The organism is Nisaea sediminum (genome assembly GCF_014904705.1).
In the GTDB taxonomy this organism is placed as follows: domain Bacteria; phylum Pseudomonadota; class Alphaproteobacteria; order Thalassobaculales; family Thalassobaculaceae; genus Nisaea; species Nisaea sediminum.
Genome location: NZ_JACZCQ010000001.1, coordinates 170,610 through 285,153, shown reverse-complemented (window position 1 = coordinate 285,153; position 114,544 = coordinate 170,610). Strand labels below are relative to the sequence as shown.

102 protein-coding genes (2 of these 102 only partly in view) are annotated in these 114,544 nt (G+C 63.5%); 43 read left to right on the top strand and 59 right to left on the bottom strand.

The window, feature by feature from the left end:
* Window positions 1-748 carry the 5' portion of an ABC transporter substrate-binding protein gene (locus IG122_RS01305; RefSeq protein ID WP_193180439.1) on the bottom strand. It extends 464 nt beyond the left edge of the window, so only the first 748 of its 1,212 coding nucleotides appear in the window; the start codon lies at window positions 746-748; the stop codon falls past the left edge of the window.
* 278 nt (window positions 749-1,026) lie between these two features.
* Between IG122_RS01305 and IG122_RS01300 the strand changes: the two genes are divergently transcribed.
* The 4 genes from IG122_RS01300 to IG122_RS01285 all read left to right on the top strand — a co-directional run bounded on the left by IG122_RS01300 (window position 1,027) and on the right by IG122_RS01285 (window position 5,336).
* Window positions 1,027-1,842, top strand: coding sequence for an IclR family transcriptional regulator (locus IG122_RS01300; RefSeq protein ID WP_193179701.1), 816 nt, complete (start codon window positions 1,027-1,029; stop codon window positions 1,840-1,842).
* Window positions 1,843-1,870: 28 nt separating this feature from the next.
* Window positions 1,871-3,424: a class I adenylate-forming enzyme family protein gene (locus IG122_RS01295; protein WP_193179700.1), complete on the top strand. Its 1,554-nt coding sequence runs from the start codon at window positions 1,871-1,873 to the stop codon at window positions 3,422-3,424.
* A gap of 290 nt (window positions 3,425-3,714) precedes the next feature.
* On the top strand, window positions 3,715-5,049 hold the full coding sequence (locus tag IG122_RS01290; protein ID WP_226893251.1) for a DEAD/DEAH box helicase: 1,335 nt from the start codon (window positions 3,715-3,717) through the stop codon (window positions 5,047-5,049).
* A gap of 77 nt (window positions 5,050-5,126) precedes the next feature.
* On the top strand, window positions 5,127-5,336 hold the full coding sequence (locus IG122_RS01285) for a cold-shock protein (protein WP_193179698.1): 210 nt from the start codon (window positions 5,127-5,129) through the stop codon (window positions 5,334-5,336).
* A 61-nt stretch (window positions 5,337-5,397) separates the two neighbouring features.
* Here IG122_RS01285 and IG122_RS01280 read toward each other — a convergent pair whose 3' ends face one another.
* From IG122_RS01280 to IG122_RS01270, 3 genes are all read right to left on the bottom strand, one after another.
* The gene (locus IG122_RS01280) at window positions 5,398-6,453 is read right to left on the bottom strand and encodes a dipeptidase (RefSeq protein WP_193179697.1); all 1,056 of its coding nucleotides are present in this window, start codon (window positions 6,451-6,453) and stop codon (window positions 5,398-5,400) included.
* A 408-nt stretch (window positions 6,454-6,861) separates the two neighbouring features.
* On the bottom strand, window positions 6,862-8,862 hold the full coding sequence (locus tag IG122_RS01275; protein WP_193179696.1) for a TRAP transporter permease: 2,001 nt from the start codon (window positions 8,860-8,862) through the stop codon (window positions 6,862-6,864).
* 92 nt (window positions 8,863-8,954) lie between these two features.
* A complete protein-coding gene (locus IG122_RS01270) occupies window positions 8,955-10,115 on the bottom strand; it encodes a TAXI family TRAP transporter solute-binding subunit (RefSeq protein ID WP_193179694.1) in 1,161 nt (386 codons plus the stop codon).
* A 283-nt stretch (window positions 10,116-10,398) separates the two neighbouring features.
* Here IG122_RS01270 and IG122_RS01265 point away from each other — a divergent pair, with 283 nt between their 5' ends.
* Window positions 10,399-11,181 (top strand): DUF2189 domain-containing protein, encoded by a 783-nt coding sequence (locus IG122_RS01265; protein WP_193179692.1) that lies wholly within the window; start codon window positions 10,399-10,401, stop codon window positions 11,179-11,181.
* On the opposite strand, the gene IG122_RS01260 is transcribed toward IG122_RS01265, so the two are convergent.
* Window positions 11,178-14,375: a response regulator gene (locus IG122_RS01260; RefSeq protein WP_193179690.1), complete on the bottom strand. Its 3,198-nt coding sequence runs from the start codon at window positions 14,373-14,375 to the stop codon at window positions 11,178-11,180. The two genes, IG122_RS01265 and IG122_RS01260, sit on opposite strands and share 4 nt — an antisense overlap.
* 225 nt (window positions 14,376-14,600) lie before the next feature.
* Here IG122_RS01260 and IG122_RS01255 point away from each other — a divergent pair, with 225 nt between their 5' ends.
* The gene (locus tag IG122_RS01255; RefSeq protein WP_193179688.1) at window positions 14,601-15,086 is read left to right on the top strand and encodes a VOC family protein; all 486 of its coding nucleotides are present in this window, start codon (window positions 14,601-14,603) and stop codon (window positions 15,084-15,086) included.
* Window positions 15,087-15,089: 3 nt separating this feature from the next.
* On the opposite strand, the gene IG122_RS01250 is transcribed toward IG122_RS01255, so the two are convergent.
* The 6 genes from IG122_RS01250 to IG122_RS01225 all read right to left on the bottom strand — a co-directional run bounded on the left by IG122_RS01250 (window position 15,090) and on the right by IG122_RS01225 (window position 20,930).
* Window positions 15,090-15,629, bottom strand: a complete 540-nt coding sequence (locus IG122_RS01250) for a cysteine hydrolase family protein (RefSeq protein WP_193179686.1) — start codon at window positions 15,627-15,629, stop codon at window positions 15,090-15,092.
* A 19-nt stretch (window positions 15,630-15,648) separates the two neighbouring features.
* Window positions 15,649-16,854, bottom strand: coding sequence for a CaiB/BaiF CoA transferase family protein (locus IG122_RS01245; RefSeq protein WP_193179684.1), 1,206 nt, complete (start codon window positions 16,852-16,854; stop codon window positions 15,649-15,651).
* Window positions 16,855-16,861: 7 nt separating this feature from the next.
* Window positions 16,862-17,497, bottom strand: coding sequence for a uracil phosphoribosyltransferase (gene upp, locus IG122_RS01240; RefSeq protein WP_193179682.1), 636 nt, complete (start codon window positions 17,495-17,497; stop codon window positions 16,862-16,864).
* 108 nt (window positions 17,498-17,605) lie between these two features.
* Window positions 17,606-18,520, bottom strand: a complete 915-nt coding sequence (locus tag IG122_RS01235) for a DMT family transporter (RefSeq protein WP_193179680.1) — start codon at window positions 18,518-18,520, stop codon at window positions 17,606-17,608.
* 103 nt (window positions 18,521-18,623) lie between these two features.
* A complete protein-coding gene (gene glpD, locus IG122_RS01230) occupies window positions 18,624-20,123 on the bottom strand; it encodes a glycerol-3-phosphate dehydrogenase (RefSeq protein ID WP_193179678.1) in 1,500 nt (499 codons plus the stop codon).
* A 12-nt stretch (window positions 20,124-20,135) separates the two neighbouring features.
* The gene (locus IG122_RS01225) at window positions 20,136-20,930 is read right to left on the bottom strand and encodes a DeoR/GlpR family DNA-binding transcription regulator (protein WP_193179676.1); all 795 of its coding nucleotides are present in this window, start codon (window positions 20,928-20,930) and stop codon (window positions 20,136-20,138) included.
* 368 nt (window positions 20,931-21,298) lie between these two features.
* Between IG122_RS01225 and IG122_RS01220 the strand changes: the two genes are divergently transcribed.
* The 6 genes from IG122_RS01220 (at window position 21,299) to IG122_RS01195 (ending at window position 27,365) form a co-directional block, all read left to right on the top strand.
* Window positions 21,299-23,035 carry an ABC transporter substrate-binding protein gene (locus IG122_RS01220; RefSeq protein ID WP_193179674.1) on the top strand — a complete coding sequence of 579 codons (1,737 nt, stop codon included), beginning with the start codon at window positions 21,299-21,301 and terminating at the stop codon, window positions 23,033-23,035.
* A 178-nt stretch (window positions 23,036-23,213) separates the two neighbouring features.
* A complete protein-coding gene (locus IG122_RS01215) occupies window positions 23,214-24,296 on the top strand; it encodes an ABC transporter ATP-binding protein (RefSeq protein WP_193179672.1) in 1,083 nt (360 codons plus the stop codon).
* A 10-nt stretch (window positions 24,297-24,306) separates the two neighbouring features.
* On the top strand, window positions 24,307-25,392 hold the full coding sequence (locus IG122_RS01210) for an ABC transporter ATP-binding protein (RefSeq protein ID WP_193179670.1): 1,086 nt from the start codon (window positions 24,307-24,309) through the stop codon (window positions 25,390-25,392).
* Entirely contained in the window at window positions 25,389-26,252 is an 864-nt protein-coding gene (locus tag IG122_RS01205; protein ID WP_193179669.1) for a carbohydrate ABC transporter permease, read from the top strand. The genes IG122_RS01210 and IG122_RS01205 overlap by 4 nt, the downstream gene beginning before the upstream one ends.
* A 1-nt stretch (window position 26,253) precedes the next feature.
* On the top strand, window positions 26,254-27,063 hold the full coding sequence (locus tag IG122_RS01200) for a carbohydrate ABC transporter permease (protein WP_193179667.1): 810 nt from the start codon (window positions 26,254-26,256) through the stop codon (window positions 27,061-27,063).
* 20 nt (window positions 27,064-27,083) lie between these two features.
* Window positions 27,084-27,365: a DUF2160 domain-containing protein gene (locus IG122_RS01195; RefSeq protein ID WP_226893249.1), complete on the top strand. Its 282-nt coding sequence runs from the start codon at window positions 27,084-27,086 to the stop codon at window positions 27,363-27,365.
* A gap of 54 nt (window positions 27,366-27,419) precedes the next feature.
* On the opposite strand, the gene IG122_RS01190 is transcribed toward IG122_RS01195, so the two are convergent.
* Together IG122_RS01190 and IG122_RS01185 are read right to left on the bottom strand one after the other, a co-directional pair.
* Window positions 27,420-28,124: a VIT1/CCC1 transporter family protein gene (locus IG122_RS01190; RefSeq protein ID WP_193179665.1), complete on the bottom strand. Its 705-nt coding sequence runs from the start codon at window positions 28,122-28,124 to the stop codon at window positions 27,420-27,422.
* A 142-nt stretch (window positions 28,125-28,266) separates the two neighbouring features.
* Window positions 28,267-29,820 (bottom strand): trimethylamine methyltransferase family protein, encoded by a 1,554-nt coding sequence (locus IG122_RS01185; RefSeq protein ID WP_226893248.1) that lies wholly within the window; start codon window positions 29,818-29,820, stop codon window positions 28,267-28,269.
* A 266-nt stretch (window positions 29,821-30,086) separates the two neighbouring features.
* Here IG122_RS01185 and IG122_RS01180 point away from each other — a divergent pair, with 266 nt between their 5' ends.
* Window positions 30,087-30,674 (top strand): carboxymuconolactone decarboxylase family protein, encoded by a 588-nt coding sequence (locus tag IG122_RS01180; RefSeq protein ID WP_193179663.1) that lies wholly within the window; start codon window positions 30,087-30,089, stop codon window positions 30,672-30,674.
* A gap of 77 nt (window positions 30,675-30,751) precedes the next feature.
* Complete coding sequence (locus IG122_RS01175; RefSeq protein WP_193179661.1) at window positions 30,752-31,576, top strand: ion transporter; 825 nt, start codon at window positions 30,752-30,754, stop codon at window positions 31,574-31,576.
* 116 nt (window positions 31,577-31,692) lie between these two features.
* Here the strand turns inward: IG122_RS01175 and IG122_RS01170 are convergent, their stop codons facing one another.
* Window positions 31,693-31,968 carry an HU family DNA-binding protein gene (locus IG122_RS01170; RefSeq protein ID WP_193179659.1) on the bottom strand — a complete coding sequence of 92 codons (276 nt, stop codon included), beginning with the start codon at window positions 31,966-31,968 and terminating at the stop codon, window positions 31,693-31,695.
* Between the two features lie 323 nt (window positions 31,969-32,291).
* Window positions 32,292-33,143, bottom strand: a complete 852-nt coding sequence (locus IG122_RS01165; protein WP_193179657.1) for an amidohydrolase family protein — start codon at window positions 33,141-33,143, stop codon at window positions 32,292-32,294.
* Window positions 33,144-33,281: 138 nt separating this feature from the next.
* Here IG122_RS01165 and IG122_RS01160 point away from each other — a divergent pair, with 138 nt between their 5' ends.
* Window positions 33,282-34,067 carry an enoyl-CoA hydratase gene (locus IG122_RS01160; RefSeq protein ID WP_193179655.1) on the top strand — a complete coding sequence of 262 codons (786 nt, stop codon included), beginning with the start codon at window positions 33,282-33,284 and terminating at the stop codon, window positions 34,065-34,067.
* 31 nt (window positions 34,068-34,098) lie between these two features.
* Window positions 34,099-34,527: a PaaI family thioesterase gene (locus tag IG122_RS01155; protein ID WP_193179653.1), complete on the top strand. Its 429-nt coding sequence runs from the start codon at window positions 34,099-34,101 to the stop codon at window positions 34,525-34,527.
* An 8-nt stretch (window positions 34,528-34,535) separates the two neighbouring features.
* On the opposite strand, the gene IG122_RS01150 is transcribed toward IG122_RS01155, so the two are convergent.
* From IG122_RS01150 to IG122_RS01140, 3 genes are all read right to left on the bottom strand, one after another.
* A complete protein-coding gene (locus IG122_RS01150; protein ID WP_193179651.1) occupies window positions 34,536-35,078 on the bottom strand; it encodes a PAS domain-containing protein in 543 nt (180 codons plus the stop codon).
* Window positions 35,079-35,179: 101 nt separating this feature from the next.
* A complete protein-coding gene (locus IG122_RS01145) occupies window positions 35,180-36,076 on the bottom strand; it encodes an alpha/beta fold hydrolase (RefSeq protein WP_193179649.1) in 897 nt (298 codons plus the stop codon).
* Complete coding sequence (locus IG122_RS01140; protein WP_193179647.1) at window positions 36,054-36,914, bottom strand: alpha/beta fold hydrolase; 861 nt, start codon at window positions 36,912-36,914, stop codon at window positions 36,054-36,056. The genes IG122_RS01145 and IG122_RS01140 overlap by 23 nt, the downstream gene beginning before the upstream one ends.
* Window positions 36,915-37,138: 224 nt before the next feature.
* Between IG122_RS01140 and IG122_RS01135 the strand changes: the two genes are divergently transcribed.
* Window positions 37,139-38,233 (top strand): isocitrate/isopropylmalate dehydrogenase family protein, encoded by a 1,095-nt coding sequence (locus tag IG122_RS01135; protein ID WP_193179646.1) that lies wholly within the window; start codon window positions 37,139-37,141, stop codon window positions 38,231-38,233.
* Window positions 38,230-38,940: a GntR family transcriptional regulator gene (locus IG122_RS01130; RefSeq protein ID WP_193179644.1), complete on the top strand. Its 711-nt coding sequence runs from the start codon at window positions 38,230-38,232 to the stop codon at window positions 38,938-38,940. The genes IG122_RS01135 and IG122_RS01130 overlap by 4 nt, the downstream gene beginning before the upstream one ends.
* A gap of 9 nt (window positions 38,941-38,949) precedes the next feature.
* Here the strand turns inward: IG122_RS01130 and IG122_RS01125 are convergent, their stop codons facing one another.
* Window positions 38,950-39,570 carry a TetR/AcrR family transcriptional regulator gene (locus IG122_RS01125; protein WP_193179642.1) on the bottom strand — a complete coding sequence of 207 codons (621 nt, stop codon included), beginning with the start codon at window positions 39,568-39,570 and terminating at the stop codon, window positions 38,950-38,952.
* Window positions 39,571-39,687: 117 nt separating this feature from the next.
* Between IG122_RS01125 and IG122_RS01120 the strand changes: the two genes are divergently transcribed.
* On the top strand, window positions 39,688-40,110 hold the full coding sequence (locus IG122_RS01120; protein ID WP_193179640.1) for a hypothetical protein: 423 nt from the start codon (window positions 39,688-39,690) through the stop codon (window positions 40,108-40,110).
* Window positions 40,107-40,763, top strand: coding sequence for a LysE family translocator (locus tag IG122_RS01115; RefSeq protein ID WP_226893246.1), 657 nt, complete (start codon window positions 40,107-40,109; stop codon window positions 40,761-40,763). Before IG122_RS01120 ends, IG122_RS01115 begins: the two co-directional genes overlap by 4 nt.
* Window positions 40,764-40,825: 62 nt before the next feature.
* Here the strand turns inward: IG122_RS01115 and IG122_RS01110 are convergent, their stop codons facing one another.
* The 9 genes from IG122_RS01110 to IG122_RS01070 form a co-directional block, all read right to left on the bottom strand.
* A complete protein-coding gene (locus tag IG122_RS01110; protein ID WP_193179637.1) occupies window positions 40,826-41,809 on the bottom strand; it encodes a glucosaminidase domain-containing protein in 984 nt (327 codons plus the stop codon).
* 139 nt (window positions 41,810-41,948) lie between these two features.
* Window positions 41,949-42,575 carry an urease accessory protein UreG gene (gene ureG, locus IG122_RS01105; RefSeq protein ID WP_193179635.1) on the bottom strand — a complete coding sequence of 209 codons (627 nt, stop codon included), beginning with the start codon at window positions 42,573-42,575 and terminating at the stop codon, window positions 41,949-41,951.
* Between the two features lie 11 nt (window positions 42,576-42,586).
* Window positions 42,587-43,333, bottom strand: coding sequence for an urease accessory protein UreF (locus IG122_RS01100; protein WP_226893245.1), 747 nt, complete (start codon window positions 43,331-43,333; stop codon window positions 42,587-42,589).
* Entirely contained in the window at window positions 43,260-43,802 is a 543-nt protein-coding gene (ureE, locus tag IG122_RS01095) for an urease accessory protein UreE (RefSeq protein WP_319024789.1), read from the bottom strand. The genes IG122_RS01100 and ureE overlap by 74 nt, the downstream gene beginning before the upstream one ends.
* 7 nt (window positions 43,803-43,809) lie before the next feature.
* Window positions 43,810-45,522: an urease subunit alpha gene (gene ureC / locus IG122_RS01090; RefSeq protein ID WP_193179633.1), complete on the bottom strand. Its 1,713-nt coding sequence runs from the start codon at window positions 45,520-45,522 to the stop codon at window positions 43,810-43,812.
* 1 nt (window position 45,523) lies between these two features.
* A complete protein-coding gene (locus tag IG122_RS01085) occupies window positions 45,524-45,859 on the bottom strand; it encodes an urease subunit beta (protein ID WP_193179631.1) in 336 nt (111 codons plus the stop codon).
* Window positions 45,860-45,868: 9 nt separating this feature from the next.
* Window positions 45,869-46,171, bottom strand: a complete 303-nt coding sequence (locus IG122_RS01080) for an urease subunit gamma (RefSeq protein WP_193179624.1) — start codon at window positions 46,169-46,171, stop codon at window positions 45,869-45,871.
* 25 nt (window positions 46,172-46,196) lie between these two features.
* Window positions 46,197-47,060 (bottom strand): urease accessory protein UreD, encoded by an 864-nt coding sequence (locus IG122_RS01075; RefSeq protein ID WP_193179623.1) that lies wholly within the window; start codon window positions 47,058-47,060, stop codon window positions 46,197-46,199.
* 221 nt (window positions 47,061-47,281) lie between these two features.
* On the bottom strand, window positions 47,282-47,929 hold the full coding sequence (locus IG122_RS01070) for a glutathione S-transferase family protein (protein ID WP_193179614.1): 648 nt from the start codon (window positions 47,927-47,929) through the stop codon (window positions 47,282-47,284).
* 147 nt (window positions 47,930-48,076) lie between these two features.
* Between IG122_RS01070 and fabI the strand changes: the two genes are divergently transcribed.
* Together fabI and IG122_RS01060 are read left to right on the top strand one after the other, a co-directional pair.
* A complete protein-coding gene (gene fabI, locus IG122_RS01065; RefSeq protein WP_193179612.1) occupies window positions 48,077-48,841 on the top strand; it encodes an enoyl-ACP reductase FabI in 765 nt (254 codons plus the stop codon).
* Window positions 48,842-49,154: 313 nt separating this feature from the next.
* Window positions 49,155-51,032, top strand: coding sequence for a PAS domain-containing sensor histidine kinase (locus IG122_RS01060; protein ID WP_193179610.1), 1,878 nt, complete (start codon window positions 49,155-49,157; stop codon window positions 51,030-51,032).
* A gap of 4 nt (window positions 51,033-51,036) precedes the next feature.
* On the opposite strand, the gene urtE is transcribed toward IG122_RS01060, so the two are convergent.
* The 5 genes from urtE to urtA all read right to left on the bottom strand — a co-directional run bounded on the left by urtE (window position 51,037) and on the right by urtA (window position 56,711).
* On the bottom strand, window positions 51,037-51,732 hold the full coding sequence (gene urtE, locus IG122_RS01055) for an urea ABC transporter ATP-binding subunit UrtE (protein ID WP_193179608.1): 696 nt from the start codon (window positions 51,730-51,732) through the stop codon (window positions 51,037-51,039).
* 1 nt (window position 51,733) lies between these two features.
* Entirely contained in the window at window positions 51,734-52,498 is a 765-nt protein-coding gene (gene urtD, locus IG122_RS01050; RefSeq protein ID WP_193179606.1) for an urea ABC transporter ATP-binding protein UrtD, read from the bottom strand.
* On the bottom strand, window positions 52,495-53,676 hold the full coding sequence (gene urtC / locus IG122_RS01045; protein WP_193179604.1) for an urea ABC transporter permease subunit UrtC: 1,182 nt from the start codon (window positions 53,674-53,676) through the stop codon (window positions 52,495-52,497). Before urtC ends, urtD begins: the two co-directional genes overlap by 4 nt.
* Window positions 53,677-53,680: 4 nt before the next feature.
* A complete protein-coding gene (urtB, locus tag IG122_RS01040; protein WP_193179602.1) occupies window positions 53,681-55,339 on the bottom strand; it encodes an urea ABC transporter permease subunit UrtB in 1,659 nt (552 codons plus the stop codon).
* A gap of 88 nt (window positions 55,340-55,427) precedes the next feature.
* Window positions 55,428-56,711 carry an urea ABC transporter substrate-binding protein gene (gene urtA, locus IG122_RS01035; protein ID WP_193179600.1) on the bottom strand — a complete coding sequence of 428 codons (1,284 nt, stop codon included), beginning with the start codon at window positions 56,709-56,711 and terminating at the stop codon, window positions 55,428-55,430.
* A gap of 633 nt (window positions 56,712-57,344) precedes the next feature.
* Here urtA and IG122_RS01030 point away from each other — a divergent pair.
* The 3 genes from IG122_RS01030 to IG122_RS01020 are packed head-to-tail and all read left to right on the top strand — an operon-like array spanning window position 57,345 to window position 60,941.
* Complete coding sequence (locus IG122_RS01030) at window positions 57,345-59,033, top strand: methyl-accepting chemotaxis protein (protein ID WP_193179598.1); 1,689 nt, start codon at window positions 57,345-57,347, stop codon at window positions 59,031-59,033.
* Complete coding sequence (locus tag IG122_RS01025) at window positions 59,020-59,859, top strand: CheR family methyltransferase (RefSeq protein ID WP_193179596.1); 840 nt, start codon at window positions 59,020-59,022, stop codon at window positions 59,857-59,859. The genes IG122_RS01030 and IG122_RS01025 overlap by 14 nt, the downstream gene beginning before the upstream one ends.
* Complete coding sequence (locus IG122_RS01020) at window positions 59,856-60,941, top strand: CheB methylesterase domain-containing protein (protein WP_193179594.1); 1,086 nt, start codon at window positions 59,856-59,858, stop codon at window positions 60,939-60,941. The genes IG122_RS01025 and IG122_RS01020 overlap by 4 nt, the downstream gene beginning before the upstream one ends.
* 7 nt (window positions 60,942-60,948) lie before the next feature.
* Here the strand turns inward: IG122_RS01020 and IG122_RS01015 are convergent, their stop codons facing one another.
* Genes IG122_RS01015 through IG122_RS01005 form a run of 3 tightly spaced genes read right to left on the bottom strand, consistent with a single transcriptional unit; the run spans window position 60,949 to window position 65,475 of the window.
* Window positions 60,949-64,140: a chemotaxis protein CheA gene (locus IG122_RS01015; protein WP_193179592.1), complete on the bottom strand. Its 3,192-nt coding sequence runs from the start codon at window positions 64,138-64,140 to the stop codon at window positions 60,949-60,951.
* A gap of 4 nt (window positions 64,141-64,144) precedes the next feature.
* Entirely contained in the window at window positions 64,145-65,062 is a 918-nt protein-coding gene (locus tag IG122_RS01010) for a chemotaxis protein CheW (RefSeq protein WP_193179589.1), read from the bottom strand.
* Window positions 65,059-65,475: a response regulator gene (locus IG122_RS01005; protein ID WP_193179587.1), complete on the bottom strand. Its 417-nt coding sequence runs from the start codon at window positions 65,473-65,475 to the stop codon at window positions 65,059-65,061. The genes IG122_RS01010 and IG122_RS01005 overlap by 4 nt, the downstream gene beginning before the upstream one ends.
* 227 nt (window positions 65,476-65,702) lie before the next feature.
* On the opposite strand from IG122_RS01005, the gene IG122_RS01000 reads away from it, so the two are divergent.
* On the top strand, window positions 65,703-66,383 hold the full coding sequence (locus IG122_RS01000) for a DUF7666 domain-containing protein (protein WP_193179585.1): 681 nt from the start codon (window positions 65,703-65,705) through the stop codon (window positions 66,381-66,383).
* A gap of 3 nt (window positions 66,384-66,386) precedes the next feature.
* Here IG122_RS01000 and IG122_RS00995 read toward each other — a convergent pair whose 3' ends face one another.
* The 9 genes from IG122_RS00995 to IG122_RS00955 form a co-directional block, all read right to left on the bottom strand.
* The gene (locus tag IG122_RS00995) at window positions 66,387-68,060 is read right to left on the bottom strand and encodes a hypothetical protein (RefSeq protein WP_193179584.1); all 1,674 of its coding nucleotides are present in this window, start codon (window positions 68,058-68,060) and stop codon (window positions 66,387-66,389) included.
* Window positions 68,061-68,383: 323 nt separating this feature from the next.
* Window positions 68,384-69,367, bottom strand: a complete 984-nt coding sequence (locus tag IG122_RS00990) for an ABC transporter ATP-binding protein (protein ID WP_193179583.1) — start codon at window positions 69,365-69,367, stop codon at window positions 68,384-68,386.
* Window positions 69,364-70,371 carry an ABC transporter ATP-binding protein gene (locus tag IG122_RS00985; protein WP_193179577.1) on the bottom strand — a complete coding sequence of 336 codons (1,008 nt, stop codon included), beginning with the start codon at window positions 70,369-70,371 and terminating at the stop codon, window positions 69,364-69,366. Before IG122_RS00985 ends, IG122_RS00990 begins: the two co-directional genes overlap by 4 nt.
* Window positions 70,371-71,567 (bottom strand): ABC transporter permease, encoded by a 1,197-nt coding sequence (locus tag IG122_RS00980; protein ID WP_193179575.1) that lies wholly within the window; start codon window positions 71,565-71,567, stop codon window positions 70,371-70,373. Before IG122_RS00980 ends, IG122_RS00985 begins: the two co-directional genes overlap by 1 nt.
* 4 nt (window positions 71,568-71,571) lie before the next feature.
* Window positions 71,572-72,582: an ABC transporter permease gene (locus IG122_RS00975; protein ID WP_193179574.1), complete on the bottom strand. Its 1,011-nt coding sequence runs from the start codon at window positions 72,580-72,582 to the stop codon at window positions 71,572-71,574.
* A gap of 103 nt (window positions 72,583-72,685) precedes the next feature.
* Complete coding sequence (locus tag IG122_RS00970) at window positions 72,686-74,734, bottom strand: ABC transporter substrate-binding protein (RefSeq protein WP_193179572.1); 2,049 nt, start codon at window positions 74,732-74,734, stop codon at window positions 72,686-72,688.
* A gap of 319 nt (window positions 74,735-75,053) precedes the next feature.
* Complete coding sequence (locus tag IG122_RS00965) at window positions 75,054-77,615, bottom strand: response regulator (RefSeq protein ID WP_226893287.1); 2,562 nt, start codon at window positions 77,613-77,615, stop codon at window positions 75,054-75,056.
* A 272-nt stretch (window positions 77,616-77,887) separates the two neighbouring features.
* Window positions 77,888-78,379, bottom strand: a complete 492-nt coding sequence (locus IG122_RS00960; RefSeq protein WP_193179568.1) for a bacterioferritin — start codon at window positions 78,377-78,379, stop codon at window positions 77,888-77,890.
* A 127-nt stretch (window positions 78,380-78,506) separates the two neighbouring features.
* Window positions 78,507-79,118, bottom strand: coding sequence for an HD domain-containing protein (locus IG122_RS00955; protein ID WP_226893244.1), 612 nt, complete (start codon window positions 79,116-79,118; stop codon window positions 78,507-78,509).
* Window positions 79,119-79,297: 179 nt separating this feature from the next.
* Between IG122_RS00955 and IG122_RS00950 the strand changes: the two genes are divergently transcribed.
* The 5 genes from IG122_RS00950 to IG122_RS00930 all read left to right on the top strand — a co-directional run bounded on the left by IG122_RS00950 (window position 79,298) and on the right by IG122_RS00930 (window position 83,710).
* A complete protein-coding gene (locus IG122_RS00950) occupies window positions 79,298-80,161 on the top strand; it encodes a 5'-nucleotidase, lipoprotein e(P4) family (RefSeq protein ID WP_193179567.1) in 864 nt (287 codons plus the stop codon).
* Between the two features lie 194 nt (window positions 80,162-80,355).
* Window positions 80,356-81,024 (top strand): haloacid dehalogenase type II, encoded by a 669-nt coding sequence (locus IG122_RS00945; RefSeq protein WP_193179566.1) that lies wholly within the window; start codon window positions 80,356-80,358, stop codon window positions 81,022-81,024.
* Window positions 81,025-81,026: 2 nt separating this feature from the next.
* Window positions 81,027-81,701, top strand: coding sequence for a GntR family transcriptional regulator (locus IG122_RS00940; protein ID WP_226893243.1), 675 nt, complete (start codon window positions 81,027-81,029; stop codon window positions 81,699-81,701).
* Window positions 81,698-82,534: a GNAT family N-acetyltransferase gene (locus IG122_RS00935; RefSeq protein WP_193179565.1), complete on the top strand. Its 837-nt coding sequence runs from the start codon at window positions 81,698-81,700 to the stop codon at window positions 82,532-82,534. The genes IG122_RS00940 and IG122_RS00935 overlap by 4 nt, the downstream gene beginning before the upstream one ends.
* Before the next feature lie 9 nt (window positions 82,535-82,543).
* Complete coding sequence (locus IG122_RS00930) at window positions 82,544-83,710, top strand: NAD(P)/FAD-dependent oxidoreductase (protein ID WP_193179564.1); 1,167 nt, start codon at window positions 82,544-82,546, stop codon at window positions 83,708-83,710.
* A gap of 4 nt (window positions 83,711-83,714) precedes the next feature.
* Here the strand turns inward: IG122_RS00930 and IG122_RS00925 are convergent, their stop codons facing one another.
* The 6 genes from IG122_RS00925 to IG122_RS00900 all read right to left on the bottom strand — a co-directional run bounded on the left by IG122_RS00925 (window position 83,715) and on the right by IG122_RS00900 (window position 91,363).
* Window positions 83,715-85,082, bottom strand: coding sequence for an alpha,alpha-trehalose-phosphate synthase (UDP-forming) (locus tag IG122_RS00925; RefSeq protein WP_193179563.1), 1,368 nt, complete (start codon window positions 85,080-85,082; stop codon window positions 83,715-83,717).
* Window positions 85,079-86,866 (bottom strand): glycoside hydrolase family 15 protein, encoded by a 1,788-nt coding sequence (locus IG122_RS00920; RefSeq protein WP_193179562.1) that lies wholly within the window; start codon window positions 86,864-86,866, stop codon window positions 85,079-85,081. Before IG122_RS00920 ends, IG122_RS00925 begins: the two co-directional genes overlap by 4 nt.
* On the bottom strand, window positions 86,863-87,630 hold the full coding sequence (gene otsB / locus IG122_RS00915) for a trehalose-phosphatase (RefSeq protein ID WP_193179560.1): 768 nt from the start codon (window positions 87,628-87,630) through the stop codon (window positions 86,863-86,865). The genes IG122_RS00920 and otsB overlap by 4 nt, the downstream gene beginning before the upstream one ends.
* A gap of 117 nt (window positions 87,631-87,747) precedes the next feature.
* Complete coding sequence (locus tag IG122_RS00910) at window positions 87,748-88,401, bottom strand: PAS domain-containing protein (protein WP_193179557.1); 654 nt, start codon at window positions 88,399-88,401, stop codon at window positions 87,748-87,750.
* A gap of 93 nt (window positions 88,402-88,494) precedes the next feature.
* Window positions 88,495-90,087: a protoglobin domain-containing protein gene (locus IG122_RS00905; RefSeq protein ID WP_226893242.1), complete on the bottom strand. Its 1,593-nt coding sequence runs from the start codon at window positions 90,085-90,087 to the stop codon at window positions 88,495-88,497.
* Window positions 90,088-90,412: 325 nt separating this feature from the next.
* Window positions 90,413-91,363, bottom strand: a complete 951-nt coding sequence (locus tag IG122_RS00900) for a homocysteine S-methyltransferase family protein (RefSeq protein WP_193179553.1) — start codon at window positions 91,361-91,363, stop codon at window positions 90,413-90,415.
* Window positions 91,364-91,676: 313 nt separating this feature from the next.
* Between IG122_RS00900 and IG122_RS00895 the strand changes: the two genes are divergently transcribed.
* The 3 genes from IG122_RS00895 to IG122_RS00885 all read left to right on the top strand — a co-directional run bounded on the left by IG122_RS00895 (window position 91,677) and on the right by IG122_RS00885 (window position 96,680).
* Window positions 91,677-92,270, top strand: a complete 594-nt coding sequence (locus IG122_RS00895; RefSeq protein WP_193179551.1) for a TetR/AcrR family transcriptional regulator — start codon at window positions 91,677-91,679, stop codon at window positions 92,268-92,270.
* Between the two features lie 84 nt (window positions 92,271-92,354).
* The gene (locus IG122_RS00890; RefSeq protein ID WP_193179549.1) at window positions 92,355-93,542 is read left to right on the top strand and encodes an efflux RND transporter periplasmic adaptor subunit; all 1,188 of its coding nucleotides are present in this window, start codon (window positions 92,355-92,357) and stop codon (window positions 93,540-93,542) included.
* A 12-nt stretch (window positions 93,543-93,554) separates the two neighbouring features.
* Window positions 93,555-96,680, top strand: coding sequence for an efflux RND transporter permease subunit (locus IG122_RS00885; protein WP_193179547.1), 3,126 nt, complete (start codon window positions 93,555-93,557; stop codon window positions 96,678-96,680).
* A gap of 9 nt (window positions 96,681-96,689) precedes the next feature.
* On the opposite strand, the gene IG122_RS00880 is transcribed toward IG122_RS00885, so the two are convergent.
* Window positions 96,690-97,307 carry a TetR/AcrR family transcriptional regulator gene (locus tag IG122_RS00880; protein ID WP_193179545.1) on the bottom strand — a complete coding sequence of 206 codons (618 nt, stop codon included), beginning with the start codon at window positions 97,305-97,307 and terminating at the stop codon, window positions 96,690-96,692.
* Between the two features lie 135 nt (window positions 97,308-97,442).
* On the opposite strand from IG122_RS00880, the gene IG122_RS00875 reads away from it, so the two are divergent.
* Both IG122_RS00875 and IG122_RS00870 read left to right on the top strand, forming a co-directional pair.
* Window positions 97,443-98,186, top strand: coding sequence for an SDR family oxidoreductase (locus IG122_RS00875; RefSeq protein WP_193179543.1), 744 nt, complete (start codon window positions 97,443-97,445; stop codon window positions 98,184-98,186).
* 89 nt (window positions 98,187-98,275) lie between these two features.
* The gene (locus tag IG122_RS00870; RefSeq protein WP_193179541.1) at window positions 98,276-98,926 is read left to right on the top strand and encodes a polysaccharide deacetylase family protein; all 651 of its coding nucleotides are present in this window, start codon (window positions 98,276-98,278) and stop codon (window positions 98,924-98,926) included.
* Window positions 98,927-98,932: 6 nt separating this feature from the next.
* Here the strand turns inward: IG122_RS00870 and IG122_RS00865 are convergent, their stop codons facing one another.
* Window positions 98,933-99,340, bottom strand: a complete 408-nt coding sequence (locus IG122_RS00865; RefSeq protein ID WP_193179539.1) for a GFA family protein — start codon at window positions 99,338-99,340, stop codon at window positions 98,933-98,935.
* Between the two features lie 152 nt (window positions 99,341-99,492).
* On the opposite strand from IG122_RS00865, the gene IG122_RS00860 reads away from it, so the two are divergent.
* From IG122_RS00860 to IG122_RS00850, 3 genes are all read left to right on the top strand, one after another.
* Window positions 99,493-100,539: a DUF2817 domain-containing protein gene (locus IG122_RS00860; RefSeq protein ID WP_193179538.1), complete on the top strand. Its 1,047-nt coding sequence runs from the start codon at window positions 99,493-99,495 to the stop codon at window positions 100,537-100,539.
* A 211-nt stretch (window positions 100,540-100,750) separates the two neighbouring features.
* The gene (locus tag IG122_RS00855) at window positions 100,751-102,418 is read left to right on the top strand and encodes a formate--tetrahydrofolate ligase (RefSeq protein WP_449867085.1); all 1,668 of its coding nucleotides are present in this window, start codon (window positions 100,751-100,753) and stop codon (window positions 102,416-102,418) included.
* An 87-nt stretch (window positions 102,419-102,505) separates the two neighbouring features.
* Window positions 102,506-103,423 (top strand): methionyl-tRNA formyltransferase, encoded by a 918-nt coding sequence (locus tag IG122_RS00850; RefSeq protein WP_193179536.1) that lies wholly within the window; start codon window positions 102,506-102,508, stop codon window positions 103,421-103,423.
* Window positions 103,424-103,519: 96 nt separating this feature from the next.
* Here the strand turns inward: IG122_RS00850 and ggt are convergent, their stop codons facing one another.
* A complete protein-coding gene (gene ggt / locus IG122_RS00845; RefSeq protein ID WP_193179535.1) occupies window positions 103,520-105,232 on the bottom strand; it encodes a gamma-glutamyltransferase in 1,713 nt (570 codons plus the stop codon).
* Window positions 105,233-105,454: 222 nt separating this feature from the next.
* Between ggt and pncA the strand changes: the two genes are divergently transcribed.
* Genes pncA through IG122_RS00830 form a run of 3 tightly spaced genes read left to right on the top strand, consistent with a single transcriptional unit; the run spans window position 105,455 to window position 107,608 of the window.
* Entirely contained in the window at window positions 105,455-106,087 is a 633-nt protein-coding gene (gene pncA, locus IG122_RS00840) for a bifunctional nicotinamidase/pyrazinamidase (protein WP_193179534.1), read from the top strand.
* A complete protein-coding gene (locus IG122_RS00835; protein ID WP_193179533.1) occupies window positions 106,084-106,800 on the top strand; it encodes a type 1 glutamine amidotransferase in 717 nt (238 codons plus the stop codon). Before pncA ends, IG122_RS00835 begins: the two co-directional genes overlap by 4 nt.
* Window positions 106,801-106,852: 52 nt before the next feature.
* Complete coding sequence (locus tag IG122_RS00830; RefSeq protein ID WP_193179532.1) at window positions 106,853-107,608, top strand: SDR family oxidoreductase; 756 nt, start codon at window positions 106,853-106,855, stop codon at window positions 107,606-107,608.
* Window positions 107,609-107,666: 58 nt separating this feature from the next.
* On the opposite strand, the gene IG122_RS00825 is transcribed toward IG122_RS00830, so the two are convergent.
* A complete protein-coding gene (locus IG122_RS00825) occupies window positions 107,667-109,283 on the bottom strand; it encodes a BCCT family transporter (RefSeq protein ID WP_193179531.1) in 1,617 nt (538 codons plus the stop codon).
* Window positions 109,284-109,513: 230 nt separating this feature from the next.
* Entirely contained in the window at window positions 109,514-110,434 is a 921-nt protein-coding gene (locus IG122_RS00820; RefSeq protein WP_193179529.1) for a LysR substrate-binding domain-containing protein, read from the bottom strand.
* 140 nt (window positions 110,435-110,574) lie between these two features.
* On the opposite strand from IG122_RS00820, the gene IG122_RS00815 reads away from it, so the two are divergent.
* Window positions 110,575-110,850 (top strand): hypothetical protein, encoded by a 276-nt coding sequence (locus IG122_RS00815; RefSeq protein WP_193179527.1) that lies wholly within the window; start codon window positions 110,575-110,577, stop codon window positions 110,848-110,850.
* A gap of 79 nt (window positions 110,851-110,929) precedes the next feature.
* Here IG122_RS00815 and IG122_RS00810 read toward each other — a convergent pair whose 3' ends face one another.
* The 3 genes in view from IG122_RS00810 to dxs are tightly spaced (at most 30 nt apart) and all read right to left on the bottom strand, a layout consistent with a single transcriptional unit that may run on beyond the window.
* Window positions 110,930-111,874: a DUF2806 domain-containing protein gene (locus IG122_RS00810; RefSeq protein ID WP_193179525.1), complete on the bottom strand. Its 945-nt coding sequence runs from the start codon at window positions 111,872-111,874 to the stop codon at window positions 110,930-110,932.
* Between the two features lie 30 nt (window positions 111,875-111,904).
* A complete protein-coding gene (locus IG122_RS00805; RefSeq protein WP_193179523.1) occupies window positions 111,905-112,657 on the bottom strand; it encodes a TlyA family RNA methyltransferase in 753 nt (250 codons plus the stop codon).
* A gap of 8 nt (window positions 112,658-112,665) precedes the next feature.
* A protein-coding gene (gene dxs, locus IG122_RS00800; protein WP_193179521.1) for a 1-deoxy-D-xylulose-5-phosphate synthase crosses the window boundary here: on the bottom strand, window positions 112,666-114,544 show its 3' portion. The gene runs 41 nt beyond the window's last position; 1,879 of the gene's 1,920 nt are visible here — the last part of the coding sequence; the start codon falls outside the window, past its right edge — the gene reads right to left on this strand; it ends in the stop codon at window positions 112,666-112,668.

The window sequence follows — 114,544 nt, the reverse complement described above, 5'->3', positions numbered from 1 at the left end:
CCGCGCGCCAGAGATGGGGATGCAGCGCGTCCAGATAGTCCCAGAGCGGCGCGGTGACCGCTGCGAAATCTCCCTCCGCGACCGGGCGGTAAAGCGCATCGACGGAACTCGCGCGCTCAAGAAGGACCTGTTTGAGGAAGGTCGTGCCGAGAAACGACGGAGGCAGCGGATAGGTGAAGCGTCCAGGATTCGCCTTCGCCCATGTCAGCAGGGCCTCGCTGCTGCGCGGCGGTTCCGGAAGCACCGCCTCGTCGCGATAGAAAACGAGACGCGCCCGCGCCCACGGCATTTCCAGGCCCTCGACCGGAACGCCGAAATCGAGCGCGAGGTCGGGACTGTTCGCCGGACCGGTGAGCTTGTGGTTCGGCAACGCCTCGATCCACGGCCCGTAGAGCAGCCCGTTCCGCTTCATCGCGGCGAAATTTTCGCCGTTGATCCAGATGAGGTCGATCGCGCCGCCCTCGTTCCGGCCTGCGGTTTTTTCCGCCAGCACGCGAGCCACGGCCTCTGCCGTGTCCGTCAGCTTCACATGGACCACTTCGGCACCGTATCGCGCAGACACCTGTTCCCCGGCCCAGGCGATGTAAGCGTTGATGCGCGGATCGCCGCCCCAGGCATTCCAGTAGACCGTCTGACCTTTCGCGGCCTCCAGAACGCGGCTCCACTCCGCCGACGGAGAGTCCGCACGCGCCGGGGTCAAAACCGTGGCAAGAACCGCGGCGAGCGCGAGGATAGTCAGACGACGCATCAAAAGCACGATTGGATCTCCATGGCTGTCACCGGAAGCAATGCGGCGCGCACGCTAATACAGCTTTGCGCCCTGCCGAAATGACATCGCCGCGAGGGCGGCACGAACAAGCAGGTCCGGACGAGGTCTCACGCGTTCCAGTTTCGACACGCGGAATTGCGTTCCGCAAATTGACCAGCTCGCGCCGGCCATGGCATATTTCCCGAAACTCGCCCATGTCGAGAGGCGGGGCCGGGAGGAGGGTCCCCGGCACAGAAAAAAGGAAACGACCAGACACAATGTCCCAAGACAATGTTTTGACTGAAGACGGCAAGGACCGCCAGTTCGTTACCGCCCTCGCCAGAGGCCTTGAGATTCTGCGCGCCTTCCAGCCAGGCGACGGCGGTCTCGGAAACCAGGATCTCGCCGAACGCACGAAACTTCCGAAACCGACGGTCTCGCGTCTGACCCATACGCTGCGTACCCTTGGCTATCTGACCTTCGATGAAAGCACCGGCCTCTACCAGCTCGGCCCGAGCGTGCTCTCCCTCGGATATTCCTTCCTCGCAAATCTCGATATCCGCGCACGCGCCCGTCCGCTGATGCAGGAAATGGCGAACGATGTCGATGCGGCGATCTCGCTCGGCACGCGCGACCGCCTGACCATGCTCTATCTCGAGACCTGCCGCGGCGACGGGGCACTCACACTGCGCCTCGATGTCGGCTCCCGCATTCCGATCGCCGAAACCGCCATGGGCCGCGCCTTCCTCGCCGCGCTGCCGGAGGACGAACGCGACTATCTGATGGATCACATCAGACGCAAGGATCCCGACAGGTTCCCGAAGCTGAAGGACGGGATCGACCAGGCCGTCGAGGATATCGTGACGCGCGGTTTCACGCTCTCGCTCGCCGACTGGCACAAGGACGTGCATGCGGTCGGCGCCCCGGTATTGCTCCCCGACCGGTCGGCAATCTTCGCGCTGAATTGCGGCGGCCCCCGCTTCCTGCTCTCCAAGGAACTCCTGGAAGAGGAACTCGGGCCGCGCCTCGTGCATCTCGCCGAGACCCTCACCATGGGCGGCCAGGGTTTCCACGTCGTCGCCGCCAACCCCTGAGACCAGCCCCCTTCCGAACGGACCGAGAATGACCAGCACTTTCGAACGCAGCTTTCCCGAAGGCTCGTATCTGCACGCGATCGTGGACCGCAGGGCGGAGGACGCGGCCGACCGCATCCTGGTCAGCGACGACACCGTCGCGCTCGACGGCAAGGGATTGAAGGCTGCCGTCGAGCGCGCCGAGCGGGCGCTGCGCGATTTCGGTGTCCGGGGCGGAGACCGCGTCCTTCTCGTCAACGAGAATTCCGTCGCTCTGCAGGTCCTCATCTTCGCACTCTCGCGCATCGGCGCCTGGACCGTTCTGATCAACGCCCGGCTGACCGGAGCGGAGATCGGCAAGATCGCGCAGCATTCCGGTGCCCGGACCACGCTTTACACAACCGGGGTTTCGCCCGACGCGACGGCCCATGCAGAGGGCGTCGACGCCGTTCCATTCGATATCGGACCGGTCGGCGAGGTGAAGATCGCGCCGCTGAACCACGATGCCGTGCCGGAACCGCTCGATGCGGACGGAAAAGACCAGGTCGCGGCGCTGATCTATACCTCGGGTACGACAGGACAGCCCAAGGGCGTGATGCTGACCCACGACAATCTGCTCTTCATCGCGGAAGGGTCCGGCAGCATCCGCAAGATCGGCCCCTCCGATCTCGCCTACGGCGTTTTGCCGACCTCGCATGTCTTCGGTCTCGCCTCGGTCTTCCTCGGCACGCTCGCCCATGGCGGACACCTGAGGACCGTCTCGCGGTTCGCTCCTGTCGAAACGGCCCGCGCGCTTGCCGAGGACGGGGTGACGATCTTCCAGGGCGTGCCGGCGATGTATGCGCATCTGCTGGAACTCGCGGCCAAGCGCGGCGCGCCCCTGCCCGCCCCGAAACTGCGCTATCTCTCGGCCGGCGGCGCGCCGCTCGATCTCGCGATCAAGGAGCGGGTGGAGAAGATGTGGAACCAGCCGCTGCATAACGGCTACGGACTGACCGAGACCTCGCCCACGGTGACCACGACCCGGATGGAGGCCCCGGCAGCGGACGAGACCGTCGGACCGGTCCTGCCCGGGGTCGAGTGCCGCATCGCCGATCAGGAAACCGGGCTGCCGCGCGCGACCGGAGAGGTCGGCGAGATCTGGGTGCGCGGTGCCAATGTGATGAAGGGCTATTACCGCGATCCGGAGCAGACCGCGAAGGTCATGACCTCGGACGGCTGGTTCAAGACGGGAGATCTCGGACGGATGGACGCGGCCGGCGACCTTTATGTCGTCGGGCGCCTGAAGGAACTGATCATCCGCTCCGGCTTCAACGTCTACCCGGCCGAGGTCGAAGGCGTGCTTGCAGCGCATCCGGACATCGCCCTCTCGGCGGTCGTCGGACGCAACGCCGGAGACAACGAGGAAGTGGTCGCCTTCGTGCAGCCCATAGCCGGCCGGACGATCGACAAGGCGGCCCTTGAAAGCCATATGCGCGCCTACCTCGCGCCTTACAAATGCCCGACCCACTACGTTTTCCTGGAAGCACTTCCGGCAACCGCCACGGGCAAAATTCTGAAAGCGCAACTGAAGCAAAGAGCCGAAAGCCTGAGCTCCGCCTGACCCGTTCACGGCTCCGTGAACAGCCTCCCGCAACGCCGCCATGCGAAATCAAGTCCTTGACTTCTCGGGCGTTAACAACCACTCCTATTGGCGACGCGGGGTGATCGCGCGACGGTTATCCGTATGGTTGACCTTCTGTCACGCCGCAATTGGATGAAACTCCGTTAGCTCCAGGTGCGCGTGGAAGACGGCTAAATACGAAGCCCTGTCTATGGTTTACGGACCCGATAGCGCCCCGTTGTAATGGACTCAATGACTCTGTGACCTATCAGACTTTTTCAGAGCTCGCCTTGTGCGAGCCCATCCTGCGTTCCCTGAAGGAAGCGGGATACGAAACCCCGACCCCCATCCAACAGCAATCGATCCCCCTGCTCCTCGAGCGCCGCGACCTGCTCGCGATCGCGCAGACGGGCACCGGGAAGACGGCGGCCTTTTCGCTGCCGATCCTCAATCAGCTCGCGGAGGCCGACAAGGCCGGCCGCCGCAAGCCCGCGCCGAAATCGGTGCGTGTACTGATCCTCGCGCCGACCCGTGAACTCGCGGTTCAGATCGGCGAGAATATCGCAATCTATACCCGCCATCTGCGCTTGAAGCAGGTCGTCGTCGTCGGCGGCGTCTCTCTCGGCCCGCAGCGCGCGGCGCTTGCCCGCGGTACGGACATCCTCGTCGCCACCCCGGGCCGTCTCCTTGATCTCGTGCAACAGAACTGCGTGCTCCTCGACGGAGTTTCGCATCTGGTGCTCGACGAGGCGGACAGGATGCTCGACATGGGCTTTATCCATGACGTGCGAAAGATCGCCAAGCTGGTGCCGTCGGCCCGGCAAAGCCTGCTCTTCTCGGCGACCATGCCGCCAAAGGTCGAGCAGCTGGCACAGTTTCTCCTGAACGACCCTGCCCGTGTCGAAGTGACCCCGGAGCAGCTTACGGTGGAGCGCATCCACCAGACCGTTCATCACGTTGAAGCCGCCTCGAACAAGAAGAGCGTGCTTCTCAAGGTGATGAGCAATCCTGACTTCAACAAGGTGATCATTTTCACCCGCACCAAGCATAAGGCGGACCGCATCTCCAAGATGCTGACCGCCGAAGGTATCGAAGCCGAAGCCCTGCACGGCAACAAGACACAGAGCGCCCGTCAAAAGGCCCTGCAACGGTTCAAGAAGGGCGCCGTGCGCGCCCTTGTTGCGACCGATATCGCCGCGCGCGGGATCGATGTCAGTGACGTGACCCATGTGATCAATTTCGAACTGCCGAACGAACCGGAAAGCTACGTGCACCGCATCGGCCGCACGGCGCGCGCCGGTACCGACGGTGCCGCACTTTCGCTCTGCGATCCGGACGAGTTCGCCTATCTGCTCGATATCGAGCGTCTGACCGGCCAGCGCATCGAGGTGGTCGGCGGAACGGCTCCGGAACGGCGTCCGGCAAACGACGGTGCTCCGCGACCGAACGGCTCCCGTAAGAGCCGCGGGCGCCGGCGCAGCGGACCGCCCTCCGGCCAGAAGCCCGATGGACATCAGCAGAAGTCCGGCGACAAGCCGAAGCGGCAGCAGCATCACGGAAAGCCGAACGGCGGGGGTGAAGCGCCCCTCCGCCGCAAGGCCTCCAAACGTCGCGAGGCCGCATAGCCTCGTGATCGGGTCAGGGCCGATCCGGGGCACCGGACCGGCTTGGGTCATGGCATTGATTTGATAAGGAGACGAAAATGCCGACAGGAACAGTTAAGTGGTTCAACACCACCAAGGGCTACGGCTTCATTAAGCCGGATGATGGCGGATCCGACGTGTTCGTGCACATCACCGCGCTGCAGACAGCCGGCCTGACCGACCTGCCGGACGGCACCAAGATCAGCTACGAGCTGGAAGAAGATTCCCGCCGCGGCCGTTCTTTCGCCGCCAATCTGAAGGTCGACTAACAGACTTTCCGTCCCGGACCTCCTCCACGGGGGTCCGGGATATCCCTTCCGGCTCCCGGGCTCAGATCCCGGTCCGCTCGAGCAGCGACAGCCAGTTCTCCGCAGCGATCTTTCGGATCAGTTCCTCACCATATCCCGCCAACCGGTACCGGTCGATGAGACGCGGCAGGCCGGCCGCGTCGCCAATCGCCTCCGGCACGGTGCAACCGTCGAAATCCGAACCGAGCGCGACGCCGTCCTCGCCGAGCTTCTCCAGAAGATAGTCCGTGTGCGCGACCACCTGATCCAGGTCGGTCGCCGCGTCCTGCCGCCCGTCGGGGCGTAGGAACCCGACATGGAAATTGATCCCGACAAGTCCACCGCTCGCCCGGATCGCATCGAGCTGGCGGTCGGTCAGGTTACGCGGAGACGGGCAGATCGCATGCACGTTCGAGTGCGAAGCGACCAGCGGTTTGGTCGACAGCTCTGCGACGTCCCAGAACCCCTTCTCCGTAATGTGCGAGAGGTCGACCATGATGCCCATGGTGTTGCAGGCGCGGATCAGGTCTCGCCCCGCATCGGTCAGACCGGTGCCGGTGTCAGGCGAGGACGGGAAATTCATCGGCACGCCGTCGCCGAAATCGTTCTTGCGGCTCCAGACCGGCCCGAGCGATCGCAGACCGGCCTGATAGAGACCATGCAGGTTCGAGAGGTCCGTCTTCAAACACTCGACACCCTCGATATGCAGGATGATCGCGAGCTTTCCGTCCGCCATCGCCAGTCGCGCCTCGGCAACGGAACGGGCGATCACCACGGAACCGCCGGACAGGGCCTCGACCGTCCTCGCCATCTCGATCATGCGCTGGGTGAAAGGCTCGGCGACCGCGCGCGAGACCGTGGCGAAATTCGCCGGGTCGCGCGGCGACAGTTCCAACGCTCCATCGTCCGCCATCCGCGACGGCGTGAACATGGCGAAAAGACCGCCGCAGAGACCGCCCTTCCGAGCACGGGGTAGGTCGATATGGCCACTATCTCCTTCTTCGAAGAAGCTCCGCGCGTCGCGCCCCGCCTCGCCAAGGACGAGGCGAAGAAGCGTGTCGTTATGGCCGTCGAAAACAGGAACAAGTGCATCGGTCATCGGGAATCCAGCCGGTCGATTCAGAAAGCAACGTGATGGCGCAGGAGCGAGTCGGACGGACGGTACGATCGCGAGCCGGACGGCCCCGGAGCCGGTCTTGAGATTTGAGGCGGCATATTCGCGCCCGCCCCATCAATTTTCCAGTTCGATTTCCGGAGATGCCGGGGACGCACGGTCGCGAGCCTCGATCTTAGCAGGAATTTATCCGGAAACCGGAACCAAGAGACATCAGAAAGTCACGTAAAAGCAATCACTTCGTTACGCGACTCACCTAGACAGGCGATGCGGCGCGGAACTCGCGGCGGATGGCATCGGAGGCGCAGGGTCCACCAGCACAAGCGATGCCTTTCGCCGCAAGAAGGGCGGATCCGACCGGATCCGCCCCCCGCCGCACCAGATTTCGGGCGATCAGCCGAGAGCCGCCTCCCGCCGCCGGTTCATCCGCGCATAGAACAGGACCGGTGCTGCCAGCAGGGCGCCGATCATCCCCATCTGGAGGTGCGAGACACCCGGTATCACGTCGCCGGGTGCCGCGAAGAACAATCCGCCCAGAAGCAAGAGGATCTTGGCGCCAAGCGCCACCGGGCCGGTCCCCAATCGGCCGAAGCCGGCGACATAGCCTTGCAGTGCGCTGCAAAGGAGATAGACGCCAAACACGGCGGTTGCGAGCACAACCAGTACCTCCGTCCAGCTTCCTTCCCCGATCAACGCCGGGTTCAGGACAAAGAAGAACGGCACGAAGTAGATGATGCTGCCGAGACGCATGGCCTCGAGGCCGGCGGCAAGCGCATTGGTCCGCGCCATCGTCGCCGCGGCGAAGGCCCCGAGGGCCACCGGCGGGGTGATGTAGGAGACCATGCCCCAGTAGAGGATGAAAAGATGCACCGCGAGCTCGTTCAACCCCGCCTTCACCAGCGCCGGTGCGAGCACCACCGCGAGGAAGATGTAACAGGCGGTGACGGTCATCCCCATGCCGAAGATGAAGCTGGTGATGGCCCCCATGACCAGCAGCATGAAGACCGAACCGCCGGCGAGGAAGATCAGATCGTTGACCAGCGTGCCGGCGAGACCCGTCGCGGAGAAGGCTCCGACGATCAGGCCAATGCCGAGGAGAACCGCCACGAGTTCGGTCAGCCCGAGCCCGATGCTGTAGATCAGATTGAAGAATCCCTTGAGGTCGAAGCGGTGCTTCTTGGAGATCTGGTTGATCACCAGCAACAGCCCGGTCGCGAAGAACGGCGCCCAAGTCTCCTGCCGCATGACCATCATCAGGAAGATCAGCAGCGCGAAGACGAAGAGATAATACCAGCCTTCCTTCAGCGTCTCGGAGATCGAGGGCAGCTGTTCGCGCGGGATGCCGCGCAGGTTGTGCCGTGCCGCATAGGCGTCGATCTGCACGAATAGGCCGAAATAATAGAGCAGCGACGGGATCGCGGCCGCGGCTGCGATCTCCAGATAGGGCCGGCCGAGGAAGGAGGCCATGACGAAGGCCGTCGTCCCCATGACCGGCGGCACCAGCACGCCGCCCGTGGAGGCGCAGGCTTCGGTACGGGCGGCATAGCGCGCCGGGAAGCCGGTCTTCTTCATCGCCGGAATCGAGATCGCGCCGGTGGTCAGAACGTTGGAGATCACGCTGCCGGAGAGAGACCCCATGAAGCCGGAGGCGAAGATCGCGACCTTCGCGGCACCGCCGCGGAGATTGCCGACCAGGGCCAGGGCGAGGTTGTTGAAGAATGCACCGCCGCCGGTGAACTGCAGCGCGGCGCCGAAGATGATGAACCCGATCACGAGATTGCCGAAGGCGCGCATCGGGATACCGAAGGAGCTCTCGGAGGAAATGATGTGATACGGGATCGCGTCCATGAAGGGCTGGGCAAACCCCGAGATCGGGCCCGGCATCACGTCGGCGAAGGTCGGATAGAGCGAGAAGACGAAGACGATCCCGAAGATCACCAGACCGCCCGCACGCCGCGTCGCCTCAAGGATCAGCAGCCAGAACAGGATCGACATCCAGCGCGCCGTTTCCGGCGGCGCGTATTCCCAGCCCTCCTCCAGATTGGTCTCGGCGGTATAGGCGAAATAGCCGGCCACCGCGGCCCCAAGCGCTGCGAGGATCCAGTCGTACCAAGCGACCTTCGAACCGGGCTCGCCGCGGAGCGGGAAGGAAAGGAAGGTCAGCGAGAGGAAGAGTCCTGCCAGAAGGAACAGGTACCGGCCTTCAAGAACGACGACACCGGCGAAGAATTGAAGGTTGAAGAGCTGGTTGATGGACAGCAGCACCGCCGCCGCCGTGAACAGTACGAAGACCCACTTGGCAATGCCGCCAAGGGTGCGGGTCCGTTGTTTTTCGCCGGCACCGCCGTCGACTTCGTCGGCCTTACCCGACGCCGGGGAAGATTGCTCACTCATCGGAGCGCCTCAACTCACAAAATGCTGCAGACTGGAAACGGCGAAGGACGGTGCCCGGTGGCACCGTCCCGTCGCTTTGGATGTCACTACGATCAGAAGACCGGCGTGAAGCCTTCGGCCTTGAGCGCGGTCTCGCGGGCCTTGCGCCACTCGTCGTCCCAGGTGTCGTCCGACGCGCCCTTGGCGACGAAGCCTTCCCAGGCCTTGGCGAGAACGTCCTGGCGCTTCAGGAGCTTGTCGTTATGCGCCTGCTCTGCGTCGCCCCACTTGCCAGCTTCCTTGTAATAGCGGATCGCACCGGCGTGGTACGGGACCACCCATTTCAGGTTCTGCTTGTCGAGCGCCCAGCCGCCGATACCCGGGGCCTTGCCATTATAATCGTCGAACAGCTCATACATGGCCTTGGTCATGTTGTAGACGAGGTCTTCCTCCTGTTCCGGATAAGCCACCAGAACCGGATAGGGATAGGCACCGGTCGCAGCCGGATTTTCCTTCGTGATGGTCGCACCGACGGTCGCCATAGTCGGCTGGAAGAACGGGGCGATCTCGGTCATGCGTGCCCAGCCCTCGGTGTCGCTCGCCGGGGTCGGCGGCCAGATCAGGCCGCGCGGGCTGGCTTCCATTTCGTAGGCCTTGCCAGAGTTGGTGGAGGCGAAAGCCGCGTCGACCTGGCCGTTCACCATGCCGGCCCAGGAGGCGCCGAAGCCGCCGAACTCGACCTTGATGACGTCGTCCCAGGTCAGGCCGCCGAAAGCGAGATAGGCTTCGGTGTTCACGTTGAGCGAGGGAGAGCCCTTCACCCAGGAAACCCGCTTGCCCTTGAGATCCTTGTATTCCTTGACGCCGACATCGTTGGCGACGCCGACCGCGAGGCCGATCGCGCCGTTATTCATCATCAGCGTGCGGATCTTCTGCGGGCCCCAGCGCTTGGAGCCGAAATCGAAGGCACCTTCCTGCGCCATGAAGCTCGCGCCGACGCCGGTGGCGGAGAACTGCACCTTACCCTGACGGAGCGGTTCGGTCCGGGAGACGTCATTCTTGCCCGGCAGGACGCGCAGGTTCACGCCCATCTTGTTCTTCAGCGCACCGCCGATCGCGACGGCCTGATTGTAACCGGCCGTACCGGTATCGTAGGCGGTCCAGGCCAGCTGGTCCGGAAGTTTGGCGTCCGCAAAGGCAGTCCCGCCGAGAGCGACCGAAAGGACCGCTCCGGCAAGCGCAGAACGCCGGATAGAATGCAAAGAAATGCCCATGAATTTCCTCCTCTAGGCTCCCTGACGACCCGGTTTCGCGAGATGAATGCGGTCCGGACCCCTTGCAAAGTGCTGCTTGTGATGATTGCGGCACGTTTGCGAAATTGCGTTTCGCAAACACCATATCGGCTAATGGCAAGCGGTCAAGATGTTGCGCGCACCGGACGCTGACGAACCGGAACGAAACTCTTCGGATGCGCGAACGGACGATAGCCGGTAGCGCTTCCGCAATCCGGTGCGGCGGCCTAAACTGCCTCAAAAAAGAAATCGGGGAGGACGCGACATGATCGACGATGCTATCTATCCGCCGAGGATTAATGTCCGGGCCGCGACCGTCGGCGATATCGGGAACGCGCTTGCCGCTGGCTGGCGGGACTTCCGCGACGCTCCCGTTTTCGGCCTGTTCTTCGGCGGTTTCTTCGCCCTTGGCGGATTGTCGATCCTGGCCATGGCGTGGGCGCTGAACCTCTCCTACCTCGCCTATCCGACCGCCGTCGGCTTCTCCCTGATCGGACCTTTCGCCGCCGTCGGGCTCTATGAAGTGAGCAGACGCCTCGCATCCGGCGAGCCGCTTACCTGGAAAGACATTCTCGGAGTGATCGTCGCGCAGCGCCGGCGCGAACTTGGCTGGATGGCGTTCGTGACCATGTTCATGCTGATCATGTGGATGTATCAGGTAAGGGTCCTGCTGGCGATTTTCCTCGGCTTCCAGTCCTTCACAAGCTTCGAGGGCTTCCTGCAGGTGATCTTGACCACCACGGACGGCCTGATGTTTCTGGGTCTGGGCCACATATTCGGCGCGGTCCTGGCGCTTATTCTGTTTTCCGCCACCGCAATCTCGTTCCCGCTCCTGCTCGATCAGGAGCACGATTTCATTACCGCGATGATCACCAGCTTCAAGGCCGTTACCATGAGCCCGGCCGTCATGGTCGGCTGGGCCGCAGCGATCGGCGTTACTCTGTATCTGTCGATGATTCCGGCGTTTCTCGGCCTGATCGTCGCCCTGCCGGTACTCGGCCATGCGACGTGGCATCTCTACAAGAGTCTGGTCTCGTTCGAGACCTAGCTCCTGGCGGCGAGATACATATCGATAAACCGCATTTCCGTATCGATCAGGCCGAGCAAATGTTCCAGATCGCCGGAACTTGCGTCCGAGACCGTGGTTGCACCCCTGAAATCGCTTTCGACCTTCTGCGCCTGCTCATAGATGTCGTTCAGCCGCAGGTTGCCCGAGACCCCCTTGATCTGATGCGCATAGCGATAGATGGACTCGAGATCGCCTTCCGCGATATGGCCTTCGAAGACCGCACGCGCGCCGGAGAAATTCTCCCGAAACTGCTCAAGGAAACGGGCGACCATCGACTCATCGCCGATCATCTTCGCGATCGGGGCATATCTCTCGGATAGTCCCTCCGGAGAAATCGCCGCTGTGTCGTTCACGTTACCCCCTCCGGATTTCTCCGGCTCTTTCCCGTTCACCGGCGCGATCATTTCCGGCTGCGAAGTTGCACGCGTTCTATCTCCGATCATCGTGCACCAACGCGCAAGAGCCGAGAACATTTTTCTATTGTCCACCGGCTTGCTGACATGATCCTGCATTCCGACGGCAAAGCATTTCTCCTTCTCGTCGGACAAGGCATTGGCCGTCATCGCGATAATGGGAAGATCGTCGAATTCGGGCTCGCTGCGAATGATTTCCGTCGCTGCGTAACCGTCCAGCACCGGCATCTGGATGTCCATCAGGACCGCATCGTAGGCAGCACGACCGGCGGAGCGCAGAAGGCTCACGGCAACCGCACCGTTCTCCGCCTGGGTCACCTCGACGCCGACCTTTCCGAGAACCGCTGTCGCAATCTCGCGATTGATCTCGTTGTCCTCCACCAGAAGAATCCTGAGACCGGTAAGGTCCTCGAGCGGCCCTCCGGACCGCGCCCCTTCATCGATGAATTTTGCCTGGCCGAGGGCGGCGACAATGCCGTCGTGCAGCGTCGAGGAACTGATTGGCTTCGCGAGCATTCCCCTGGCCCCCGACGCGCGAGCCTCCTCCCTGATCTGGTCCCTCGCCTCGGCGGAGAAGATCAGCACGCGCGGCACGGCACCCCCGTCGGCTCCCGCACTTGCGATGATCTGCCGGCAAGCCTCCAATCCATCGAGCCCCGGCATCATCCAATCAAGCAGAACCACGTCGAACGGTCCCTGGTCCCGCGCGGCCGCCACGGCCTGTTCGCCGTCGGCCACCTGCACGCACTCGCTTCCCATGGCGGCCAGCATCTCCGCGACGACCATCCTTGCGGTTTCATTGTCGTCCGCAACGAGGACCCGCAACCTCTCGGGAAGCGCGGACGGTTCGGAGCCGACACTGATTTGCAGCGGAACACGGAAATGGAAAACGCTGCCTTCGCCGGGCACGCTCTTGACCCAGATCTCTCCGCCGAGAAGCTCTGCAAGCGAGGCGCTGATCGAAAGACCGAGACCGGTCCCGCCGAATCTCCGTGTCGTCGAGGTGTCTGCCTGGGTGAAGGAGTGGAAGACCTTGGCCGTCTGCTCCTCTGTCATTCCAATCCCGGTATCGCTCACCTCGAAATGCAGAAGAGCTCGCCCGTCGTCGATCCTGTCCGTACGAACCGTGAGCGCGACTTTGCCGCGCGACGTGAATTTTACCGCGTTGCTGAGGAAGTTCAGCAGGATCTGACCGATCCGCACCGGGTCTCCGCGCAGGCTTCCAGGCGCACTGGGATCGATGAAGGTCTCGAAAGACAAACCCTTTTCTGCGGCACGCAGGGAAATGACATCGTCGATCCGCTTGATCTCGTTTTTGAGATTGAAGTCGACGGTTTCGACATTCATCTCCCCGGCCTCGATTTTGGAGAAATCGAGGATGTCGTTGATGATCGCGAGAAGACTCTCGGACGAAGCCTCGATCTTCTGCATGTAACCGCGCTGTTGATCGTTGAGCGGTGTGTCGCCCAGCAGCCCGCTGAGACCGATCACGCCGTTCAGCGGTGTCCGGATTTCGTGGCTCATATTTGCGAGGAACATCGACTTGGCGCTGTTCGCGAGTTCGGCCTCTTCGCGTGCCCGCCGAAGCTCGTCCTCCTGCAACTTGAGCTCGGAAATATCGATACGAAGCCCGACGCGTCCGCCATCGCCGGTACTGTTCTCGATAATGCGAACCCAGCCGCCGTTGAAAAACTGGTCTATGCGCGAGACCTCTTTCGACCGGTGCTGTTTGAGCCGTGCCTGGATCCACTCCTCCTCGTCCATGTCGGTGATCGCATGGAGACCGGACCGCACACCGCTCCGGAGCACATCTTCGAACAAAAGTCCGACTTTCGCCTCCATCCCGAACTGCCGAAAGAACTCCGCGTAGCCCGAGTTGAAGAGAACCAGCCGGTCATCCGAGTCGTAGTAGGAAAAACTGTCGGGCAGAGCTTCGATGGCCTCGGTCAGACGCCGGCGGGACTCCTCTGCCTGGCGTTCGGCGTTCTTGAGTTGTGTAACATCAAGTCCGATCCAAACCGATGCACCGTTCGACAGCCGCTCCTCATGGATCATGAGGTGGCGGCCCCCGCCGATTTCAGCGGCATGAGAGTAGTGCGGCAGCCGATGCTGCGCTGTCCGTTCGGCGATCCAAGCCTCCTCGCGTCCCAGCGCATCGGCCACGGTCCCCTGGAAAGCGACGGCACGAAGCACGTCGTCGAACGTGGCGCCGGGCACCAGAATGTCCCGGATCCGGCGATTCAATTCGAGAAAGGCGTTGTTGCAGACAACCAGCCTGTCGTCCGGTCCCCACAGAACGAAGGGGTCCCTGATCTGTTGAATTCCTTCTCGCAACAGTCCGGCCTCGCGGCGGGCGAGTATTTCCTCCGTCACGTTCGAAGCAAATCCGCGATAGCCGAGGAAACGGCCGTCACCGTCGAACCGCGGTTTTCCGCTGGTTCGCATCCAGACCTCGCAGTCGGCGGAGGTTCTTTGAAAGACGAAGTTTTCGAATGGCCGCCGCGCGGCAAGATCGTCGAGATGTGCCCGCCAGATCTCGGAAGGGAGGTTCTGCCCCCCGATCTCGGCCCGTGACTTGCCGTAATGCCATTCCGGCGTACGGCCCACCAGTCGGGTCACGGAGCGGGACATGTAGGTAAAGCAATGATCCTCGTCGGTTTCCCAGAACCAGCCGTTCGAGATGTCTGCAAAGGTTTCAAGCGTCTCACGCTCCTCGATGGAAGCATCCGGGCCTGACAACAATTGTTTTTCTGGGCTCATGTTCTCGACCGCGCACCTGGATCCGTACCGCAGAAGCCTGGCGAGAATATTCACGCAACCTTAGCAGCTGGTTAATTTTCGCGGATTTAAGACAGATGTCAGGTAATGTTCCCCAATTCGATTGTCCGTTCGGGCGCAAGCACGGAATCGGCAACGCGGCTGCAGCGAATAATTGCAGGCATAAATGTTCATGCATTGAATGCGGCTCGAGAAAGGGAGGAAGACATGATCAAAGGGCTTCACCACAACGCCTATCGCTGCCGCGATTCCGAGGAAACCCGAGCCTTCTACGAGGATTTTCTGGGCCTGCCGTTGGTGCATGCCTTCGAGATCAAGGAAACCAAGAGCGGGCGCCCGACCAGCACGCTGCATTCCTTCTACAAGATGGAAGACGGCTCCGCCCTTGCCTTTTTCGAAGCCCCGGACCGGCCCTTCGAGTTCAAGGAACAGCACGATTTCGACCTGCATATCGCGCTTGAGGTCGGCATGGATGAACTAAAGGCGATGTATGAAAAGGGTAAGAAGGCCGGGATCGAGACCCGAGGCATTGCCGATCACGGCTTCATCGACTCAATCTATTTCCGTGATCCGAACGGCTACGTCATAGAGCTGACCGCCAAGCGCGAGGGCCATGACGAAGCAATGGACGGCAGCGACGGTCACGCCCATTCTGCCCTGCAGGAATGGCAGGCGAAGAAGGCGAACGCCTGAGTCTCAGTCGAGCTTGATCTCCGCCGAAGGCAACACCGAGGCTGGACCGATCGGCGAGAGAAAATCAGACCAGATCGAATTGTGGTGCTCGATGATCTTCTCCGCCGACAGATGCGGCCGTTCAGCCGTTGTGTGTCCGTCGGATGGCACGACGGTCGGGATTCCCCGCGCGAGGGCGGCGCGCACCGTAGTGTCGATACAGTAGTCGGAGGCGCACCCGGTTACGATCACGCGCCCGACGTCTTCCGACTCAAGGATTTCGGCAAGACCGGTTCCGAGAAAGGCATCGCAGGATGTCTTCCGGACCATCAGATCTTCCGGGCCCACCTCCAGCTCCGGCAGCATGTGCCAGCCTTCCGCATCCGGATGATGGGGATCCCCCTCCGGCCCATCATGCTGCACGAAGACGACCGGCATGCCTTTTTCCCGCACCATTCGCGCAAGCGCATTGATGCGTTCGACTGTGCCCAGCGTATCGTGCCGCGCGGAATAGGGCGTGAAGGATCCGAGCTGCATGTCGATCACGATCAAGGCGGTCTTCATCGCCGGCGGTTCCTTCCCGTCATATCGCTCCCTCGGCCCTCAGCCGCGCGATCTCCTCCGCACCGTAACCGAGGTCGTTCAGGATCTCGTCCGTCTGGGCACCGAGCACGGGCGGTGGCGCATCGACGCGTGGCGCCGCCCCGTCAATCTTCACGCCGGGGACCACCACGCTGATATCTCTCCCGGCACCCGGAACCGCGGCGAAACTCTCGACAAGCCCCCTGCCGGCGATCTGCGGCGCCGCGAGTATCTCGGGGACCGACATGACCCGCCCGGCTGGCACCCCAGCCGCATTCAGCTTCGTCTCCCAGCTCGCCGCGTCTTCCGCCAAGAGTGCGTCCGTCAGAGCAGCCGCCAGTTCCGTCCGGTTTTCCAGCCGTGCCAGCCGGGTCGCGAAACGCGGATCCGCGATCAGTTCTTCCCGATCGACAATTCGGCAGACCGCCTCGAACTGTTCCTGTTTATTGGCCGCGATGTTCAGCAATCCGTCGGCGGTCTCGAAAGTGCCCGACGGACTGGCTGTCACATTGTCGTTGCCGAGCGGGCGCGGAGGATTGCCGGCGATCAGATAGTTCGAGACCGCCCATCCCATGGTCGCCAGCACCGCTTCCAGCATTGCGACGTCGATGAAGCGCGGTTCGGTCCGGTCTTTTTCCGCCAGCGCCGCGGACACCGCCATCGCCGCCGTCAGGCCGCCGATCGTGTCGGCGACGGGGAAGCCCACCCGGTAAGGCGCCGTGTCCGGTGCGCCCGTAATGCTCATGATACCTGAGAGGCCCTGGACGATCTGATCGTAGGCCGGCAGATCGCGCATCGGCCCGTCCTGGCCGAACCCCGAGATCGCGCAATAGACAAGGTCGCTCCGCACGGTCTTGAGCCGCCCGAAGCCGAGCCCGAGCCGGTCCATGACACCGGGGCGGAAATTCTCGACCAGCACGTCCGCCGTCGCGACCAGCTTGAGGAAGGCCTGCTTTCCGGCCTCCGACTTCAGATTCAGCGTGATGGAACGCTTACCCGCGTTCTGGGCGAGGAACGAGACGCCCATCAAAGCCTCGTTCAGGGCCGGGTCGGAGCCGAGCTGGCGCGCGAGATCGCCGCTGCCCGGCACCTCCACCTTGATCACCTCGGCCCCGAGATGGGCGAGCTGGTGACAGCAGAACGGCCCCGCCAGCACGTTGGTGAGGTCGAGAACCCGCCTTCCCCCCAAAGGCCTCGGAGCCGACATATCGCCTCTACTTGGTGCCGTACATGCGGTCCCCGGCATCGCCGAGGCCGGGCATGATGTAACCGTGATCGTTCAGTTCGCGGTCGATCGCGGCGGTGAAGATCGGCACGTCCGGCAGCGCCTTCTGGAAGGTCTCGATGCCTTCGGGCGCGGCCAACAGGCAGACGAACTTGATGTTGGTCGCGCCGGCATTGCGCAGCCGCTCGATCGCGGCGACGGCGGAGTTGCCGGTCGCCAGCATCGGGTCGACCACGATGAAGAGCCGCTCGTCGCGATGCTCCGGCAGCTTCAGATAATATTCCACCGGCTGCAGCGTCTTCGGATCGCGGTAGAGGCCGATATGGCCGACCCGGGCGGACGGCACCAGTTCCAGCATACCGTCGAGCAACCCGTTGCCCGCGCGCAGGATGGAGACGAAGCAGAGTTTCTTTCCCTCCAGACGCGGCGCCATCATGGTCTCGAGCGGGGTCTCGATCTCGACGGTCTCCAAGCTGAGATCCCGCAGCACCTCGTAACAGAGCAGGTGCGCGATCTCCTTCAGGAGATGACGGAACTTCGCGGTGGCCGTGTCGGCCTTTCGCATGATGGTCAGCTTGTGCTGGACCAGCGGATGATCGACGACGGTGACGGGTTGTGCGCTCACGTGAATGGTCTCCTCAGGCTCCGGCCCCAAACCGGAGTGATGCCGGAAATGTCATATCCGCCCAGTCATACGCCGTCGTCCGAAAAGGGCAAGCCTCCAGCCGAGGGATCAGGCCTTGGTGCGGTTCGCGAGCGCGATGCCGCCCATCACGAAGACCAGCGCCGCCGCGTGGAACCACGCAAAATCCTCCCCAAGGATCGCCACCGCAAAGACCGAGGCGTAGATCGGCACGAGATTGACCCAGACCCCCGCGCGGCCCGGACCGACCAGGTCAACGCCGCGGAGGAAGAAGATCTGCGCGAGGAAGGACGGGAAGAGCGTCACGAAGAGAACGATTCCCCAGCCTTTCAGGGTCGGCCACTGGAATTGGCCGAGATAGATCTCGATCCCGGCAAGCGGGATGGCGGTCACGAAAGCGGCGCCGGCCATGACCGTGAACATGGCGAGGCCGGAGACGTTCGGGCGCTTGCGCAGAGCGACCGTGTAGCCGGCATAGAGCGCGCAGGCCGCGACCATGAGGATGTCGCCGCGGTTGAATTCGAGCGCCGCAAGCCGCTCGAGGTCGCCCCGCGAGGCGATGAGCGCGATGCCGATCATGGTCAGCAGCACACCGGCAGCCTGCACGGCGGATACCGGCGTCCGGTAGACGGCGAGCGCGCCGACGAGAACGAAGACCGGGATACCGCCCTGGAGGATGCCCATGTTGATCGCGACGGTGTAGTGCGCCGCCACGTAGAAGAGACCGTTGAAGAGCGTGAAGCCTAGGGCGCCGAGGGCGCAGAGGAACCAGATGCGCTGACGCATCACCGGCCATTCGGCCATCACCTTCCGGCGCGAGACCACGCCCATGAGCAGGACCACGCCCGCCCAGCGCAGCACGACCAGCGCCATGGGCGAAACTTCGCCGATGGCGAGCTTGCCCGCGATCGCGTTGCCGCCCCACATCGCCGTGGTCAGCGCGAGCATGATATACGCGTTCCCGTAGAAGACGGCCGCGATGCCATCTGCTTTCGGCCCCGTCATGTCCGGGCTCCCTCCCATGGGATTGATTTGCCGGCCGAATGGCCAGAGAGGCAGCATGCGGACCACGCGTCATGCCCGCAAGGAATTTGCGTGCAGGTCTGCGTCACGCAGCGCGGGTGGCTGCCTCCGACATGAAGGTCTCGAGCGCAGCGATCTGGCTCTTGTCGAGACGCAGGCCGAGCTTGCTGCGGCGCCAGAGCACGTCTTCCGCCGTCACCGCCCATTCGCGCTCGATCAGATAGCGGACTTCCGCCTCGGTGAGACCCGCGCCGAAATCCCGCCCGAGGCTGCCCGCATCGATCGCATCGCCGAAAATCTCGAACAGGAGAGTTCCGTACTGCCGAGTCAGGCGCAGCGCGGTGCGGTCGTCAAGAAAGGGGTATTTCTGTTTTACCGCACGCAGTTTCGCATCGAACTCAAGCACCGGGAAATCGCCCCCGGGGAGAGGTTCTCCGCCGCTCCATTCCGGCCCCTTGGCGCCGAGCAGCGCCTCGATCTTTCCCAGCACGGAATTGGCGAGACGCCGGTAGGTCGTCAGCTTGCCGCCGAAGATATTGATGAGAACGCCGCTTGCCCTGTCTCCGTCCTCGCGCAGCACGTAGTCGCGGGTCGCTTCCTGCGCCTTCGAGGCACCGTCGTCAAACAGCGGACGGACGCCGGAATAGGACCAGACGATGTCCTCCACCTTGACCGGCTGCTTGAAATACTCGCCCGCCGCCTTGCAGAGATAGGCCTTCTCCTCGCCGGTGATCGCGACAGCACCCGGATCCCCCTCATAGTCACGGTCCGTCGTGCCGATGAGGGTGAAATCCTGCTCGTAGGGGATGGAGAAGAAAATCCGCCCGTCCGGATTCTGGAAGATGTAGCAGCGGTCGTGATCGTAGAGCTTCGGCACCACGATGTGGCTGCCCTGAACGAGCCGGACATTGCGCGCCTCGTTCCAGCCCGCCGCTTCGGAAAGCACCTTGTCCACCCACGGCCCTGCGGCATTGACCAGCAGCCGCGCTTCGATCTCGCGTTCGGCACCGGTCGCGAGATCGAGCAGGGTCACGCGCCAGTGCCCGGCCTCGCGAACCGCTTTGACGACCCGGGTCCGGGTATGGATGTCTGCACCGCGGTTGGCCGCGTCGCGCGCGTTAAGAACAACCATCCGCGCGTCGTCGACCCAGCAGTCGGAATATTCGAACCCCTTGCGGAAGATGTCCCTGAGCGGTTCGCCGGCCGCGTCGCGGGTCAGGTCGACGACGCGGGTCGGCGGAAGCAGCTTCCGTCCACCCAGATGGTCATAGAGGAACAACCCGAGCCGGAGCAGCCACGCGGGGCGCAGGCCGGAATGATGCGGCAGGATGAAGCGAAGCGGCCGGACGATGTGCGGCGCCATGGCCCAGAGCACTTCGCGTTCCTCGAGCGACTCGCGGACGAGGCGGAACTCGTAATGCTCGAGATAGCGCAGCCCGCCATGGATCAGCTTGGTCGACCAGGAGGAGGTTCCGCTCGCGAGGTCGGACATTTCCGCCAGGCAGACCGAATATCCCCGCCCCGCCGCGTCGCGCGCGATCCCGCAGCCATTGATGCCGCCGCCGATGATGGCGATGTCGTACATACCCGTTCCTTCTTAACTCTGGTCGTTTGCGGCCTGGGGATCCCGATACGGGAGCTCGATCGACACGCCCTGGGCGGCGCAGATTTCCCGAACGCTCTCGGGCACCTCGCCGTCGGTGACGAGGACGTCGATATCGCTCAGATGACCGATCCGCACAGGCGCATTTCGGTCGAATTTCATGTGATCGGCGACGAGAATCGTGCGCCGCGCATGGGAGATGATCTCCTGTGCCACCCGCACCTCGCGATAGTCGTAATCGAGGATCGTGCCGTCCTCGTCGATCGCCGAGGCGCCGATCACCGCGTAGTCCACCTTGAACTGGCGGATGAAATCGACTGTCGCCTCTCCGACGATACCGCCATCCGACCGCCGCACGAGGCCGCCCGCGATGATGACCTCGGTCGAGGGGGATTCGCGCAAGATATTGGCGACGTTGATATTGTTCGTGATGACCATGAGCCCGTCACGGTCGCGCAGCGCGAAGGCAACCTGCTCCGTCGTGGTCCCGATATTCAGGATCACCGAACTGTTGTCCGGAATGAGCGCCGCCGCCGTCTCGCCGATGCGCCGCTTCTCTTCGGCTGCGAGCGAGCGCCGCGCGTCGTAGGCATAGTTGATCGCGCCGGACGGATAAACCGCGCCGCCATGCACCCGCTGCAGCAGGCCCGCGTCGCAGATCTCGTTCAGATCTTTTCGGATTGTTTGCGGAGTCACGTCAAACTGGATCGCAAGATCGTCCACCTCGACCCGTCCGGTCTGACGGGCCTTTTTAAGGATATCGGTTTGGCGCGGCGAGACCGGATCCATCTCGCTTCCTTTCGTTTAGTTTCGTTCCGGCGAAAATAACCCCAGAACTAACGCGGGAAAGCGAAAGCGAAAGCAGGGAAACAGATACCCCGCTTGCCAACGCACCCTATATTCGTTTTCTTTCGATTGACTGACAAGCCCGCTGTCGACCCATTTCCGGAAAATACCTGTGTATGCATCGATTCCCGTCACCTGAGACGGGACTAGAATATTGATTTTCAGAGACGTTCAGACATAACCGCGGAAAGGATTCGAAGGCATTTAAGGCGGGGCAAAACGCCTTCGGTTCGAATTCATATAGCATCGCTTGACCTTCGCTTTTTTTCGTTTGATAGTCGCTCTAGCTTTTTAAGCTGGGAGGAAAAGCAATGAAAAAAGCACTGATGGCCGCGGTCGCGGTCACGGCGCTGCTGGCTATACCGGGCGCTGCGGTGGCCGGCATGGCCGAGGCCGAAAAATGGATCAACGACGAGTTTCAGCCCTCCACACTCTCCAAGGACTCGCAGAAGTCGGAGATGGAGTGGTTCATCAAGGCGGCCGAGCCGTTCAAGGGCATGGAAATCAACGTCCTGTCCGAGACGATCCCGACCCACGAGTATGAATCGAAGACCCTCGCCAAGGCCTTCGAGGAGATCACCGGCATCAAGGTGAACCACCAGCTGCTCGGCGAGGGCGAGGTGGTGCAGGCGGTTCAGACGCAAATGCAGACGAACCGGAACCTCTACGATGCCTACATCAACGATTCCGACCTGATCGGCACGCATTCCCGCCTGCAGCTCGCAGTCAATCTCTCCGACTGGATGGCCGGCGAAGGCAAGGACGTCACCAACCCCACGCTCGATGTCGACGACTTCATCGGCAAGTCCTTCACCACCGGCCCGGACGGCAAGCTCTACCAGCTGCCCGACCAGCAGTTCGCGAACCTCTACTGGTTCCGTTACGACTGGTTCAACAAGCCGGAGCTGAAGGCCAAGTTCAAGGAAATGTACGGCTACGAGCTCGGCGTTCCGGTGAACTGGTCGGCCTATGAGGACATCGCGGAATTCTTCACCGACCACGTGAAGGAAATCGACGGCGTCCGCGTCTACGGTCATATGGATTACGGCAAACGCGCGCCCGACCTCGGCTGGCGCATGACCGATGCCTGGCTCTCGATGGCCGGCGCCGGTTCCAAGGGCCTGCCGAACGGCCGCCCGATCGACGAATGGGGCATCCGGATGGAGGAAGGCTCCTGCAATCCGGCCGGCGCCTCCGTCACCCGTGGCGGCGGCACCAACGGTCCGGCCGCGGTCTACGCGATCCGCAAATGGGACGAATGGCTGCGGAAATATGCCCCTCCGGGCGCGGCCGACTATGACTTCTACCAGTCGCTTCCGGCCCTCAGCCAGGGCAACGTCGCCCAGCAGATCTTCTGGTATACCGCCTTCACCGCATCGATGGTGGCTCCGAAGAGCGAGGGCAACAACACCGTCGACGACAGTGGCACGCCGCTCTGGCGCATGGCGCCGTCGCCGCACGGCCCCTACTGGGAGGAAGGTCAGAAGCTCGGCTATCAGGACGCCGGTTCCTGGACCCTCTTCAAGTCCACCCCGGTCGATCGCCGCAAGGCAGCCTGGCTCTATGCCCAGTTCGTGGTCTCCAAGACCGTCTCGCTGAAGAAGAGCCATGTCGGCCTGACCATCATCCGGGACAGCGACATCAACCACGCCTCCTTCACCGAGCGCGCGCCGAAGCTCGGCGGTCTGGTCGAGTTCTACCGTTCGCCGGACCGGGTGAACTGGACCCCGACCGGCGTGAACGTGCCCGACTATCCGAAGCTGGCCCAGCTCTGGTGGCAGCAGATCGGTGACGTCAATTCCGGCGCCTTCACCCCGCAGGAAGCGATGGACCGTCTCGCCAGCGAGATGGACCAGGTGATGGCCCGCATGGAACGCGCGGACAAGGGCGCCAACACCTATGGCGGCTGCGGCCCACGCCTGAATGCGGAAAAGGATCCGTCCGAATGGCTCGGCAAGGGCGGCGCGAAAGCGAAGCTCGCCAACGAAAAGCCGAAGGGCGAGACCGTATCCTACGATGAGCTGGTGAAACGCTGGGCTCAGAAATAGGACCCTCTCCCTAGCTCGGAGACTCCACTCCCCGGGGCCGTATCCCTCGATCCGGCCCCGGATTTTTCTCTGGCATCCGCGCGCGGTTCCCGAAAAACGGCTTCCGGGCTAGAGTTCCCTACATATGCGGATACGGCGGGACGGCCCGCGACGTGATCCGCCGACCTCTCGACAGGCCATGGCACTTACACTCAAAGGCGTAACCAAGCGTGTCGGAAACGCGGTGCATATCCACCCGACCGACCTGACGTTCGAGACCGGCAGCTTCAATATCCTGCTCGGCTCGACCCTCGCCGGCAAAACCACACTGATGCAGCTGATGGCCGGGCTCGAACGCCCGCTGGAAGGCGAGATCTGGTTCGACGGCAAGAACGTCACCGGCATGCCCGTGCAGAAGCGCAACGTGTCGATGGTCTATCAGCAATTCATCAACTACCCGAACATGAGCGTGTTCGAGAACATCGCCTCCCCGCTCCGGGTGGCGCGCGCGCCGGAGGCGACGATCCGCGAACGGGTCGGCACCATGGCCGAGCTGCTGCGCCTTACCCCGATGCTGGACCGGCTGCCCGGCGCGCTTTCCGGCGGCCAGCAGCAGCGCACCGCGATCGCCCGCGCGCTGGTCAAGGACGCGGACCTCGTGCTGCTCGACGAGCCGCTTGCCAATCTCGATTTCAAGCTGCGCGAGGAATTGCGCGACGAACTCCCGCGCCTCTTCGCCGACCGCAATTGCATCGTCGTCTACGCGACGACGGAGCCGACCGAAGCGCTGCTGTTCGGCGGCAGCACCGCGACGCTGTTCGAGGGCGCCGTCACCCAGTTCGGGCCGACGCGCGAGATCTACCGCAAACCGAACAGCCTGGTCAGCGCGGAGGTCTTCTCCGACCCGCCGATCAACGTGATGGGCTGCGAAAAGAAAGGCGACCATTTCGAGGATGCGGACGGTGCGCGCTGGACGGCGAAAGGCACCGCCGCCGGACTTGCCGACGGCAGCTACACGCTGGCTATCCGTCCGCATTTCGTCACCCCCGCCGCCGCGGGCGCGGATCCGGTTCCAGTGTCCGGGCGGGTGCTGGTGACAGAACTCAGCGGCTCGGAAAGCATCATCCATTTCGCCCGCGGCAAGGAGACTTGGGTCTCCCAGTCGCACGGCATCCACGCCTTCGAGGTCGGCAGCGAGGCGCACCTGCATGCCGATTTCGCGCAGGCTCTCTATTTCGCCCCGGACGGCAGTTTCGCCGCCGCCGGCGCAGCGCAGAGTTAGGAGAGAGAGGATGGCGAAGATCACCCTCGACGATCTCCGGCACGCCTACGTGCCGAACCCCGCGAGCCCGGACGATTACGCCCTGAAGCAGCTCGACGTGAGTTTCGAGGATGGCGGCGCCTATGCCCTGCTCGGCCCCTCCGGCTGCGGCAAGACCACGCTGCTCAACATCATCTCCGGCCTGCTGACGCCGAGCCACGGCAAGGTGCTGTTCGACGGCAAGGACGTGACCGGTCTGGCGCCGGACCAGCGTCATATCGCGCAAGTCTTCCAGTTCCCGGTCGTCTACGACACCATGAGCGTCTACGACAACCTCGCCTTCCCGCTCCGCAACCGGGGCGTCGCCGAGGCCGATGTCGACCGCAAGGTGCGCGAGATCGCGGCGATGATCGATCTCGAGGAGACGCTGCAGAACCGCGCCTCGGGCCTCACCGCGGACGGCAAACAGAAGATTTCGCTCGGCCGCGGCCTCGTACGCGACGATGTCAACGTGATCATGTTCGACGAGCCGCTGACGGTGATCGACCCGCATCTGAAATGGCAGCTCCGCTCCAAGCTGAAAGAGCTGCACCAGCGGGTGAAGCGGACGATGATCTACGTCACCCACGACCAGACCGAGGCGTTGACCTTCGCCGACAAGGTGGTGGTGATGAATGTCGGCCAGGTGGTGCAGATCGGCACCCCGGTCGAGCTTTTCGAGACACCGCAGCATGAGTTCGTCGGCCATTTCATCGGCTCTCCCGGCATGAACATCCTCGACTGCGAGGTGAAGGGCGGGAAGGCGTTCCTGCAGGGCCGCGAGATCGAGGCCGCCAACGCGGGCTCAGTGAAGGAGGGCGAGAGCGGCCCGCTCCGTCTCGGCGTGCGCCCGGAATTCGTCAGTCTCGCGGAAAGCGGGATCGAGGCCGATGTGGTGAAGGTGAGCGACAGCGGCCGCTACCAGATCGTCGAGACCCGCGTCGGCGACGCGCCGGTCAAACTGCTGGTGAACGAGGGCGTCGAGATCCCGACCGGCAAGACCGCCCTTTCCTTCCGCGCCGACCGGACCCGGATCTACCGGGACGGCTGGCTCGTGGCCTCGGGAGCGACGCGATGAACAAGCTGCAGAACAACAAGGCGTGGCTCTTCGTCCTGCCCGTTTTCGCACTGGTGGCCTTCAACGCGATCATCCCGCTGATGACCGTGGTCAACTATTCGGTCCAGGAAACCTTCGGCAACAACGAGTTCTTCTGGGCCGGGGTGATGTGGTTCGAGGAGATCCTGAATTCCGAGCGCTTCCATGCGAGCCTCGGAAGGCAGGCGATCTTCACCGCGAGTATTCTCGCGATTGAGATGCCGCTCGGCGTCGCCATCGCGCTCACCATGCCGCGCAAGGGGCCCTGGGTCTCGGTCTGCCTCGTGTTGATGGCGCTGCCGCTGCTGATCCCCTGGAACGTGGTCGGCGCGATGTGGAACATCTTCGCGCTGCCCGATATCGGCTTCCTCGGTTACACGCTGAATTCCCTCGGCATCGACTTCAACTTCACGCGCCAGCCGGAGGACGCCTGGTTCACGCTGATCCTGATGGATGTCTGGCACTGGACCTCGCTCGTCGTACTGCTCGCCTATGCCGGCCTCAGCTCGATCCCCGACGCCTATTACCAGGCGGCCAAGATCGACGGCGCCGGAAGCTGGGCGATCTTCCGCTACATCCAGCTGCCGAAGCTGCGCCGGGTGCTGACCATCGCCTTCCTGCTGCGCTTCATGGACAGCTTCATGATCTATACCGAGCCCTTTGTCTTGACCGGAGGCGGGCCCGGAAACTCGACCACCCTGCTCTCGATCGATCTGGTGAAGATCGCGCTCGGCCAGTTCGATCTCGGCCCGGCCGCGGCGATGTCGCTGATCTACTTCCTGATCATCCTGCTCTTGAGCTGGGTCTTCTACACCGTGATGACGCGGAACGAGGAACAGTGAGATGAACGCGAACAAGACCGCCGGACGCGTGGTTCCGACCCTCTACATCCTCTTCCTGCTGTTGCCGATCTACTGGCTCGTGAACATGTCGTTCAAGACGACGAACGAGATCCTCGGCAGCTTCACGCTCTATCCGCAGGAATTCACGCTCGACAATTACATCACCATCTTCACCGACCCGACCTGGTACATGGGCTATGTGAACTCCATCGCCTACGTGACCCTGAACACGGTCGTCTCGGTCGCGGTGGCGCTGCCGGCCGCCTATGCCTTCTCGCGCTACCGCTTCATCGGCGACAAGCATCTTTTCTTCTGGCTGCTGACCAACCGCATGGCGCCGCCGGCGGTCTTCGCCCTGCCCTTCTTCCAGCTCTATTCGGCGGTCGGGCTGTTCGACACCCATATCGCCGTGGCGCTGGCGCACACGCTCTTCAACATCCCGCTCGCGGTCTGGATCCTCGAGGGTTTCATGTCCGGCGTGCCGCGGGAGCTGGACGAGACCGCCTATGTCGACGGCCATTCCTTCTGGAGCTTCTTCCTGAAGATCTTCGTACCGACCATCGCTGCCGGCATCGGCGTCGCCTGCTTCTTCTGCTTCATGTTCTCCTGGGTCGAGCTGCTGCTGGCCAAGACCCTGACCGCGGTCGAGGCGAAACCGATCGCCGCCACCATGACGAAGACGGCGAGTTCGTCCGGATACGAGCTAGGCCTGCTCGCCGCCGCCGGAACGCTGACCATCATCCCCGGCGCCTTCGTGATCTATTTCGTGCGCAACTATATCGCCAAGGGCTTCGCCCTCGGGCGGGTCTGAGGCAAGGGAGGAGAGAGACCATGCTGCTCAGCTGGATGGCCTGGACCTGGCCCACCGCCGCCTTCTTCGCGTTTATCGCCTGCTGCCTCGCGACCATGACGGTGCTGGAACTGCGCAACCCCGGTGGCGCTCCGCGCGACGGCGTGCTCGGCCTGACGACGACGCGCGGCGATCGGCTCTTCATCTGGCTGCTCGGCAGCGCCTTCATCTTCCTCGCCTGGCTCGGGCTCGTCGGGACCGTACTCTGGGGGCCGCTCGGGATCGCGTTGGTCTACGGGGTGCTGGTGTTCCGGTACGTTTGAGCATGTCGCCCGGACATCGACCGCCGACTTTGCGCCCGCCTTCGGCTCCGGTGCCTAGACGCTCACGCCGAACAGCCAGCCCACACCGGCCGTGACGGCCATTGCGAATACGCCCCAGATCACTACCCGCAGCGTTGCGCGCAGGACAGGGGCCGCACCGGCTTTCGCCCCCAGCGCACCAAGAGCCGCCAGAGCGATGACCGTCACGACGAGGACAACCGGAATTATCGTTCCGGCGGGAGCCCAATAGGCCGCCAGAAGCGGGATTGCCGCCGCAATGCTGAAAGTCAGTCCGGACGCAACCGCCGCCTGAAACGGGTTGGCCGCATGGACTTCCGAGAGGCCCAGCTCGTCACGCACATGGGACGCGAGCGCATCTTTTTCCGTCAACTCTTTCGCCACCATCAGGGCAGTCCCCGCACTGAGCCCTTTTTCCTCATAGATGGCGGCAAGTTCGAGGAGTTCCTCTTCCGGAAAGTCCTTCAAGGCTTCCGACTCCCGCACAATGTCCGCGCGTTCCACATCCGCCTGAGAGGATACCGATACATACTCTCCGGCAGCCATCGACATCGCTCCGGCAGAGAGCCCGGCAATTCCGGCGATGACGACCGTACCCGGGTCGGGATCTGCCGCAGCCACACCGACGATCAAAGACGAGATAGAGACGATCCCGTCATTCGCGCCGAGCACCGCAGCGCGTAACCAGCCGCTACGGGTAATATAATGGGGGTCCCCAGGGTGCGCCGAGGCTTCAGGCATGTCATTGCCCCTCCGTAATACGAAACAGAGCCTAGCCGATCTGGCGGAGGATAAAAAAGACCGGCATCCCGGCGCGGCAATTGACCGCGGAGACAGACTGAAATCGGGGGGGCCTTGCGGCACGGGACAACGCCCGCCGTTCCTACGGCTCTCCCGAACCGATCTCCTGCTTCCTCCGCGCCGCGTAAGCCTCCAGCGCCTCCCGCCGTCCCGGATCGAACTGCGGCGCCTCGTAACGCTCCAGCACCTGCTGCCAGATCTCCGTCGCCCGGCTGCTCGCGTCCCGCGCGCCGGCGAGCTCCCAGTTCTCGTGGTTCTGCCAGTCACTCACCATAGGCTCGTAGAACGCGGTCTTGAAGCGATCCATGGTGTGGGCGGCGCCAAAGAAATGACCGCCCGGCGCGGTCTCGCGGATCGCTTCGAAGGCGAACTCGGCATCGGAGAAATCGACCGGCTCCAGAAAGGCGGCCATGTTCTGCAGGATCTCGACATCGATCACCAGCTTCTCGTAGGAGGCGACGAGCCCGCCCTCGAGCCAGCCGGCCGCATGGTAGATCATGTTGCCGTGACCCATCACTGCGCCCCAGAGCGCCATCTCGGTCTCGTAGACCGCCTGCGCGTCGGCGACGTTGGAGGCGTTGCAGGAGCTTGTGCGGTAAGGCAGCCGGTAATGCCGGGCGAGCTGTCCGCCGGCGAGATTGGCCCAGGCGTTCTCCGGCGTGCCGAAAGCGGGCGCGCCTGTGCGCATGTCCACGTTCGAGGTGAAGCAGCCATAGACCACCGGCGCGCCGGGCCGGACCGCCTGGATCAGCGCGATGGTCAGCAGCGCCTCCGCATTCTGCTGGGCCAGCGCTGCCGGGAGCGTCACCGGCGTCATCGCCCCCATCAGGGTGAAGGGCGTGACGACCACCGCCTGGCCCATTTCCGCCAGCGTGGTGGCGGCGTCCGACATCTCCTTGTCGAGCTTGCGCGGCGAATTGACGTTGATGTTGGTGATCGCCGACGGGCTCGCCGCAAGATCCTCCACCGTGAGACCGCGGGCGATCGCCTGCATCTCCATCAGGTCCCGCACCCTGCCGCTGCCGATCGACATGCCGCAGAACATCTTGTCGGTCAGCGTCAGGTTGGCGAAATAGGTGTCGAGGTGGCGGGTGTTTGCCGGCAGGTCGGTCGGCGCCAGGGTCTGGTTGCCGAACATGGTGATGACGTTGAAGCTCTGCGCCAGCTTCATCAGCTCGCAATAGTCGGCGAAATTTCCCGGACGGCGCCCGCGCAAAGCGTCATGTACGTTGGGCGGGCCGGAGACCATGCCGAAATTCAGCACGTTGCCGCCAATGGTCACGGCCCGTTCCGGGTTCCACGGAGTCAGCGTGAAGCTTTCCGGCGCCTTCGCGACCAGCTCCGTCACCAGCGCCCGGTCCATCCGGACGATGCCGCTCGCCTCGTCCGTCTCGGCGCCGGCCGTCTTCAGCCGGCGGCGCGCATCGGCACTCATCACCTCGATACCGATCTCCTCGAGAATCCGCATCGAGACGTCGTGCACTTTGGCGAGCTGCTCCGGCGTCATCGGGTTCACCGGGGGGAACGGGTTGACGATCCGGCCGAACGGTCTCTGGCGGTCGAGGATCGAGGGTTCGCCGCCGCGCCTGCGGCCGCCGCCGGACCTGCGTCCGGACCGGCGTTCCATGCCGGGCATGGTTGCCTCCTTCCTTGCGGCGGACGGACCGCCGCCTGTTTCCGGGGCGGTCATTGCCGCGCCGCCCCTCCCGGGCGAACCCGGATCGCCTTCAGTATCGCCCCCCGATCCCATACTTCTATCGTCTCTATCGGACCAAACCGGCGGAAAAGGTGACGCCGGTGAGGCATTCCCCTTCCGTGGTTCTGGAAAATGCCGCGCACCACTGTATCATCAACCTCCCGTCCTCCGGCGCGTCCGCGCCATGCATTCGATCAGGATCCGCTATGCCCCGTCTTCCCAAGATGACACCGGACAAGCTCGCGCCCGCGCAGGCTAAACTCTACGAAACGATCACCGGCGGCGTGCGGTTCAAATCGACGCCTGGCCTCGACATGATGGAGCCGGACGGGACCCTGCGCGGACCGTTCAATGCGTGGCTGCACACCCCCGAAACCGGCGAGGCCGCGCAGGCGCTCGGCGTGAAGCTGCGCTTCGAGAACTCGCTTTCCGGCCCGGAACGCGAGACCGCCATCCTGACCGTGGCGCGGCACTGGCGCTCGCAATATGAATGGTGGGCGCACGAGCAGATCGCCCTCAAGGAAGGCATGACACCTGAGCAGATCGCCGAGCTCAAGGCCGGCACCGGCCCTTCGGGAAGCCCGGCGCTCGCGGCCATCCGCAGCTTCGTCGCCGAACTGATGGAAACGGGCGACGTCTCCGACGCGACCTACGACGCGACCCATGCCTTCACCGGCGACAGGGGCATGGCGGATCTGGTGACGCTGGCCGGCTATTACGCGATGATCTCGGCCAACCTCAACGTCTTCCGTGTCGACGTTCCCGAGGGCGAGACACCACCATTCGCGGACTGACCCTTTTCCTCCGCCCGGCGGATCATTAAATAGGCCCGGCAACACGGCAACCGGACCGGATAGGGAGAGCTTTGGGCATGGGGGATGGACAGGGATTTCGCGCGCGTTTGCGGCTCTTGGTCGACAGCGCCGGCTTTTCCAATCTCGTCACGGGACTGATCGTCCTGAACGCGGTCATCCTCGGGCTCGAGACCTGGCCCGTCGCGATGGAAACGGCCGGCCCGCTATTGCAGACCGTCGACCGCATCCTTCTGGTCTGCTTCTGCGCGGAACTGCTGATGAAGATGGTCGGTCAGGGGCGCGATTTCGTCCGCCAGCCCTGGAACTGGTTCGACACCATCGTCGTCGGCATCGCCCTGATCCCGAGCACCGGCGCCCTCTCCGTTCTCCGGGCGCTCCGGGTGCTGCGGGCGCTGCGCCTGCTCTCCATGGTGCCGCGGATGCGCATGGTCGTCGAAGCCCTGCTCCGCTCCCTTCCGGGGCTCGGCTCCATCGCGGGACTTCTGATGCTTGTCTATTACGTCTTCGCCGTGATGGCGACGAAGCTCTTCGGCGCGGCCTTTCCCGAATGGTTCGGCAATATCGGCGCCAGCATGTACAGCCTGTTCCAGATCATGACGCTGGAAAGCTGGTCGATGGGAATCGTCCGCCCGGTGATGGAGGTCTTCCCCTACGCCTGGGCCTTCTTCGTTCCCTTCATCCTGGTGGCGACCTTCACGATGCTGAACCTGTTCATCGCCATCATCGTCAACTCCATGCAGTCGATCGCCGACGACGTGGCGCGGGAACGCTCCGAGACCGCCACGGAAGAGATGAAGACCTTCACCCATGCCGATCACATGGAATTGCTGAACGAGCTGCGCGCGCTCCGCGCCGATGTGCAGGACCTGAAGGACCGTTGAGGCTCACCAAGCAGCCCCGGGCGGAAAGCAGGCACAAAAAAACCGCCTCCTAGGCGGTCTCGAACAATAACAGGAAACGAACCGGGCGCGACACGCGCGCCCGGTTCGAAAGAAAATCAGCCGTTGACGGCCGACTTCAGGGCCTGACCAGCCTTGAACTTCGCCTGCTTCGACGCGGCGATGTTGATGGTCTCGCCCGTGCGCGGATTGCGGCCAGTGGTGGCGGCCCGCTCAGAGACAGAGAAAGTGCCGAAGCCGACGAGGCGGACATCGCCACCCTTTTTCAGCGTGTCGGTGACCGCATCGATCACACCGTTAACTGCCGCTTCGGCCTGAGCCTGGGTGAGGCCGGTCTTGGAGGCAACTGCCGCGCTGAGTTCGGATTTATTCATGGAACTGATCTCCCGTTATTGGATGGGCCGCAGTCTCTGGGATTCTCATTCCCGCTGCAAGCCCCGGAATCGCTCGGAAATGCGAGATTTCTCGCGAGTTTCTCCGCTGTTTTTAGCTAACCACTCGCGAAGAATTAATAATCGCGAAAAATCAAAGCGTTACGGAGATAGGGGTTAAAATCCGCTCAGGATGCACACCTATTCGATGTACCTCCGGAAGGTCAAAAAAACCGCATGATCGCTACGCTTAAGGGGGGTTCGAGAGGTTTTCCGGAGCCGATTCCGATAGAATCAACATCGAAAGCCAATGACGGCTCTCTCCATCAGTTCGGAAAGTCATAGAGCGCGACAGGGTTCTCCAGCAGGAATCGTCGCCGTACCGCCCTATCCTGGAACCACAATTCCGCTGCCCGGAACAGACCGGCCGTGCCTGGGTTGCGCGGCGGAGAGAGCGCCCAGGCATCCACAGCCTCATCCGTATGCAGCGGGGTGTGCGGCCAGTCACTGCCCCAGACGATCCGGTCCGCACCGATGTCCGCAATCTCATTCGCAAGATCGCGGAACCAGCTCGCGTCCCCGCCTCGCGTCAGGCGGTCGACGCCCGACAGCTTGATCCAGGCGCCGTCCTCGATCAGGCGCAGCAACCCCGCCCTCTCATCCGGCGCCGCGCCGGGAGCGAGAAAGCCGAAATGATCGAGCACCAGATAAGAGGAGAGCTTCGCCTGCTGCTCCGCCAGAAACGCGTAGCTTGAGGGATCGCAGAAGACCTGGATGTGCCAGCCGCTCCCGGCAAGGGCGGCATCGACCTCCCTCAGAGACTGTTCGAGCGGACGGACGCCGCTGCGGACCGACAACATATTGAGACGCAATCCGCGCACCCCGGCTTCGTGCAGATCCTGGAGACTTCGGTCGGCGATCTGCTCCGGGTCGAGCACCGCGACGCCCCGCGCGCGGCCGCCCATCGCCCGCAACGCGTCGACCATGCAGGAATTGTCCGTACCGTAGAAACTCGGCTGCACGACGACGGTGCGGGAAACCGGCGTATCCGCGAGTGCGGCCCAGTAATCCTCCACCGACGCCGGCGCCTGTGTATAGCGCCTCTTGGGGTCGAACGGATAGGTCTCCGCGCCGCCTATTATATGTATGTGGCAATCGATCGCTTCTTCGCGCGTCATCGCTCCCCGCCTCCCGTTTTCCGTCCGATGCTTTCCCCGCGCCGAACACCGCAGGGTGAAATTGGCGATTATCGCTCCCGCCTTTTCGCCATATTGTCTGCCCCAACCAGATTTGGAAACGCCTTGGAGACCGCCCCGATGACCGACAAGATCCTGACGAGCCAGGATGGGAATATCGCCCGCATCGTTTTCAACCAGCCGGAAAAGCGCAACGCCGTCTCGCTGGAAATGTGGGAAGCGGTGGAGAAGGCGCTCGACGCTTACAAAGACGATGACGCCGTTCGGGTGCTGATCCTGTCCGGCGCCGGCGGCAAGGCTTTCGTCTCGGGCGCGGATATCTCGAAGTTCGAATCCGAGCGCGCCAGCGCCGAGGCCGTTGCCCATTACAATGCGACGACGAAGCGGGTCTACGACAAGGTCGCCTCCTTCCCGAAGCCGGTGATCGCGCAGATCGACGGGTTCTGCGTCGGCGGCGGCGTCGCGCTCGCGGTCTGCTGCGATATGCGGATCTGCGGCGAAGGTTCCCAGTTCGCCGTCCCTGCCGCCAAGCTCGGCCTCGGCTATCCCTATGAGGGACTGCGCCGTTTGACCGGCGTGGTCGGGCCGAGCTTCGCCAAGGAAATCTTCTATACCGCGCGCCGTTTCAGCGCCTCGGAAGCCTACGAGATGGGGCTCGCCAACCGGGTCGTTCCGGATGCCGAGGTCGAGAAATATTGCACCGAGTACGCAGAGATGATTGCCGGCAATGCGCCGCTTACCGTCAATGCAGTCAAGGCAATCGTCAACGAGGTGATGAAGGACGAAAGCGACCGCGACCTCGACATGTGCGCCCGGCTGGTCGCCGAATGTTTCGCCAGCCAGGACTATATCGAGGGCCGGCGCGCCTTCATGGAAAAGCGCAAGCCGAACTTCACCGGCTCCTGACCCCCCTGTTCCTGCAAGGCACGCTGTCCCGATGAATGAAGACCGCGCACACGAGCGCTTCGAAACAGCGCTCGCGACCTACCGCCAGGAATTCGAGACGTTCTTTCTCGCCAGGTTGCTCGATCTCGGGTTCGAGTACGAAGAGGAACTCTGCCGGATCCGCTTTCCGGTCGAGGATTTCCTCTTCAATCCGCAGGGCAGCGTGCATGGCGGTGCCATCGCCACGGTTATGGACATCTCGATGGGGCATCTGCTGAAGCGCGTCACCGGGACCGCAGGTGCGACGCTGGAGATGAAGGTGCAGTACTTGCGCCCGCTCACCTCCGGCTCAGCCTGTTGCGAAGGACGGTTCCTCCGGCGCGGACGCTCGCTCTGTTTTCTCGAATCCCGGATGTTCGACGAGGCGGGGAACCTGGCCGCCATGGCGACCTCGACCTGGAAGCTGCCGTCCGGCCGATAGAACGGGTCTCAGGGAATTTCGGCAGCGAGGAACGTCATCATATCGGAATTCCGCCGTTCCACCGGACCGATCCGGTCGACCCATTTGCAGACGGTCATGCCGAGCAGACCGGTCATCGGGCCTTTCGGCGTATCCGCCAGGGGCAGCAGAATACGCTCCCCGAACGCGAACCGGTTCGCCGAGTTATAGACCTGCCCCTTCATGCAGACGACACGACCTTCCGTTACGACCGGAAGCCACCTTGCGGTGACGAACTGGCGTCCCTGTTCCGAGAGGATATCCCTCAACGTCAGTCCCTTGAGGTTGCCATGGCCGAAGGTCTCGGCGATGTCCGTCCCTGCAAGCCGGTAGCGGAAAATGTCGGGTTTCTCGAAATCAACCAGATAGACCAGGGACAGCAGCTGGAAGATCTCACTCGGATCAATATCCTGGCGGCTCGGCGCGATCCGCCCAGCCCTCTTGCTGCACCAATAATCGAACAACTGCAGACTCTGCGGTTCTTCGAGAAAGTCGGAGACCGTCCCCGGAAGTTTTCCCGCCGTCGCCGTCATCCTGCAATCCGAGTTACGAATTCATGGCCGGCGCCGATTTCTTTTGGCAGTACCAAAGTATTCATCCCCAATAATACCTTGTTACGACTTATACGGCATCGTCAGTCTGCGGCCAACAAGAATGGAAGAAGCTGCTCCAGAACGGTGCCCGGCGCTTCCTCCGGAAGAAAATGCCCGCAGGGGGCCGGTCCGCCGGTAACCTCGCTGTCGCTCCAATTGCGCCAGGTATCCAGCGGATCCCTCGCGCCTCCCGGACCGCCAAACCCGCGAATGCCTCCGTAGAGAAACAGCAGCGGGCAGGACAATCTCCGGCCGGATTCCCTGTCGTCCCTGTCATGGGCGACATCGATCGAGGCGCCCGCCCGGTAATCCTCGCAGGTCGCTTCGATCACCGCTGGGTCGCGCATCGCCTCGAGATAGAGCTGCATCGCGTGTGCGTCGAACAGGAACTCCGGCGCCGCCCATTTCCGCATCAGATATCCATAGAAGAAATCGGGATCGCTCCCGATCATCGTCTCCGGAACCGGCGCGGGCTGCGCCAGAAAGGACCAGTGGAACCCGCCGACCGCGCCGGCGAGATCCATCTTCTCCCACATATCCAGAGTCGGGATCACGTCGAGCGAACAGAAACGCGTGACCCGTTCCGGATGATCCATGCTCAGCCGGAAGCCGACCCGCGCACCGCGATCGTGCCCGACAACGGCGAATGTCTCGTGCCCGAGAGCGGTCATCAGCTGCACGAGATCCTTCGCCATCGCCCGCTTGCTGTGGGCGGCATGATCATGCGACGGCGCCGGTTTGCCGCTGGCTCCGTAACCGCGCAGGTCCGGAACCACGACACGGAAACGTTCGGCAAGCGTCGGTGCGATCTTGTGCCAGCACGCTCCCGTCTGAGGGAAACCGTGAATCAGCAGCACCGGATCGCCGATGCCGGCGGTCCGAACGAAAATCTCGGTTTCGGCAACCGCTACCGTCTCAGTTTTGAATCCGTCGAACATTCGTCGCTCCGGCCGTTAGCGCGCCGCCAGCCCGCAGGCGGGCGATGAATTCCGTGATTTCGTCCAGCGTGATATCCGGCGCCTCCAGATGCGGCGCATGACGGCAATCGGCAATCATCCGGATATCGACCCTTGCCGGAACGCGCTCTGCCACCACCCGAACCTGCGCTTCGGTCCCATACTGATCCCCCTCGCCCTGAAGGCAAAGAACCGGGACGCATATCGGGTCGAGGCAGTTCCGGATGTCCCAGGCCTTGAATCCGGGATCGAGCCAGGCGTCGTTCCAACCCTGGAAGGCCGCGTCCACATTGACGTGATATTTCGCCAGGCGGTCGCCCAGGTCACCCTCGGCATAGGCCGTCCGCGCCTTCGCGATCGCCGCAAGCCCTATTTCCTCGGTAAAGAAATGCGGTGCCATAAGCACTAGTCCGCGCACCCGCGGATCGCGGACCTCACCACAATGGATCGCTGCGATGGAGGCTCCGTCGCTATGGCCGATCAGCAAGCCCTCGCGGAATCCGATCCCGTCCAGAACCTCGGGGAGCACGGAAACCGCCTCGCGGGTCATGTAATCGAGCGGGCGGGGCAGCGAACAGGGGTCGGAGGCCCCGTATCCGGCGCGGGAAAAGGCGAGCACGCCGCATCCCGTGGCCTCGGCGAGGCTTCGGGGGAAATCCCGCCAGAGCGCAACGCAGCCAAGCCCTTCATGCAGCAGAACCAGTGTCGGCGCCCGGTCCGGGGGCGGACCCACGGTATAGGATTCCAGCTCGACCCCGCCGGCACTGAGCCGCGTGGATCCGCCGGCTTCGCGCCAGCGCGCTGTCCGCACATCACCCATTGCCGAAAAGCGCCTTCACGACCGCCCCCCTTTGAAAGACCATCCGGTTAAAATGGGAACACGCCTCCACATCCGATGCAACCACCGGCAAGGCATGAGTGATTGATGCCGAAAGCAACAACGCTGTCCTGCGGCATCGGCCGTTATCCATCCTCGACTAACCGGTCAAAAATAACGTACACATTAACGCATACGTTATTTCCAACTCTGGGAACGAGGATCAGATGAAGAGTAACCGCGTCTACCGCATCGCCCTTTTCGACGGAGACGGGATCGGCCCCGAAATCATGGCGCCGACGCGCGTGTTGCTTGAAGATGTGTCGAAACGGGTCGGACGCAAGTTCGAATTCGACTCCCTGCCCGCCGGAGCACAGCATTTCGCCCGGACAGGCGAGTCCCTGCCCGCGGATTCCATGGCGGCGGCCCGTGCGGCGGACGCGATCCTGCTCTCGGCGATGGGCCTGCCGGACATCCGCAAGGCGGACGGGACCGAAATCTCGCCGCAAATCGATCTGCGTTTCGCCCTCGGACTTTATGCCGGGGTCCGTCCGGTCAAGCTCTATCCAGGACAACGCACACCGCTCGGCGATCCGCGCGTGTTCGAAACCGATTTCGTGCTGATCCGCGAATCCACGGAAGGTCTCTTCGCCCACAAGGACGAAGGCCAGGTCGTCGGCGGACAGTACGCGACCGAGACGCTCCGGATCACCCGGCAGACCAGCGAGAAGCTGTTCGACTTCGCCTTCCGCCTCGCCCGGCGCCGGTCCGCGAAACGCGGCACGCCGGGGCGCGTCACCTGTATCGACAAGGCGAACGTGTTCCGCGCCTTCTGGTTCTTCCGCTCGATCTTTGAGGAACGGGCGAAAGCCTTCCCGGAAATCGCCGCCGACAGCGCCTATGTCGACGCCTTCGCCATGTGGATGGTGCAGAAGCCCTGGGAGTTCGACGTCGTCGTCACGGAGAACATGTTCGGCGACATCCTCTCGGATCTCGGTGCCGGCATCATGGGAACGCTCGGCCTCGCGCCGTCGGCCGATATCGGCGACAGCAACGCGGTGTTCCAGCCCTGTCACGGCAGCGCACCCGATATCGCCGGCAAGGGCGTGGCCAATCCGCTCGCCATGTTCCTCTCTGCCGCGATGATGCTGGACTGGCTTTCGGACGAGCATGAGGACGGCGCGCTCGCCGAAGGCGCGCAGATGATCGAACGAGCCGTGGCCGCGACACTGACGGACTCAACGGTCCTGACCCGCGATCTCGGTGGCGACGCCGGAACGTCGGAGATATCAGATGCCGTTCTTCGCGGAGTTGCAGCGTGAGCCCACGACTTCCAGCAGCCTCCTCGGCGCCGGCATTGCCGGAAGAGCGACATCCGAGCGCCGGTGCGAAGGCATACCGCGCGATGAAGGGAATGATCCTTGATGGACGGCTGAAGCCCTCAGCCTCCTATCTCGAGACCGAACTCGCGGAATGGATCGGCGTCAGCCGCACGCCGGTGCGCGAGGCCGGACTCCGCCTGGAGCGCGAGGGTCTTGTCAAGGTGCGCCCGCGCCGGGGCATTCAGGTCCTTCCGGTCTCGGCCGAGGACATGAACGAGATCTATCAGATTCTGAGCGCGCTCGAACCGCTGGCCGCCCAGCTCGCCGCCGAGAGGGGGCTGGATGAGGCAACCATGGCAGCCATGACAGGTTTGACGGCACGTATGGAAGCCGCCCTCAGCGAAAACGATCTCGTGAGCTGGGCGGAGGCGGACGATGCCTTCCACGCGCTGCTTGTCGAGGCGTCGGGGAACGCACGCCTGATCGAGGCGACGGCGCGCTACCGGACCCAGGTTCACCGGGCACGGATGGCAACGCTGACCATGCGTCCGACGCCGCGGAAATCGACGGAGGATCACCGGGCACTGCTCGAATGCCTGCTGAACAGGGATGCGGAGGGTGCGCGAGCGGTTCACCATGCGCATCGCTGTGCGGCGGGAAAGATGCTCACCGAGTTGCTCTCCAAACACCACCTCGATAACCTCTAGGGGATCGGGCTAAGACGTGACGGGGTCCGTTCCGTATACCCGGAGGAACGCCCCGGTCGCCTGTTCGGCTCGCCTTCTGATCTCGGACGGATCAAGGCTGGTCTGCAGCCCGAGCAAGGCGCGCACCTGGAGATCCCGCGTCAGCAGGCCGAGGAACATCTCACCTGCGTCCACCGGATTGTCCATTTTTAGTGCGCCCTCGGCCTCGTACCGTCGAAGGGTATCGATGACGAGCGGGAAAGTCGCGCCGCGGCCCGACCGCTCCAGAGCCCGCGAGAGGGAAAGATCGCGGCTCGCCTCGGAGATTGCCGCCCGGTTTATGGCCAGTCCGCTCTCGGACAGCAGCAGGTTCAGAAGGCCGATGCCGAAATCCGTCAGGAAGGCGCCCACTCCGCCTTCTCCGGACAGAAACGGAGCGATCTCTTGCTGCAGCCGCTCCGCGTTGCGCTGAATGACGGCTTCGAACAGGCCGGTCTTGTCGCCGAACCAACTGTAGAGCGTTTCTTTCGAGGCATTCGCCCGCTTGGCGACAGCCAGCATCGTGGTTTCGCGGTAGCCGCGCTCGATCAGAATTTCGATCGCCGCATCGAGTATTTCGTTCCGCCGTTCCCGGCGGTCCCGATCTTTCATTTTCCGCAACTCCACATACGCAATCCTCTTTGCATGAGAACGTGCTTGACCGCAACCGTACCCATAAGTACGGTCAATTGTCCGTACCAATTGGTACGCCTATTTCCGGAGCCTCTCATGCAACCTTCCCCCTCCACCTCATCCCCGGACCCAATTGCGGGCGCCGCCTTGGTCACGTTGCTGACCATCACGGTCGTGATGCTGCTCGCCCTTGTCACGCAAACGCCACCGCATCCTCCGCTGGCAATCCCACTCTTCGCGCTCGCACCTTTCCTTGGTGCCTCCCTCGCACTCGGGGCGGCGGCGCTCTATCTCTGCAGATCCGGCACTCGCATGTGGCGCATTGCGGCGATGGCGTTTATCGTTAGCGTCCTTCCGTCGTTCGGCCCGCACAAGCTGCTGGTTGCCGAATTCACACAAATCTGGCCTGCCGTGCTCGTTGCGGAGGCCGCGCTCGTTGTCCTGGTCTTGCGGCTGGCCGCCGGCTTCCGCAAAGACCGACCCGCAACGGATCACCGACAGGGAAAGGCAAGCGCATGAGCGGGCTCTCTGAAATCGTCTCGACCGACTTTCTCCTAACGACCCTGCTTGTCACCCTGCTGCCGGGCACAGGTGTGATCTACACGCTCTCGGTAGGTCTATTTCGTAGCCGGACAAGCAGCATGGCCGCGGTCGCGGGCTGCACAATCAGCATCGTGCCGCACCTGATGGCGAGCGTGTTCGGCCTTGCCGCGCTTCTTCACACCAGCGCCCTGCTGTTCGGTTTGATCAAATATGCAGGCGTGATCTACCTGCTCTATCTCGCGTGGGGCATGTGGCGGGACCGGAGCACGAGCTTTAACACGGACGCCGAGAGGGAATCCGCCGGTGAAGAGGCGAGCAGCCTGCGTGCGATCGCCATGCGAGGCATCCTGATCAACCTGCTGAATCCCAAGCTGACCCTGTTCTTTCTCGCGTTTCTGCCGCAATTCGTTCCCCACACCGCGGAGGAGCCTCGATTTGCGATGTTCGTGCTGGCCACCCTCTTCATGCTGATGACCTTCGGCGTCTTCACGATTTACGGGCTCTTCGCGGCACAGGTTCGAGACCTTGTGCTTTCCTCGGAAAGAACGGTGATCTGGATGCGGCGCCTGTTCGCGGCAGGCTTCGCGGCCTTCGCCGTGAAACTCGCGACAACACATAGCGGAGACTGAGGAGCCGCGGCGCCTCACCGCTGAAACCGGCTCCTTTGCGTCATGTCTTCCGATTGCCGGGATCAGCCAGCTGCTCGCCAGACCGGAACCAGCTCGTAGACAGTCCCGTCCACAAGCTTGCTCCGGTCCAGAATCGACAAACCGTTTGCAGCGATAAGGTGCCGGATTTCCTTCACATAAGCGGCACCGCGCTCCGAATAGCGGGACAGGGTAGCCGCAAGAGACTTGCCCGAGAGCGACCGACCGTCTGTCCGTGCGGCAGCGCGATGCTTGCGAAAGTCGCGATAGGCGGGATGCGTATTGAGGTTCCGCAGATAGCTGCGTACGGAATGCAGCGGCGTGTGGAACGCGGCGACCTTGTAGTCTCCCTTCTCCGTCCTCTGTTCCTCCGGCACCATTCCCTTGCGGCCGAAAGTCCATTGCCCGAAGAGCGCATTGCCTTCGAGCGCGAAACGGGAGGTGCCCCAGGCGCTTTCAATCGCCGCCTGGGCAAGTGCGAGCGACGGCGGGACGATGTCGATCCGGTGCTCCAGCGTATCGAGAACCTTCTGCACCGGTACGACGTCCCCTTCCATGGAGACGTCGTACTTGTCCGCAAACCTGCGGAGTTCGATCAGGTCCTTTGCACTCGGTATCCGCCCGGCATCGATCCGGGCCTTCAGCGCGAGTAGGGCTTCCCGCTCATATGCCATCTCCTCGTTCGCGATGAGGACGAGCGGCAACATCATCTGGAAGAAGATCCTTTTCTTATGCTCGACCGGCACCTCGTGCACGGTGACTTCGGCAAACCGCTCGGGAACCTGCTGCAGGACCAGACGCGGAACCTCCGTCTGTCCGGCGCTCCAGGTTTCCGCGGTGTAATTGAGTTCGGAGGCGAGAGGCACCAGATCGGCAAAGGCGACGAACTCGACCGTCTCTACCGGTCGTCCCTGATAGCTCCATTCCCAATCGTCTATCGGTTTGATGATCGGCGCGGTCTGATTGAACGCGTTGCAGAACCCGAGCACCACAAAGCCGACGACCAGCGCCAGTACGAAACGTCCCATAGCCTCTTTCCATCCGAATCTGACGCCCGAAAACTTCCGCCGGGTCCCGTCCGGGAGCGGCCGGCAACTTTGGCGCAAAAGACAACATAGCCCGGAATACGCCGAAACTAAGGCCTGCCGAGACTAGGTAAGGCCCAAATCAGGCTGCGCTCGAGGCGCTGGCAAGGCCGCCCTTTTCCCGGATGAAGGCAGCAATCTCGGCAGCCCCCTGTCCGTTCTTGAGTTGGGTGAAGACGAACGGACGCTCTCCGCGCTGGCGCTTCGTGTCCTCGGCCATGACATCAAGGTTGGCGCCGACCAGCGGCGCGAGATCGGTCTTGTTGATCACAAGAAGATCGGAGCGCGTGATACCCGGCCCACCCTTGCGCGGGATCTTCTCGCCTGCCGCGACGTCAATCACGTAGATCGTCAGATCCGCCAGCTCGGGGCTGAAGGTCGCCGCGAGATTGTCCCCACCGGACTCGATCAGTGCCAGTTCCGCGGTCGGAAAGGCGCCGACCATTGTGTCGATGGCGGCGAGATTGATCGAGGCATCCTCGCGGATCGCCGTGTGCGGACAGCCGCCGGTCTCCACCCCCATGATGCGCTCGGCCGCGATGGCCCCGGTGCGGGTCAGGATCTTCTGATCTTCCTTGGTGTAGATGTCGTTGGTGATGACGAACATGTCCGTCGTCTTGCTCATCTCCCGGCACAGCATCTCGCAGAGCGCGGTCTTGCCCGAGCCCACCGGCCCGCCGATCCCGACCCGAAGCGGTCCTGTTGCCATCTTTTCCTCCTTCACGATCTGAACAGCCGGCCGTCCATGGCCTCGTGGTGCAGTGAACTCCATTCCGCCATCAGTGCGGCGCTTCCGATGTCTTCGATGCCAAGTTCCCGGCTCTCCTGCCAGACAGCATCGACCGTGGTCTCCAATGCCGCAATGACGCGCTGACCGTCGGTCTGGCCGAGCGGCACGGCGCGCACGGCGGCCGAGACGAGATTATGCACAAAGGCTTGCAGGAAGAGCGGCCCCGCGAGGCCCAGCTCGATGCCTGCGGCGGCGATCACGGCTCCGTAGGCGATCGGAAGCGGTGGCGATGGGGGTACTGAGACCTGCCCGATCTCCGGCCAGGCCGCCGAGACGGTCTTCAGAAAGGCCGTTCCCTGCGACGTCGCTTCCAGCCGCAGTTCCGAGGTCGGAATCAGGGCCAGAGCGAGTTCCGAGAGCTCCACGATCCCATCCGCATCCCCCGTTGAGGCCAGACGCCGGGCCTCCGAGAGCAGGATCGCGTCGTTCCGCCCCGTGCCGAACCGCAGCAGCCCTCCGATCCAGTCCTCAAGTGTCGCGGCGTCGCGGACCAGGCCGCTCTCGATCGCGCCCTCAACGCCGTGGCTGTAGCTGTAGGCACCGATCGGGAATGACGGAGACAGCCAGGACTGCAGGCGGAGTGCGGCCAGCGTGCCGCCGCCATCAATCATGATGGTGGCTATGGGAATGGCTGTGGTCATGATCATGCCCGTGATCGTGTCCGTGGGCATGGCCATGCCCGTGATCGTAGGCGCCGCCTTCCGGCTGGAACGGCTGCTCGGCCTCCGTGACGGTCGCGCCCAGTCCGCGCAGCATGTCGGCGATGACATGATCCGGGCGGAGCAGGATCTCGGCCTCGGAGATCTGCGCCGGCAGATGGCGGTTGCCGATATGCCAGGCGAGACGCAGCAGGTGATGCGGCGAGGTGGCCCGCACCATCATCACCGGTTCCGGCGCGGCGGCGACCCGCACCCAGCCGCTGCCGTCTTCCAGTTCAAGGCCGTCCCCGTCGGACAGCGCGACCGCACGCGGCAGGTCGAGGAGCACGGAGGCGCCTTCGTCCGTCTCAAGGCGGATGCGCCGACGGTGACGGTCATCGAAGGCGAGCGTCACCTGGCCGATCTGTCTGGTTCGGTCCCAATGTCCCGCAGCCGCATGCGCGACAGCACGTCCGAGGTCCGGTATTGCTGTGCTGGTTTCTGCCACGCGTCCCTCAATACATGAAATAGCGCTGCGCCATCGGCAGCTCTGTCGCCGGTTCGCAGGTCAGCAGCTCGCCGTCGGCCCTCACCTCGTAGGTCTCCGGATCGACCTCGATATCCGGCGTGGCGTCATTCAGGATCATCGATTTCTTGGTGATCCCGGCACGCGTGTTGCGCACCGGCAGAACTTCCTTCTGCAGTCCAAAGCGAGCGGCCACGCTCGCCTCGATCGCCGCGTCGCTGACGAAGGTGACCGCGCTCTTGTGCAGCGAGCGCCCGAAACTGCCGAACATCGGCCGGTAGTGCTGCGGCTGCGGCGTCGGGATCGAGGCGTTCGGATCGCCCATGATCGAAGCGGCGATGGTGCCGCATTTGAGAACCATGTCCGGCTTCACCCCAAAGAAAGCGGGCGACCAGACAACGAGATCCGCCAGCTTGCCGACCTCGATGGAGCCGACATGAGCGTCGATGCCCTGCGCGATGGCCGGGTTGATGGTGTATTTCGAGATATAGCGGCGGGCCCGGAAATTGTCGTTATTGCCTTTCTCCTCCGGCAGCCGGCCGAACTGGGTCTTCATCTTGTGCGCGGTCTGCCAGGTGCGGATCAGCACCTCGCCGACCCGCCCCATGGCCTGGCTGTCGGAAGCGATGATCGAAAAGGCGCCGCGGTCGTGCAGGATGTCCTCCGCCGCGATCGTCTCCCGCCGGATCCGGCTCTCGGCGAAGGCGACATCCTCCGGGATGCTCTTCGAGAGGTGATGGCAGACCATGAGCATGTCGAGATGCTCGTCGATCGTGTTCACCGTGAAGGGCCGCGTCGGGTTGGTCGAGGACGGGATGACATTGTCGAGACCGCAGACCTTGATGATGTCCGGCGCGTGGCCGCCGCCCGCGCCCTCGGTGTGGAACGCATGGATCGTCCGGCCCTTGAAGGCGTTCACCGTGTTCTCGACGAAACCGGACTCGTTCAGCGTGTCGGTGTGGATCAGCACCTGGACGTCCATTTCGTCCGCAACCGAAAGACAGGTGTCGATCGCTGCCGGTGTCGTGCCCCAGTCCTCATGCAGCTTGAGACCGCAGGCGCCGGAGCGGACCTGCTCGCGCAGCCCTTCGGGCTGACTGGCATTGCCTTTTCCGAAGAAGCCGAGATTCATCGGAAAAGCTTCGGCCGCCTGCAGCATCCGCTCCAGATGCCAGGGGCCCGGCGTACAGGTCGTCGCGTTGGTGCCGGTCGCCGGCCCCGTGCCACCGCCCATCATGGTGGTGACGCCGGAATTCAGGGCCTCGTCGATCTGCTGTGGGCAGATGAAATGGATATGCACGTCGATGCCGCCCGCGGTCACGATCTTGCCTTCGCCAGCGATGGCTTCCGTGCCCGGTCCGACAATGATGTTCACGCCGCTCTGCACGTCCGGATTGCCGGCTTTGCCGACGGCGAAGATACGCCCGTCCTTGATACCGATATCGGCCTTCACCACGCCCCAGTGATCCAGGATCAGCGCATTCGTAATGACCGTGTCCACGGCACCGTCGGCACGCGAGATCTGTGACTGACCCATGCCGTCGCGGATCACCTTGCCGCCGCCGAACTTCACTTCCTCGCCGTAGAAGGTGCGGTCCTCCTCGACCTCGATGATGAGATCGGTATCCGCGAGCCGCACCTTGTCGCCGACGGTCGGACCGAACATGCCCGCATAGTCCTGCCGCGAAATCCTGTATGGCATGTCAGGCGTCCTCCCCGGACTCTTGCGTGGCGTCCAGCGGCCCCATCACCGCCTGATTGAAACCGTAGACTTTCCGCTCGCCCTGGAACGGCACGAGATCGACGGTCCGGGTCTGCCCCGGCTCGAAGCGCACCGCGGTTCCCGACGGGATGTCGAGCCGCCGTCCGCGCGCCGCTTCCCGGTCAAAGGAAAGTCCCGGATTGGTTTCCGCGAAATGATAGTGCGAGCCGACCTGCACCGGCCGGTCGCCGGTATTCGCGACCTCGATGGTGACGGCCTCGGCGCCCTCGTTCAGAACGATCTCGCCCTCGGCAGCGATGATTTCCCCTGGGATCATGGCACCCTCCTAGCGGATCGGATCGTGGACGGTGACCAGCTTGGTCCCGTCCGGAAAGGTGGCTTCGACCTGGACTTCGTGGATCATCTCCGCGATCCCGTCCATCACGTCGGACCGCTTCACCACGGTCGCGCCGGCCGCCATGAGGTCGGCGACGGAGCGCCCGTCCCGCGCGCCCTCGACCACATAGTCCGTGATCAGCGCGATCGCTTCCGGATAGTTCAGCTTCACGCCGCGCTCCAGCCGGCCACGCGCGACCATGGCCGCGAGCGAGACCATCAGCTTGTCCTTTTCCCTCGGTGTCAGATTCACCTCAGCCTCCCCTCCGAAAGCCCGTTCAAATTCGCCAGATAACCGGCAGCCGCTCAGGCCGGCCGAGCCAGCGCGCCCGGGCCCTGCCCCAGAATTTTCCGACCGCCTCGCGCAGCCGCATGGCATCACTGCCGAGCCAGCGCATCGCCAGCAGATGATCGTCGATCGCGGTCACGCCCGCGCGGACATCAGGGCCGCATTCCGCCATGGTCTCCCGCGCCCATTCCAGATCGCCGGCCGCATCCGGCCGGGCGAAAAGCGCCGTCGCGAACGTGGACACACCGCGCATCGCCGAAGCCGGTCCCGCAGAGGCGGCGGCATCGCGGAGATCGAAACGGTCGGCCCAGACCAGTCTGCCGTCGCGTCTCAGGTCCCAATGCTCCCGGTAACGTCCCGTCGAAACCGTCTCTCCCATGGCTGTCCGTCCAAGCACGGAGATCGCCCCTGCGAGAAGGGTGGAGCTTTCCGCCAGATCGAAGCTCACGGACTGGCGGAAGATCGCGCGGTCGAAAAGGATCGTGCCCTGCGGCAGCCATTCGAGCGTTGCGCCGTCGCCAAGCCTGAAAGTCAGACGATTTTCCGCCTCGGCTCCTGTCGATCGATAAACCTTCTCGGCAGCCTGCGCCGCCACGGAAAGACTTGCACCGGGTCCAAGGTCGATTGCGGTTTCGTATCTGTCTCCGCCGACGATCCCGCCGGAGAGATTGGCGATCACCGCCGTCAGCGCCTCGCCGACGCCCGGCCGAGGGGTCAGGATCCGCAGCGGCTGGGCGGAATAGAGCTCCGCGACTGCGCAACGCCCCTCGGCGCACGCGACGGAGAGACGCGCAGCTCCGCGGGTCGTCGTGTGCAAACCCTCCACGGCCGCAACTGGAACGGCGATATTCACGAGCGCCTTCCCCTATCCGCCACGACCATAATGTCCCCGCACCTGCTGCAAACGCGGCGCCCCCTTTTTTGCTTCTTAACGGCAAGCTCCATGCCAAGCCGGCGCCACCGGCGAAATCAAAGCGTACCCGCGGAAAACCTGCAACCGCCGCGCAATTCACCCGGGCTCATCGCCCAAGCCAAGGGCAGTCTTGCGCGGGATGCTCAATAGTTAGGCAATCGTCACACCTCCGCGCAGGCGCCGTCGAACCAGTTCCGCAGCACTGGAAGATAGTGATCGAGCTCCGCCTGGACCGCTTCATGCCCGATGACGGCCTCACGGTAGCCGGCAACGCCTTCGGGTATCTCGACATTCAATTCCAGCTCAGGGAGCAGAAGATCCAGCCATGCGAACGTGATCGGAAACCCGCAATCGCCGAGCGTCAGCATCTCTTCCTTCGGCGCCATCTCAAACAGGCGGGCGAGGCCGTCCAGACGGTCGTTCAACGTAGCTACGTGGATTGAGCGATCGAGCGCGCCGCGCGCTTTCCGCCCGATGAAGGGGAACAGAGCCCTGACCGCCGGCTCGAGGCGGGTGTCGTGGTAGCGGGACCGCGCGCGCACCTGGGCCCGAGCGCCCGGGCTTTCCGGTAGCATTGGAGGCTCCGGATTGGTCTCGTTCAGATATTCCGCGATCGCTTCGGAATCCGAAAGCAGCAGCCCCTCATCCAGAAGTGCGGGGAGATTGCCAGCCGGGACAATCCGGCGGAATTCGGGAGACCCGTATCCGCCAGGCGGCGCAATTTCCTCCCAGGCCAGCTTCTTGTGCCGCAGCAGGATGCGCAGCTTGGCGCAATAGAGGCTAGGCGGGATGGCATAGAAGCGAAGCATTGCTGAACTTTCCCGTCCCGTTGCGACTTCCCAGTTCATCATCCCCTCATCCCGCCCTGGCCGCACGGCCTTTGTTACGAAGAACGTCACTTTACTTATTTGTGCATCGCACCATAATTTCGCAGACGCAGCATTCGAGGTTCCGCGATGTTCTCTCTGGAAGGCACGACCGCGCTGATCATCGGGATTGCGAACGACCAATCCATCGCCTGGGGATGCGCGAGAGCGCTCAAAGAGCGCGGCGCAACGCTCGCTGTGACCTATCTGAACGAGAAGGCCGAGCCACACGTCCGCCCGCTAGCCGAAAAGCTGGAGGCAGAAATCGTCCTGCCGCTGGATGTCCGCGACGACACCCAGATGGACCGGCTCTTCGCCGAGATCGGCGATCGCTGGGGCCGGCTCGACACATTGCTGCATTCCATCGCCTTCTGCCCGAAGGACGATCTGCACGGCCGTGTCATCGATTGTTCGGCCAAGGGTTTTGCGACCGCAATGGATGTGTCGGTGCATTCCTTCCTGCGTCTGATCCGGCGCTCCGAGCCGCTGATGAAGGATGGCGGGACCTGCATGACCGTGTCCTTTTACGGCGCGGACCGTGTCGTCGACCACTACAACATCATGGGACCGGTCAAGGCGGCTCTGGAGTCCGCGACGCGCTACGCCGCCGCGGAACTCGGCCCGAAAGGCATCTCCGTGCATGCCCTTTCCCCCGGCCCTCTCAAGACCCGGGCTGCGTCCGGCATCGACTACTTCGACGACTTGATGAACGCGGCCGCGGAACGCGCGCCAACTCATCGCCTGGCGACGATCGACGATGTCGGAGCCTTCGCGACATTTCTCGCCAGCCGCGAGGCGGCCAACGTGACCGGGGGCATCCACTACATCGACGGCGGCTATAGCGTCGTTGCATGAGGTTCCTGCGGAACCGGGATTTCCCTGATTCGGTTTGACAATCTCGCGTCCGGATCGCTCAAACTGTAGCGGCAAGAGCCCACGGTCGAAATTCCGACCAAAGCCAGAAACGTATTGTTTACAATTGTTCCCGCACGGTAACCGCCGTGAACTGTCAAAGAGTTGCGGCAAAGGAGCATGTTCTGTCCCGGACATCGGATCATAATCAAGAAGACGGGTATTCCATCGTGGGCGGGGGCAATGTGACTGAGCTAGACAAGGCAGCACGTCATGCGGCACTTCCGGCCAATCGCCTGCCGGAAGCATAAGGCGCATGGGAGCAAATTCCGAGCAGCCCCAGAGCGTCAGTACCCATCTCGCGAGGCTTGTTATTTTTTCGGCCGTGGTCCTTGGGCTGATCGTCGGCACACTCGAAGTGACGCTTGAATACAAGAAACTCCGCACGACACTCTTCGAGCATTCCGAACAGGTCGCAAAAGCTTTCGAGAATATCGCCGCACGCGCCGCCGCAAACCGTGACAGGTCTCTCGCGGAAGAGGTCGCAACCGGACTGCTGGAATTCAAATCCATCGAGTCGGTTGAAGTGAGCGACGAAGCAGGCACCGTCCTGGCCTGGAAGGAATGCGGACAGGTGGAGCCGCTGGGGACCTGGTTCCCGTTCAGCATCCCGTCCGCGCAGCATACGATCCTTCTCGAACTCTCAACACCTTCGAGCGGCGGCGAGGCCAAAGGTTACCTCAAGGTGACGGCGTCCTCCGCCCAGGCGACCCAGATCTGGGCCACCCAGCTCGGGATGGTGCTGATCAGCGTTTTATTCGGCACCACTCTCCTCGCCGGAACGTTGCTGTTGATCTCGCATATCTATGTCAGCCGCCCGATGTTGCGCCTCGCCGAAGCGTTTCGCCGCCTCGACGTGAGCGACCCGAAGAACAGCCCGCTCCCCGATCCTGCAAAGTTCCGGTTCCGCGAGTTCCGTGAGATCGCGGAGAACGGCGTGAGACTGATGCGGGACATCAAGCGGAACTCCGAAGTCCGGGACCTGACGGCCAACGAGCTCTACCGCAGCCAGAAGCGCCTGCAGGATTTCGCCGAAATCTCGTCCGACTGGTTCTGGGAATCTGACCGTGACGGCGGCGTCACCTATATTTCGCCGAGCTTTACAAAGACCCTGAACAAGAAAACCGGCGAGGTCTACGGACGAACGATTGCGGAGACGACGGCCGAGCCCGTCAATACGCCGAAATGGCACAAGCTCGAGGAAATCCAGCGTCAGCGCCGGCAATTCAGGGACTTCCGCTACGACATGGCAATCCAGCCGGGCGAGGTGAAGACGGTCAGCATCAACGGGCGCCCCTTCTATGACGAAGACGGCACCTTCATCGGCTATCGCGGCACGGGCGCCGACGTCACCAACGAGCGGCTGATCGCCGAGGCCCGCAACGAAGCGCTGCAGCGGGCGGAACAGGCGAGCCGCGCCAAATCCGAATTCCTGGCGACGATGAGCCACGAGTTCCGCACGCCGCTGAACGCGATCATCGGCTTCAGTTCCCTGCTCTCGATGCCGGAGCTGCTGAAAGCCGGCGCGGACCGCGTTACGGAATATTCCACAGCCATAAACGAGAGCGGCCAGCACATGCTGGCGCTCGTGAACGACATCCTGGACATCTCCGCGATCGAAGCCGGCAAGCGCGTGCTGACGCTCGAGGAAGTCGAGATCGACGGATTGCTGTCGCACAGCCTCTCGCAGATCGAAAGTCAGGCCGGTGCCAAGAGCATTTCACTCGTGGTCCAGCGAAACGCAAGGGTCGGCACGATGGTTTCCGACGAAAGATCCGTGCGCCAGATTCTGCTTAACCTGCTCTCCAACGCAGTGAAATTCACCCCGAGCAGCGGTGAGATCCGCATCTCTGTCGACGAGATCGAAGAGGACATTGTGTTTCGTGTCGCTGACAACGGGATCGGCATTCCCCGCGACCGGCTGCCGACCATCGCGGAACCCTTTTCTCACTCCGCGATCCACCCCCATGTCGCCAAGGAGGGAACCGGTCTCGGTCTGTCGATCGTCCGTTCCCTGTCGGTGCTGCTCGATGGGAGCTTCACGATCGACAGCGAGGTCGGAACCGGGACGACGGTGACCGTCCGTCTGCCGAAGAACGGCAGCGTCGCATCAAGCCAGACTCAAACCGCCTGAGGATCTAGACGGTCAAATGTCCGCGCACATCCGCTTCGGACAATGAGGACTTGGCTCCGGCCAGAACGATCTCTCCCCGGTCCATAACAGCGATCTCGTCCGCGAGATGCTGAGCGAATTCAAAGTACTGCTCAACCAGGATGACCGCCATGTCGCCGCGCGAGGCGAGCAGCGCGATAATCCGCTCGATATCCTTGATGATCGAGGGCTGAATCCCTTCCGTCGGCTCGTCCAGCACCAGCAGGCTCGGCCTGAGGACAAGAGCCCGGGCGATGGCAAGCTGCTGCTGCTGGCCGCCCGAGAGATCGCCCCCGCGCCGCTTCATCATCTGCTTCAGCACCGGGAACAGTTCAAAAATTTCGTCCGGGATCGAGCGGTCGGAACGCTTCAGGGCCGCGTAACCGGTCTTCAAATTCTCTTCGACCGTCAGCAGCGGGAAGATCTCGCGCCCCTGCGGAACGAACGCGACGCCGGCTGACGCCCGCTTGTGCACCGGCAAGGAAAGCAGGTCCGTATCGTCCCAGGTGATGCTCCCCGCGCTCGGGGTCTCGAGCCCGGTGACGGCGCGCATCAGGCTGGTCTTGCCGACCCCGTTGCGCCCCAGCACGCAGGTGATCTTGCCGCGCTCGGCCACAAGGTCGATGCCACGCAGCGCGTGGCTCGCGCCGTAATGCAGGTGCAGTCCAGATACCTTCAGCATCTCAGCGCCCCAGATAGACTTCGATCACACGCGGATCGTTCTGCACCTGGTCCATCGCCCCCTCGGCGAGGACCGATCCTTCATGCAGGACGGTCACCTTGACGCCGAGCGCATGGACAAAGGCCATGTCGTGCTCGACCACCACGATCGAGCGCTCGCCCTGCAGGTCGCGTAGCAGTTCCACCGTGCCTTCGGTTTCCTGGTCGGTCATCCCGGCGACAGGCTCGTCCAGGAACAGCAGTTCCGGGTCCTGCACCAGCAGCATGCCGATCTCGAGCCACTGCTTCTGACCATGCGAGAGCTGGCCCGCGAGCCGGCTCCTCTGTTCGGTCAGGCCGATACGCTCCAGCGTCGCGTCGATCTTGTCCCGGCGCTCCCCGTCGAGGCGATCGAACAGGCAGGCGAAAGGCCGGCGGTCCGACTTGATGGCGAGCTCCAGGTTGTCGAACACGGTGTGGTTCTCGAACACGCTCGGGCGTTGGAACTTGCGGCCGATGCCGAGGGCGACGACGGCGGCCTCGTCCCGTTTTCCGAGATCGATGTCGCCCTTGAAGATCACCCGCCCCTCGTCCGGTTTGGTCTTGCCGGTGATCACATCCATCATCGTCGTCTTGCCGGCGCCGTTCGGCCCGATGATTGCGCGCATCTCACCCGGATCCACCGTGAAGCTGAGATTGTTCAGCGCCTTGAAGCCGTCGAAGCTGACGGTCACGCCGTCGACATAGAGCTGGGATTCCGCGTAGGACGCCTTGCCGGTGACCGTCATTCTCCCGCCTCCTTGGCAAGCGGCGTCGTCGGTGTCGAAGCGCTTCGTGCCCCGGCCTTCGCCTTCAGCCAGTCGACCGCACCCGGCAGGCTGCCGACCAGCCCCTTCGGGAAGAACAGGGTCACGGCAATGAACATGGCGCCGAGGGCGAAGAGCCAGATCTCGGGGATCAGGCCTGTGAGCACGGTCTTGGCGTAGTTCACGAGAACACCGCCCGCGATGGCGCCATAGAGCGTTCCGCGGCCGCCGATAGCCACCCAGATCACCGCCTCGATCGAGTTGGCCGGGGCGAACTCGCCGGGATTGATGATCCCGACCTGCGGAACGTAGAGCGCGCCCGCAAGCCCGGCGATCATCGCCGAAAGCACGAAGACGAAGAGCTTGAAGTTCTCCACCCGGTAGCCGAGGAAGCGGACCCTGGGCTCGTCGTCCCGGATCGCCGCGATCAGCCGGCCGAGCTTGGAGGCGACGATGGCGCGGCACATCAGGTAACAACCGCCGAGCGCGATGCAGGTCGCCGCCAGCAGCACCGCCCGCGTGGTGTCCGCCTGCAGATCGAAGCCGAGCAGGTCCTTGAAGTCGGTCAGCCCATTATTGCCGCCGAAGCCCATGTCGTTGCGGAAGAAGGCGAGCATCAGGGCGTAGGTCATCGCCTGGGTGATGATCGAGAGATAGACCCCGCTGACCCGCGAGCGGAAGGCGAGCCAGCCGAAGACGAAGGCAAGCAACCCGGGGACGAACAACGCCATAACCATCGCGAAGGGGAACAGGTCGAAGCCGTACCAGTACCAGGGCAGCTCCTTCCAGTTCAGGAACACCATGAAATCCGGCAGCTCCGCATTGCCATAGACGCCGCGGTCGCCGATCTGCCGCATCAGATACATCCCCATGGCATACCCGCCGAGGGCGAAGAAAGCGCCGTGGCCAAGGCTGAGAATGCCGCAGAAGCCCCAGATCAGGTCGATCGAGAGCGCCAGCATGGCGAAGCAGAGATATTTGCCGAGCAGGCTGACGAGATAGGTCGGCACATGCAGGGCCGATCCGGGTGCTTGCGTCAGGTTCAGCAGCGGGACCAGGATCGCGATCGCGGCGAGGATCGTGAGCAGGATGACGCTCGCCAGCCGGCCTTTTCCGGAGGCCTGCGGTTGCGCCGTATAAAGACGTTGCAGCAGGGACATCTGATCAGCTCTCCACTGCGCGGCCGCGCAGGGCGAAGAGGCCTCGCGGGCGTTTCTGGATAAAGAGAATGATGGCGACCAGCACCAGGATCTTGCCGAGCACCGCGCCGGCCCAGGGCTCGAGCAGCTTGTTCACCACGCCGAGCGACATCGCGCCGGCGAACGCGCCCCAGAGATTGCCGACCCCGCCGAACACCACGACCATGAAACTGTCGACGATATAGGCCTGCCCGAGGTTGGGGCTGACATTGTCGATCTGGCTGAGCGCCACGCCGGCGATCCCGGCGATGCCGGAACCGAGACCGAACGTCATCGCGTCGACCCGGCCGGTCGGAATGCCCATCGCCCGCGCCATCTCGCGGTTCTGCGTTACGGCGCGCATCTGCAGGCCAAAGGCGGTTTTCTTCAGTACCAGCAGAACGGCGCCGAGCACGCAGAAGGAGAAGAGGATGATGTAGAGGCGGTTGTAGGTCAGCGTGATGCCGGCGACGGACTCCATCGCGCCCTGCATCCATTCCGGCGAGCCGACCTCGCGGTTCGTCGGGCCGAAGATCGAGCGCACGGTCTGCTGCAGGATCAGGCTGATCCCCCAGGTCGCCAGCAGCGTTTCGAGCGGCCGGCCGTAAAGGAAACGGATACAGCCCCGCTCCAGCGCCACGCCGACCGATGCGGAAACCAGGAATGCCGCCGGAAGCGCGACCGCCAGCGACCAGCCGAACAGCTCCGGTGCGGCGGCGCGGAAGCCTTCCTGGATCACGAATGTGGTGTAGGCGCCGAGCATGACCATCTCGCCATGCGCCATGTTGATGACCCCCATGACGCCGAAGGTGATGGCCAGTCCCATGGCGGCGAGCAGCAGGACCGAGCCGAGACTGATGCCCTGATAGAGGTGCTCGACCGTGCGCCACATGCGCAGCCGGCCTTCCATCGACGCCAGCGTCTCCTCCGCCGCCGCGCGGACCGTCTCGTCCGGCTCGCGCCAGACATCGCCGTCCTTCAGCAGCAGGCGGGACAGCATGACCCGGCTTTCGGGGTCCGTCCGGTCGGCGAGCGCCTGAACGCCGGCAAGCCGTTCCTCCGCACTCTCGGACAGCAGCTTGATCGACGCTTCGGCAAGCTGCAGCGCGTTGCGGACGTTGGCATCCTGTTCCTTGGCAAGCGCCTGCTCCAGCAAAGGCAGCATCGACTGATCGCTCGACTTCAACAGGCCCTGCGCGGCCTCCAGCCGACGCTGCGGGTCGGGGCTCATCAGCGTCAGCGTGCCCATCGCGGCCTTCACGGAGGAGCGGAGGGAGTTGTTCGTCTTTACCCGCGTGACGTCGCGCGTGCCGACAATCCCCAGTTCCTCGCCGCTGATCGGATCGACCAGCATCAGACCGCCGTCGGCCTTGCGGCCGATGACGACCTTCTCGTCGCTCTTGCGGGTATAGAGATCGCGCTCGACAAGCGCTTCGAGGATGGTGACCACTTCGGGCGCGCCGGTCGCGATCATCCGTTCGACCACTTCATCCTTCTTCGTGAGCGGCGCCGCGCCGAGTTCGGCGACGAGGCTCTCCAAGTCATCGGCCGCCTGCACGGCGATCGGCGCCAGCAGCGCCATCGCTGTGAAGAGGACCATCAGGAAACCGGAGCGGAAACGGCCGATCCTGCGGAATGCGGGCATGGTGACACCCCTCCCAAAAAGCTGCGCGCGCGTCAGAGAAGCCCCGAAGCGCGGCCGGTTTCGGCCGCGCTTCGGTCGTGACTTGTGCTTAGAAGCGCGGCTTCTCGCAGTTGCCGCAGACCCACGGATAGGTCCAGTCGGCGGTCAGCTTGGCGCTTTCCGGGATGAAGTCGGACCAGGCGTCGCCGACCACCACATCGTCGGTGGCGGAGACGATCTCGAACTGGCCGTCCTCAAGGATCTCGCCGATCAGCACCGGCTTGGAGAGGTGATGGTTGGTGTTCATCACCGCGGTGCCGCCGGTCAGGTTCTTCACCTTCTGGCCGTACATCGCCTGACGAACCGCGTCGACGTCGGTCGTGCCGGCCTGCTCGACCGCCTGCACCCACATCTTGAAGCCGATATAGTGGGCTTCCATCGGGTCGTTGGTCACGCGCTTCTCGTCCTTGATGAAGGCGTGCCAAGTCTTTATGAACTCGGCGTTTTCCGGCGTATCGACGGACATGAAGTAGTTCCACGCGGCCAGATGACCGACCAGCGGGCCGGTATCGAGACCGGCGAGCTCTTCCTCACCGACGGAGAAGGCCACGACCGGAATGTCTTCCGCCTTGATGCCCTGGTTGGCCAGTTCCTTGTAGAACGGCACGTTGGCATCGCCGTTGATGGTGGAGACGACCGCGGTCTTCTTGCCCTGGCTGGCGAATTCCTTCACCTGGGCGACAATGGTCTGCCAGTCGGAATGACCGAACGGCGTGTAGTTCTCCATGATGTCGGCATCGGCGATGCCTTTGGCGTTCAGGTAAGAGCGCAGGATCTTGTTGGTCGTGCGCGGATAGACATAGTCGGTGCCGAGCAGGACGACGCGCTTGGCCTCGCCGCCTTCGGCCCCGAGCAGGTAATCGACCGCCGGGATAGCCTGCTGGTTCGGCGCGGCGCCGGTATAGAACACGTTGCGCGAAGACTCTTCGCCTTCATACTGCACCGGATAGAACAGCATCCCGTTCAGTTCCTCGAAGACCGGCAGCACCGACTTTCGGGAGACCGAGGTCCAGCAGCCGAAAGTGACCGCAACGCCCTCTTTCGAAATCAGCTCGCGCGCCTTTTCGGCGAAGAGCGGCCAGTCGGAGGCCGGGTCGACGACGACCGGCTCAAGCTTCTTACCGAGCACGCCGCCCTTTTTGTTCTGATCCTCGATCAGCATCAGCATGACGTCTTTCAGCGTGGTCTCGCTGATCGCCATGGTTCCCGAGAGCGAATGCAGAACGCCGACCTTGATGGTCTCCTGCGCCTGTGCCACGCCCGTGCCGGCCATCGCGACGACCCCGAGGGCCGCGGCCGCAAGGGCGCCTTTCCACTTTGTGAGCTTCCCCATTGATTAGTTCTCCCAAGTCCAGGGTTGTTGTTGCACCGCACACGAAATAGCAAGCGCTGTGCCATGCCTGGAGGTGGCGGGAGGACTCGCAAAAAAAGTGATTTTTTTCAGTTTTCTAATCGGAAATCTTGAGACCGGTAGCAGCTGGTGATCCGCATGAAGAGAGCGAAATTTTGCACCAATATTGTGCACTGCCTGTTTTTTAACCTTTTCGTAACATTCGCGACGCCATTGACCCGAACTATCGCGAATGACATCTGAATGGTGGGGCCTCGGCTCCCGTACAGGGTTGTTGTTGCACCACTCGACCCTGGCCCGTGCGTCGCAAGACGCACGGGTAGGCCCCTCGCCGATCCCGAGCCTCGGTCTGATCAACCCCGAATCAACCGGGTTATCCTGCCTCGATTCTATTCCGGGCCGGAAAAGCCTCTCGGCCGGAACGCGCGCGAGCGCCGGCTGAAGGACCTCTAACGTCCTGCGTCGCAACTAGTATTGGCGGTAATTCTATGCAGAGCGGTCGAATTAAGAGGCTGCACTGCGGTGATCACGAAGATATACTGGAATTCAACGTAAATTCGCCCGACAGAACGCAGGGCTGCGTGGGCCGTTCGGGAAAATCAGGGGGCCACATTAATGTCTTTGAATTTGTCCACGAAGCTGACCGCTTTGGTTCTCTTCATGGCCGCCGCACTCTGCGGTTTCGCCGGCTTCGCCATCTGGACCATGTCCACCGTGAAATCACAGGTGGAACAGATCACGGAAACAGACACCCCGATCGCCATGCTGGTCAGTTCCGCAGTCGAACTTCAGCTGCAGCAGGAGATGGCGATCCATGTCGCGATTTCCGTTGCTGCCCAGGGGCGCGGCGGCGAGGCGGACGACCACCTCGCGAGATTCGCCGAACTTGGAACGGTCGTCGACGACAAATTCTCCGAAATCAACAAGCTGCTGAAACCTGCAATCGATGCCGGTGGAAATCGTGGCCTCGAGTATGCCGAAGTGCAGAAACTCCTCACAGAGATCGAGGCCGAGCATAGCGAGATCGGCAAGACGGGCCAGGTCGTGACGACGCAGCTCCGGGCACTGGTAAAGGCCGCGGGCGAGCGCATTCCCCGGCTCTCGCATCTCAGCATCCACACCAGCAAGATCGAGGAGATGCAGACCCGCCTGAACACGCATGTGCATCAGCTGCTCGACAAGGTGAATGGCATGACCAATGAATCGGTCGAAGCCATCCACGCCGCGGAACAGCGCGCCATCAGCAGCCTGACGATCGCCGCCATCGTCGCGGTCTCGCTCTCCCTGATCGTCGGCATCCCGCTCGCCATCGGCATCCGTCGGCGCCTCAACGCCGCCGTCGAGGCCGTAGACCGTTTCGCCGCCGGCGACCTGTCGACGCCGGTTCCGGTGAGCGGCAGCAATGACGAGATCGGCCGCGTCATGCGGGCGATCGACGCGATGCAGAAGAACCTGCAGGACATGCTCGGCACCATCCGGACGGTCTCGGGCGGTGTGACGAGCGGCAGCAACGAGCTTCGGCAGACCGCCCAGCAGGTCTCCGACGGCGTGAACGATCAGGCCTCGAGCGTGCAGGAAACATCCGCCGCGATGGAGGAAATGACCGCCGGCATCCGGCAGAACGCCAAGAACGCGGAAGAGACCGAAAAGGTCTCCGAACGCATGGCGACGGAAGCCGGACGCTGCGCGGATGCCATGACCGCGACCGCGGCCGCGATGAAGGACATCTCCGACAAGATCCTCGTAGTCGAGGAAATCACCCGGAAGATCGAACTGCTCGCGCTCAACGCATCGGTCGAAGCGGCCCGCGCGGGCGAACATGGCCGCGGCTTCGCCGTCGTCGCCTCCGAGGTCTCCCGCCTTGCGGAGATCTCGAAACAGGCGGCGAGCGAAATCCAGGACGCCTCCGCGGACGGCCGCGAGGCGGCGGAAAACACCAACCGCCTGCTGAACGACCTGCTGCCGGAAATCACCCGCACGAAGGACCTCGTGCAGGGCATCACCGCCGCGAGTGAGGAACAGTCGGTCGGCGCGGACGAGATCAACGTCGCGATCCACCGCCTGAACACCGTGATCCAGCAGAATGCGGCGGCCGCCCAGCAGATGGCCGCCACCTCCGGCGCCCTTGCCGGCCGGGGTCGGGAACTGCAGGAATCGGTTTCCCGCTTCAAGCTGAACGGCTCGCACGCCCCGGCACCCGCCGAGGACGCGTCCGCCCCCCTTCCGCCGACGGAAAAGGGTCAGAGCGGCAAGCGCCAGGCGCAGGACGACAAGATCACATCGGGTGACTTTGGAAAATACTGATCTGGTAGGGGCGGAGTTCGACGAACTCCGCCGCCTCGCGCACCAGAAATTCGGCATCATCGTCCCGGCGAACGCGCAAAGCTTCCTGGACTCGCGCCTGCGCGGCTTCATGAGCATGTCCGGACACGGCTCGATCGCGGAGCTCCTGCACGAGGCCAGGAGCGACGGGCGCGAGGATCTGCTGATCAATGTGGTCGAGCATCTCTCGACCAACCACAGCTATTTCTACCGCGAGCCGGCGCATTTCGAATTCCTCGCGAAGAAGCTGCTTCCCGAACTCTCCGAAAGCCTGAAACGGGACCGCTCGCGCGATATCCGGATCTGGAGCGCTGCGGCGGCGGCCGGCGAGGAAGCCTATTCCGTCGTCATGGCGATGCGGGAGTATTTCGGCCCACACTACCAGGATCTCGATGCCGGAATTCTCGCAACGGATATCGCAACGGCAGCCCTGCGCAAGGGGGCGATCGGCGAGTACAAATCCGACCTCTTCCGGCACATGCCGCCGGACTGGAAGCAGAAATATCTCGAGTATCTGGGTGACGATACCTACCGCGTGATCCAGGCGGTCCGGGACGACGTCATGTTCCGCTGGCTCAACCTGACCGAGCCGCTCGACAAGTTACGCGGACGCTACCATCTGATACTCTGTCGTAACGTCATGATTTATTTCGACGATGCGACGAGGGAGAACCTGGTGCGCAACCTGAGCAATCTTCTGGCGCCCGGCGGATATCTGTTCATCGGCCATACCGACAACCCAGATCACGCGCGGATCTATCTCGACCAGATCCAGCCCGCCATTTTCCGAAAGAAAGCCAAGACTTGAGTGCTTCCGGTGAAATCCTGGTCGTCGCCCTCGACCCGCTGTTGCGCAAGGTCGTGGCGGAAAACGTGACACCCTTTGCCGACGGCGCCACCGTTACGTCAATCTCCCAGACCCGCGCAACACCGGAACGCCTCTCGGGCGCCGCCATCGTTGTCCTCGCGGCGCGCGACGCAGACTTCGCCGGCTTGAGATCAGTTTTCGCGCTGGTGAAGGCGGCCAACCGCCCGACACTGCTCGTCACCGCCGGCGAAAGCGGCGAAGGCCGCGCCGTCGCGGCCGATCTCAAGATCGGTGGCTCCGACCATATCGCCATCCCTGAACTGGATATCCGCGAGGAACTCCGGGCCGTATCCTCCAAACTGGAATCGGCCATCCGGCAGGCACGGCGCGACCGTCCCCGGAACGCGCCCGCGCCTGTACAGCCGCAAGCGGCCCCCGCCCGCGCGCCGATGCCCAGCGCGCCGGAGAAACCGCGGCCTGTCGAGGATACCGGGGTTCCCTATCTCGGAACGGTGATCTGCATCGGCGCCTCGACCGGCGGTACAGACGCGCTGCTCACGGTGCTCTCCGGGCTCGACCGGAACTGCCCGCCGATCGCCATCGTGCAGCATATGCCGAAGGACTATGTTCCCGATTTCGCCAAGCGACTGGATCAGTCCTGCCGCATCGATGTTGAACTGGCGCATGACGGTCAGGCGCTACGGCCCGGCCTCGCCGTCGTCGCCCCGGGCGACCGTCAGTTCAGGCTGCGCAAGGGCAACAAGGGGATCTGGACCGCACTGGGCGAGAGCGAACGGATCGGTGGACATTGTCCGGCGGTCGACGTGATGATGAAATCGGCCGCGCAGGAACTGGGCAAGAAGGCTGTCGGCGTGATCCTGACCGGTATGGGGCGCGACGGCGCGGACGGCTTGCTCGCCATGCGTCAGGCCGGTGCCCGCACCGCCGCCCAGGACGAGGAAACCTCCATCGTCTACGGCATGCCCAAGGTCGCGTTCGAGGAAAAGGCGGCGGATACAGTCCTGCCGCTGCAGAAGATCGCGAGCTGGATCTCCGGCGTCACGCTTCAGCTGCCGAAATAGCGCTCCGTCAGCCGCCGGCGATCGCGATAAGCGTTTCCGGATCGAGCACGAGAAGCGGCTGCCCCTCGCCCATCACCGTCGCCCCCGCAAGCACATCCACAGCGTTCAGCGCCGGATGCAGCTCCTTCATGAAGACTTCCTGGCGGCGCTTCACCCGGGAGACCGCGACGCCGACCCGGCGCTGCGGCGTGCCTATGATCACCACAGGCATGGCTGTCTGGTTTGCCGCGACTTCCGGCGTCTCCCACCCCAGCATGGTCTCGATGGAGCGCACTGGCAGGAAGCCGTCGCGATGCTGGATCCCGGCCAGTTCACCGACTTCCTGGATCGCGCTGCGCCGCACCTCGATCACCTCGACGATCGCGCGTTCAGGCAACCCGAGATCGCGTTCGCCGTCCGTGACCACGACGATCCGCTGCAGCGCCGCCGAGACCGGGAAGCTGAGGTAGAACTTCGTCCCCTCGCCCTCGACGCTGTCGATGTCGATCGCCCCGCCGAGGCGCCGGATCGTCGTCAGCACGACGTCCATGCCGACCCCGCGGCCGGAGGTCTCTGTAACTGCCGCCGCGGTCGAGAAGCCCGGGGCGAAAATCAGGCGCTGGATCTCGCGCTCCGACATCCGGGACGCATCCTGATCCGAGATCAGTCCGCGCTCGATCGCTTTCGCCCGGATGCGTCCGGTGTTCAGTCCTCGGCCGTCGTCGGCGATCATGATCTGCGCGACGTTGCCGTTCTGAGTCGCCTCGAGCGTGAGCGTCGCCTTCTCGGGTTTGCCGAGGCGGACACGTTCGTCCGCCGGCTCGATGCCGTGATCCATGGCGTTGCGGATCATGTGCACCATCGGCTCCATGAGCGCATCGACCATCGACTTGTCGATCTGGATATCCCCGTCCTCGACCTCGAGATTGACCTGCTTTCCGAGGCTGCGGGACAAATCCCGGACCAGGCGCGGCATCCGTCCGAGGACGATGCTGATCGGCACGACCCGGAGCTGCAGCGTGACGGAATGCAGCATCCGCAGCGTCGTTTCGGCTTTCGCGATCTGGTTCGCGAGCACCTTGCCTGCTTCGTCGATATGGCTCGCCGCGAGGTTCAGCCGCTCGGCTTTGCGCGCGCCGGTCTGCTTGGCGACGGAACGGAGCTCCGCGATGGTGCTGGCAAAACCGGCTTCCGAGGCGCCCTGCTCGATGCGGGAGATGCAGAGCCGAAGTTCCGCGACGGTGTCGAGGTAATTGTCCACCAGTTCCGACGAAACACGGAGCGAACCGCCGCCGACATTCCGGCTCGGCGCTCCGCCTTCGGTCCGCTCGGCCGGCACCGCACCTTCGGACGTGACCGGCTGAAGCTGGGATTGCTCGGCAGCCAGAGGCGGAGGTACCGGTGCCGCGGAAGGAGCGTGCTGCACCGACGGCGCGCTCGGCTGAGGCGGCGGGGTCTGCCGCGGCGCCTGCTGTTGCGGCGGCGGAGGCGGCGCGGCCGGACGGGAGGTCTTCCCGACTGTCCAGTCATCGCCGATATGCATCACGTTCGCCGGCTCTTCGGCCGCGGGCTGCGCCGGTTGAGGTTGCGGCGGGGTCTGTGCCGGTGCTGCCGCCGCGGTCTGAACCGGGTTGCTGGCAAGAACGGCCCAGGATTGCAGCGCCTGCGCCGCGCCGCCGATGCCCTGCAGCGACGCCATCAATGGATCCGCCGAGCCCTTGATCCCGATCAGGAACTGGTAGAGCTCCGGATCGATATCGACCAGGACGCGGTTCGACATCACGCGTTCCTGGTAGATCCGCTCCATGATCTGCTGGGTCGAGGCCGGCCCGTCCGGCAGCTTGGCCTGGATCTCGAGCAGATTGGCGTTCGGTTCCTTCAGATAGTCGGCGATCTGCTGGCGCGCATCCGGGGACAGCGAGTTGAAGATCTCGTCGCCGAGCGAGGTCCTGAGCTCCGCAACCGCCGCCTCGGCGTTGGTCAGCAGCAGCGCCATGCGGTCGCGCAGGCGATCGTAGGTTTCCCGGCGCATGTCGAGCGAGGCGACGTTCAGTCCCTCGATCCCGATCACCTGGCTTTCGCGGCGGATCTCGTCGAGCACGTCGAGCGCACCCGGCCGGTCCTGCCAGCCTTCCTGGATCGTCAGTTCGCTGGAGAGACGCGCGAGGGCCGATATCCGCTGCACACCAAGCGCGCGGGCGAGAATGCCGACCAGTTCCCAGTCCCGCGGCGCCCCGCCCGCGACCGACAGGCGGTCGACCACGTCGCGCGCTTCGCGGGAGATATGCGGCGACATGGAATCGTCCACGTCTTCCATCGAGATCCCGGACTCGGCGAGCTCGGAGAGAACGCGGAGCCGGTGAACGAAGATACAGAGACCGCGGGTAAGCTCTGTCTTGTCCAGACTGTCCGAGTCGCGCAGAAGTTCGGCGACGCCGTCGAGAACCGTCGCGATGCCAAGATAGCCGACCTCGTTCGCCATTTCCCGGATCGCCAGGATCGAGCTCGATATGCCCTGCGTATCGAGGCTCTCAAGCTCAGGGCTCTCAAGCGCTTCCGCGAGCTGGCCGAGCTCGCTCTTCACCACCTCGGCGAAAGGCTCAACCGTCTCCGGCTGGAACTCGGGCTCCGACGGATCGGCCGGCGCCTGGGAGACCTGCATGGACATCTGACCGGCAGGCGCGGCGTCCTCTTCTTCCTCCTGAACCGGCGGAGGCGGTGGAGTCGGTGCGGGAGTTGGCGCAGGCTCCGGTGCCGCGGCGGCCGGCTCGGGCGCAGGCTGCGGTGCGGCCTGCGGAGGCTGCACGGCGCCGCCGCTCTTCAGTTGCGCTTTTGCCTGCGACAACTGTGCGACGAGATGCATGTCCGCCGGCGCATCGACGCGGTCGCCGACGCAGTTTTCGCGGAGGGCGATCAGCGTATCCGCGGTCTGCAGCAGCAGATCCCGCGTCGCCTCGTCGGGCTGCGCCTCGCCGTTGCGGAACAGATCCAGCAGATCCTCGGCATGATGCGCGACAAGCTCGATGCCCGTCAGGCCGAGCGACGCGGAAACGCCTTTGAGGGAATGCATCGCGCGGAACAGCGCGCTCATGGTCTCCGGATTCATCAGATCGGAGGCACTGCCGGACAGCAGGCTCTCGATCTGACCGAGATAATCCTCGCTCTCCTGCTCGAAGAGCTCCCACATTTCCGCGCCGGGACCGTCGTCGAATCCGCTCATCGGGTCACCCTCTTCCGTCGGAGCGCACGAAATCGGGCACCGATTGCGCGATCAATGCCGCGAGGTCGATCACTTCGTGGAACGCACCCTTGTGCGAGATCACCCGCGCCTGGGTCTCGTCCGTTGCAGGGCCCACCGGGCTTTCGTCGGAGACGATGCCGAGCACCTGTTCGGTCGCGATCGCCCATTTCTGGTCGAAGAAATTCACGATGATATGGATTTTCTGGCTTTCGAACCCGCCTTCGGTCAGGCGCAGCACCGGCAGCACGCTGCCGCTCACCTCGATCACGGAGTCGAGCCGGACGCCCGGCCGTTTCGGCAGCGGCGTCGTGCCGACATCGTCCAGAGCGCGCTCGACCAAGCTGGAATCGACGGCATAGAGGTGGTTCCTCACCGTCAGTGCCATATAGGTCTTGCGCGCCTTCTCGACCTTTTCCGTCTTGTCCGGAACGAGGCGCAGCGCGCGCTGGTCGGCGAGGAGCGGCAGCATGTTCTGCGCGTTGAACCAGCGGTCCGGATCGACCGCCTGCACGATCTTGCCGTTCTCATCGAGATAGGCGTGCTGCGGCTGCTCGGATGCCGTCAGGCCTTTCGTCGGATGGGCGGGATCGAAATTGCGGATGCCGATGATCTTCTGCACCGCCAGCCCGATGACCGCATGGCCGCGCTGCAGCACGATGCACATCGGCAGGTCGGTCTCCGGATCGTGCGCGCCGGCGCGCACCACGACCAGGGGGATCGGCTCCTTCCGAAGCACCATGACGCCGATATATTCGGGATCCTCGCCCTCGATCGGTTCCATGTCCTCGATCTCGACCACCTCGCGGACGCTGGACAGCATCACGCCATAGCGGCGGTCGTCCGACTGGAACAGCAGGACCGGGATCTTCTGGGATTCGTATGCGCTCTCGACCGCGTTCATGCCGACACCTGCCCGCCCGAGCCCATGACCCGGTGGATCGTCTCGACCAGAAGGTTGCCGCCGCTCGCATCGACGTCCCGGCTGACAGAACCGGACGGCTTTCCGATCACCGCATCGGCCCCGACGAGACGCGCCTCCACCGCTTTCGGGGAGGCGGGATGCGTGAGGGATGAGAGCACGATCACCTTGGCCGGAGAGAGAATGCGCAACCGGCGCAGGCACTCGATGCCATTCATGACCGGCATCTCGATATCGAGCGTCACCACGTCCGGGTTGAGTTCCTTCGCCATGTCCACGCCCTCACGGCCGTTCTCGGCCTCGCCGACGACTTCCATACCCTCGGCGCGATCGAGGATCGTCTTGATCGTCAGGCGCACCAGACGGGAATCATCGACAATCAGAACCTTGGCCATCAGAAAACAGCTCGCCCACAGATGGAAACCATCCTCGAATCAATGGTTTCATGGTTCCATATCGCTTCGGCTTTGCCTACCGGCATTTTGCTTCCCGACCCTGTGATTTCGATGTTTCCGGCCTCCCGGCCATGTGCGGATTCGACCCCTGCATCAAGAGGTTGCCCTTTGGCCTGCGCCGTAGGACGATATCCCGGTACCGACAGAAGCTTTCGGACAGGCAGAAGATGACAGACCAGAACGGATCCGCGGGACTGCTCGCTTGGCACTTCGTCGACGAGGAACTGCGCGACGGGCGCCAGGTCCCGTCCGATGGCGAAAGGCTGGAACATGGCGCGCCGGTCGCGCTCTGCCAGTCCGGGCTGCACGCCTCCGAGCGGGTGATCGACGCGCTCAAGTTCGCTCCGGGAAACACGATCTGCCGCGTCGAATGCGACGGGGTGTCCGCGCGTCAGGACGACAAGCTGGTCTGCGCCGCGCGCACCATTCTCTGGCGCGTCGAAGGCGAGGACCTGCTCAGGGAATTCGCCCGCAAGGTCGCGCTCGACGTTGCCGGTCTCTGGGAGATGCCGGCGGACGTCCGGAAGTTTCTTGAAACCGGCAACGAGAACTTCCGCGTCTCTGCCCGTGCCGAGGCGCGAGAGCTTTCGCGCAACTACGTTCTGGCCGACAAGGTGACGGCCGCCGCCGCCGCCGAGGCCGCGCGCGCCGCCGCAGCCCGCACGCACGAAGCCCGCGCGACCGCTCTGGCAGCCGCCTGGGCCGCGAACAAGGCGCGCGGCGATGCCGAAACCTGGGCGCGCTATGACAGCCTCCTCGAAAGCCTCGTCGAAGCCGCGCGGACCGCATCGGGCGACGAGGATGAATGGGGCGATTTCGCCGATGAACTCGAGATGGAGATCGGCTGACCCTCAGCCGAAGAAGCCGCAGCGGTGCAGCTGCTCGTGGAACCGGCGCAGCGTGTTTGCCTGATCCTGCGGATCGGGAATCTGCGACACCAGCTCGGCTTCGAAATTCGGGCGTTTCAGGTGATTGACGATGATCTGCCGGGCGAGGTTCGAGGCCTTGCCCTTCGGCAGCATTTCGGGCTGAACCATGCTGACGAGCATGAACGCCTTGATGTGCAGCGGCTTGTCCGAGCCGTCGATCTTGTCGAGGATCTTGCCGTCGACGATGTATGACGCGAGCAAGTCGTCGATCCGGCTGGTCAGCTCTTCCTTGCGCGGTTCCGGCAGGGAGCTTTCCTGGATCTTGTGAAAGATCTGCGTGACCTTCGCCATCTTCTTGTTCGGCGGCAGCTTTTCGCGCACGAGGTGATTGAGACTCGGGGTGCTGACGAACATCGCGTCCAGATGCGTGTCGATATCGGAGCGCAGCAGGTCCTTACCGAGCTTGCTTTCCAGCAGCGACAGCAGGTAGGCCGCCTTGCGCGCCGGATCGGCCAGCGCCGGAAGCATCGAGGCCGCCGCCTCTTTCATACCTTTCTGACCACCCTTGTTGATGATGGTCGACTGCCGCGCCGTGACGGCTTCGGCCATGTTCGGTCCGCCGACCATGTTGCAGTCCGGAATCAATTTGTGGAGCAGGCCGTGGAAGACTTCACGCTCCTCCTCCCGGTCGCCTTTCGAGAGCGGCCCGATGCCTTCGAGCTGCCGCCGCACCCGATCGACCAGCACCTCCTGGCTCTCCGGCAGCTTGCCGGCGCCGATCAGCTTGTTCAGCTGGATGTTCGTGTAGTCCGGATGCTCCGGCGTCAGGTTTTCCGGCTCCTCGCCAAGCGGCTCCCCGCCGGCGAAACAGATCATGGTGACAAGCGCGCTGCCCGTGTCACGCTGATGTCCGAGCATGTCCTTCAGGACTTCGGCGTTCTGCAGGATGTCCGAAATGAAGATATCGAGGTCCAGCAAAGCGTCGGGATCCTCGCACATCACCGCCCAGTCGATGCATTGGGCAAGCTTGCCGAGATAACTGCGGTTCTCGACCAGCTCCGTCGTGATGGCGGAGCGGATCAGGTAGCCGCGGTCCTCTCCCTCTTTGATCGATGCCTTAATCTCCGCGATGGCCTCGTTGAATCCGGCATCGCGGATCCGCGGCATCGGGCGCTGCAGGGTCTTCTGCGCCGCCGCGTTGATGTGATCGACAAAAGCAAAGAGCGTCTCGCGTCGCTCGTTCGCATTCGTGTCTTCAAGTTTGGCCGCCTGGAAGGTCGCGACCTTGGCGACGGCGGAGAAGAGCAGCGTGCCATCGTCCAGCAGCCGCTTCAGCTCGCGTGCGGAATGCAGTGCCTCGCTCGCGGTAATGTTGTGCTTGTCGAGATAGGCGCGGAACAGCCGGTTGATCGTCTGCCGCCCCTCGCCTTCATAGAAATCCGAGAGCTCGTAACAGAGCGGCGCGTCGTCGATATTCTGGATGAAGACCTTCTCTTCACCCTTGGGTTTCAGCTTTTCGAAGAGGATGTCTTCCGGCTTCAGGTCGTGGATCGACTTGCCGGTGTCCTTGATGACCCGCACGCCTTCGGTCCCGGCGCGGGACATGACCTTCAGGGCCTCGGCCTGCCCTTCGTCCTTGCTCGCAGCCGTAGCCACGATGGACCAGGAGCCATCGCGAAGCGAAAGTACCTCAAAGACTGCGTTAGAGCGTCCGAACACTGTCTGTTACCCGCACTGACATTCTGTCTGTTCACCACCGACCGCTACTGCGGCGTTCTGACCCGCAAGATCAATCGATTATCGCGCGAATTTAATTCTATTCGAATCTTACTCAACTTCCGGTGCGAAACAAGCTCCAATGCGAACCGACTGATTTCGCGAAATAAAAAATGAATCCCGCGCCAGCCGGACATCCGAACCGGGTGCGATAGTATGAAGCTTTGGCAATGCGGCGTCCGCTCAAATCGGACGCGCGTCGGCTATTCCGCGAAGTGGCAGGCGGCGAAATGCCCCGGCGCATGCGCTTTCCACTCGGGCGTCTCCGCCGCGCAGCGTGCGGTCGCGATCGGGCAGCGGGTGTGGAAACGGCAGCCGCTCGGCTTGTTGAGCGGAGACGGAATCTCCCCTTCCAGCTTCTGCGCCTTGCCCCGGTCGTCCGGATCGAGCGACGGGATCGCGGAAAGCAGGGCCTTGGTATAGGGGTGCTTCGGCGCGGTGAAGAGCTCGCGGCTCGGCGCCATCTCCACGATCGCACCGAGATACATCACCGCCACGCAGTCGCAGGTATGGGCGACGACGCTGAGATCGTGGCTGATGAAGAGGAAGGTGATGTCCATGTCCTTCTGAAGGGACTTCAGAAGATTGAGGATGTCCGCCTGGATCGAGACGTCGAGCGCGGCGACGCTCTCGTCCGCCACCAGGAATTTGGGCTCGCAGACCAGCGCCCGCGCGATCGAGATACGCTGGCGCTGACCGCCGGAGAAGGCGTGCGGGAAGCGTCTCAGATGTTCAAGATTGAGCCTGCATTTCGCCGCGATTTCGCGCACCCGCTCGTCGGTCTCCGCACGGGTCCTGGTCAGTTTCATCACCTCCAGCGGCTCGGCGATGATGTCGCGCACGGTCATGCGCGGGCTGAGCGCCGCGTACGGGTCCTGAAAGATCAGCTGGGTTCGCCTGCGATAGTCCTTCAGCTCCTTCTTGCCGAGCTGACCGACATCGTAATCGACCTCCTCGTCGACATACCGCACCTCCCCTTCGGAGATCGGCGCGGCCTTCAGGATCGCACGCCCGAGCGTCGTCTTGCCCGACCCACTCTCGCCAACCAGCCCGAAGAACGAGCCACGCGGGATCTCGAGGCTGATATCGTCCACCGCCTTGAGCACGCCGCCGCCTCCGAAGAGGCTGCCACCGATGCCATAATGGACGGAGAGACGGTTCACCTGGATGTGGCTCTGGGCGCTCACGATGCGGCCTCCATGGCGGATTCGACGGTGACACAGGCCGCCGAATGGCTTTTCGAGACGGCCACGGCGTCCGGCCGCAGACTGTCGCAGGTTCCCGGAACCATCTTCGGACAGCGGGTGTGGAAGACGCAACCTTCCGGCCGCTCCAGAGGGCTCGGAATGTCGCCCGGAACCGGCGTCAGAGGCTCGTCCAGCCTCTCCAGCTTCGGCAACGCGTTGAGCAGGCCCTGGGTATAGGGATGGGCCGGCGTGCGGATCACCTCGCGCACGCTGCCGGTCTCCATCACGCGACCGAGATACATCACCGCGACCCGGTCGGCGGTCTGCGCGATCACACCGAGATCGTGTGTGATGAAGAGGATCGCCATGCCGAAATCGTCGACCAGATCCTTCATCAAATCGATCACCTGCGCCTGGATGGTGACGTCCAGCGCCGTCGTCGGCTCGTCCGCGATCAGCAGTTTCGGCTTGGTCGAGAGCGCCATCGCGATCATCGCGCGCTGGCGCATCCCACCGGAGAACTCGAAGGCATACTGGTCGACGCGCTTGCCGGCATCGGAGATCCCGACCCGGTCCAGCATCTCGATAGAGAGCTCCCGCGCCTGCTTCTTGTTCAATGAGGAGTGCAGCAGCAGCTGTTCGACCATCTGGTCGCCGATGGTGATCGCCGGCGCGAAGCTCGCCATCGGCTCCTGGAAGATCATCGAGATGGCGCCGCCGCGGACCACGTTCAGCTCCCGCGCGCTCTTCAGGGAGAGCACGTCGACCGGCCCGTCTTCAAGATTGAGGGTAATCCGGCTTTCCGGCCCGTAAACCGTGTTGCCGGGATTGAGCTTCATCAGCGACTTCGCGGTCACCGACTTGCCGGACCCGCTCTCGCCGACAAGGCCCAGAACCTCGCCCGCCGAGATGTCGAAGGAGACGTCGTCAACGGTCGTGATGAGACCCTCGTCAGTCCTGAACTGAACCGTCAGGTCGCGCACGGAAAGAAGCGGAGCCGTCATCACTTGTGATCCGAATAGGGGTCGGCCGCGTCGCGCAGCCCGTCGCCGACGAAGACGAAGGCGAGCACCATGCCGACGAAGAAGATGACCGGGATGAAGTACCACTGGTAATTCAACAGCACGTCCGCGCTGGTAACGTTCTGCAGCATCACGCCGAGCGAGTTCACCGGCTCCTTCAGGCCGAGCCCGATGAAGCTGAGCGCCGTCTCCGAGAGCACCATGTAGGGGAAGGAGATCACCAGATCGACGATGATGTAGCTGGTGAAACTCGGCAGCAGGTGTCGGCCGATGATGTGGCCCGCCGAGGCGCCGCAGAGCTTGGCAGCCAGTACGTATTCCTGGTTCCGCTCGGTCAGCAGATGCGTGCGGACACGGCGCGCCAGAGTCGGCCAGCCGATGAAGCCGAGGATGATGGAGATGAAGAAGAAGCGCGCTTCAGAGCTCCATTCATCCGGTACGAAAGCCGCCAGCGCCATGAAGAGCGGGATCGCCGGCACCGTCCGGACAGCATCCGTGATCATCTGCAGCACGCCGTCGGTGACACCTCCGAAATAGCCTGAGGTTCCGCCGATGATCAGCGCGAGCACGAAACTGATGAAGACGCCGATCGTACCGACCGCGAGCGAGGTGTAGATCGCGTGCAGGGTGCGCGAGAAGATATCCTTGCCGCCGTGATCGGTCCCGAAGAGATGGATCCCGCCCTCGTCGATGCCGAAGAGATGCGTGGTCATCTTGAAGCCGGGAATGTTGATGTCGAACGTGTCGCCCGGCAAATCGATCTGGACGCTGAACAACCGGTATTCCCAGCCGCTCGGGAAGAAGGTGACGTAGCGCCGCTTCTCCGTGTTGACCGTCGTGACCCAGCGGAAGTTTGTCTTGATGGAACGGGTCCGCTCCAGCGTGTGCAGGAAAGGCCGGAGCGAGCAGCCGTTGTGATCGCAGAACATCGGGATCTGCGGCGCGCCGTTCTGGTAGTCCTTGTCACGTCCCGCGATGGTCGGATCGTAGGGCGAGAGAAACGGCGCGAAGAGCCCCATCAGGATGATCGCGATCAGCACACCGCCGGCCACCACCGCCGCCCGGTTCTTCTTGAAACGGGCCCAGACGAGCTGGGCCTGGCTCGCGGTGAAATAGGCTTCCTTCGATTTCTGATCGGCGCTCTTGGCGGGTGCCGCGGTGACGGTTTGGTCGACCATGATCTCAGCCTCCCATCACGCTCTTGCGGACGCGCGGGTCGATGATCGACAGCAGCACGTCCGTCAGGAAGTTCAGCGAGACGATGGAGGCGGTCAGCATGAAGATGATCGCACCGGCGAGCTGCTGGTCGTTTGAGCGCGCGAGCCCCTCGAGGAGCAGCGCCCCCGCTTCCGAAAGCGTGAGGATGACGGCGACGATCGGCAGCTCGTTGAAGACCCGGTTCAGGTCGAAGCCGAGCGAATTGATGATCGGGCCGAGCGCATGGCGCGCGGGATAGCGCCAGAGCAGCGCGCGTCCGTGCACGCCGCGCGCCCGTGCCGCGGTGACATAGAGCTTGCCGTATTCGTCCGACATCAGCGCCCGCACGGTTTGCAGCGCGAAGGCGGTCGCCGACCAGCCGAGAATGAAGATCGGCAGCCAGGCATGCGACAGGAAATCGAGGACCCGCTCCCAGGACCAGGGCGCGTCGCGGAACTCCTTCGAGAACATGCCGGTCAGGGTGTCGCCGAACACCATGGTCGAGAACAGCATGATCATCAACGCGAGCAGGAAGTTGGGCAGCGCCAGGCCGAGATAGGACACGAGGCGCAGACCGTTATTCAGCGACGGACTGGAGACCGTCGCGGATATGATCCCGACCGGCAAGGCGATCAGATAGGCGACCAGAAGCGCGACAAAACAGATCCCGAGCGAGATCCAGATCTTCTCGCCGAGCAGCTGGTTGATGTTCACGCGCAGAATGCAGCTGTCGCCGAAATCCCCCCGGAAGAAGACGTTCCCGACCCAGCTCGCCCAGCGCTGGATGTAGGGCTTGTCGAGGCCGAGGCGCTGTTCCTCGGCGCGAATGTTCTCGATGCTGATCTGCTCGCCCTGGGTGTTCTTGAAGGCGAGATAGCGCTCGGCACAGTTCGCCGGCACCAGCTCCATCAGCGTGAAGACGATAAAGGAAACCAGAAGCAGCGTGACCACGGCCATGGCCGCGCGCGTGCAGACGAATTGAATGAACCTCAGCATATATCCCCACCTCCGTCGGTCTTAGATCGACCGATCTTTCGAGGTCATCGATCTAAAGCCGACGCAGGCGGGACCGGGAGACCCCGGTCCCGCCGCGCGGAGATCAGCCTTCGTCAGCAAGGAACCATTGCTGCGGACGATAGGGGTAGGTCCGGTAGTACTCGTAGGACCAGGTCTTGAACTCCGGGAAGTTCTTCACCGCGTTGCGGTGATAGATCGGGTTCGGTGCCTGGACCGTGCCGAGGAAGAGCAGGTTCTCGGTCATGTTCTTCACCAGACGCTGACCGATCTTGTCGCTTTCCGGGGAGCCGACCAGGGTCGACTGGAAGGCGTCGATGTCGGCAAGCATCTCGTCGACATAGGCCGGCGGCTTTACGCCCTTGGTGCCCTTGCTGTCGACATATTCCGCCCACAGCATGCCCGCGCGGCCACCGAAATAGTTCTCGAACGGCGGCTGGAACAGTTCCGAGTTGCCGAGGACAATCGCGAGCGGCTGACCCTTCTGCCACATGATGACATCGAGCTGGTTGGAGGACTGGGCCGAGCGGTACTCGTCCGGGGTCACTTCCTTGACCGTGCTCTTGATCCCGACATTGGTCCAGTGCTGCGCAACCAGTTCCGCGACCTGGCCCGGCATGCCCTGGGTGGCGAACTGCAGGTTCAGCACCAGCGGGGCACCGTTCGGAAGATCGCGCGCGCCGTCGCCGTCCTTGTCGACGACACCGACCTCATCGAGCAGCTTCTTCGCCAGGTCCGGATCATACTGGGCGTAGTGGGACTCCCATTTCGGATCAACGAATTTCGGCGTCGGGGAAAAGGCGACATACTGCTTCGGCTTGCCGAGGCCGAAAAAGGCGACCTCGTTGATCTCGTCGCGGTTCATGGCGACGGACATCGCCTGGCGGAACTTGAGATCTCCGAAGACCTTGCGCTTCTCCTCGTCCGGCGAGGTGACGTTGAAGGCGAATGTCGGCATCGCGATGGTCGGCTTCAGATCGACGGTGTAGCCGCCCTTCTCCTGGTTCTCGAGCAGGATCGGCGCCGACGGAAGCTGCATCGACTGCGACTTGTAGTCGATCTCGCCGTTGACCGCCTTCAGGATGCGCACCTCGTTCTCGTTGATGTGCACCTCGTCGATCTCGTTGATGTAGGGCAGCTGGTTGCCTGCCGTATCGACCATGTGGAAATACGGGTTCGCCACCAGGTGACGGCCTTCGGTGGTTTCCGCGACGACGATGTGCGACTCAAGCGTCGGGTAGACGCCTTTCGGCATCTTCGGCGCCTTGGCCGGGTCCGACAGCATGATGGTCGGGGTGTCGGTCCAGTCCGAGTTGCCGTAATAGGCGGAGATCACGGCATAGCCGTTCTCGTAGCCCAGCTCCTTCGCCTTCTTGTCGGCGTCCGGGTTGTATTTCGGATGGAACTGGCCGAGGAAATGCTTCGGCATGAAGGGCTGGGAATAGTGCGTGGCGAAGTGGGCGAGCAGGCCCGGCTTCGGCGCCGGCAGATTGAAGACGACGGTCTGCGCGTCCGGCGCCTCGACGGTCATCCGCTTGCCGCCGACCAGCACGTAGTCCTTCGGCTTCTTGATGATGTTCTCGTCGAACACCATGTCGTCGTACCAGAACTTCACATCCTCGGACGTGAAGGGCGCACCGTCGGACCATTTGTGTCCCTTGCGCAGCTTCAGCGTCAGCTTGGTGAAGTCGGCGTTCCACTCCCAGCTCTTGGCGACGTTCGGCACGATGGTCGCCAGATCGTCGCTGTAGCGCACGAGGCTGACATGGCGCACGGAGAGCAGGTCGGAGGTCCCGGCTTCCGGTGCGTTCGACAGACCGTCGAGCACGCCGCCATACTTGCCGATCTCACTGTAAGGCACGACCACAAGCGGCTCTTCCGGAAGACGCTCGGCGAGCGGCGGCAGCGCGCCGTTGCCCTGGATCTTGCCGTTCAGCTCGTCCGCTTTCGGATTGCCGGCGAAGCTCAGCTTGCAGCCTGCGGCGCCCTCGAATTCGGCCAGCTCGTACTGCTGGGGGAAGGCCCCTGCCTTCACGCCCTTCATGTCGGCGACGGTGATTTTCGGGCAATCGGCAAGCGCCGAACCCACAAAGGCGCAAAGTGCTACGCCCGCGAATAGAAACGATTTTCCCATGAAGTCCCCCAAGGAATTGTTCGAACCAGACCCCCCACCCGAGGTCCGGATTGATCGACGCTATTCTGCGTTCATTAATTTTGCGATGCAGTACGATGACGCTTTTATGACGTCCAGACCAGCATGAATTGTTGCCTAACCTGTTCGCTCGCACGCGCATAGGTGATTCGTTCGCGCATTTCCGCGTAAATTTAGTGTGCGGCGCAGCATTCGAAACCGGAACCGGAAACATCCGACCGTCATAGCTATTTATTCATCAGGCCAGCAAGAAACGGCGGCCACGCGATCGATCAGGCTCACTCGGTCTCCGGCGGCAGCATCAGGCGCGCGGTAACCGCGTCCAGATCGAGGTCGACACCTCGTCGCGGGAGGCCATTCCCCCGGCACGGGATTTCGCCGCGAATCTGTTGATCGTCGAGATCAGCTCGGCAGCCTCGAAAGGTTTGCTGATATGCGCGTCCATTCCGGCCTCGCGGCAACGCTCGCGCTCCTCGGCGAGGGCATGCGCCGTCATGGCGATCACCGGCAGATCCCTGAATCCTAATTCCCCGCGGATCTTCCTTGTTGCCGTCAGACCATCCATTTCCGGCATCTCGATATCCATCAGGACGGCGGCATATCTGTCCGGGCCCTCCCGTTCCAGGATCTCGAGAACCTGCTTTCCGTTCTCCGCCACGTCCGCCGTCATGCCCGCGTTCTGGAGCACGCCGAGGGCAACCATGCGGTTCAGCTCGACATCCTCGGCGAGGAGCAGATGGATATCGGCCGCCTCCGCGCGCGGTCCGCCGCTCGCTGCGCCCAGGGGCGCGCCTATCGGTCGGCGATCCGATCCGGTCTCGAAGAACGCCATCATCGTGTCGATCAGGAAGGACGTATTGATCGGCTTCTGGACGAAGTGCTCGACACCGAGTGTTTTGAGCTCGCCTGCAATCCCCTGCATGTCTTCCGCGGAGATCATGATGATCGCGGGGACCTGCATCTCCGCGTTTTCCGACCCGATGCGTCGGATGGTTTCGATCCCGTCGATTTCCGGCATCCGCCAGTCCAAGAGGACGACCGAATAGGGCGCCTGCACCTGAGCCTTCCTGTACATATCGAGCGCTTCGGAACCGGACTCGGCCACGTCAACCTTGAAGCGGAGGCTGGATAGCGCCTCTCTCAGAGTATCGCGCACCACGCGGCTGTCATCGACAACGAGGACCTTCGTCGCCCGCGGATCGATGCCTTCGAAGCTGCGCCGGGGCACCGCCCCTTCGACCGGCTCGTAAGGCACTCGGAAGAAGAAATGGCTGCCTTCACCTGGCACGCTTTCCACCCCGATGGTGCCGCCCATGGCCTCCACCAGTTCGCGCGAGATGCTGAGTCCGAGCCCGGTCCCTCCATGGGTCCTGGTCACCGACTGATCCGCCTGCGTGAATGGCCGGAAGAGCCGCTCGACCTGCGCCTCGGACATGCCGATGCCGCTGTCGCGCACCGAAATTTTCAGCCATTCCCGATCGTCTTCGACCGCCCGCGCCACATCGACGACGATCTCGCCGCGCTGGGTGAACTTCGCGGCATTGCCGGCAAGGTTGATCAAAACCTGTCCGAGACGCAGCGGATCGCCGCGCAACGCGGATGGAATGTTCCGGTCGACCGCAATCACGAGCTCGTCGGCATTTTCCTCGATCTTGGTGCTCACGACGGTGACGAGATTTTCGAGCACCTCGTCGATATCGAACTCGATCGACTCGATCTGCAGCTTCCCGGCCTCGATCTTGGAGAAGTCCAGAATATCGTTGATCAGGGCGAGCAAAGAGCGGCCGGCGCGGGCGACACGCGTGAGATGGTCGCGCTGATGCTCGGAAAGACCGGTTTTCAGAGTGAGGTCCGTCAGCCCGATGATCGCGTTGAGCGGTGTACGGATTTCATGGCTCATCGACGCGAGGAACTGCGCCTTCGCGTTCTCTCCGCTCTCCGCCGCCTCACGCAGCGCGGCCTGGGCTTTTGCCAATTCCGCCAGATGTCTGTTGGAGATATGCAGGTCTGACCAGGCACGTGCCTGCGCCCGGTCAAGCGACAGAATCTTTGCCAGACTGAGGCCGCCGGCGGCCAGCACGAAAAGTGCGAAGAATGCGGCAATCCGCCAGTTTTCCGCGTTCTCGCGGGCAACAAGGCCGGGCTCCACATATCCCGCCAGGCGCCAGAGCGAACCGGGGATGTCCCGGATCGCCCTGATTTCGGCAATCTCCTCGGCACGCATCGTGATATCGCGATGCGCGCCGAAAACATCTCGCGTGCCGTCTGCGCTGACCTCGATGAGATGATCGCGATCCCGGTGGACCAGGACCAGCTTATGGCCGGGGCTCTGATACGACTTGATCAGGGATTGCAGAATGTCGGGATAGAAACTGACGAAGAAGACCCCGTTCAAATCCTCTCCGCTGCGCCACGGCGCCATGACATCGAAATGGTAATTATGGGCCTGGGGATGAATGACGGTTTCGTATCTGGCATCCAAGCCGGTCCCGAACAGGCGGGACAGGTAGGTCTTGATGTTCTGCTGACAGGCCGCGCCGACGAACCCTTCCAGATCGTCGACGATGTCCACTCCATCCGTATTCGCCAAAGTGAAAGTGAAATAGCCGGGGAACCAGCGCTCCAGGCGCTCATCGATCCGGCGTCGAAGTCCCTCGTCTTCGACCGCTTGCGCGTATTCGGCAAGCAGGTCTTCGTTGTCGATGGCGAAGGTTTCGATCATCCGCTGGCGCTCCGTGATGAGCTGTGCCAACGCGTTCGCCGCTTCCTGCGTTTCGGAAGTCAGAATCTCGACATGCCGCTTTTCGTTCTCGGCATTTTGACGGGCGACGAAATAGATATCCGCTCCGAGCACGAGCAACATCGCCACGGCTACAAGGGCAACCGTTATGCGCGCTCCGCCCCGGCCAGACCCGGGCTGTCCTGCACCGCTGTCCGGCAAAGGGTCGTTGCGACCCTCTATTGGCTTTTCCTGCATTCCGGCCTGGGTCTCGTAATCAACGCGGCGACTAACATAGGGGCGGCCCCGCCCGCCAACGGCATGCGGGGACGCTTTTGGACCCATGTTAACTACGCATTCCTAACCGCGCATTAACGCCGGCAGTGGGGAGGCGCAGACCGGCGGGACTGCCCGCCTTACTCTTCGTCGGAACCCGCTCCGGGGGCAGAAATATGCTTGGCGATATAGGCGGGCTCGCCCATGCGGCCGATCAGATCGAGCTGCAGCTCCAGCCAGGACATATGGCCTTCCTCGTCAAGCGCGATCTTTTCGAACAGCACGCGCGAGCCGATATCGCCATCTTCCTGAGCCTGTGCGGCAGCCTCGGTATAAAACTTGATCGCGCCTCGCTCGTCGTCGAGATCGGCCTGGAACATGTCTTTCAGACTCTGCGCCCGGGCCGGGATCTTGTCGAATTTCAGCTCGGCATCGCCCTTGAGGAACATGATGCGCTCGATAAAGGCATCGGAGTGACCGAGCTCTTCCTGCATTTCCTCGCGCATCTCGGCCGCCAGAAGATCGATCCCCCAATCGTCCAGAACATGGGCATGAAGCTGATACTGGTGCGCGGCGGTCAGTTCCATGCACAGCGCCTTCTGAAGGTTCGCCAGCGTCTTCTTCTTAGCCATTTCGGCACTTCCTTTCGGTATCCAGTAAAGGGGTCTACAGAAGCCAATGCCTCATCGTCAAATTTGTTCCATCCGTCTCTGGGCAGGCCAACATGAATTGGGTTTGTGACGGGGTTTCCACCATTGGTCAGATTGTCGCTGGCAGCCCGGTGACCTCTCCGGCCCGGATGACAGACGGATTATAGGCCTTGCGGGCAAAAACCGCACGCACCTCCTCGACGAAGGAGTCCAAAGGATCGCTCTCGTAATCCGGATCGAAACTCGATTGGTCCCAGCGCTCGCAAAAATCGGCGCAGCTCGCGTAGCAGGGATGGTCCCTGAAGCGATCGCGGGCATCGCGATCCCAGCCGTAGTGATGTCCGTAATAGTAGGATTGGAACAGACCATGGTGCTCCACGACCCAGGCCACTTCTTCCCGGACGAACGGACGCAGGATCTCCGCCGCCATCCGATCGTGGTTCTGCGGCGCCAGGCGGTCTCCGATATCGTGCAGCAGAGCCGCGACGACCCAGTCGGTATCGGCACCGTCACGCCGCGCCCTTGTGGCGGACTGCAGGCCGTGTTCGAGCCGTGTGATCTTGTAGCCGGCGAGCGTGTCGTTCGCCTGAGCCGCGAGCTCCTTGAGCAGACGATCCGCCGTTTCCGCCCGGTATGGCTCCTCAAGCCGCTCGAGGAGTTCGTAATCCTCTTTCGTTCCGTCCTTCATCTGGGTGAAGGACACGGTTTCGCTTTCCGCCATCTCTCAAATCCTCTGCCGCACATGCCGAGAAAGCTTCGCGCCAAACGAAGGCAGGAGCAAGCCGGGCACGGCGGGACAAGAATTAAACCCGCTGGTAAAATATTGCGCTTTTGTGACAGCATGCCTCCGCTCGGAAGCGACGAACGACTCCCGGGCCCGGATAGCGAAAGGGTTTCACGATGCAACGCCATTTCAGAACAACGGTGCTGGCGAGTGCCGCAGCCGCCTTCCTTTCTTTCGGCGCCGCGACGGTCCAGGCCGAAGACATCCCCGCCAATGACGGCCTGAACGCCACCTACTGGGTGCAGAACGCGGTCGAGTACAAGGCGAACGCCTATGCGCTTTATCAGCTCGCCATGGTCCGTCTCGACCAGGCACTGGCCGACAAAAGCTGGACGGCCGCGCTGGAACAGACAGGCGACTACCAGTCGAAACCGCCGGCCGTGATCCTCGATATCGACGAGACCGTCCTCGATAACTCGCCCTACCAGGCCTGGATCGTCGAGAAGGACAAGTATTACAGCTCCAAGACCTGGACGCCCTTCGTCGAGAGCCAGACCTCGCGCGTCATTCCGGGCTCGCTGGAATTCACCAAATACGCCAAGTCCAAGGGCGTGAAGGTGATCTACGTTTCGAACCGCAAGGCCCATGAGGAAGACGCAACCCGCGGCAACCTGAAGAAATTCGGCTATCCCGTCGACGAGGATACGGATGTGGTTCTGGTGCGCGGCGAGAAGGAGGAATGGAAGTCCTCCAACAAGACGCCCCGTCGCGAAGCCGTCGCGGCCAATTACCGCGTGCTGCTGCAGCTCGGCGACAATCTCGGCGACTTCACCGACGAGAATGTCGGCGGCTCCCCTTCCGAGCGTCTGGAAACCTACAAGAAGTATCAAGCCATGTGGGGCAAGCAGTGGATCATGTTCGCGAACCCGACCTACGGCTCATGGGAAGGCGCGGCGATCAACAACAACTGGAAAGCCTCCAGCTCCGAGAAGCGCGCGATGAAGCACGCGATCATGGACGAATGGGAAGGCCCGAAATAAGCCTCTGAAGGCACTCTCTTCCCGTTCGATGCTGACAGCAGCCCGGCCTTCCGGCCGGGCTGTTCCGTTTCAGGCCGGCCGCTTGCCAACGCGTGTGGAAGATCTGACGAAGGGCTCGGAATCTGCATTGTCATATTGTCGACAATCCTACATAAGAGGGCTTCCGCCTGCTCTCAATCAATCAGGACCCGCCCATGCCCTCGGCCGATATTCGCTTCGTTTCCTTCGATTGCTACGGAACGCTCACCAATTTCAGGGTTGGTGACGTGACGCGGCAGAGGCTTGCCGATCGCGTATCCCCTGCGGACATGCCGGCCTTTCTGGAAGATTTCACCGCCTACCGGTTCGATGAGGTGCTCGGTGACTGGAAACCCTATCCGGACGTTCTTCACCGGGCGCTGGAGAGAACCTGCAAGCGCCGTGGAGTCGCGTTCCGCAGCGAGGACGCCGATGCGATCGTCGAGGCCGTGCCCAGCTGGGGCCCGCATCCGGATGTTCCGGCGCCCCTTGCCCGGGTCGCCGAAAAGCTTCCGCTCGTCATCCTGTCCAACGCAGCCGACAGCCAGATCCACTCCAATGTCGACCTGCTTGGCGCGCCGTTCCATGCGGTCCTCACCGCCGAGCAGGCCCGGGCCTACAAACCGCGCCTCCAGGCCTTCGAATACATGTTCGACACTCTTGGCTGTGGCCCGGAGCATTTCATGCATGTCTCCTCCAGCCTCCGCTATGATCTGATGTCCGCAAGCGATCTGAGGATCGGGCGGCGCGTGTTCGTCGAACGCGGGCACGGTCCGGGCAATCCGGCCTACGGCTACCAGGCGATCCCCGATCTCGGCGGCCTTCCCGGCTTGCTGGGCCTCTGAGCATGGCGGCATCCCAACGCATCGAGCGCGTCACGCTCCCGACGCAGATCGCCGACCGGCTTCGCGCCGACATTCTTGCCGGAACCTATGAAGGCGGCCGCCAGTTGCTCGAAACGGATCTGGCGCTCGCCTTCGGCGTGAGCCGCGGCCCGCTGCGCGAAGCGATGCAGAGACTCGTGCAGGAAGGCCTCCTGCGGAGCGAGCCGCATCGCGGGGTGTTCGTGACGGAGGTCGGCGAAGACGATTTGCGCGACCTCTTCTTCGTGCGCGCCGCGCTTGAGACGACGGCCATCCGGAAGATTTTCGAGAGCGGAGACCGTGCCGGAACGGCCGGCGAACTGAAGCACATCGCCCGGCAGATGGACGATGCGATGAAATCCGACGACCGGATTGCCGGCGGCGATCTCGATTTCGAATTTCACAAGACCCTGGTCGACGGGGCAGGCAGCAAACGGCTTTCGCGAAGCTACGCCTCCGTCCAGACGGAAACCCGGCTCTGCCTCCATCGCCTGATGGGGGGCTACCGCAGCAGCCGCGACCTCGCCGTCGAGCATTTTCGCCTGGCCGAGCTGATCCGGACGGCAGAACTCGAAGAGGTCCTGGCCGAACTCGGCCGGCATTTCGGCGACCCGGCCGAGGTCATGAAGCGCGTCCGCAAGCAGGAGCAGGGACGATGACCGACCGGGAGCCCTCCCTCGATATCGTTTGCATGACCGATCTCGACAGAATCATGGAACTGGTCCGCGCCGTCGCCTGGCCCCACCGGCGCGAGGATATCGCCCAGTTCATCCGCCTCGGAGGCGGCCGGATCGCGCGAGACGAAAAGGAAGGCCACGCGCTCGCCACCGGCCTCTGGTGGAGGTTCGGCGACAGGCTCGCAAGGATCGGCCTCGTGATCGTCGCGCCGGAGGCCCAGGGACGCGGTATCGGACGGAGACTGGTCGAGACCCTCCTCGAGGATGTCTCGCCGAGGCCGATCGTTCTGCTTGCGACCGAAGCGGGGCTGCCGCTCTACGAGAAACTCGGCTTCGCCGCGTTCGACCGGTCGGTGCAGTATCAAGGCGCCTATAGGGGCACCCCAATTCAGGATCCGCGCATTTCCAGAGTCGCTGACGGCACGGTCGACGAAATCGCGGATTTCGACGCCGCGGCTTTCGGGGCCCGTCGAGACGACATGCTGCGCGATCTTGCCGAAACCGGCAGCACGGCGATCCTGACCGAGAATGGACAAATCAGCGGATACGCCATGTCCCGCACCTTCGGTCGCGGCACCGTCATCGGCCCGCTTGTCGCCGCCACGGAGGGCGATGCGCTTGCGCTCTTCAGAACCCTCGCCCGGCCCGGCTTCGTGCGGATCGATTGCCCGGCGGATGCCTCCACACTGATCGAATACCTTCAAACGGCAGGCCTTGAAGATGTCGGCGCCTCGCCGGTCATGGCCCGCGGCGGCTGGACGCCGCCAAGCGGTCCGGCCCGCATCTTCGGCCTCGCCAGCCACGCGCTCGGATAGGAGACACACATGGACAGGATCGCCGTCATCGGACGCGGCATGATCGGCAGCGCCGCCGCCCGCCACCTCGCCGGCATGACCGACGGGATCGTCCTGATCGGGCCCGACGAGCCGGCGGATTACGCCGCGCATGACGGCGTCTTCTCGAGCCACTACGACGAAGGCCGGATGACCCGGATCTCGGATGGGGATCCGGACTGGGCCGTCACGTCGAAACGCTCCATCGAACGCTACGCCGAGATCGAGGCCGAGAGCGGGATCCCGTTCTTCACCAATTCGGGGTATCTCGGCATTTCAACCGGCAGCTCGGATTATCTGGATCGGGCCGAATGCACCGGCCGTGCGTTGGGCGCAGACCTGACACGGATGGACACCCCTGCGATCCTTGAACGGTTTCCCTTCCTTTCGCTGCCGGATGGCAGCACGGGCCTGCATGAGAACCGGAATGCCGGACATATCAGTCCGCGCGCCATGGTCGCGGCACAGACGGAAGCGGCGCGCAAACGCCGCGCGGAAATCGACCGGCGGCGTGTAACCGGACTTCGCGCCGTTACCGGCGGCGTCGAAATCGAAACCGACGACGGCGCGGTCCGCCGCGCCGAAAAAGCTCTGGTCGCCACGGGTGCCTTTACCGACGCCTGCGGCCTCTCGCCGACGGACCTGAGACTGCGGGTCTTCGGACGCACCGTTCTGCTGGCCCGCATCGACGGCGAACTGAGCGAACATTTCGCGGCGATGCCGACCATGGGCCATGCCGAAAGCGGTGCCTACCTGCTGCCGCCGATCCGCTATCCGGACGGCCATACCTACCTCAAGATCGGCATTGGTTCGGTCGAGGATCCGAACCTGAGATCTCTGGACGATCTGCAGCACTGGTTCAAGACCGATGGCATCGAGGAAAACCGGATCCGGTTCCGGAGTTTCCTGCTCGATCTGATGCCGCGCCTTGCCGAATGCCGGCACTGGCACAGCCGGAGCTGTGCAGTCACCTGGACGGCAACGGGCCTGCCCTATATCGATCACGTGCTCGACGACCGGATCGCTGTCGCCGTCGGCGGCAACGGCAAGGGCGCGAAATCCTCAGACGATTGGGGCTGGATCGCCGCCCAACTGATCGCCGGCCGCGACTGGGAGCACCCGATCGACCGCGCGCGTCTGCGCATCCCGGCAAACTGACCGGTCACGCCGCTCGCAAGGCCTCGAGAAAGCGCCGACGCCAGTTCTGAAGGTCGTTCTTCCGCAGGACCGCCATCATCGACTGGTAGCGTTCGATGCGGTCGCCGAGCGGCATCCTGAGTGCGCTTTGCAGCCCCTCCATCATGCCTTCCTCGTCGAACGGATTGACGATGACGGCGCCGTCGAGTTCGGCCGCCGCGCCGGCGAACTCGGACAGCACAAGAACGCCGGGATCCACGGGATCCTGCGAGGCGACATATTCCTTCGCCACAAGGTTCATTCCGTCACGCAACGGTGTGACATAGCCGACCCGCGCCACTCGGAAGAACCCGGCCAGCACGTCACGGCGATAGCTCTTGTTCAAATACCGGATCGGCGCCCAGTCAAAATCGGCGAACTGGCCGTTGATATGTCCCGCCATGCCTTCGAGAATCTGCCTGATCTCCCGGTAGCTCTGCACGTCGCCCCGGGACGGCGGAGCGATCTGCATGAGCGTCACGCTGCCGCGGTTCTCCGGATAGTTCGTCAGCAGCCGCTCGTAGCTCGCGAAACGTTTGTCGAGGCCTTTGGAATAATCCAGCCGCTCGACGCCGATGATCAGCTGCTTGCCATCGAGCGAGCGCACGAGCTGGCGCGTCCGGTTCGAGCGAACCGCCTTCTCCGCCGCGTCCGCCATCTCGTCAGGACGGATGGAGATCGGAAAAGCCTGCACCCGCGCGGTCTTGCCGAAAGCGGTGGCACGGTTGCCGCGCACTGTGCCGTCGCGCAGGCGACGGACATATTCCAGCAGATTGCGGGCGTCGTTCTCGGTCTGGAAACCGATGACGTCGTAATCGAACAGCGCGCGGACGATTTCCTCGTGCTCGCTGCAGGCACGGAGCATGTCCGGCGGCGGAAACGGCGTATGCAGGAAGAAGCCCATCCGGTTCTCGAGGCCCATGCGCTTCAGTTCCCGGCCAAGCACGAAGAGATGGTAGTCGTGCACCCAGATCAGATCGTCCGGCTTGAGCAGCGGGGCCAGATGGTTCGCGAAGAGTTCGTTGACCCGCCGGTAGCCTGCGGCATGGGCCCTCGAATATTCCATCACGTTCAGCCGGTAATGCAGCAGCGGCCAGAGCGTCGAGTTGGCGTAGCCGACATAGAAATCATTGTAGTCCTTGCGGGAGAGCGGCATGGTCGCGCGGGCGAACCGCTTGCCTTCCTCGACCTTGACGCGGATCGGCCCGTTATTCTCGATCTTCCCGTTCCAGCCGAACCAGAGCCCTTCCGTCTTCGCGAAGGCTTCCTCGACCGCGACGGAGAGGCCGCCGGCGGATGCCTTGCCCTCTTCGACCGGCGCGACCCTGTTGGAGACGACGACGAGACGGCTCAAAACGCGTCCTCCCATTTCCGGCTGAGACGCATGGCGCATTTGATCATGCCGACCATGGAATAGGTCTGCGGAAAATTGCCCCAGAGCTCCCCGGTCTCCGGATCGACGTCCTCGGAGAGGAGCCCGAGCTTGTTGCGGCAAGCGAGAATGCCTTCGAACATCTCCCGCGCCTCGGCCTCGCGGCCGGTGACCGCGAGCGCCTCGATGAACCAGAAGGTGCAGACATTGAACGCGGTTTCCGGCACCCCGAAATCGTCCGGCGCGATGTAGCGGAACAGATGATCGCCCTTGCGGAGCTGTTTCTCGATCATGGCCACGGTGCCGACGAAACGCGGATCCTTGCCGTCATGGAAGCCGAGTTCGTGCATCAGCAGCAGGCTCGCATCCATCTGGTCGCCGCCGAAGGTCGAGACGTAGCTGCCGAGCTCCTCATTCCAGGCTTCTTCCATGATCCGCCGCTGCATCGCGGCAGCATGCTGGCGCCAGGCCGCCGCTTCCGCCGAGTGACCGATCTTGTCGGCGATGCGGCCGAGCCGGTCCGCCGCCGCCCAGCACATCAGCGCGGAGAAGGTATGGACCGACGCGATGGTCCTCAGCTCCCAGATCCCGGCGTCCGGCTTGTCGAACTTCTGCACCGCCATCTGCCCGAGCTTGGCAAGCTCGCGGTAGAGATCCTCGTTCCCGGGACGGCCGATGCGGCTGTCGAAGAAAGTCTGCGCCGCCGCGAGAATGACCGCGCCGTAGACGTCGTTCTGGATTTGCGTATAGGCGGCGTTTCCCACGCGGACAGGTCCGTTCCCGCGATACCCGGCAAGCCCGTCGACCGTGTATTCGTCCAGCTTGTGCGCAAGTGAGAGACCGTAGAGCGGTTGCAGGTCCTCGCTCCCGACATTTACGGCGATATTGCTGATATAATTGAGATAATGCTCCAACGTCTTGGTCGCCGAGAGGCGGTTCAGAGCATGAACGACGAAATAGGCGTCACGCAGCCAGCAGAGCCGGTAGTCCCAGTTGCGTTCGCTGCCAGCAGCCTCCGGTACCGACGTGGTCATCGCCGCGACGATGGCGCCGGTTTCCTCGAAGGTGCTGAGTTTGAGCGTGATCGCCGACCGGATCACGACATCCTGCCACTCGTAGGGAATCGAGAGCGCACGGCTCCATTCGCGCCAGTAGCTTTCGGTGCGCTCCCGGAACGTCCGTGCCGTCTCCGCGAGTGAATTTGTCAGGCTCTCGTCCGGGCCGAGCATCATGCTGAGCGGCTTGTCGAGCAGGAACCAGGTCTCTTCAAGAAGATAGGAGATCGTCGCATCCGTCGTCAGACGCATGGTGAGATCCGGCCCGACAAAGCGGACATGGTTCGAGCCGCGGGTGATCGTCGGCCGGCCCGCGCCGTAATCGACGGTCGGACGAATCCGGACCCGGACCTTCGGGCTGCCGGCGACCGGCCGGAGCTGACGGACGATCATCGTCGGGTGGAACATCCGGTCGAAGTTGCGGAACCGCGGGCAGAAATCGACGATCTCGAGCGACGCGCCATCGCGGTCGGTCAAAGTCGTCACCAGGACCGCGCTATTTCGCTCGTAACGCTGGCTGGAGGCGGCGAGATTGGCGATCTCGACCTGCCAGAAGCCTCGCTCGTCAGCCTGCTCTTCATTTGCCAGCAGCGCTGAGAAAAACGGATCGCCGTCAAATCGTGGCAGACAACACCATTGGATCGTCCCGGTTTCGCCAATAAGGGCGCTGATCGCACAGTTTCCGATCATTCCGAGTTCGAGCGTGCTCATGAAGCGGTCCTTCTCTCGCGATCGAGGAGTTGTGCCAGCCAGTCATGGACGGCTGCCGGCGACGCCAGTCTGTAGCGGGCTTCGGTGACGGCGCCAGGCGGCCCGACATGGATCGAAATGCCGCCGCGCGCATTGCACACCCTGAAACCGTCCTCGTCCGTGACATCGTCGCCGATGAAGCACGGGCGCCTGCCGGCGAACGGCGCGTCCTCCAGAAAGGCTTCCACCGCGGCCCCCTTGTTGGCGACCGCCGGCTTGACCTCGACCACCATCTTGCCCTGGAGCAGGGTCAGCAGGTCGCCTGCTTCCGCGACCGCGACCGCCAGCGTTCTGGCAACTTCCGGCCCAAGGTCCGGCGCGGCGCGGTAATGCACGGCGATGGCTTCCCCCTTGTCTTCGATCCTGAGATCAACGTGCAACGCCGCGAGTTGTTCCGCGGCGGCGCGCACTTTGGTCAACGCTTGCTTTACCGGCGCCCGGTCAGGAACATCCGGACGGGACCCGCCGCGAAGCTCGAGCCCGTGAACTCCGGCCGCCGCGACCTGCGGCAGGGCGAGGTGACGGTCCAGGTCCGCGAGACTGCGGCCGGTGACCACGGCGAGGGCTCCGTCGGCGGCAAGGCTGAATGCGGAGAGCCGCTCCGGCAAACCGTCAGAGACCCGGATCGCCTCGGGACGGGGCGCGATATCGACCAGCGTTCCGTCAAAATCGAGAAAGTAGGCCCAGTCCGCTTGCGGCGGCGGAGGCAGCTGATCTTCGCTCATGACCTCGCATGTTCGGCAGGTGGCGGCTCTGGATCTCTTATTAACGATACTAACAAAGAGCCGTCCCGTGGCAACCGGGCGCGGACCTGCGACTTGCCGATCGACGCCATACCCCGGCTATCGGTTCCGATAAATCAGACTTCGTGCAGCGGCTCCGTCTCCGATCGCCCGCGGCTCGACCGGAATGTTCCCGACCATGAAGCCGTCACAGCCGGACTCGCGCCGGCCATAGGGCAGGATGAGGCGGCGCCACGCCTTCGGCGAGAGCCATGCCGCCGAAACATGTTCGGAGTAAATCGGCCGGCAGGTCCGGTAAGCGGCGAGATAGCAGGCGCGGTAAAGCAATGCCGAAGGCGTGCCGGTCTTTAGCGCAAGTTCGGAAACGGTCTGCCCGGTCCAGTCATTGCCTGCGTAATCGGCGATCCCGGTACCATAGACCCGGTACCGCGCATCGAACCCGTCATCCAGAGGTTCGAGCATCATGATGTTCCCGATTGCCTGCCGCAGTTCAAGAATGTCGATATCCTTGCGCCCCGGCAGACCGCCAAGCGTCTCCCGCAGGTTCAGCCAGTAATCGAGCAGGAACCGGAGCTTGGGCTCGGGTAGGTCACGCTTCTCGTCAGCGAACCAGAGTTCTGTGCATCGAGGGTCTATCGACCCAAAAGGCAGGCCAGCAACAATATGCCGAGCCGCCTCATCGATCCGCTGCTTCGACGGATCGTTGAATTCGGGCTCGACGTTCTGTTCGACGCGACCATGCTGCTCGGCCAACCCGTTACTCCTCGTTACCGACTATCGGGATGTGGGCCGATACCATTTTTCAACCGCCCCTGACAATACGCGAGCGTCCGGAGGCAAACCGGGTCAAACGATCTTGAGGCTGACTTGTACCGGCGTTTTTCCAACGACCTCTATGCGCTCGCCACGACCAAACGATCCGGAAAGGATTTTACCGGTGGCTCCAATTCTAATGCCGCTCGTATCCATCCGGACGGACAGCCCCTTTGACGAATGATCCTTCATATTCCCGTCGAAGACAGTGCCGTCGATCTCGACAGAGACCGGTTCGGAACGCTCGCTGCGGCCTTCGTCCCGCCGGTCGGCGCGACGGATCTTTTCTATGAAATCCCCGCTTTCGGCTTTCAGCTCGCCCGCCTGGTCGGTGACATAGGAAGCGGACTCAGAGACCATTTCCGACAAGCTGGCGGACCTGGTAACGGATTCCTCGGCCGCCCGCACCGCCTGCTGAACCTCGGCAGTACCCCGGTGCGCCTCGGCAGCGCTCTGGGAGATTTCCCGGGTGACAGCGTCCTGTTCTTCGACCGCAGCCGAGATCGCGGCGGACGAATCTCCCACTTTGGTCATCGCAGACGAAATGTTCTCGATGCCGTTGCGAGTTTCCTCGGCGACCTGCTGCATGCCGGAGATCTGCTCGGAGATCTCGTCGGTTGCGCTCGACGTCTGGTTGGCGAGGGCCTTCACCTCGGAAGCGACAACGGCGAACCCCTTTCCGGCCTCGCCCGCGCGCGCGGCTTCGATTGTGGCATTCAGAGCCAGCAGATTGGTCTGCTCGGCAATATCCTGGATAAGACTGACGACACCGGAAATTTTCGCCGCCGCCTGATTCAGTCCTTCCACTGTCAGCTTGGTGGTCTCCACCGCTTCCGAAGCTTCCCGCGCGATCTTGTTGGACTCCGAAAGCTGGTGTGAAATCTCGCCGATCGATGCGGAAAGTTCCTCGGCCGCCGACGCCACACTCTGCACGTTCTCGCTCGCCTGTCCCGCGCCACGGGACGCGTCTTTGGTCAGTTCGAGACACTCGCGCGCTCCGGCCGTCATGGTCGAAGATCGATCGGAGAGTTGGGCTGCCGACTCCAGAAGGTTATCGGACACACCCGTTATCGAGGCCTCGAATTGGTCCGAGAGCGCCTCAAGGCGTTTGCGGAAGTCGTTCGACTGCTCTTCCAAGTAGACGGATATGGCGAGGTCCATGTCCAGCATGACCGCCTTGTCGATCGCCTGCACCAGTGAAACGGCCTTCTGCGCCGCGCCCTTGCGGCGCCAGCCGGACATGCAGTGATCGATCGCAAGCCGGTGCAGCTCCGCCGTCGCTATGGCGTAGCCTCCGATGTACCAGCGCGGTTCAAGCCCGAGACGATTGTGAACGCGTCCGATACGCTGGATCGAGTCGAAATACTCGTTTCCGAATTCCCCGGAGAACAGGCGTTTCCAGTGATTGCTCTGTGCCTCTCGGGCGTGCCGCACCCGATCTTCCGACACGAACATCTCGGAAAGTTTCGGCACCGTCAGGACATGGGCGTAGAACTTGTCGAGAATCGCACCGAGATTGCGCTCCAGCACCGGCCGAAAGTCCCGCAACAGCGCCCGCGCATTCTTATCGATCTGCAAAAAAGAAATACGATCATCGGCATTTAGCGACGCGTGGCCACTATTCATCTCGAACCCCAACCTAAAGTAGAACATAACGGGGCACTATTAATGACTTCTAAAGTTTATATTTTCGTTAACAGAGCTCACGCAATTCTGGAATTTAACCACATACAAAATAAAGATAATGCTCCCAAGCGCCACCAAATTTCTGATCTCGATCAACAACTTGTGGATGCATTAAAAGAATTATACCAATTCCGGGAAAGTGGATTTTACAGACTTGCGCTCCTGGGGTTGAACCAACGCAATTAACCAAATCGGGCCGGTTGAAACCGGCCCGAAAAACTGAAATGGACAGTGTCGGCTATCCGGGTGGTTGGAAGACCCACCGTTAGGCGGCGGCCCGCTTGCCGTGAAGATGTTGCGATACGCATCCGACGTGCCTGTGATCCGTGCCACAGCACCCGCCCACGACCTTGAGACCGGGAAGAGCGCGGCTCAGCTCAGCATGGAGACGACCGAACTCTTCCGGATTGCCCTCATCCAGTTCTTCCGCGACATCAAGCTCCGCATGGCTCAAGCGGGAAGCGTTCGCCCGCACACCTCCAATTCGGCCCAACCACTCCTCGCCTGTCGACAAAGCCGGGTGAAAGTGATCCGGGTGAGCGCAATTGACCATGTAGTAGAGCGGTTCCCGAGAGGCGGCCGCGTCGGCGCGCAGGATCGCCTCGCCGAGATGCTCCCCTGTCGGCAGGCGCCCGTCCGTTTCGACCGTGAAGGACACGACGACCGGAATCCCGGATGCGGCACATGCATCCGCGACACCGACGGCTTCCGGAATGTTCGTCATGGTAATAGCGGATACCATGTCCACCCCCGTCTCGCACATCGCCTCGATCTGCGGCAGATGCATCCGCCTCGCCTCTTCCGCGGACGGCAACCGGTCCGGCGCGTAGCCGTCTCCGAGCGGACCGACCACCCCGTTCACGAGGATCGGCGACACCCGTCCCTGCCAGTTGCGCCGGATCTCCCGCGCGAACGAGACGGCGTCTTTGGTCAGCCGCAGCATGTCGCCTTCGGATTTGCCGAGCTTCGGCCCCCAGGCGGTCGCGGCGCGCCACGAGTTCGTATCGAGCACGTAACCGGTCCCGGCGGCCTCCGCCATTTCCAGGAACCCGTCGAAATAGCGCCGCATCGCCGCCCGGGCCTCTTCCTCGTCCAACAGCACGACCGCGGCGAACTCCGGCGCCGAGAAGCCCTGCTGGAAAAACAGCCAGGTCTCGAAACCGCCATCCGTCAGGAACGGGGTCTTCGCGTTCATCAAACGTTCAATATTCTGCATCGGATGCTCCCTTTTGCTCTGTCAGCGGCGATTGATCTACAGCAGCGGCGCTTCCATTCGATAGTCGACCCGTGGTGCGGCGGCGTTTGGCTCTCGCAGCCTCTATATTTCAATGGGATAACTCTTTTTTGATCCGCAAGACGGAACCGTCGGACCGCGTTTCCGTACCGACGGTCAAGTTTTCCCATCCCGGAACGGGCTTCCGGCACATTGCGATGTGATGAAGGTCATTTTATTGCAGGTGCGAAGGTTGACATTTCGCACTGCATAATTATTTTCCGTCCGGTTGGAAATTAATTGCCTGGACCGGGATATGGTCGGACGTCCGAGAACGATAGACAGGGAAGCGGTGCTGGATGCCGCCCAGACGGTCGCAGCCCGCGACGGCGCGGCCTATCTGACCCTGGAAGCGGTGGCGACCGAGGCCGGAATCAGCAAGGCCAGCGTGCTCTACGACTACAAGAACAAGCAGGCGCTGATGAAGGCGATGATCGAACGACGCATTGCAGCGGAAGACGCCCGCATCGAAGAAATCAAGAGCCGCCTCGGACCGGACGCGCCGAATGCCGCGATCCGCTCACGCCTGATCGCCGAGTCCCGCGAACTCTCGGACGAGGACCGGGCTGTCACCCTGAGCCTCTGCGCCAGCGTCGCGGGCGACGCCGACCTCCGGGAGCCGGTCCGCGAGATGATGGCGCGGCGCGTAACCCGCGTGCGCGACACCTCGGAAAACCCGCGCGGCGCGATGCTGGCATTCCTTGCCATCGAAGGCCTAATGGCGCTCGAATGGCTCAGCCTTTATGAGTGGCCGAGCGAAGAGCGCCGCAGGCTCATGTCCGAGATCCACTGGCTCGTGGATCAGAAACCCGAAGAAATTCCCTGCGACGAAGCAACGGGCTCCGCCTGAGAAATCGTTTCAGACCAGGGCACGAAAACAACCTCACCGGCCGTTCCATCCCGGGATCGACCCGGCCCCATACAGGAGCACTACATGCCTTCCGCAAAGCACCTACGGATCTTTGCCGTTGCGCTCTCCGCGATTGTCCTTCTCTCCGCCTGCGACGAGGCCGCGCAGACCAATCAGGCCGCGGCCCCGAAAGCGCGTCCGGCCATGCCTGTGGGCACGATCGTCGCTGCCGCCGAGGATATTCCCATTGTCAACGACCTGCCCGGCCGCATCGCCCCGACCGAGATTGCCGAGGTCCGTCCGCGGGTCTCCGGCCTGCTGATCAAGCGGATCTTCCAGCAGGGTGCGCTGGTCGAAGCCGGCGACGTGCTCTACCGGATCGATCCGGCACCGTTCAAAATTCAGGTCGACAGCGCCCGCGCGACCCTGGCACGCGCCGAGTCCGTCCAGAAACGGGCACGGCTCGAGGCCGACCGCCAGACCGAATTGCGGACCCGGAAGGTGTCGAGCGCACAGCAGCTCGACAACGCCATCGCCGCCCTTGCTCAGGCCGATGCGGACGTTGCGGCGGCGCGCGCTGGACTCGCCTCGGCCGAACTCGACCTGCAATATACCGAGGTGAAGGCGCCAATCGGCGGCCGGATCGGGCGGGCGCTGGTAACCGAAGGCGCTCTGGTCGGAACCAGCAGCGAGGAACCTCTCGCGGTGATCCGCCAGCTTGACCCGGTCTATGCGGACTTCACCCAGTCCGCGAAACAGCTTCGCGCGCTTCGCGCCGGCATCAAAGCGGGCAATGTCTCTCTCTCCGAGGACGGTGCGGCGACGATCCGTCTCAATTTCGACGACGGAGCGGCTTACCCCCTGACCGGCCGCCTCCTGCTGCAGGAGAGCACAGTCGATTCGACGACCGGCCAGATCACCCTGCGCGGCGAGTTTCCCAACCCCGACTTCTCATTGCTGCCCGGTATGTATGTCCGCGTGCAGATCGAGCAGGGCATCCGGCGCAATGCCGTCGCCGTCCCGCAGCAGGCCATCCAGCGCGACACCGCCGGCAAGGCCCGGGTCTATGTCGTGAAGGACGACATGACACTGGAGCTTCGCTACGTCGAGCTCGGCGCGGCCACGGGGAACCGCTGGATCGTCGAGAGCGGTATCGCCGTCGGCGAGCAGGTCGTCGTCGAAGGATTCCAGAAGGTCGGTCCGGGGGCGCCGGTGGCGCCGAAGCCGTGGGAGCCGAAACCTCAGCAGCAAGCCGCCGCCGGCAAGCAGTAAGGCACACGGATCATGGCAAGCTTCTTCATCGACCGGCCGATCTTCGCCTGGGTCGTCGCGATCTTTATCATGCTGGCAGGCGTGATCGCGATCCCGTTCCTGCCGGTGGCACAGTACCCGAACGTCGCCCCGCCGCAGATCACCGTCAGCACCAGCTATCCGGGCGCGACGCCCGAGGACATGTACCGCAGCGTCACCCGTCCGATCGAGGACGAGCTGAACGGCGTGCCGGGGCTACTCTATTTCGAGTCGACGTCTGACTCCTCCGGACAGATCAGCCTCACCGTCACCTTCGAGCCCGGCACCGATGTCGCCGAGGCCCAGGTCGAGGTGCAGAACCGGATCAGCCGCGTCGAGGCGCGGCTGCCCTCCTCGGTCTCCCGCCAGGGCATGCGGATCGAGCGCGCCGGCACTGGCTTCCTGCTCGTCATCACCCTGACCTCGACCGACGGCACGATGGACCAGATCGCGCTCGGCGATTATCTCAGCCGCAATGTCGAGGGCGAGATCCGGCGCATCGCCGGGGTCGGCAACACGCGTCTCTTCTCGACCCAGCAGGCCATGCGGATCTGGCTCGATCCGGACAAGATGCTCGGCCTCAGCCTGACGACCGAGGACGTGCTCAACGCGATCGAGGCGCAGAACGCCCAGGTCGCCGCCGGGCGGATCGGCGCGAAGCCGGTCGAGGCCGGCCAGCAGATCGCGGCCAGCGTACTGGTGAAGGGCCAGCTCCGGACGCCGGAGGAATTCGGCGCCATCGTGCTGCGAGCGGATATCGGAGGCGCGACGGTCCGGCTCCGGGACGTGGCGCGGATCGAGATCGGCGGCGAGTCCTATACCTCCGCTGCCAGGCTTGAGGGACAGCCGTCCGCCGCTATGGGCGTTCAGCTCACGCCCGACGGCAACGCGCTCGAGACCGCGAAGGCGATCGAGGCGAAGATGGAGGAGCTGGCGCGCTACTTCCCCGACAGCGTCGAATACAAGATTCCCTACAACACCGCGCCTTTCGTCGAGATCTCCATCGAGAAGGTGCTGCACACGCTGATCGAGGCCATCGCCCTGGTCTTCGTTGTGATGTTCCTCTTCCTGCAGAGCTTCCGCTACACGGTGATCCCGACCCTCGTGGTCCCGGTCGCCCTGCTCGGAACCTGCGCGGTGATGTACGCGGCGGGCTTCTCTATCAACGTGCTCACCATGTTCGCCATGGTGCTGGCGATCGGCATCCTGGTCGACGACGCCATCGTCGTGGTCGAGAATGTCGAGCGCATCATGAGCGAGGAAGGTCTCTCGCCGAGGGACGCGACCCGCAAGGCGATGAAGCAGATCACCGGCGCCGTCATCGGCATCACGCTGGTGCTGACCGCCGTCTTCGTGCCGATGGCCTTCTTCCCCGGCGCGGTGGGCGTGATCTACCAGCAGTTCAGCCTGACCATGGTGGTCTCGATCCTGTTCTCGGGCTTCCTCGCACTGTCGCTGACGCCGGCGCTCTGCGCCAGCTTCCTGAAGCCGGTCGAGGCCGGACATTCCCACGCCAAGCGCGGCTTCTTCGGCTGGTTCAACCGGGGCTTCGACCGCACCGCACGCGGCTACAGCTCCGTCGTCGGCCGGATCGCATCGCGCGCCGGCCGTTTCATGGTGATCTACGTCGCCCTCGTCGCCGGGCTCGGCTGGGCCTGGGTCCAGTTGCCGAGCGCCTTCATCCCGAACGAGGACCAGGGCTACCTGCTGGTGAATATTCAGGCCCCGGCGGAGGCGAGCGCGAACCGCACGCTGGGCGTGATCGAGCAGGTCGAGGACGCCTTCATCGGCCAGGAAGGCGTGAACACCATCGTCACCGTCTCCGGCTTCAGCTTCTCCGGCACCGGCGAGAATGCCGGCATCGCCTTCGTCCCGCTGAAGGACTGGAGCGAGCGCGGACCGGAAAATTCGGCCGCCGCCATCGCCGGTAGGACCAACGGCCGGCTGTTCGGCATCAAGGACGCATTGGTCTTCGCGCTCTCCCCGCCGCCGATCCGCGGTCTCGGCAATTCGAGCGGTTTCGATTTCCGTCTGCAGGACCGCGGCGGCCTGGGGCACACGGCTCTGGTCGAGGGCACCGGCCGCCTGATGGCCGCGGCGCGGCAGAGCCCGGTCCTGACCGGCGTCCGTATCTCCGGCCTGCCGGACGCGCCGCAGATCAATCTCGTCGTGGACCGGGAGAAGGCGAACACCTTCGGCGTCACCTTCGCGGATATCAACAACACGATCTCGACTCATCTCGGCTCGAAATACGTCAACGACTTCCCGAATGCCGGCCGCATGCAGCGTGTGACCGTGCAGGCGGAACAGGCAACCCGCATGAAGACCGAGGAGATCCTCGACCTCACCGTGCGCAACACCCATGGCGGCATGGTGCCGCTCTCCAACTTCGCGACCGTGGAGTGGGAACAGGGCGCGGCCCAGGTGGTCGGCTATAATGGTTATCCCGCGATCCGGATCAGCGGCCAGGCGGCGCCCGGCTATTCCTCCGGCGAGGCGATCTCGGAAATGGAGCGGCTGGTCGCCGATCTCGGCCCCGGCTTCGGCTATGAGTGGACCGGCCAGTCGCTGCAGGAGATCCAGTCAGGTGCCCAGGCACCGCTGCTGATCGGCCTCAGCGTGCTCTTCGTCTTCCTGCTGCTGGCGGCGCTTTACGAGAGCTGGTCGATCCCGCTTTCGGTCATGCTGGTGGTCCCGCTCGGCGCGATCGGATCGGTCGCCGCGGTGATGGCCCGCGACATGCCGAACGACGTCTATTTCCTCGTCGGCCTGATTGCGATCATCGGGCTCTCGGCGAAGAACGCGATCCTGATCGTGGAGTTCGCCAAGGATCTCCGGGCCGAGGGCCAGTCGCTGCTCGATGCCACCATCGAGGCGGCCCGCCTGCGCTTCAGGCCGATCCTGATGACCTCCCTCGCCTTCTCCTTCGGCGTGCTGCCGCTGGCGATCGCGACAGGGGCGAGCGCCGCGAGCCAGAACGCGATCGGCACCGGCGTCCTCGGCGGGATGATCTCGGCCACAGTGCTCGCCGTGTTCTTCGTACCGGTCTTCTTCGTCTTCGTGATGCGGCTGTTCAGCCGGAAGAAGGCGGAAGACGCGGCACCGGAAGCGGCAGAGTAACGTCCGCCGTCAGTCGGGACGATCCGGCGCGGGTCGTCCCGGCAATACCGACAACGCCACGTCAATCGTGCGCATCACGGTATCGAACTCGGTATCTGCGCGCACCATGACCGCGAGGGCCAGCACCTGACTGGCGAAGAAATCCGCCAGCGCATCGGCGTCGGCGTCCGGCGGCAGTTCGCCCGCATCCCTTGCCGCCCGGAATCGCTTGCGGAACGCTTCGCGCCGCCTGCGATCGAAGTCCCGGCTGAGCGCCACCAGCCCTCGCGGCATGCTGCCGCTCTCCACCAGAGAATTCACGACGAAGCATCCGCTGGGACAGTCCGGATCCCGCGCCATCTCCACGACGCTAACGAAAAAGCGCCGCAGCACGTCGCGCAGAGGATCCGGGGAGTCGACAAGGTCGGCCATCAGGGACGCGCCCGTGTCGCAGTAATAGTGCGTGAGCGCCTTGGCGAACATCGCCTCCTTGTCGCCGAAAGCGGCGTAGAGGCCCGGCTTGGCCATGCCGGAGGCCCTCGTCAAGTCGCCAAGCGACGCGCCCTCGTAGCCCTGCTCCCAGAACACCTTGGTGATGCTCTCAAGCGCGGCATCCGGATCCGTCTTCCGAGGCCTCCCACGCGTCATTGTCCGTTCCTTGCGATGTCAATCGAAAATTATATACCGGATGGTATTTAAATATCTTGAACCCGCAAGCCAAGCTCCGATTTATGTACCGACCGGTATTTATTTCCGGCAACAGATCAGGATCGGAGACATCGCATGATCGAATTGAATGGAAAGACAGCGCTCGTGACCGGCGCGAACCGCGGCATCGGCAAGGCTTTCGTGGAGGCCCTGCTCGCGGCCGGCGCGGCGAAAGTCTATGCCGCGGCAAGGAAGCCCGAAACGCTCGAGGCTCTGGTCGAAGCACATGACGGGCGGGTCGTCCCCGTCACGCTCGATATCACGGACAGGGAGCAGGTAGCAGCCGCCGCAGACCGGCTCACCGATCTCGACCTGCTGATCAACAATGCCGGCATCGCGCATTTCGAAGGACTCCTCGCCCCGAGAAATCCGGACGCCGCCCGCGCGGAAATGGAGACCAACTATTTCGGCCTCCTCAACATGGTACAGGCCTTCGCACCGGTCCTCGGCGCCAACGGAGGCGGCGCCATCGTCAATCTCGCCTCGATCGTCAGTCATGTGAGCTTTCCGGCACTCGGCTCCTACAGCGCCTCCAAGGCCGCGGCCCACTCCCTCACTCAGGGCATTCGCGGCGAATTGAAGGCGCAGGGGACGCATGTCCTCGGCGTTTATCCGGGCCCGGTCGACACCGACATGGGGGCCGCCGTCGAAATGGAGAAGACACCGCCCGCCGTCGTGGCAAAGGCCGTCCTCGACGCCCTCGAAGCCGGCGAGGAGGATGTCTATCCGGACCCGACTGCCCAGCACCTCCACCGATCGCTCATGGAAGACGCCAAGGCGGTCGAACGCGAGACGTCCGCGATGCTGCCGGCGGCATGACGGACGGGAACCGGGCGCCGCCAATTTATGGCGCCCGGTCCTCTGCCCACGTCATTGACAGGATCGCATCGGGATGTCCGAATGCGCCCATGCCCGATCTTACGCTCACATTCGACAATGGACCGGAACCGGAGGTCACGCCCCGGGTTCTGGACATCCTCGCCCGCCGCGGTCTCAAGACGACCTTTTTCGTCGTCGGAGAAAAGCTGGAGGACCCGGCACGCCTCGATCTCGCGAGACGCGCTCACGCCGAAGGCCACCGCATCGGCAATCACACTTTCACCCACACGACGCCGCTCGGCCAGATGGCGGACAGCGCGGCCGCCGTCGAGGAACTGCGGCGCACCGACGCGCTGGTCGCGAAGACCGGCGAGACCGGCAAGCTGTTCCGTCCGTTCGGCGGCGGCGGCAAGCTCGGTCCGCATCTGCTGAGCCCGCCGGTCGTCGATTTCCTGCATGACAAGGGCTATAGCTGCGTGCTCTGGAACGCGATCCCGCGCGACTGGGCCGACCCGGAAGGCTGGGTCGAGACGGCGCTGCAGCAGATCGCGGCGCAGGACCACACCCTGATCGTGCTGCACGACCTGCCGACCGGCGCCATGGACCGGCTGGAGGAGTTCCTCGACAAGGCCGAAGCCGCCGGCGTCACCTTCCGCGAGGACTATCCGGAAGACTGCGTGCCGATGGTGGCGGGCAAGGATGTCGTGCCGCTCGATCCGTTCGTCGCGACCGCCGCCTGACCGGCCCTAGCGGTCGCTCGCCGGAAACTGCGGTACGCCGTCCGCGATCTCGTAATAGTCGCCCTTGTCCGCGCAGTAGATATGGGCCCGGGTCGCAACCCCCGTATCGCCCTCCAGAACGCCGCCGGAGATCGAGATCGACAGTCCCTCGTCCCGATCGAAGAAGATCGTCGAGCCGCATTCGCTGCAGAAGCCGCGCCGGATCCCCGGGCTCGAGCGGAACCATTTGAGACCGCGCGACTCGGTGATCGTCAGAGCGTCCTTGCGCACGTCGGTCGAGGCCCAGAAATGTCCGGTCTGCTTGCGGCACATCGTGCAGTGACAGGCGACCACATCACCAAGGTCGCCGACCACCTCGAAACGGACGGCGCCGCAAAGACACTCGCCTTCCCGCACCCTCTTCCCATTCTCCATGACAGGCTCCCTTCTCCATCATTCTCCCGGCGCAAAAGTTCTCCTTTTGTTCCCACCCTGTCAAGCACTCTCTCTGTGCCGCATCGACGATGGACAGACGGTCTGACTGAGCCTAATCGTTAATCTCTCGCCTCAACCTCGGGCCTGGCCACATGACGTCATTCCTCAGCCTGTTCTCCGACAATTACTTTACCGCCCGTCGCCGCTTCCTGACGGCCGCACGGGCGAAGGGATATCCGGTCGAGACTGCACGGCATCCAATGAGCGGCGATTTCCCCGCCGAGATCGCGACGGACGTTGTCCGAGCGGGTCCGGCGAAGGCCCAAAAGGTCTTGTTCATAAGTTCCGGGCTGCACGGAACCGAGCTCACCACCGGTTCCGGCATCCAGCTCGGCCTGCTCGAAGAGATCGAAGACTGGCTGCCCGCGGACATGGCGGCGGTCTTCATCCATGCCGTGAACCCGTTCGGCTCGGCCGCCATGACGCGGACGGACGAGAACAACATCGACCCCAACCGCAACAACCTGCTGAGTTTCGATCCGCTGCCGGAGAACCCGGATTACGACACCCTGCACGACGCGCTCTGCCCTGCCGTCTGGGAGGGACCGGAGCGCGAGGCCGCGGAAGCGCGGATCTCGGCCTATATCGAGGAGCATGGCTTCGAGCGTTTCAGCCGCAATGTGCTCGCCGGGCAGTACGGCCATCCGGACGGCCTCTTCTTTGGCGGAACGGAACGGAGCTGGACCATCGCCAACCTCGCCGATGTCGTTTCCCGACACGGCGCCGGCGCCGAACGGCTCGCGATCGTCGATCTGCATACCGGGCTCGGCGACTATGGCGCGCTGGAGGTGATCCGCCGGGACAGCACGCCGCGCGCCGGAGCGACCTCGTCCAGCATCCGGCATGTCGCCTGCGACGTGCTCGACGATGTCGACTGCCCTGAACCGCCGATCAAGGTGATCCTCGAATTCGGAACTTTCCCGATCGGCCAGATCGTGAACAACCACAGGGCCGACACCTGGCTGAAGTTCCATGGCGACCCGCACACGCCGCTTGGCCGCAAGATCAAGGCGGAGCTGCGTGACGCATTGTTCTGTGACGATCCGGAATGGCTCGAGGCCGTCTGGGGCCAGGGCGTGCGTGGCACGCGAGCCGTTCTCGACGAACTTTCAGGCACTTCCGTCCCCGCCACCGACTAGCACGGTCCAATTCTGGTCGGAAACCGGACAGCCGCCGGAGCAGAGCCGCGAGCAAATTTCACAGCTGCACCGCATCCATTTCCGGGGACCGAAAACTTTCGTTTACGGCATCAGGTACTTGGTATACCAATATACCAAGAACAAAGATGTCGGGCCTGTTCAAGGGCCTCGGAAGACGCATCACGCCAGGGGAGGCCTCAAGACCATGGTCATGTCTGATATCGAAATTGCCCGCGAAGCGAAAATGAAGCCGATCATGGAGATCGGCGCGAAACTCGGCATTCCGGCCGAATCGCTTCAGCCCTACGGCCACACCAAGGCCAAGATCGACCTGAACTACATCAAGACCCTGCAGGACAAGCCGGACGGCAAGCTGGTGCTGGTGACCGGCATCAACCCGACCGCGGCGGGCGAAGGCAAGACCACGACCTCCGTCGGTCTCGGCGACGCGCTGAACCGGATCGGCAAGAAGGCCATCATCTGCCTGCGCGAACCGAGCCTCGGCCCGTGCTTCGGCATGAAGGGCGGCGCCGCCGGCGGCGGCTATGCCCAGGTCGTGCCGATGGAAGACATCAACCTGCACTTCACCGGCGATTTCCATGCCATCGCGGCGGCGAACAACCTGCTCGCGGCGATGATCGACAACCACATCTACTGGGGCAACAAGCTCGGCATCGACGAGCGCCGCGTCTCCTGGAAGCGCTGCATCGACATGAACGATCGCGCGCTCCGCCAGATCGCCAACTCGCTCGGCGGCGTGGCGAACGGGTTCCCGCGCGAGGACGGCTTCGACATCGTCGTCGCCTCCGAGGTCATGGCGATCTTCTGCCTCTCCACCGACCTCGAGGACATGAAGCGCCGTCTCGGCAACATCATCGTCGCCTATACCCGCGACCGTCAGCCGATCTTCGCCCGCGACATCGACGCCAATGGTGCCATGACCGTGCTGCTGCGCGACGCGCTGGCCCCTAACCTGGTGCAGACGCTGGAGAACAACCCGGCCTTCATCCATGGCGGCCCGTTCGCCAACATCGCCCATGGCTGCAACTCCGTGATGGCGACCAAGACCGCCCTCAAGCTCGGCGACTACGTCGTCACCGAAGCCGGCTTCGGCGCGGATCTCGGTGCAGAGAAGTTCTTCGACATCAAGTGCCGCAAGGCGGGCCTGAACCCGGCCGCGGCGGTCATCGTCGGTACCGTCCGGGCGCTGAAGATGCATGGCGGCGTCGCCAAGGACGATCTCGGCAAGGAGAATATCGACGCGGTCGTCAAGGGCACCTCGAACATCAAGCGCCACGCGGTGAACACCAAGAAGTTCGGCGTTCCGGTCGTCGTCGCGCTGAACCGCTTCATCACCGACACCGACGCCGAGATCGACGCGATCCGCAAGGAGCTGGCCTCCGAGGGAGTCGAGGCGATCGTCTGCACCCACTGGTCGGACGGCTCCGCCGGCACTGAGGCGCTGGCGAAGAAGGTGGTCGAGCTGGTCGACGGCGGCAGCGCGAACTTCAAGCCGCTCTATGACGAGAATCTCGGCCTGCTGCAGAAGGTCGAGGCCATCGCCAAGAACATCTACGACGCGGCCGGCGTGGTCGCCGACCAGAAGGTGCTGAACCAGATCAAGGATTTCGAGGCGCTCGGCGCCGGCAAGTTCCCGGTCTGCATCGCCAAGACCCAGTACAGCTTCTCGATCGATCCGAACGCGAAGGGCGCGCCGAGCGGCCATACGCTTCCGATCCGCGAAGTGCGGCTCTCGAACGGTGCGGAATTCATCGTCGCCGTCTGCGGCGACATCATGACCATGCCGGGCCTGCCGCGGGTGCCGGCGGCCGAGAAGATCACCCTGAACGATCAGGACCAGATCGAAGGTCTCTTCTGATACATGTAAGGGAGCGGGGGCGTCCGTCCCCGCTCCGTCAACAAGCTAGCCCGCCCGGAGCGCGCCGGGCGGCGGGGAGGGAGCGACATGCGCATTATCCTGAACGGACAGCAGGCCTTCGGTAAGGCCGCGCTGGAAGCCATTCTGGAAAAGGGCGAGGACGAAATCGTCGCCGTCTATACCGCACCGGACAAGGAAGGCCGCCCGGTCGACCCGGTGAAGGAAGCCGCTCTCGAACACGGCCTCGAAGTGCGCCAGCCGGCAGACTATTCCGATCCCGCGGTGATCGAGGAGCTGAAAAGCTGGAACGCCGACCTGATGATGATGGCCTATGTCATCATCTTCATCCCGGAAGAGGCGCGGAACGTGCCGAAGCACGGCTCGCTCTGCTTCCACCCGTCCCTGCTGCCGCTGCATCGCGGCCCCTCCTCCATCAACTGGCCGATCATCTGGGGCGCGAAGAAGACCGGCCTCACGATCTTCTATCCGGACGACGGGCTCGACGAGGGCGATATCTGCGTCCAGAAGGAAGTCGAGATCACCCCGGACGACACGCTCGGCTCGGTCTATTTCGACAAGATCTTCCCGCTCGGCATCGAGGCGGTGCTGGAGTCCATCGACCTGATCCGTGCCGGCAACCCGCCGCACACGCCGCAGGACGAGTCCAAGGCGACCTACGAGGGCTGGTGCCGCAAGGCGGACGGCGAGATCAACTGGAACCGCAGCCAGAGCGAGGTCTACAACCAGATCCGCGGCTGCAACCCGCAGCCCGGCGCCTGGACGACGCTGAACGGCAAGGAACTGCAGATCTTCGACAGCCGCCCGGCGGAAGGCTCCGGCCGCACCGGCCGGATCTGCGCCCTCACCGACGACGGCTTCGTCGTCAATGCGGGCCGCGGCGGCATTCTCGTCCAGCGCGTGCGCTATGACGGCGGCAAGAAGGTCTCGGCCAAGGAATTCGCCGCCGAACAGGGTCTCGAAGTGGGCTCCAAGCTCGGCACCTGACGATCATCGGAATGTACCCCCGGACCACTTAACCAGCCGGTCCGGATATCCCTCGGCCCCGCCTCCCCGGCGGGGCCTTTTTCTTGTCCTGTCCGCTCAGAAGACCAGTGCCTGCCCGTCCCGGCGCGGGTCCGACGCGGCGTGATAGCTGCCGAACTCGCTGACCTGAATGGCACCCATGCTGGCCCCGCCGGCCCAGGCGCCGACCTTCTTCAGCGGATGTCCGCGCCCGACCAGATCCCCGATCACGGCATCACCGAACCGGTCCTCGCCGACCATGCTGTGCGGGCTCCCGGCGCTGTGCGGATAGGCCGACGTCATGCCGGTCTGGATATGGGTCCAGCGCGGCGCATGGATCGCCTCCGACACGTTCAGGCCGTGATCGTAGATCGCGGAAAGAACCTGCATGTTCACCTGGACCTGCACGTCGGCCCCCGGCGTGCCGCAGCAGAGCCCGAGCGCACCGCCCTCTTCCACCGCGCGATCGAACACCATGACCGGGTTCATCGTGTGCCGGACCCGCTTGCCGGGCTGCAGCAGGTTCGGATGCCCCGCATCGAGGTGCCAATAGTTCATCCGGTTGTTCAGCAGCATCCCGGTCCCGGGGCAGACCACCTGCGAGCCGAAATGCCCGGAGAGACTCTGCAGCCCGTCCACCGCGTTGCCCCAGCGGTCGATGACGCAGTAATGCGTCGTATCGGAGCGCATCTCGCCCATGCCCGACCCGGCATGCCCCGGGGATTTCCCGGCGGCGGGCGCGCGGTTCTGGAAGGCCCAGGGATCGCCCGCCGCGACCGCTTCGGCGGCGCGCTCCGGATCGATCAGCTTCACCCGCTCGGCCGCATACTCCTTCGAGAGCAGTCCCTCCAGCGGCACATCGACGAAAGCCGAATCCCCGAGAAAAGCCTCGCGGTCGGCAAAGGCTAGGCGCTTCGCCTCGACCATCAGATGGATCGCTTCGGCGGAATGAAGACCGAGCGCCGCCACGTCGAAATGCTCGATCAGGTTCAGTTCCTGCAGCAGAACATGGCCGGAAGAGTTCGGGGGCGCCTCGTAGATTGTCTTGCCGCGATAGGTCGTCGAGATCGGGTCCTGCCATTCCATCCGGTACTTCGCGAAATCCGCCTTCGTCAGGATGCCCCCCGCCTGCTCGGAGAAGGCGACGATGGCGTCTGCCAGCGGCCCCTCGTAGAAGGCTTCGCGCCCGTGTTCGGCGATCAGCGCGTAGGTCTTCGCGAGATCGGAATTGCGCCGGATCTGCCCGGGCTTCAGTGGCACGCCGTCCGGCGCGAAGATCGCCGCCGAGGCGGGGAAGCTGTGCAGCAGATCGTGCGATGCCGCGAGGTTGCACTGGAAATGGGTCTGCGGAACGCCTTCGAGGCAGAGCTCGATGGCCGGCTGGATGCAGTCCGCTAGAGGGAGCCGTCCGTGGCGCTCGTGCGCCGAGAGCAGCGCGTCGCAGATCCCGGGAACGGAGACGGAGAGAATGCCGTTGGTCACGATCCCGTCCGCGAAACGCTCCGGCGTTGCCGCCGACGGCGCGGTGCCGGTGCCGTTGGCGATGGAAAGCGACTTCGCGTCTTTCATGTGGATCATCATGAAGCCGTCCGCCGCGATGCCCGAGCCCTGCGGCTCGGCGACGCCGAGCGCGAAGCCGATGGCGACGGCTGCGTCGACAGCGTTGCCGCCGCTCATCAGGATGCGCATGCCCGCCATCGAGGAGAGCGGGTGATTGGTCACCACCGCCCCTTGCGCGCCCATTCTTACCGGCGCCCAGGCCTCTGCATTCACTCCGGCCGGTGTCTCCATAGCGCTGTCTCCCGCATCCATCCATTTATCCCGATTATCTATAGCGTTGGGAACAGGCCACTAATCGCGCGGATTGCGAACGAAACCACGTCCGGATTCCGTCCGCTCCGTGCGGGAACGGCTCTCGCCGCACGGCGCCGGGTTTCCAGAGCCGCGGAGAAGCCCCATAAATACCTCTCTGACCTCATGACTGAAACCGGCACCGTCCGGCGGAGAAATGCAATGAAGACCGCTCCCAACACCGCGTTGATCGTGGTCGACATCCAGAACGACTTCTGCCCCGGCGGCGCGCTTGCCGTGGCCGGCGGGGACGCCGTCGTGCCGCTCGCGAACCGGCTGATGGAGACGTTCGATCATGTCGTCCTGACGCAGGACTGGCACCCGGCCGACCATGCCTCCTTCGCCGCCAACAACCCGGGCGGCGAGCCGTTCTCCATGATCGAGATGCCGTACGGCCCGCAAGTGCTCTGGCCGACGCATTGTGTCCAGGGCACCGAAGGTGCAGCTTTCCATGCCGATCTGGAGACGGACCGGGCCACCCTGGTCGTCCGCAAGGGCTTCCACAGCCATATCGACTCCTATTCCGCCTTCCTCGAGAACGATCACAAGACCAGCACCGGCCTCGCCGGCGCGCTCCGGGACCGCGGGATCGGGGAGATCGTCCTCGTGGGGCTGGCGACCGATTTCTGCGTCCATTACTCCGCCATCGACGCGGTTTCGCTCGGCTTCGGCGCCACCGTTCTCGAAGATGGCTGCCGGGCCATCGACCTCGAGGGGTCGCTTGCCGCGGCGAGGGCGGAGATGACCGAACGGGGCGTCACGCTCACCACCAGCGACCGCCTGAAAGCCGCATGATGCGTATCCTGATCGTCGAGAATTTCGCCGGCACCGATATCGGCCGCATGGCGAAGACCTTCCTCGAGCGGGGCGTCGAGACTGAAGTCGTCCGGCCTTTCAATGGAACGCCCCTGCCCGCGTCGCCCGACAATCACGATGCCATGATCGTGCTCGGCGGTGCGCAGGACGCGCTCGACGATAGCGGCTCGCCCTGGTTCGGCTCCCTGATGGACCTGATGCGTGCCTCCGACCGGGCCCGCCGTCCAGTGCTCGGCATTTGCCTCGGCTCGCAGCTTCTCGCCCGCGCCCATGGCGGCCGCAACATCCTCGCCCAACCGCTTGAATTCGGCTATGTGCCGATCACGCCGAACGCGGCCGGCCGCGAGGATCCGCTGATGTCGCTGCTCGATCCCGGCGTGCCGATCTTCCAGTGGCATTCGGACACGTTCGAGCTGCCGCCGGATGCCACCCTGCTGGCGACCGGCACGGACTACGTGAACCAGGGCTACCGGGTCGGCGAGGTCAGCTATGGCACGCAGTTCCATTTCGAGGTCGACAGGACCCTGGCCGAACGCTGGAGCTCCGCCGCGTCCGCCCATCTCGACGAGCGGAAGCCTGACTGGCGGACCGCGCTCCCGTCGGCGCTCGACCGGAACGAGCCGGCGGCCTGCGCCTTCTGCGACAGCTTCACCGGACGCTGGATCGACTTCGTCGCCGCCGCACGCACTTGACCGCGCCCCGGCGCCCGGCGAAGCTGGACGAAAGCTTTTTTAAATCAAGGCGATGAACGGCACGGCGATGGAACGCTTCAATCTGAGAGACAAAATCGTGCTGGTGGCGGGCGCCAGTTCCGGCATCGGGGCCGCAACAGTCGAGCGCCTGCTTGCCGAGGGTGCCCGTGTGATCGCCGCGGCGCGGCGCATGGACCGTCTTCAGACGATGGCGAAGAACCGCCCGGGCCATTGCCTGCCGCTGCAGCTCGATGTCGCCGATCCGGACTCCACCGCCTCGCTGATCGAACGCATGCCCGAGGGATGGCGCAACATCCACGGCGCCGTGGTCTGTGCCGGCCACGATGTCGGCGGACGCGCCCGCTTCGATCAGGCCGACGCCGAGACCTGGGCCAACATCATCGAGACCAACGTGAACGGCACCATCCGGGTCTGCCGTGCGGTGATCGACCAGATGGCGACGCGCGGGACCGGTCATATCGTCACCCTCGGCTCGACCGCGGGGCTCCGGGTCTATCCCGGCGGCAGCATCTACAACGCCTCGAAATTCGCCGTCCGCGCCTTCACCGACGGCCTCCGGCTCGATTTCGGCAAGACCGATATCCGGGTGACGGAAGTCCTGCCCGGCCTCACCCGCACCGAGTTCGCGGAGAGCCGTTGGGGCGACGGCGACCGTGCGACCGAGTTCTACGACAACGCCCCGGGAACGCTCGCACCGGAAGAGATTGCGGATGCGATCCTCTACGCGATGACGGCACCGGCAGGCGTCAATGTCTCGCAGATCCTGGTGGAACCGACACGCATCTAGGAAAAAAGAAGGCCGCCGGACATCGCAGCCCGGCGGCCTTTTGTTTGATGGAGTGGTCCTACTTCGCCTTAGGCTCGCTCATCAGTCCCTTGACCAGCGAGACACAGCCGAGCAGCAGCACCACCGCGAACGGCAAGCCGGTCGAGACCGAGGCCGCCTGCAGCGCGCCGAGCCCGCCGCCGAGCAGCAGCGCGATCGCGACCATGCCTTCGAAGGTCGCCCAGAAGATCCGCTGCGGGACCGGGGCGTCGACCTTGCCGCCGGCTGTGATCGTGTCGATGACCAGCGAGCCGGAGTCGGACGAGGTCACGAAGAACACGATCACCAGCACGATGCCGATGAAGGAGGTGATGCCCGCGAGCGGAAGCTGTTCGAGCATGGTGAAGAGCTTCAGTTCGAGCGCCGCGTCTGCGATCTCCTGATGCCCCGCCTGAAGCAGCGACAGCGCGGTGCCGCCGAAGGCCGTCATCCAGAGCACGGAAACGATAGACGGCACGATCAGCACGCAGAACAGGAACTCGCGCACGGTCCGGCCGCGGCTGACCCGGGCGATGAACATGCCGACGAACGGCGACCAGGAAATCCACCAGGCCCAGTAGAACGAGGTCCAGCCCTGGGAGAAATTCGCGTCGTCGCGGCCGAACGGATTGGAGAGCTCCGGCAGATACTGCAGATAAGCGCCGAGATTGCCGAAGAACCCGGTGACGATGGCGAGGGTCGGGCCGACCACGATGATGAAGCCGAGCAACAGGATGGCGAGTATCATGTTGATCTCGGAGAGCCGCTTCACTCCGGCGTCGAGGCCGGCGACGACGGACACCAGCGCGATGCCCGTGATGCCGGAAATCAGCACCACCTTGGAGGTGTCGCTCACCGGAATGCCAAAGAGGAAGTTGAGCCCCGCATTGGCCTGTTCCGCCCCGATGCCGAGGGAGGTCGCAAGCCCGAACAGGGTCGCGAAGACCGCCAGCGTGTCGATGATATGGCCGGTCCAGCCCCAAACCCGCTCGCCGAAGATCGGATAGAAGATCGAGCGTATGCTGAGCGGCAGCCCCTTGTTATAGGCGAACAGCGACAGGGCCAAGGCCACGACGGCATAGATCGCCCACGGATGCAGGCCCCAGTGGAAGATCGTCGCGGCCATGCCCAGGCGCTGGGCCTCCGCGGCGTCACCCGCCGCGCCGGCAAGCGGCGCCCAGCTGTCCGGCGCGCCCGCTCCGTCCGCCACGGACGAGGAGAAATGCGAGATCGGCTCGGAGACCCCGAAGAACATCAGGCCGATGCCCATCCCGGCCGCGAACAGCATCGCGAACCAGCCGGGATAGGAATAGTCCGGTTTCGCTTCGGTTCCGCCGAGCCGGATCTTGCCGAGCGGCGAGACGATAAGCGCCAGCGTCAGCACGACGAATACGTTCCCGGCCAAGAGGAAGAACCAGTCGAAACCGGATGTGAGGGTCGGCCGCAGCCACCCGAAGAACGCCCCCGCCTGTTCCGGCAGGGCCAGTGAATAGAACACCATCAGGATGATGCTGCCCGCAGAGATCGCGAATACCGGGTTATGGATGTCCATCCCGAACCGGCCGATCTGCGGCTGTATGTTGTGTTGACCGACTTCGTAGTCGGTATCGATAACGTTCGCGTCCCCGTCGGGGCCGCGATCTGCTACGTCGCTCATAATGCCTCCCCTGGCCGCCATTGGCTCGGCAGACCGGACTCATTTCAGGTCAAGGTCGGGATCCGGCACGCTGTCCGGACCGGCACGCCGCTTCCCGCGTGCTCTCTTTGCTGCCCGTCATTGTGCCAGTCAGGATGGTCGAGTCAAAAAAGCGGCTATATCCGCATTGCGACGCTTTCTCGATTTGGAGAGCTGGAAATACCCGCAAATCGCGTCTGATCTCGGTCAAATTAAGGGTTCAGCGCCTTTTCGGAAAATGTCCCCTTGGCGTCATATTGCGCCAATTCCGACACGACCCAGTCATCGAAGGCCAGAATCAGCGAATCGGATGCCTTCTCGCGCGGATAGACCAGGAAATATCCGGCATCCTCATCGATCCTGACGTCGGAAAGCGGAACCAGCATACCTTTCTTGAGCTCGTCGAGCGCCAAGGCCGGCCGCGCCAGGACGGCCGCCTGTCCGGCCACCGCGACATTCAGGATCGTCGCCGCATCATAATAAACCGCTCCCCGCCTGAACTGCGTCCCTCCGGCTCCGGCCGCGTCGAACCAGGTGCGCCAGAAGAGCGTCGTATCCTCGTGATGCAGGGGGAGTTGCGCGATCCGTTCCGGCGAAAGCGGCAGGTCCGACAGCGCGATACCTTCCCGCTCGAGCAGGATCGGGCTTGCCAGCGGCTGGGCATATCCCGGCATGAGCTTCTTCGAAACGGTGCCGGGCCAGTCGCCGCGACCGAAGCGGAGCGCGATATCGACGCCGTCGGTGGTGAAGTTCGACAGCGTCACGGAATGGTGAATATGCACTTCGACATCCGGCTGCAGCGCGGTGAAGCCGGCCAGTCTCGGCACCAGAAGCCTGTAGGCGACCGACGGCGCCGAAGAAACCGTCAGCACCCGCTGGCTCGCATCGTGACAGATTTCCTCCACCGCGCCCGCGATGGTGTCCAGAGCGGCGGATACGGACGCCAGCAGGCGTCGCCCCGTCGCCGTCGGCCGGATCGTCCGCCCGACCCGGTCGAAGAGCGCAAGGCCGAACCATTCCTCGAGCGCGCGGATCTGATGGCTGACCGCCGCATGGGTCACGTTCAGCTCGTCCGCGGCCTTGCTTACGCCGCCGAGACGGGCCGCCGCCTCGAAGGCCCGGAGCGCGGTCAAGGGGGGAAGTCTCCTGCTCATAATATGTAAAAATAACTAACATAATAGGTGAAAATCAATCATTTGTTCTTGCGTCTTTTCCGAACGATATTCCCTGTCATGAAGTGAGTGACGGACACACGAACGAGTGAGGAAAAGTTATGCAACATGCTCTTTACCTATTCCTGAACGGCGCCGGCGGACTGACCCACGACGTCACCGTCTGGAAAGAATTCGCCCGCGGCCAGGCCGGGCGGAGAAGCGACGTCACCGAAGCCGTAGAGACGCCGTCCCGTTTTGCCTCTCTCGGCGATGCGGCGGAACAGCTCCGCCGGCTTTCGCGACAGGCCAAACTGACCGCTCAGGAAGCCAAACTGCTCTGCAAGGCGCTGACCATCGTCGAAACCGAAGCGGACTCACGCCGCCAGCCCGCATGACCGAGGGCTTCCATCGTAAAATACAAAAACGGGCCATGCTCAACGCATCGCCCGTTTTTTCTTATCCGCAGACTCGCTGTCAGCGTTTCAGGTTCAAGGTCCGGAGCTCGCAGAAGGGCGAATGTTTCGACACGATGGTGTCGGACCTACGCGCCAGGATATCCGCCTGGGCGACCGTATAGCCCTGCGCCTCGACCAGCTTCACGATTTCCAGCAGATAATCGAGGTCCGCCTCGACGCGCGAGAGACGCCCGGCAGCGCGGGCGAGCGCTGTCCCCGCTTCGCTCAGGCGATAACAAGGTAGCGTCAGGTCCGCTGCCGGATCGTCGTGGCTGACCCGCACGACCTTGTCGGCATAAAGCAGGTTGGTCGTGAAATGGTCTTCCCTCTGCGAGCTGAAGACCTTGCTGAGGTCCCGGTTTGTCCGGAGCAGGCCGTATTCCTCCAGCAGCAGGATGCAGTCGCCGGTCAGTTCCCGCGCGCCGAAGAACTCGTCGGACAGCCGGACCAGGAAGTTGTTGATCCGAAACTTCGCGAGGATCGCCACCCAGCGGATCATGGCGCGATTGAGCGTGCTCATGACACGGAATGTCACCGGCGGGACAGCGCCGCTCTCTTCCGCCTCCAGCGCCAGCAAAGCCGCCCACATTTCCTGGCCGGCGCGGTCGCCGCAATCGGATGCGGCCTCGATGAAGCGCACGCTCCAGTCCGGATCGACATGCCCGTCCGCGTCCGCATTGTCCTTCAGCATGGTCATGGCGAGGGAGAAAATCGCCTCGATATTCTGCTGCCGGCGGAGGTCGCGCTCGCTGACCCGGGCCGCAGCGCGCTCGATAAGTCCGCTTTCCTCACGGTCGTCGCCATTGCGCACGGCGTCCAGCCAGCTCCGCCCGCTGGCGCCGAGGCCGTAGGCGAGCATTTCGCTGAATCTGAGGCACGCGGGATCGAAAGACGTCGCCGCCGGTTTCTTCGACCGGCTCTTGGCCCGTCCCGCGGCGGAAGTCTTGCGGTCTGCTTCGGTCATGCACAGAGCCTTACTGTTACCGGCGGAAGCCTAGCACGGTTTTCGCGCGGCAATTAAGTATTCCTGATTCCCGTCTGTTCCGGAAATCGGCGAGTCCGTAGCGCCGCATACCTGCCAGCCCGCGCCCTGCTCGAGCCATCCGCCGATCTCTTCCAGCGCATCCCGTCGCGCGCGCTCGTCCCGCACGATCCCGCCGCGGCCGATCCGCGCCCGGCCGACCTCGAACTGTGGTTTGACCAGCGCGATCAGCCCGGCGCCCTCTCCCGCACAGGCAAGCGCCGCCGGCAAGGCCAGCTTCAGGGAGATGAAACTGACGTCGGAAACGATCAGCCCGACCGGCTCCCCGATCATCTCTGGTGTGAGATCGCGAATATTCAGATGTTCGTAGACCACGACCCTGCTGTCGTCGCGCAGGCGCGGTATCAGCTGGCCGTGCCCGACATCGACGGCATGGACACGGCGCGCACCGCGATCGAGCAGGACATCGGTGAAGCCACCGGTAGAGGCACCGACATCGAGGCAGATCTTCTCCGCCGGATCGATCGCGAAATGATCAAGCGCATGAACAAGTTTCAGCGCCGCGCGGGAGGCCCAGCGATGCGCCGTTTCAGCCAGCGCCAGCACCTGTGCCGGAGAGATCTTTGCCGCCGCTTTGGTCACCACGATGCCGTCGACGATCACGTCTCCCGCCTCGATCAATTGCCGCGCGCGGCTGCGGCTGTCGACAAGCCCGCGGCTCACGAGCGCCGTGTCGAGGCGTTCGGAAGGCGTTTTGGAAGACATGAGGGAACTCAGGCGCGGGCGGGTGCCGAGGCCCTGTCGACGCCGAGCGCGGCCAGAACGGTGTTCGTGATGCCTTCCGCATCGAGCCCGGCCAGATGGTACTGCCGGGCCGGCGCATCGTGATCGAGGAACAGGTCGGGCAACACCATCGGCCGGACCTTGAGACCGGACTCGAGCAGACCGTCCTCGGCCAGTGCGTGCAGCACCTGGCTCGCAAAGCCGCCGATGCTGCCTTCCTCGACGGTAATCAGGACCTCGTGCTCCGCAGCGAGACGGCGCAGCATGTCCCGGTCCAGCGGCTTGGCGAAGCGCGCGTCGGCCACTGTGGTTGAAAGCCCTCGCGCCGCCAGTTCATCCGCCGCGACAAGGCATTCCTGCAGCCGGCAGCCGAGCGACAGAAGCGCGACCCTGGTGCCTTCACGCACGATCCGACCCTTGCCGATCTCCAGCACGTCGCCGCGCGCCGGCAGCTCGACGCCGACACCCTCGCCGCGCGGATAGCGGAATGCGCTCGGACGATCGTCGATCGCCGCGGCGGTCGCGACCATACGGACCAGTTCCGCCTCGTCCGACGGCGCCATGATGACGAAATCCGGAAGGCACCCGAGATAGGCGAGGTCAAAAGCCCCGGCATGGGTCGCTCCGTCGGCTCCGACGAGACCCGCGCGATCGATGGCGAAGCGCACCGGCAGCTTCTGGATCGCGACATCGTGCACAACCTGGTCGTAGCCGCGCTGCAGGAAGGTTGAATAGATCGCCACGAAGGGCTTCATGCCCTCGCAGGCCATGCCGGCCGCGAAGGTCACGGCATGCTGCTCGGCAATACCCACATCGAAGCTGCGCTTTGGAAAGGCCTTGGCGAACTTGTCGAGCCCCGTTCCGGACGGCATGGCCGCCGTCACCGCGACGATGCGCTCGTCTTCCCGCGCCTCCGTAACCAGCGCGTCGGCAAAGACCGCGGTATAGCTCGGCGCATTCGAGACCGGTTTCTTCACCTCGCCGGTCACAACGTCGAATTTCGGCACCGCGTGATACTTGTCCGCCGCCGGCGCTCCAAAGGGATGGCCCCGCCCCTTTTCGGTCACGACATGCAGCAGCACGGGGCGGTCGCGGTCCATGTCGCGGACATTACGGAGCACGGGCAGCAGATGATCGAGATTGTGCCCGTCGACCGGCCCCACATAGTAGAAGCCGAGTTCCTCGAACAATGTGCCGCCGGTGACCATGCCACGGGCGAATTCCTCGGCCCGGCGCGCGGTCTCCTCCATCGGCTTCGGCAGGTTCTGGGCGAACTGCTTGGCGAGATCGCGCAGACTGCGGAACGGCTTCGAGGAAATTAGCTGCGAGAGATGCGCGCTCAGCGCTCCCACCGGCGGCGCGATCGACATGTCATTGTCGTTCAGGACGACGATCATACGGTTGCGCAAGGCACCCGCATTGTTCATCGCCTCGTAGGCCATGCCGGCGCTCATCGCGCCGTCGCCGATCACCGCGACGACATTGAAATCCTCGCCCTTCAGATCCCGCGCCACCGCCATGCCGAGGCCCGCGGAGATCGAGGTCGAACTGTGTGCGGCGCCGAACGGATCATATTCGCTCTCGGAGCGCTTGGTGAAGCCGGACAGCCCGCCGCCCTGACGCAGGGTGCGGATGCGGTCGCGGCGCCCGGTCAGGATCTTGTGCGGATAGGCCTGGTGGCCGACATCCCAGATCACCTTGTCTCGCGGCGTGTCGAAGACATTGTGGATCGCCACCGTCAGCTCGACCACGCCGAGCCCGGCGCCGAGATGCCCGCCGGTTACGGAGACCGCGTCGATGGTCTCGCGACGCAGATCCTCCGCCAGCTGTTTCAGCTGCGGGTCTGTGAAGGACCGCATATCTGCGGGA

What these genes read in the sequence shown, in the direction of transcription:
- IG122_RS01300 (WP_193179701.1), top strand. Translation starts at nt 1,027, where the DNA reads ATGTCCCAAGACAATGTTTTGACTGAAGACGGCAAGGACCGCCAGTTC.
- IG122_RS01295 (WP_193179700.1), top strand. Translation starts at nt 1,871, where the DNA reads ATGACCAGCACTTTCGAACGCAGCTTTCCCGAAGGCTCGTATCTGCAC.
- IG122_RS01285 (WP_193179698.1), top strand. Translation starts at nt 5,127, where the DNA reads ATGCCGACAGGAACAGTTAAGTGGTTCAACACCACCAAGGGCTACGGC.
- IG122_RS01280 (WP_193179697.1), bottom strand. Translation starts at nt 6,453, where the DNA reads ATGACCGATGCACTTGTTCCTGTTTTCGACGGCCATAACGACACGCTT.
- IG122_RS01275 (WP_193179696.1), bottom strand. Translation starts at nt 8,862, where the DNA reads ATGAGTGAGCAATCTTCCCCGGCGTCGGGTAAGGCCGACGAAGTCGAC.
- IG122_RS01270 (WP_193179694.1), bottom strand. Translation starts at nt 10,115, where the DNA reads ATGGGCATTTCTTTGCATTCTATCCGGCGTTCTGCGCTTGCCGGAGCG.
- IG122_RS01265 (WP_193179692.1), top strand. Translation starts at nt 10,399, where the DNA reads ATGATCGACGATGCTATCTATCCGCCGAGGATTAATGTCCGGGCCGCG.
- IG122_RS01260 (WP_193179690.1), bottom strand. Translation starts at nt 14,375, where the DNA reads ATGAGCCCAGAAAAACAATTGTTGTCAGGCCCGGATGCTTCCATCGAG.
- IG122_RS01255 (WP_193179688.1), top strand. Translation starts at nt 14,601, where the DNA reads ATGATCAAAGGGCTTCACCACAACGCCTATCGCTGCCGCGATTCCGAG.
- IG122_RS01250 (WP_193179686.1), bottom strand. Translation starts at nt 15,629, where the DNA reads ATGAAGACCGCCTTGATCGTGATCGACATGCAGCTCGGATCCTTCACG.
- IG122_RS01245 (WP_193179684.1), bottom strand. Translation starts at nt 16,854, where the DNA reads ATGTCGGCTCCGAGGCCTTTGGGGGGAAGGCGGGTTCTCGACCTCACC.
- IG122_RS01235 (WP_193179680.1), bottom strand. Translation starts at nt 18,520, where the DNA reads ATGACGGGGCCGAAAGCAGATGGCATCGCGGCCGTCTTCTACGGGAAC.
- glpD (WP_193179678.1), bottom strand. Translation starts at nt 20,123, where the DNA reads ATGTACGACATCGCCATCATCGGCGGCGGCATCAATGGCTGCGGGATC.
- IG122_RS01225 (WP_193179676.1), bottom strand. Translation starts at nt 20,930, where the DNA reads ATGGATCCGGTCTCGCCGCGCCAAACCGATATCCTTAAAAAGGCCCGT.
- IG122_RS01220 (WP_193179674.1), top strand. Translation starts at nt 21,299, where the DNA reads ATGAAAAAAGCACTGATGGCCGCGGTCGCGGTCACGGCGCTGCTGGCT.
- IG122_RS01215 (WP_193179672.1), top strand. Translation starts at nt 23,214, where the DNA reads ATGGCACTTACACTCAAAGGCGTAACCAAGCGTGTCGGAAACGCGGTG.
- IG122_RS01210 (WP_193179670.1), top strand. Translation starts at nt 24,307, where the DNA reads ATGGCGAAGATCACCCTCGACGATCTCCGGCACGCCTACGTGCCGAAC.
- IG122_RS01205 (WP_193179669.1), top strand. Translation starts at nt 25,389, where the DNA reads ATGAACAAGCTGCAGAACAACAAGGCGTGGCTCTTCGTCCTGCCCGTT.
- IG122_RS01200 (WP_193179667.1), top strand. Translation starts at nt 26,254, where the DNA reads ATGAACGCGAACAAGACCGCCGGACGCGTGGTTCCGACCCTCTACATC.
- IG122_RS01195 (WP_226893249.1), top strand. Translation starts at nt 27,084, where the DNA reads ATGCTGCTCAGCTGGATGGCCTGGACCTGGCCCACCGCCGCCTTCTTC.
- IG122_RS01190 (WP_193179665.1), bottom strand. Translation starts at nt 28,124, where the DNA reads ATGCCTGAAGCCTCGGCGCACCCTGGGGACCCCCATTATATTACCCGT.
- IG122_RS01185 (WP_226893248.1), bottom strand. Translation starts at nt 29,820, where the DNA reads ATGCCCGGCATGGAACGCCGGTCCGGACGCAGGTCCGGCGGCGGCCGC.
- IG122_RS01180 (WP_193179663.1), top strand. Translation starts at nt 30,087, where the DNA reads ATGCCCCGTCTTCCCAAGATGACACCGGACAAGCTCGCGCCCGCGCAG.
- IG122_RS01175 (WP_193179661.1), top strand. Translation starts at nt 30,752, where the DNA reads ATGGGGGATGGACAGGGATTTCGCGCGCGTTTGCGGCTCTTGGTCGAC.
- IG122_RS01170 (WP_193179659.1), bottom strand. Translation starts at nt 31,968, where the DNA reads ATGAATAAATCCGAACTCAGCGCGGCAGTTGCCTCCAAGACCGGCCTC.
- IG122_RS01165 (WP_193179657.1), bottom strand. Translation starts at nt 33,143, where the DNA reads ATGACGCGCGAAGAAGCGATCGATTGCCACATACATATAATAGGCGGC.
- IG122_RS01160 (WP_193179655.1), top strand. Translation starts at nt 33,282, where the DNA reads ATGACCGACAAGATCCTGACGAGCCAGGATGGGAATATCGCCCGCATC.
- IG122_RS01155 (WP_193179653.1), top strand. Translation starts at nt 34,099, where the DNA reads ATGAATGAAGACCGCGCACACGAGCGCTTCGAAACAGCGCTCGCGACC.
- IG122_RS01150 (WP_193179651.1), bottom strand. Translation starts at nt 35,078, where the DNA reads ATGACGGCGACGGCGGGAAAACTTCCGGGGACGGTCTCCGACTTTCTC.
- IG122_RS01145 (WP_193179649.1), bottom strand. Translation starts at nt 36,076, where the DNA reads ATGTTCGACGGATTCAAAACTGAGACGGTAGCGGTTGCCGAAACCGAG.
- IG122_RS01140 (WP_193179647.1), bottom strand. Translation starts at nt 36,914, where the DNA reads ATGGGTGATGTGCGGACAGCGCGCTGGCGCGAAGCCGGCGGATCCACG.
- IG122_RS01135 (WP_193179646.1), top strand. Translation starts at nt 37,139, where the DNA reads ATGAAGAGTAACCGCGTCTACCGCATCGCCCTTTTCGACGGAGACGGG.
- IG122_RS01125 (WP_193179642.1), bottom strand. Translation starts at nt 39,570, where the DNA reads ATGAAAGATCGGGACCGCCGGGAACGGCGGAACGAAATACTCGATGCG.
- IG122_RS01120 (WP_193179640.1), top strand. Translation starts at nt 39,688, where the DNA reads ATGCAACCTTCCCCCTCCACCTCATCCCCGGACCCAATTGCGGGCGCC.
- IG122_RS01115 (WP_226893246.1), top strand. Translation starts at nt 40,107, where the DNA reads ATGAGCGGGCTCTCTGAAATCGTCTCGACCGACTTTCTCCTAACGACC.
- IG122_RS01110 (WP_193179637.1), bottom strand. Translation starts at nt 41,809, where the DNA reads ATGGGACGTTTCGTACTGGCGCTGGTCGTCGGCTTTGTGGTGCTCGGG.
- ureG (WP_193179635.1), bottom strand. Translation starts at nt 42,575, where the DNA reads ATGGCAACAGGACCGCTTCGGGTCGGGATCGGCGGGCCGGTGGGCTCG.
- IG122_RS01100 (WP_226893245.1), bottom strand. Translation starts at nt 43,333, where the DNA reads ATGGCCATGCCCACGGACACGATCACGGGCATGATCATGACCACAGCC.
- ureC (WP_193179633.1), bottom strand. Translation starts at nt 45,522, where the DNA reads ATGCCATACAGGATTTCGCGGCAGGACTATGCGGGCATGTTCGGTCCG.
- IG122_RS01085 (WP_193179631.1), bottom strand. Translation starts at nt 45,859, where the DNA reads ATGATCCCAGGGGAAATCATCGCTGCCGAGGGCGAGATCGTTCTGAAC.
- IG122_RS01070 (WP_193179614.1), bottom strand. Translation starts at nt 47,929, where the DNA reads ATGCTTCGCTTCTATGCCATCCCGCCTAGCCTCTATTGCGCCAAGCTG.
- fabI (WP_193179612.1), top strand. Translation starts at nt 48,077, where the DNA reads ATGTTCTCTCTGGAAGGCACGACCGCGCTGATCATCGGGATTGCGAAC.
- IG122_RS01060 (WP_193179610.1), top strand. Translation starts at nt 49,155, where the DNA reads ATGGGAGCAAATTCCGAGCAGCCCCAGAGCGTCAGTACCCATCTCGCG.
- urtE (WP_193179608.1), bottom strand. Translation starts at nt 51,732, where the DNA reads ATGCTGAAGGTATCTGGACTGCACCTGCATTACGGCGCGAGCCACGCG.
- urtD (WP_193179606.1), bottom strand. Translation starts at nt 52,498, where the DNA reads ATGACGGTCACCGGCAAGGCGTCCTACGCGGAATCCCAGCTCTATGTC.
- urtC (WP_193179604.1), bottom strand. Translation starts at nt 53,676, where the DNA reads ATGTCCCTGCTGCAACGTCTTTATACGGCGCAACCGCAGGCCTCCGGA.
- urtB (WP_193179602.1), bottom strand. Translation starts at nt 55,339, where the DNA reads ATGCCCGCATTCCGCAGGATCGGCCGTTTCCGCTCCGGTTTCCTGATG.
- urtA (WP_193179600.1), bottom strand. Translation starts at nt 56,711, where the DNA reads ATGGGGAAGCTCACAAAGTGGAAAGGCGCCCTTGCGGCCGCGGCCCTC.
- IG122_RS01030 (WP_193179598.1), top strand. Translation starts at nt 57,345, where the DNA reads ATGTCTTTGAATTTGTCCACGAAGCTGACCGCTTTGGTTCTCTTCATG.
- IG122_RS01015 (WP_193179592.1), bottom strand. Translation starts at nt 64,140, where the DNA reads ATGAGCGGATTCGACGACGGTCCCGGCGCGGAAATGTGGGAGCTCTTC.
- IG122_RS01010 (WP_193179589.1), bottom strand. Translation starts at nt 65,062, where the DNA reads ATGAACGCGGTCGAGAGCGCATACGAATCCCAGAAGATCCCGGTCCTG.
- IG122_RS01005 (WP_193179587.1), bottom strand. Translation starts at nt 65,475, where the DNA reads ATGGCCAAGGTTCTGATTGTCGATGATTCCCGTCTGGTGCGCCTGACG.
- IG122_RS01000 (WP_193179585.1), top strand. Translation starts at nt 65,703, where the DNA reads ATGACAGACCAGAACGGATCCGCGGGACTGCTCGCTTGGCACTTCGTC.
- IG122_RS00985 (WP_193179577.1), bottom strand. Translation starts at nt 70,371, where the DNA reads ATGACGGCTCCGCTTCTTTCCGTGCGCGACCTGACGGTTCAGTTCAGG.
- IG122_RS00980 (WP_193179575.1), bottom strand. Translation starts at nt 71,567, where the DNA reads ATGGTCGACCAAACCGTCACCGCGGCACCCGCCAAGAGCGCCGATCAG.
- IG122_RS00975 (WP_193179574.1), bottom strand. Translation starts at nt 72,582, where the DNA reads ATGCTGAGGTTCATTCAATTCGTCTGCACGCGCGCGGCCATGGCCGTG.
- IG122_RS00970 (WP_193179572.1), bottom strand. Translation starts at nt 74,734, where the DNA reads ATGGGAAAATCGTTTCTATTCGCGGGCGTAGCACTTTGCGCCTTTGTG.
- IG122_RS00965 (WP_226893287.1), bottom strand. Translation starts at nt 77,615, where the DNA reads ATGTTGCTCGTGCTCGGAGCGGATATCTATTTCGTCGCCCGTCAAAAT.
- IG122_RS00960 (WP_193179568.1), bottom strand. Translation starts at nt 78,379, where the DNA reads ATGGCTAAGAAGAAGACGCTGGCGAACCTTCAGAAGGCGCTGTGCATG.
- IG122_RS00955 (WP_226893244.1), bottom strand. Translation starts at nt 79,118, where the DNA reads ATGGCGGAAAGCGAAACCGTGTCCTTCACCCAGATGAAGGACGGAACG.
- IG122_RS00950 (WP_193179567.1), top strand. Translation starts at nt 79,298, where the DNA reads ATGCAACGCCATTTCAGAACAACGGTGCTGGCGAGTGCCGCAGCCGCC.
- IG122_RS00945 (WP_193179566.1), top strand. Translation starts at nt 80,356, where the DNA reads ATGCCCTCGGCCGATATTCGCTTCGTTTCCTTCGATTGCTACGGAACG.
- IG122_RS00940 (WP_226893243.1), top strand. Translation starts at nt 81,027, where the DNA reads ATGGCGGCATCCCAACGCATCGAGCGCGTCACGCTCCCGACGCAGATC.
- IG122_RS00935 (WP_193179565.1), top strand. Translation starts at nt 81,698, where the DNA reads ATGACCGACCGGGAGCCCTCCCTCGATATCGTTTGCATGACCGATCTC.
- IG122_RS00930 (WP_193179564.1), top strand. Translation starts at nt 82,544, where the DNA reads ATGGACAGGATCGCCGTCATCGGACGCGGCATGATCGGCAGCGCCGCC.
- IG122_RS00920 (WP_193179562.1), bottom strand. Translation starts at nt 86,866, where the DNA reads ATGAGCACGCTCGAACTCGGAATGATCGGAAACTGTGCGATCAGCGCC.
- otsB (WP_193179560.1), bottom strand. Translation starts at nt 87,630, where the DNA reads ATGAGCGAAGATCAGCTGCCTCCGCCGCCGCAAGCGGACTGGGCCTAC.
- IG122_RS00905 (WP_226893242.1), bottom strand. Translation starts at nt 90,087, where the DNA reads ATGAATAGTGGCCACGCGTCGCTAAATGCCGATGATCGTATTTCTTTT.
- IG122_RS00900 (WP_193179553.1), bottom strand. Translation starts at nt 91,363, where the DNA reads ATGCAGAATATTGAACGTTTGATGAACGCGAAGACCCCGTTCCTGACG.
- IG122_RS00895 (WP_193179551.1), top strand. Translation starts at nt 91,677, where the DNA reads ATGGTCGGACGTCCGAGAACGATAGACAGGGAAGCGGTGCTGGATGCC.
- IG122_RS00890 (WP_193179549.1), top strand. Translation starts at nt 92,355, where the DNA reads ATGCCTTCCGCAAAGCACCTACGGATCTTTGCCGTTGCGCTCTCCGCG.
- IG122_RS00885 (WP_193179547.1), top strand. Translation starts at nt 93,555, where the DNA reads ATGGCAAGCTTCTTCATCGACCGGCCGATCTTCGCCTGGGTCGTCGCG.
- IG122_RS00880 (WP_193179545.1), bottom strand. Translation starts at nt 97,307, where the DNA reads ATGACGCGTGGGAGGCCTCGGAAGACGGATCCGGATGCCGCGCTTGAG.
- IG122_RS00875 (WP_193179543.1), top strand. Translation starts at nt 97,443, where the DNA reads ATGATCGAATTGAATGGAAAGACAGCGCTCGTGACCGGCGCGAACCGC.
- IG122_RS00870 (WP_193179541.1), top strand. Translation starts at nt 98,276, where the DNA reads ATGCCCGATCTTACGCTCACATTCGACAATGGACCGGAACCGGAGGTC.
- IG122_RS00865 (WP_193179539.1), bottom strand. Translation starts at nt 99,340, where the DNA reads ATGGAGAATGGGAAGAGGGTGCGGGAAGGCGAGTGTCTTTGCGGCGCC.
- IG122_RS00860 (WP_193179538.1), top strand. Translation starts at nt 99,493, where the DNA reads ATGACGTCATTCCTCAGCCTGTTCTCCGACAATTACTTTACCGCCCGT.
- IG122_RS00855 (WP_449867085.1), top strand. Translation starts at nt 100,751, where the DNA reads ATGTCTGATATCGAAATTGCCCGCGAAGCGAAAATGAAGCCGATCATG.
- IG122_RS00850 (WP_193179536.1), top strand. Translation starts at nt 102,506, where the DNA reads ATGCGCATTATCCTGAACGGACAGCAGGCCTTCGGTAAGGCCGCGCTG.
- ggt (WP_193179535.1), bottom strand. Translation starts at nt 105,232, where the DNA reads ATGGAGACACCGGCCGGAGTGAATGCAGAGGCCTGGGCGCCGGTAAGA.
- pncA (WP_193179534.1), top strand. Translation starts at nt 105,455, where the DNA reads ATGAAGACCGCTCCCAACACCGCGTTGATCGTGGTCGACATCCAGAAC.
- IG122_RS00835 (WP_193179533.1), top strand. Translation starts at nt 106,084, where the DNA reads ATGATGCGTATCCTGATCGTCGAGAATTTCGCCGGCACCGATATCGGC.
- IG122_RS00830 (WP_193179532.1), top strand. Translation starts at nt 106,853, where the DNA reads ATGAACGGCACGGCGATGGAACGCTTCAATCTGAGAGACAAAATCGTG.
- IG122_RS00825 (WP_193179531.1), bottom strand. Translation starts at nt 109,283, where the DNA reads ATGAGCGACGTAGCAGATCGCGGCCCCGACGGGGACGCGAACGTTATC.
- IG122_RS00815 (WP_193179527.1), top strand. Translation starts at nt 110,575, where the DNA reads ATGCAACATGCTCTTTACCTATTCCTGAACGGCGCCGGCGGACTGACC.
- IG122_RS00810 (WP_193179525.1), bottom strand. Translation starts at nt 111,874, where the DNA reads ATGACCGAAGCAGACCGCAAGACTTCCGCCGCGGGACGGGCCAAGAGC.
- IG122_RS00805 (WP_193179523.1), bottom strand. Translation starts at nt 112,657, where the DNA reads ATGTCTTCCAAAACGCCTTCCGAACGCCTCGACACGGCGCTCGTGAGC.